The sequence below is a fragment of the Pseudosulfitobacter pseudonitzschiae genome (assembly GCF_002222635.1).
Classification (GTDB): domain Bacteria; phylum Pseudomonadota; class Alphaproteobacteria; order Rhodobacterales; family Rhodobacteraceae; genus Pseudosulfitobacter; species Pseudosulfitobacter pseudonitzschiae_A.
The window spans coordinates 737,438-848,703 of the sequence record NZ_CP022415.1 but is presented as its reverse complement, the minus strand read 5'-3'; the positions used below and the strand labels follow the sequence as shown (position 1 = coordinate 848,703).

Annotated in this window: 107 protein-coding genes and 11 pseudogenes (2 of these 118 running past the window's edge); 74 read left to right on the top strand and 44 right to left on the bottom strand. The window is 59.2% G+C overall.

Annotation, left to right across the window (positions count from 1 at the left end; all coding sequences use genetic code 11):
- From SULPSESMR1_RS04030 to SULPSESMR1_RS03955, 16 genes are all read left to right on the top strand, one after another.
- Positions 1-619 carry the 3' end of a CTP synthase gene (locus SULPSESMR1_RS04030; RefSeq protein ID WP_089419665.1) on the top strand. The gene continues 1,028 nt to the left of window position 1, outside the view, so only the last 619 of its 1,647 coding nucleotides appear in the window; its start codon lies off the left edge, out of view; it ends in the stop codon at positions 617-619.
- Between the two features lie 103 nt (positions 620-722).
- Positions 723-1,499: a 23S rRNA (adenine(2030)-N(6))-methyltransferase RlmJ gene (locus tag SULPSESMR1_RS04025; protein WP_089419664.1), complete on the top strand. Its 777-nt coding sequence runs from the start codon at positions 723-725 to the stop codon at positions 1,497-1,499.
- Between the two features lie 14 nt (positions 1,500-1,513).
- On the top strand, positions 1,514-1,810 hold the full coding sequence (locus SULPSESMR1_RS04020) for a DUF1330 domain-containing protein (protein WP_421086544.1): 297 nt from the start codon (positions 1,514-1,516) through the stop codon (positions 1,808-1,810).
- On the top strand, positions 1,800-2,477 hold the full coding sequence (locus SULPSESMR1_RS04015) for a hypothetical protein (RefSeq protein ID WP_089419662.1): 678 nt from the start codon (positions 1,800-1,802) through the stop codon (positions 2,475-2,477). Before SULPSESMR1_RS04020 ends, SULPSESMR1_RS04015 begins: the two co-directional genes overlap by 11 nt.
- A 9-nt stretch (positions 2,478-2,486) precedes the next feature.
- Entirely contained in the window at positions 2,487-2,933 is a 447-nt protein-coding gene (locus SULPSESMR1_RS04010; protein ID WP_089419661.1) for a TerB family tellurite resistance protein, read from the top strand.
- A gap of 44 nt (positions 2,934-2,977) precedes the next feature.
- Positions 2,978-3,415 (top strand): TerB family tellurite resistance protein, encoded by a 438-nt coding sequence (locus SULPSESMR1_RS04005; RefSeq protein ID WP_089419660.1) that lies wholly within the window; start codon positions 2,978-2,980, stop codon positions 3,413-3,415.
- On the top strand, positions 3,412-4,146 hold the full coding sequence (locus tag SULPSESMR1_RS04000) for a phosphate/phosphite/phosphonate ABC transporter substrate-binding protein (RefSeq protein ID WP_089419659.1): 735 nt from the start codon (positions 3,412-3,414) through the stop codon (positions 4,144-4,146). The genes SULPSESMR1_RS04005 and SULPSESMR1_RS04000 overlap by 4 nt, the downstream gene beginning before the upstream one ends.
- Before the next feature lie 219 nt (positions 4,147-4,365).
- Positions 4,366-5,142 (top strand): ABC transporter ATP-binding protein, encoded by a 777-nt coding sequence (locus SULPSESMR1_RS03995; protein WP_089419658.1) that lies wholly within the window; start codon positions 4,366-4,368, stop codon positions 5,140-5,142.
- A 28-nt stretch (positions 5,143-5,170) separates the two neighbouring features.
- Complete coding sequence (locus tag SULPSESMR1_RS03990) at positions 5,171-5,905, top strand: transporter substrate-binding domain-containing protein (protein ID WP_089419657.1); 735 nt, start codon at positions 5,171-5,173, stop codon at positions 5,903-5,905.
- A gap of 39 nt (positions 5,906-5,944) precedes the next feature.
- Positions 5,945-6,826 (top strand): ABC transporter permease, encoded by an 882-nt coding sequence (locus SULPSESMR1_RS03985; RefSeq protein ID WP_089419656.1) that lies wholly within the window; start codon positions 5,945-5,947, stop codon positions 6,824-6,826.
- The gene (locus SULPSESMR1_RS03980; protein WP_089419655.1) at positions 6,823-7,629 is read left to right on the top strand and encodes an ABC transporter permease; all 807 of its coding nucleotides are present in this window, start codon (positions 6,823-6,825) and stop codon (positions 7,627-7,629) included. The genes SULPSESMR1_RS03985 and SULPSESMR1_RS03980 overlap by 4 nt, the downstream gene beginning before the upstream one ends.
- Before the next feature lie 121 nt (positions 7,630-7,750).
- Positions 7,751-9,085: a glutamine synthetase family protein gene (locus tag SULPSESMR1_RS03975; protein ID WP_089419654.1), complete on the top strand. Its 1,335-nt coding sequence runs from the start codon at positions 7,751-7,753 to the stop codon at positions 9,083-9,085.
- A 65-nt stretch (positions 9,086-9,150) separates the two neighbouring features.
- A complete protein-coding gene (locus tag SULPSESMR1_RS03970; RefSeq protein ID WP_089419653.1) occupies positions 9,151-9,831 on the top strand; it encodes a type 1 glutamine amidotransferase in 681 nt (226 codons plus the stop codon).
- Positions 9,831-11,195: a glutamine synthetase family protein gene (locus SULPSESMR1_RS03965; RefSeq protein ID WP_089419652.1), complete on the top strand. Its 1,365-nt coding sequence runs from the start codon at positions 9,831-9,833 to the stop codon at positions 11,193-11,195. Before SULPSESMR1_RS03970 ends, SULPSESMR1_RS03965 begins: the two co-directional genes overlap by 1 nt.
- A 17-nt stretch (positions 11,196-11,212) precedes the next feature.
- A complete protein-coding gene (locus SULPSESMR1_RS03960) occupies positions 11,213-12,517 on the top strand; it encodes an NAD(P)/FAD-dependent oxidoreductase (protein ID WP_089419651.1) in 1,305 nt (434 codons plus the stop codon).
- A 126-nt stretch (positions 12,518-12,643) separates the two neighbouring features.
- Complete coding sequence (locus SULPSESMR1_RS03955; protein ID WP_089419650.1) at positions 12,644-13,831, top strand: DegT/DnrJ/EryC1/StrS family aminotransferase; 1,188 nt, start codon at positions 12,644-12,646, stop codon at positions 13,829-13,831.
- A gap of 99 nt (positions 13,832-13,930) precedes the next feature.
- On the opposite strand, the gene phaR is transcribed toward SULPSESMR1_RS03955, so the two are convergent.
- From phaR to SULPSESMR1_RS03940, 3 genes are all read right to left on the bottom strand, one after another.
- On the bottom strand, positions 13,931-14,506 hold the full coding sequence (gene phaR, locus SULPSESMR1_RS03950) for a polyhydroxyalkanoate synthesis repressor PhaR (protein ID WP_089419649.1): 576 nt from the start codon (positions 14,504-14,506) through the stop codon (positions 13,931-13,933).
- A 218-nt stretch (positions 14,507-14,724) separates the two neighbouring features.
- Positions 14,725-15,168 carry a phasin family protein gene (locus tag SULPSESMR1_RS03945; RefSeq protein ID WP_089419648.1) on the bottom strand — a complete coding sequence of 148 codons (444 nt, stop codon included), beginning with the start codon at positions 15,166-15,168 and terminating at the stop codon, positions 14,725-14,727.
- Between the two features lie 141 nt (positions 15,169-15,309).
- On the bottom strand, positions 15,310-17,115 hold the full coding sequence (locus tag SULPSESMR1_RS03940) for a PHA/PHB synthase family protein (protein ID WP_089422129.1): 1,806 nt from the start codon (positions 17,113-17,115) through the stop codon (positions 15,310-15,312).
- A gap of 129 nt (positions 17,116-17,244) precedes the next feature.
- On the opposite strand from SULPSESMR1_RS03940, the gene phaZ reads away from it, so the two are divergent.
- Both phaZ and SULPSESMR1_RS03930 read left to right on the top strand, forming a co-directional pair.
- Positions 17,245-18,573, top strand: a complete 1,329-nt coding sequence (phaZ, locus tag SULPSESMR1_RS03935; RefSeq protein ID WP_089419647.1) for a polyhydroxyalkanoate depolymerase — start codon at positions 17,245-17,247, stop codon at positions 18,571-18,573.
- 209 nt (positions 18,574-18,782) lie between these two features.
- Positions 18,783-20,423 carry an ABC transporter substrate-binding protein gene (locus tag SULPSESMR1_RS03930; RefSeq protein ID WP_089419646.1) on the top strand — a complete coding sequence of 547 codons (1,641 nt, stop codon included), beginning with the start codon at positions 18,783-18,785 and terminating at the stop codon, positions 20,421-20,423.
- 69 nt (positions 20,424-20,492) lie between these two features.
- Here SULPSESMR1_RS03930 and SULPSESMR1_RS03925 read toward each other — a convergent pair whose 3' ends face one another.
- The 5 genes from SULPSESMR1_RS03925 to SULPSESMR1_RS03905 form a co-directional block, all read right to left on the bottom strand.
- Positions 20,493-21,206 carry an alpha/beta fold hydrolase gene (locus tag SULPSESMR1_RS03925; protein WP_089422128.1) on the bottom strand — a complete coding sequence of 238 codons (714 nt, stop codon included), beginning with the start codon at positions 21,204-21,206 and terminating at the stop codon, positions 20,493-20,495.
- A gap of 110 nt (positions 21,207-21,316) precedes the next feature.
- Complete coding sequence (locus SULPSESMR1_RS03920; protein ID WP_089422127.1) at positions 21,317-21,928, bottom strand: hypothetical protein; 612 nt, start codon at positions 21,926-21,928, stop codon at positions 21,317-21,319.
- A 17-nt stretch (positions 21,929-21,945) separates the two neighbouring features.
- Positions 21,946-22,374: a VOC family protein gene (locus tag SULPSESMR1_RS03915; RefSeq protein ID WP_089419645.1), complete on the bottom strand. Its 429-nt coding sequence runs from the start codon at positions 22,372-22,374 to the stop codon at positions 21,946-21,948.
- Positions 22,374-23,366, bottom strand: a complete 993-nt coding sequence (locus SULPSESMR1_RS03910; protein WP_089419644.1) for an alpha/beta hydrolase — start codon at positions 23,364-23,366, stop codon at positions 22,374-22,376. The genes SULPSESMR1_RS03915 and SULPSESMR1_RS03910 overlap by 1 nt, the downstream gene beginning before the upstream one ends.
- The gene (locus SULPSESMR1_RS03905; RefSeq protein ID WP_089419643.1) at positions 23,366-24,118 is read right to left on the bottom strand and encodes an alpha/beta fold hydrolase; all 753 of its coding nucleotides are present in this window, start codon (positions 24,116-24,118) and stop codon (positions 23,366-23,368) included. Before SULPSESMR1_RS03905 ends, SULPSESMR1_RS03910 begins: the two co-directional genes overlap by 1 nt.
- Positions 24,119-24,249: 131 nt before the next feature.
- On the opposite strand from SULPSESMR1_RS03905, the gene SULPSESMR1_RS03900 reads away from it, so the two are divergent.
- The 6 genes from SULPSESMR1_RS03900 to SULPSESMR1_RS03875 all read left to right on the top strand — a co-directional run bounded on the left by SULPSESMR1_RS03900 (position 24,250) and on the right by SULPSESMR1_RS03875 (position 30,290).
- The gene (locus tag SULPSESMR1_RS03900) at positions 24,250-25,464 is read left to right on the top strand and encodes an MFS transporter (RefSeq protein ID WP_089419642.1); all 1,215 of its coding nucleotides are present in this window, start codon (positions 24,250-24,252) and stop codon (positions 25,462-25,464) included.
- 89 nt (positions 25,465-25,553) lie between these two features.
- On the top strand, positions 25,554-27,536 hold the full coding sequence (gene thrS, locus SULPSESMR1_RS03895) for a threonine--tRNA ligase (RefSeq protein ID WP_089419641.1): 1,983 nt from the start codon (positions 25,554-25,556) through the stop codon (positions 27,534-27,536).
- 260 nt (positions 27,537-27,796) lie between these two features.
- Positions 27,797-28,099, top strand: a complete 303-nt coding sequence (locus SULPSESMR1_RS03890; RefSeq protein ID WP_089419640.1) for a BufA1 family periplasmic bufferin-type metallophore — start codon at positions 27,797-27,799, stop codon at positions 28,097-28,099.
- A 60-nt stretch (positions 28,100-28,159) separates the two neighbouring features.
- Positions 28,160-29,011 carry an MNIO family bufferin maturase gene (gene bufB / locus SULPSESMR1_RS03885; RefSeq protein ID WP_089419639.1) on the top strand — a complete coding sequence of 284 codons (852 nt, stop codon included), beginning with the start codon at positions 28,160-28,162 and terminating at the stop codon, positions 29,009-29,011.
- On the top strand, positions 29,008-29,757 hold the full coding sequence (locus SULPSESMR1_RS03880) for an HvfC/BufC family peptide modification chaperone (protein ID WP_089419638.1): 750 nt from the start codon (positions 29,008-29,010) through the stop codon (positions 29,755-29,757). The genes bufB and SULPSESMR1_RS03880 overlap by 4 nt, the downstream gene beginning before the upstream one ends.
- The gene (locus SULPSESMR1_RS03875) at positions 29,754-30,290 is read left to right on the top strand and encodes a DoxX family protein (protein ID WP_089419637.1); all 537 of its coding nucleotides are present in this window, start codon (positions 29,754-29,756) and stop codon (positions 30,288-30,290) included. Before SULPSESMR1_RS03880 ends, SULPSESMR1_RS03875 begins: the two co-directional genes overlap by 4 nt.
- A gap of 23 nt (positions 30,291-30,313) precedes the next feature.
- On the opposite strand, the gene SULPSESMR1_RS03870 is transcribed toward SULPSESMR1_RS03875, so the two are convergent.
- Positions 30,314-30,634, bottom strand: a complete 321-nt coding sequence (locus SULPSESMR1_RS03870; RefSeq protein ID WP_089419636.1) for an arsenate reductase family protein — start codon at positions 30,632-30,634, stop codon at positions 30,314-30,316.
- Between the two features lie 185 nt (positions 30,635-30,819).
- Between SULPSESMR1_RS03870 and SULPSESMR1_RS03865 the strand changes: the two genes are divergently transcribed.
- On the top strand, positions 30,820-31,026 hold the full coding sequence (locus SULPSESMR1_RS03865) for a cold-shock protein (RefSeq protein WP_089419635.1): 207 nt from the start codon (positions 30,820-30,822) through the stop codon (positions 31,024-31,026).
- 703 nt (positions 31,027-31,729) lie between these two features.
- Here the strand turns inward: SULPSESMR1_RS03865 and SULPSESMR1_RS03860 are convergent.
- Complete coding sequence (locus SULPSESMR1_RS03860) at positions 31,730-32,647, bottom strand: GIY-YIG nuclease family protein (RefSeq protein WP_114284502.1); 918 nt, start codon at positions 32,645-32,647, stop codon at positions 31,730-31,732.
- Entirely contained in the window at positions 32,644-33,549 is a 906-nt protein-coding gene (thyX, locus tag SULPSESMR1_RS03855; RefSeq protein ID WP_089419633.1) for an FAD-dependent thymidylate synthase, read from the bottom strand. The genes SULPSESMR1_RS03860 and thyX overlap by 4 nt, the downstream gene beginning before the upstream one ends.
- Before the next feature lie 195 nt (positions 33,550-33,744).
- Between thyX and SULPSESMR1_RS03850 the strand changes: the two genes are divergently transcribed.
- The 5 genes from SULPSESMR1_RS03850 to SULPSESMR1_RS03830 all read left to right on the top strand — a co-directional run bounded on the left by SULPSESMR1_RS03850 (position 33,745) and on the right by SULPSESMR1_RS03830 (position 38,079).
- A complete protein-coding gene (locus SULPSESMR1_RS03850; protein WP_089419632.1) occupies positions 33,745-34,686 on the top strand; it encodes a hypothetical protein in 942 nt (313 codons plus the stop codon).
- A gap of 39 nt (positions 34,687-34,725) precedes the next feature.
- The gene (locus SULPSESMR1_RS03845) at positions 34,726-36,111 is read left to right on the top strand and encodes a hypothetical protein (protein WP_089419631.1); all 1,386 of its coding nucleotides are present in this window, start codon (positions 34,726-34,728) and stop codon (positions 36,109-36,111) included.
- 119 nt (positions 36,112-36,230) lie between these two features.
- A complete protein-coding gene (locus SULPSESMR1_RS03840; protein ID WP_089419630.1) occupies positions 36,231-36,659 on the top strand; it encodes a VOC family protein in 429 nt (142 codons plus the stop codon).
- Positions 36,660-36,661: 2 nt separating this feature from the next.
- Positions 36,662-37,369 carry a DUF1194 domain-containing protein gene (locus SULPSESMR1_RS03835; RefSeq protein WP_240311273.1) on the top strand — a complete coding sequence of 236 codons (708 nt, stop codon included), beginning with the start codon at positions 36,662-36,664 and terminating at the stop codon, positions 37,367-37,369.
- Positions 37,366-38,079, top strand: a complete 714-nt coding sequence (locus tag SULPSESMR1_RS03830) for a DUF1194 domain-containing protein (RefSeq protein ID WP_089419628.1) — start codon at positions 37,366-37,368, stop codon at positions 38,077-38,079. The genes SULPSESMR1_RS03835 and SULPSESMR1_RS03830 overlap by 4 nt, the downstream gene beginning before the upstream one ends.
- Positions 38,080-38,145: 66 nt before the next feature.
- Here SULPSESMR1_RS03830 and SULPSESMR1_RS03825 read toward each other — a convergent pair whose 3' ends face one another.
- From SULPSESMR1_RS03825 to SULPSESMR1_RS03815, 3 genes are all read right to left on the bottom strand, one after another.
- A complete protein-coding gene (locus tag SULPSESMR1_RS03825; protein WP_089419627.1) occupies positions 38,146-38,658 on the bottom strand; it encodes a MarR family winged helix-turn-helix transcriptional regulator in 513 nt (170 codons plus the stop codon).
- A gap of 96 nt (positions 38,659-38,754) precedes the next feature.
- A complete protein-coding gene (locus SULPSESMR1_RS03820; RefSeq protein WP_089419626.1) occupies positions 38,755-39,021 on the bottom strand; it encodes a succinate dehydrogenase assembly factor 2 in 267 nt (88 codons plus the stop codon).
- Complete coding sequence (locus tag SULPSESMR1_RS03815) at positions 39,014-39,412, bottom strand: helix-turn-helix domain-containing protein (protein ID WP_089422126.1); 399 nt, start codon at positions 39,410-39,412, stop codon at positions 39,014-39,016. The genes SULPSESMR1_RS03820 and SULPSESMR1_RS03815 overlap by 8 nt, the downstream gene beginning before the upstream one ends.
- Positions 39,413-39,506: 94 nt before the next feature.
- Here SULPSESMR1_RS03815 and SULPSESMR1_RS03810 point away from each other — a divergent pair, with 94 nt between their 5' ends.
- Positions 39,507-40,709: a pyridoxal phosphate-dependent aminotransferase gene (locus SULPSESMR1_RS03810; RefSeq protein ID WP_089419625.1), complete on the top strand. Its 1,203-nt coding sequence runs from the start codon at positions 39,507-39,509 to the stop codon at positions 40,707-40,709.
- A 96-nt stretch (positions 40,710-40,805) separates the two neighbouring features.
- On the opposite strand, the gene SULPSESMR1_RS03805 is transcribed toward SULPSESMR1_RS03810, so the two are convergent.
- Complete coding sequence (locus SULPSESMR1_RS03805) at positions 40,806-41,195, bottom strand: hypothetical protein (protein WP_162791879.1); 390 nt, start codon at positions 41,193-41,195, stop codon at positions 40,806-40,808.
- Entirely contained in the window at positions 41,192-41,692 is a 501-nt protein-coding gene (locus SULPSESMR1_RS03800) for a hypothetical protein (protein WP_089419623.1), read from the bottom strand. Before SULPSESMR1_RS03800 ends, SULPSESMR1_RS03805 begins: the two co-directional genes overlap by 4 nt.
- A 233-nt stretch (positions 41,693-41,925) precedes the next feature.
- Between SULPSESMR1_RS03800 and SULPSESMR1_RS03795 the strand changes: the two genes are divergently transcribed.
- Complete coding sequence (locus tag SULPSESMR1_RS03795; RefSeq protein ID WP_089422125.1) at positions 41,926-42,342, top strand: hypothetical protein; 417 nt, start codon at positions 41,926-41,928, stop codon at positions 42,340-42,342.
- Between the two features lie 140 nt (positions 42,343-42,482).
- Here the strand turns inward: SULPSESMR1_RS03795 and SULPSESMR1_RS03790 are convergent, their stop codons facing one another.
- Positions 42,483-43,493, bottom strand: a complete 1,011-nt coding sequence (locus SULPSESMR1_RS03790; protein ID WP_089419622.1) for a LacI family DNA-binding transcriptional regulator — start codon at positions 43,491-43,493, stop codon at positions 42,483-42,485.
- Between the two features lie 137 nt (positions 43,494-43,630).
- Between SULPSESMR1_RS03790 and SULPSESMR1_RS03785 the strand changes: the two genes are divergently transcribed.
- The 5 genes from SULPSESMR1_RS03785 to SULPSESMR1_RS03765 are packed head-to-tail and all read left to right on the top strand — an operon-like array spanning position 43,631 to position 48,258.
- Positions 43,631-44,620 (top strand): tripartite tricarboxylate transporter substrate binding protein, encoded by a 990-nt coding sequence (locus SULPSESMR1_RS03785; RefSeq protein ID WP_089419621.1) that lies wholly within the window; start codon positions 43,631-43,633, stop codon positions 44,618-44,620.
- Positions 44,610-45,131 (top strand): tripartite tricarboxylate transporter TctB family protein, encoded by a 522-nt coding sequence (locus SULPSESMR1_RS03780; RefSeq protein ID WP_089419620.1) that lies wholly within the window; start codon positions 44,610-44,612, stop codon positions 45,129-45,131. Before SULPSESMR1_RS03785 ends, SULPSESMR1_RS03780 begins: the two co-directional genes overlap by 11 nt.
- Before the next feature lie 6 nt (positions 45,132-45,137).
- Complete coding sequence (locus SULPSESMR1_RS03775) at positions 45,138-46,655, top strand: tripartite tricarboxylate transporter permease (protein WP_089419619.1); 1,518 nt, start codon at positions 45,138-45,140, stop codon at positions 46,653-46,655.
- Positions 46,655-47,431 carry an HpcH/HpaI aldolase family protein gene (locus SULPSESMR1_RS03770; RefSeq protein WP_089419618.1) on the top strand — a complete coding sequence of 259 codons (777 nt, stop codon included), beginning with the start codon at positions 46,655-46,657 and terminating at the stop codon, positions 47,429-47,431. The genes SULPSESMR1_RS03775 and SULPSESMR1_RS03770 overlap by 1 nt, the downstream gene beginning before the upstream one ends.
- A complete protein-coding gene (locus SULPSESMR1_RS03765) occupies positions 47,431-48,258 on the top strand; it encodes a PfkB family carbohydrate kinase (protein ID WP_089419617.1) in 828 nt (275 codons plus the stop codon). Before SULPSESMR1_RS03770 ends, SULPSESMR1_RS03765 begins: the two co-directional genes overlap by 1 nt.
- Before the next feature lie 100 nt (positions 48,259-48,358).
- Here SULPSESMR1_RS03765 and SULPSESMR1_RS03760 read toward each other — a convergent pair.
- Positions 48,359-48,607 (bottom strand): annotated as a pseudogene (locus tag SULPSESMR1_RS03760) (DDE-type integrase/transposase/recombinase); the annotation flags it as partial.
- A 197-nt stretch (positions 48,608-48,804) separates the two neighbouring features.
- Here SULPSESMR1_RS03760 and SULPSESMR1_RS03755 point away from each other — a divergent pair.
- From SULPSESMR1_RS03755 to SULPSESMR1_RS03715, 9 genes are all read left to right on the top strand, one after another.
- On the top strand, positions 48,805-49,824 hold the full coding sequence (locus SULPSESMR1_RS03755; RefSeq protein WP_089419616.1) for a substrate-binding domain-containing protein: 1,020 nt from the start codon (positions 48,805-48,807) through the stop codon (positions 49,822-49,824).
- Between the two features lie 102 nt (positions 49,825-49,926).
- Positions 49,927-51,429: a sugar ABC transporter ATP-binding protein gene (locus tag SULPSESMR1_RS03750; RefSeq protein WP_250161469.1), complete on the top strand. Its 1,503-nt coding sequence runs from the start codon at positions 49,927-49,929 to the stop codon at positions 51,427-51,429.
- Positions 51,430-51,452: 23 nt separating this feature from the next.
- Positions 51,453-52,433, top strand: coding sequence for an ABC transporter permease (locus SULPSESMR1_RS03745; RefSeq protein WP_089419614.1), 981 nt, complete (start codon positions 51,453-51,455; stop codon positions 52,431-52,433).
- A gap of 10 nt (positions 52,434-52,443) precedes the next feature.
- On the top strand, positions 52,444-53,424 hold the full coding sequence (locus SULPSESMR1_RS03740; protein ID WP_089419613.1) for a sugar-binding transcriptional regulator: 981 nt from the start codon (positions 52,444-52,446) through the stop codon (positions 53,422-53,424).
- The gene (locus SULPSESMR1_RS03735; protein WP_089419612.1) at positions 53,414-54,409 is read left to right on the top strand and encodes an aldo/keto reductase; all 996 of its coding nucleotides are present in this window, start codon (positions 53,414-53,416) and stop codon (positions 54,407-54,409) included. The genes SULPSESMR1_RS03740 and SULPSESMR1_RS03735 overlap by 11 nt, the downstream gene beginning before the upstream one ends.
- 60 nt (positions 54,410-54,469) lie before the next feature.
- Entirely contained in the window at positions 54,470-56,200 is a 1,731-nt protein-coding gene (locus SULPSESMR1_RS03730; protein WP_089419611.1) for a glycerol-3-phosphate dehydrogenase/oxidase, read from the top strand.
- Positions 56,191-57,033, top strand: a complete 843-nt coding sequence (locus SULPSESMR1_RS03725) for a class I fructose-bisphosphate aldolase (RefSeq protein WP_089419610.1) — start codon at positions 56,191-56,193, stop codon at positions 57,031-57,033. The genes SULPSESMR1_RS03730 and SULPSESMR1_RS03725 overlap by 10 nt, the downstream gene beginning before the upstream one ends.
- Complete coding sequence (locus SULPSESMR1_RS03720; RefSeq protein WP_089419609.1) at positions 57,026-58,522, top strand: FGGY-family carbohydrate kinase; 1,497 nt, start codon at positions 57,026-57,028, stop codon at positions 58,520-58,522. Before SULPSESMR1_RS03725 ends, SULPSESMR1_RS03720 begins: the two co-directional genes overlap by 8 nt.
- Before the next feature lie 17 nt (positions 58,523-58,539).
- A complete protein-coding gene (locus tag SULPSESMR1_RS03715) occupies positions 58,540-60,162 on the top strand; it encodes a GMC family oxidoreductase (protein ID WP_089419608.1) in 1,623 nt (540 codons plus the stop codon).
- A gap of 228 nt (positions 60,163-60,390) precedes the next feature.
- Here the strand turns inward: SULPSESMR1_RS03715 and SULPSESMR1_RS03710 are convergent.
- The 9 genes and pseudogenes from SULPSESMR1_RS03710 to SULPSESMR1_RS03670 form a co-directional block, all read right to left on the bottom strand.
- Positions 60,391-60,611, bottom strand: a pseudogene (locus tag SULPSESMR1_RS03710) (IS6 family transposase); the annotation flags it as partial.
- Positions 60,612-60,637: 26 nt separating this feature from the next.
- Positions 60,638-60,997 (bottom strand): cupin domain-containing protein, encoded by a 360-nt coding sequence (locus tag SULPSESMR1_RS03705; protein WP_250161468.1) that lies wholly within the window; start codon positions 60,995-60,997, stop codon positions 60,638-60,640.
- 14 nt (positions 60,998-61,011) lie between these two features.
- Positions 61,012-62,121, bottom strand: a complete 1,110-nt coding sequence (locus tag SULPSESMR1_RS03700) for a mandelate racemase/muconate lactonizing enzyme family protein (RefSeq protein ID WP_089419607.1) — start codon at positions 62,119-62,121, stop codon at positions 61,012-61,014.
- 6 nt (positions 62,122-62,127) lie between these two features.
- The gene (locus tag SULPSESMR1_RS03695) at positions 62,128-63,729 is read right to left on the bottom strand and encodes a GMC family oxidoreductase (RefSeq protein ID WP_089419606.1); all 1,602 of its coding nucleotides are present in this window, start codon (positions 63,727-63,729) and stop codon (positions 62,128-62,130) included.
- Between the two features lie 4 nt (positions 63,730-63,733).
- Complete coding sequence (locus SULPSESMR1_RS03690) at positions 63,734-64,552, bottom strand: ABC transporter permease (protein WP_089419605.1); 819 nt, start codon at positions 64,550-64,552, stop codon at positions 63,734-63,736.
- Complete coding sequence (locus SULPSESMR1_RS03685) at positions 64,552-65,436, bottom strand: ABC transporter permease (RefSeq protein ID WP_089419604.1); 885 nt, start codon at positions 65,434-65,436, stop codon at positions 64,552-64,554. Before SULPSESMR1_RS03685 ends, SULPSESMR1_RS03690 begins: the two co-directional genes overlap by 1 nt.
- A complete protein-coding gene (locus SULPSESMR1_RS03680) occupies positions 65,437-66,522 on the bottom strand; it encodes an ABC transporter ATP-binding protein (protein WP_089419603.1) in 1,086 nt (361 codons plus the stop codon). It abuts the gene before it with no gap.
- Positions 66,523-66,589: 67 nt separating this feature from the next.
- The gene (locus tag SULPSESMR1_RS03675) at positions 66,590-67,630 is read right to left on the bottom strand and encodes an ABC transporter substrate-binding protein (RefSeq protein ID WP_089419602.1); all 1,041 of its coding nucleotides are present in this window, start codon (positions 67,628-67,630) and stop codon (positions 66,590-66,592) included.
- A gap of 49 nt (positions 67,631-67,679) precedes the next feature.
- A complete protein-coding gene (locus tag SULPSESMR1_RS03670) occupies positions 67,680-69,056 on the bottom strand; it encodes an NAD(P)/FAD-dependent oxidoreductase (RefSeq protein WP_089419601.1) in 1,377 nt (458 codons plus the stop codon).
- A 122-nt stretch (positions 69,057-69,178) separates the two neighbouring features.
- On the opposite strand from SULPSESMR1_RS03670, the gene SULPSESMR1_RS03665 reads away from it, so the two are divergent.
- Positions 69,179-70,081: a LysR family transcriptional regulator gene (locus SULPSESMR1_RS03665; protein ID WP_089419600.1), complete on the top strand. Its 903-nt coding sequence runs from the start codon at positions 69,179-69,181 to the stop codon at positions 70,079-70,081.
- A 52-nt stretch (positions 70,082-70,133) separates the two neighbouring features.
- The gene (locus SULPSESMR1_RS03660; protein ID WP_089419599.1) at positions 70,134-70,322 is read left to right on the top strand and encodes a hypothetical protein; all 189 of its coding nucleotides are present in this window, start codon (positions 70,134-70,136) and stop codon (positions 70,320-70,322) included.
- 254 nt (positions 70,323-70,576) lie between these two features.
- Here the strand turns inward: SULPSESMR1_RS03660 and SULPSESMR1_RS03655 are convergent, their stop codons facing one another.
- Together SULPSESMR1_RS03655 and SULPSESMR1_RS25395 are read right to left on the bottom strand one after the other, a co-directional pair.
- Positions 70,577-71,365: a MarR family winged helix-turn-helix transcriptional regulator gene (locus SULPSESMR1_RS03655; protein WP_089419598.1), complete on the bottom strand. Its 789-nt coding sequence runs from the start codon at positions 71,363-71,365 to the stop codon at positions 70,577-70,579.
- A gap of 351 nt (positions 71,366-71,716) precedes the next feature.
- Positions 71,717-72,006 (bottom strand): annotated as a pseudogene (locus SULPSESMR1_RS25395) (hypothetical protein); the annotation flags it as partial.
- Positions 72,007-72,163: 157 nt separating this feature from the next.
- On the opposite strand from SULPSESMR1_RS25395, the gene SULPSESMR1_RS03645 reads away from it, so the two are divergent.
- The 5 genes from SULPSESMR1_RS03645 (at position 72,164) to SULPSESMR1_RS03625 (ending at position 77,839) form a co-directional block, all read left to right on the top strand.
- Positions 72,164-72,640 carry an EF-hand domain-containing protein gene (locus tag SULPSESMR1_RS03645; RefSeq protein WP_089419597.1) on the top strand — a complete coding sequence of 159 codons (477 nt, stop codon included), beginning with the start codon at positions 72,164-72,166 and terminating at the stop codon, positions 72,638-72,640.
- Positions 72,641-72,937: 297 nt separating this feature from the next.
- The gene (locus SULPSESMR1_RS03640; protein ID WP_089419596.1) at positions 72,938-73,612 is read left to right on the top strand and encodes a TVP38/TMEM64 family protein; all 675 of its coding nucleotides are present in this window, start codon (positions 72,938-72,940) and stop codon (positions 73,610-73,612) included.
- 50 nt (positions 73,613-73,662) lie between these two features.
- Positions 73,663-74,919, top strand: a complete 1,257-nt coding sequence (locus SULPSESMR1_RS03635; RefSeq protein ID WP_089422123.1) for an APC family permease — start codon at positions 73,663-73,665, stop codon at positions 74,917-74,919.
- A 67-nt stretch (positions 74,920-74,986) separates the two neighbouring features.
- A complete protein-coding gene (locus tag SULPSESMR1_RS03630; RefSeq protein ID WP_089419595.1) occupies positions 74,987-77,320 on the top strand; it encodes a heavy metal translocating P-type ATPase in 2,334 nt (777 codons plus the stop codon).
- A 111-nt stretch (positions 77,321-77,431) separates the two neighbouring features.
- On the top strand, positions 77,432-77,839 hold the full coding sequence (locus SULPSESMR1_RS03625) for a DUF411 domain-containing protein (RefSeq protein WP_434223016.1): 408 nt from the start codon (positions 77,432-77,434) through the stop codon (positions 77,837-77,839).
- A 122-nt stretch (positions 77,840-77,961) separates the two neighbouring features.
- Here the strand turns inward: SULPSESMR1_RS03625 and SULPSESMR1_RS03620 are convergent, their stop codons facing one another.
- The 4 genes from SULPSESMR1_RS03620 to SULPSESMR1_RS03605 are packed head-to-tail and all read right to left on the bottom strand — an operon-like array spanning position 77,962 to position 81,789.
- A complete protein-coding gene (locus SULPSESMR1_RS03620; RefSeq protein ID WP_089419594.1) occupies positions 77,962-78,687 on the bottom strand; it encodes a copper-binding protein in 726 nt (241 codons plus the stop codon).
- 47 nt (positions 78,688-78,734) lie between these two features.
- A complete protein-coding gene (locus tag SULPSESMR1_RS03615) occupies positions 78,735-80,093 on the bottom strand; it encodes a multicopper oxidase family protein (protein WP_114284504.1) in 1,359 nt (452 codons plus the stop codon).
- Positions 80,094-80,104: 11 nt separating this feature from the next.
- Positions 80,105-81,568 (bottom strand): TolC family protein, encoded by a 1,464-nt coding sequence (locus tag SULPSESMR1_RS03610; RefSeq protein ID WP_089419593.1) that lies wholly within the window; start codon positions 81,566-81,568, stop codon positions 80,105-80,107.
- Positions 81,568-81,789, bottom strand: a complete 222-nt coding sequence (locus SULPSESMR1_RS03605; protein WP_089419592.1) for a hypothetical protein — start codon at positions 81,787-81,789, stop codon at positions 81,568-81,570. Before SULPSESMR1_RS03605 ends, SULPSESMR1_RS03610 begins: the two co-directional genes overlap by 1 nt.
- A 941-nt stretch (positions 81,790-82,730) precedes the next feature.
- Here SULPSESMR1_RS03605 and SULPSESMR1_RS25385 point away from each other — a divergent pair.
- Positions 82,731-83,219 (top strand): annotated as a pseudogene (locus SULPSESMR1_RS25385) (transposase); the annotation flags it as partial.
- A gap of 274 nt (positions 83,220-83,493) precedes the next feature.
- Here the strand turns inward: SULPSESMR1_RS25385 and SULPSESMR1_RS03595 are convergent.
- Positions 83,494-84,015 carry a GNAT family N-acetyltransferase gene (locus tag SULPSESMR1_RS03595; protein WP_089419591.1) on the bottom strand — a complete coding sequence of 174 codons (522 nt, stop codon included), beginning with the start codon at positions 84,013-84,015 and terminating at the stop codon, positions 83,494-83,496.
- On the opposite strand from SULPSESMR1_RS03595, the gene SULPSESMR1_RS03590 reads away from it, so the two are divergent.
- Positions 84,014-84,220: a hypothetical protein gene (locus SULPSESMR1_RS03590; protein WP_089419590.1), complete on the top strand. Its 207-nt coding sequence runs from the start codon at positions 84,014-84,016 to the stop codon at positions 84,218-84,220. The genes SULPSESMR1_RS03595 and SULPSESMR1_RS03590 overlap by 2 nt on opposite strands.
- Positions 84,221-84,372: 152 nt before the next feature.
- On the opposite strand, the gene SULPSESMR1_RS03585 is transcribed toward SULPSESMR1_RS03590, so the two are convergent.
- The 3 genes and pseudogenes from SULPSESMR1_RS03585 to SULPSESMR1_RS25940 form a co-directional block, all read right to left on the bottom strand.
- Positions 84,373-84,900: a GNAT family N-acetyltransferase gene (locus SULPSESMR1_RS03585; protein WP_198362850.1), complete on the bottom strand. Its 528-nt coding sequence runs from the start codon at positions 84,898-84,900 to the stop codon at positions 84,373-84,375.
- A 320-nt stretch (positions 84,901-85,220) separates the two neighbouring features.
- Complete coding sequence (locus tag SULPSESMR1_RS03580) at positions 85,221-85,631, bottom strand: ester cyclase (RefSeq protein WP_240311275.1); 411 nt, start codon at positions 85,629-85,631, stop codon at positions 85,221-85,223.
- 394 nt (positions 85,632-86,025) lie between these two features.
- Positions 86,026-86,273, bottom strand: a pseudogene (locus tag SULPSESMR1_RS25940) (IS91 family transposase); the annotation flags it as partial.
- Between the two features lie 54 nt (positions 86,274-86,327).
- On the opposite strand from SULPSESMR1_RS25940, the pseudogene SULPSESMR1_RS03570 reads away from it, so the two are divergent.
- From SULPSESMR1_RS03570 to SULPSESMR1_RS03545, 6 genes and pseudogenes are all read left to right on the top strand, one after another.
- Positions 86,328-87,035: pseudogene (locus SULPSESMR1_RS03570) on the top strand (IS6 family transposase).
- Between the two features lie 471 nt (positions 87,036-87,506).
- Positions 87,507-89,000: an alkaline phosphatase gene (locus SULPSESMR1_RS03565; RefSeq protein WP_240311277.1), complete on the top strand. Its 1,494-nt coding sequence runs from the start codon at positions 87,507-87,509 to the stop codon at positions 88,998-89,000.
- A 144-nt stretch (positions 89,001-89,144) separates the two neighbouring features.
- Positions 89,145-89,588 (top strand): hypothetical protein, encoded by a 444-nt coding sequence (locus SULPSESMR1_RS03560; RefSeq protein ID WP_089419587.1) that lies wholly within the window; start codon positions 89,145-89,147, stop codon positions 89,586-89,588.
- A gap of 67 nt (positions 89,589-89,655) precedes the next feature.
- On the top strand, positions 89,656-90,282 hold the full coding sequence (locus SULPSESMR1_RS03555; protein ID WP_089419586.1) for an ABC transporter ATP-binding protein: 627 nt from the start codon (positions 89,656-89,658) through the stop codon (positions 90,280-90,282).
- The gene (locus SULPSESMR1_RS03550) at positions 90,275-91,594 is read left to right on the top strand and encodes an ABC transporter permease (RefSeq protein ID WP_345889502.1); all 1,320 of its coding nucleotides are present in this window, start codon (positions 90,275-90,277) and stop codon (positions 91,592-91,594) included. Before SULPSESMR1_RS03555 ends, SULPSESMR1_RS03550 begins: the two co-directional genes overlap by 8 nt.
- An 18-nt stretch (positions 91,595-91,612) precedes the next feature.
- Positions 91,613-92,089, top strand: coding sequence for a copper chaperone PCu(A)C (locus tag SULPSESMR1_RS03545; protein WP_089419585.1), 477 nt, complete (start codon positions 91,613-91,615; stop codon positions 92,087-92,089).
- A gap of 263 nt (positions 92,090-92,352) precedes the next feature.
- On the opposite strand, the gene SULPSESMR1_RS03540 is transcribed toward SULPSESMR1_RS03545, so the two are convergent.
- Complete coding sequence (locus tag SULPSESMR1_RS03540) at positions 92,353-92,997, bottom strand: class I SAM-dependent methyltransferase (protein WP_089419584.1); 645 nt, start codon at positions 92,995-92,997, stop codon at positions 92,353-92,355.
- On the opposite strand from SULPSESMR1_RS03540, the gene SULPSESMR1_RS03535 reads away from it, so the two are divergent.
- Entirely contained in the window at positions 92,996-93,976 is a 981-nt protein-coding gene (locus SULPSESMR1_RS03535; RefSeq protein WP_345889503.1) for a LysR family transcriptional regulator, read from the top strand. The two genes, SULPSESMR1_RS03540 and SULPSESMR1_RS03535, sit on opposite strands and share 2 nt — an antisense overlap.
- Before the next feature lie 141 nt (positions 93,977-94,117).
- Here SULPSESMR1_RS03535 and SULPSESMR1_RS25935 read toward each other — a convergent pair.
- The 4 genes and pseudogenes from SULPSESMR1_RS25935 to SULPSESMR1_RS03520 all read right to left on the bottom strand — a co-directional run.
- Positions 94,118-94,248: pseudogene (locus tag SULPSESMR1_RS25935) on the bottom strand (DDE-type integrase/transposase/recombinase); the annotation flags it as partial.
- 47 nt (positions 94,249-94,295) lie between these two features.
- Positions 94,296-94,751 carry a universal stress protein gene (locus SULPSESMR1_RS03530; RefSeq protein WP_089419583.1) on the bottom strand — a complete coding sequence of 152 codons (456 nt, stop codon included), beginning with the start codon at positions 94,749-94,751 and terminating at the stop codon, positions 94,296-94,298.
- A gap of 12 nt (positions 94,752-94,763) precedes the next feature.
- Positions 94,764-96,593 (bottom strand): glycine betaine ABC transporter substrate-binding protein, encoded by a 1,830-nt coding sequence (locus SULPSESMR1_RS03525; RefSeq protein ID WP_089419582.1) that lies wholly within the window; start codon positions 96,591-96,593, stop codon positions 94,764-94,766.
- Entirely contained in the window at positions 96,590-98,176 is a 1,587-nt protein-coding gene (locus tag SULPSESMR1_RS03520) for a BCCT family transporter (protein WP_089422117.1), read from the bottom strand. Before SULPSESMR1_RS03520 ends, SULPSESMR1_RS03525 begins: the two co-directional genes overlap by 4 nt.
- A 350-nt stretch (positions 98,177-98,526) precedes the next feature.
- Between SULPSESMR1_RS03520 and SULPSESMR1_RS03515 the strand changes: the two are divergent.
- Positions 98,527-99,369: pseudogene (locus tag SULPSESMR1_RS03515) on the top strand (IS6 family transposase).
- Here the strand turns inward: SULPSESMR1_RS03515 and SULPSESMR1_RS03510 are convergent.
- Positions 99,273-100,640, bottom strand: coding sequence for a PLP-dependent aminotransferase family protein (locus SULPSESMR1_RS03510; protein ID WP_089419581.1), 1,368 nt, complete (start codon positions 100,638-100,640; stop codon positions 99,273-99,275). The pseudogene SULPSESMR1_RS03515 and the gene SULPSESMR1_RS03510 sit on opposite strands and share 97 nt — an antisense overlap.
- A gap of 126 nt (positions 100,641-100,766) precedes the next feature.
- On the opposite strand from SULPSESMR1_RS03510, the gene SULPSESMR1_RS03505 reads away from it, so the two are divergent.
- The 5 genes from SULPSESMR1_RS03505 to SULPSESMR1_RS03485 all read left to right on the top strand — a co-directional run bounded on the left by SULPSESMR1_RS03505 (position 100,767) and on the right by SULPSESMR1_RS03485 (position 106,385).
- Positions 100,767-102,062 carry a hydroxymethylglutaryl-CoA reductase, degradative gene (locus SULPSESMR1_RS03505; protein WP_089419580.1) on the top strand — a complete coding sequence of 432 codons (1,296 nt, stop codon included), beginning with the start codon at positions 100,767-100,769 and terminating at the stop codon, positions 102,060-102,062.
- Positions 102,063-102,101: 39 nt separating this feature from the next.
- A complete protein-coding gene (dctP, locus tag SULPSESMR1_RS03500; RefSeq protein ID WP_089419579.1) occupies positions 102,102-103,157 on the top strand; it encodes a TRAP transporter substrate-binding protein DctP in 1,056 nt (351 codons plus the stop codon).
- Between the two features lie 76 nt (positions 103,158-103,233).
- Complete coding sequence (locus SULPSESMR1_RS03495) at positions 103,234-103,722, top strand: TRAP transporter small permease subunit (protein ID WP_089419578.1); 489 nt, start codon at positions 103,234-103,236, stop codon at positions 103,720-103,722.
- Entirely contained in the window at positions 103,722-105,044 is a 1,323-nt protein-coding gene (locus SULPSESMR1_RS03490) for a TRAP transporter large permease (protein WP_089419577.1), read from the top strand. Before SULPSESMR1_RS03495 ends, SULPSESMR1_RS03490 begins: the two co-directional genes overlap by 1 nt.
- A 312-nt stretch (positions 105,045-105,356) precedes the next feature.
- Positions 105,357-106,385, top strand: a complete 1,029-nt coding sequence (locus tag SULPSESMR1_RS03485; RefSeq protein WP_089419576.1) for an IS110 family transposase — start codon at positions 105,357-105,359, stop codon at positions 106,383-106,385.
- A gap of 277 nt (positions 106,386-106,662) precedes the next feature.
- On the opposite strand, the pseudogene SULPSESMR1_RS03480 reads toward SULPSESMR1_RS03485, so the two are convergent.
- Positions 106,663-107,148, bottom strand: a pseudogene (locus SULPSESMR1_RS03480) (IS6 family transposase); the annotation flags it as partial.
- A 134-nt stretch (positions 107,149-107,282) separates the two neighbouring features.
- Between SULPSESMR1_RS03480 and SULPSESMR1_RS03475 the strand changes: the two are divergent.
- The 6 genes and pseudogenes from SULPSESMR1_RS03475 to SULPSESMR1_RS03450 form a co-directional block, all read left to right on the top strand.
- A complete protein-coding gene (locus SULPSESMR1_RS03475) occupies positions 107,283-107,828 on the top strand; it encodes a MarR family winged helix-turn-helix transcriptional regulator (RefSeq protein WP_198362849.1) in 546 nt (181 codons plus the stop codon).
- Between the two features lie 99 nt (positions 107,829-107,927).
- On the top strand, positions 107,928-108,860 hold the full coding sequence (locus tag SULPSESMR1_RS03470) for a DMT family transporter (protein WP_089419575.1): 933 nt from the start codon (positions 107,928-107,930) through the stop codon (positions 108,858-108,860).
- 71 nt (positions 108,861-108,931) lie between these two features.
- Positions 108,932-109,330: a tautomerase family protein gene (locus SULPSESMR1_RS03465; RefSeq protein WP_089419574.1), complete on the top strand. Its 399-nt coding sequence runs from the start codon at positions 108,932-108,934 to the stop codon at positions 109,328-109,330.
- A 1-nt stretch (position 109,331) separates the two neighbouring features.
- Entirely contained in the window at positions 109,332-109,571 is a 240-nt protein-coding gene (locus tag SULPSESMR1_RS03460; protein WP_198362848.1) for a cupin domain-containing protein, read from the top strand.
- A gap of 202 nt (positions 109,572-109,773) precedes the next feature.
- A pseudogene (locus SULPSESMR1_RS03455) lies at positions 109,774-110,399 on the top strand (IS6 family transposase).
- 237 nt (positions 110,400-110,636) lie between these two features.
- Positions 110,637-111,266: pseudogene (locus SULPSESMR1_RS03450) on the top strand (IS30 family transposase); its annotated part runs 78 nt beyond the window's last position; the annotation flags it as partial.

The following is a 111,266-nucleotide window of genomic DNA, read 5'->3' as shown; positions in this document are numbered from 1 at the left end:
GGACGGGTTCCATGCGATTCTGGTGCCCGGCGGCTTTGGCGAACGCGGTACCGAGGGCAAGATTAAAGCGGCGGAATATGCCCGCGTGAACAAGGTCCCCTATCTGGGGATCTGTCTGGGTATGCAGATGGCGGTGATCGAGGCCGCGCGCAATGTGGCGGGTATCGAAACCGCAGGGTCCGAAGAATTCGACCACGAGGCGGGCAAGAAACGGTTCGAACCTGTGGTCTATCACTTGAAAGAATGGGTGCAGGGCAATGCCAAGGTCACCCGCAAGGTCGGCGACGACAAGGGCGGGACCATGCGTCTGGGGTCCTATGATGCGGTTCTCAAAGAAGGCTCGAAAGTGGCCCTTGCTTATGGAACCACCACCATCGACGAACGCCATCGCCACCGCTACGAAGTGGACATCAAGTACCGTGACCAGTTGGAAAAAGCGGGCCTGTGCTTTAGCGGCATGTCGCCCGATGGCCGCCTGCCCGAAATCGTCGAGTGGCCGGACCACCCGTGGTTCATCGGTGTGCAATTCCACCCTGAACTAAAATCCAAGCCCTTTGCGCCACATCCGCTGTTCAAAGATTTCGTGCGCGCGGCGAAAGAAATCAGCCGGTTGGTCTGATCCCGAGGGGCGATGTACGCCTTGGGGTTACAGTGGCTTTTGACTAGAACGCCAGCAGGCAGCCACGCCTTGCGCCCTGCCCCGTCATGCCGCAGAAGGGCTTATGCTGAGCTATCAACACATATACCACGCCGGAAATCTGGCAGATGTTCACAAACACGGCCTGTTGGCATGGATGCTGGAATATCTGACCCGCAAGGACAAACCGCTGTCCTATATCGAAACCCATGCGGGGCGCGCCAGCTATGATCTGGACGCTATTGAAGCCCGCAAAACCGGCGAGGCGGCCCAAGGCATCGCACGGGCGCGCGACTGGTTTTCCCCCGACCATCCCTTTGCGCAGGTTCTGGCGCAGGTCCGCGCCGAGGATGGCCCCCAAGCCTATCCCGGATCACCGATGATCGCCGCGCGTCTGCTGCGCCCCACAGACGCCATCCATCTGGCCGAATTGCATCCGCGCGAACACAGTGCGCTGGACTATGCAATGTCGCCCTATCCGGTCACCTGTCACCAGCGCGACGGCTTCGAGATGGCGCACAGCCTGCTGCCCCCAACACCCAGACGCGGGATGTTGCTGATTGATCCGTCCTATGAGATCAAGGACGACTATGACGAAATCCCCCGCCACATCGCCAAATACACCCGTGCGTGGAACGTCGGCATCGTCGCCTTGTGGTATCCGGTGCTGACCTCGGCGCTGCATGTGCCCATGCTGAAAACCCTGTCAAAAACCTATCCGGACGCCCTGCGCGCCGAGGTCCGCTTTCCGCCCGCCCGTCCGGGGCATGGCATGATCGGATCGGGTCTTTTTGTGATAAATCCGCCCTTCGGTCTGGACGCCGAGGCAAAACGCCTGAAAGATCGCTTCGACCAGCTGTAAAGGGGAAGATGCCGATGGCCGCCAAAGGATACTGGATCGCGCACAACGTGGTGCACGACGCCGAAGCATACAAAAAATATCAGGCCGCCAACGCCGCACCACTGGCCGAATACGGCGGACGGTTCGTGGTACGGGGCGGCCAGCAGATCAACCCCGAAGGATCGTGGAACAGCCGCACCGTGGTCATCGAATTTCCCAGCTATGCCGATGCGGTCGCCTGCTACGAAAGCAAAAGCTACAAGGCAGCTTTGGCCCTGCGCATCGACATTGCCGACGGCAATCTGGTGATCGTCGAAGGCTATGATCCCTAGGGGAACGTCCCTGTGGTGCGGTGCCTGCATCGCACTGGCGGTTGCGCCTGCTGCTGCGGCCTGTGATGCGCCCCTATGCGCGGTCGATCCCGACACGCTGGCGCTGACACAAATCATCACCTTTGATGACCAACAGGCCAGCTTTGGCCCCGGCCGTCATTTGGATAGCATCCTCGACCTTGGCGGCGCGCGTTTTGGCGAACGGTTTTTTGGCCAAGGCGTTTCAGCCTCGGGCACCCACGACAGCGTGCATGGTGCCGCACTTGGTCCCCCGCTTGTTGTGATGGCGGGGGACGCGGGGCAAAATCTGGCGTTGGTCCATATGGGCGGAGCCGCCCGCACGGTGCTGGTGGGGTATGGCACCGCAGGCTTTCCAAAACGCGACGCACAGGGCGAAGGTGCCATCGCGGTGCAGTTTGCCCGCGACCAACCGGCGCTGGCCTTTGATCTGCGTGGTGGCGAAGGCGGCACAGCGCAGGTGATATTTCTGCGCGCCGACGGATCGGCCATCGCCACGCTTCAACTGGGTCCGCTGGGCGAGGACACCTTCGGATTTGCACGCGCCGATAGCATATCCGACATCGCAGGCTTTGTGCTGACAAATTTCGATGTCCAAGGTCTGGCTTTGGACAATTTACGCTTTGGTCCGCCACCTGATCTGGGCTAGGGTAAGGCCATGTTTGAACGCCTCTTTCCCCGCCGTCCCCGTGACCAGAAACCCCTGCCCGAACCAGACGCCCAACTGGCGCTTGGCGCCCTGTTGGTGCGCGTGGCGCTGGCCGACCGCAGCTATACCGTCGAAGAGGTCAGCCAGATCGACCGCATCCTGCAAGCAACCTTCGGGCTGAAACCGCTGGAGGCCGCGAAATTGCGCGCCACCTGCGAGGCGCTGGAACGGCACGCCCCCGGCACCGACGAGTTTGCCAGAATCCTGCGGCAAGAGATCGGCTATGACGACCGCCGTTTGCTGGCCGTGGCAATGTGGAAGGTGGTGATGGCAGACGGGCGGCGCAAAACCTCGGAAGTGCTGTCGCTGCACGAAATCGAAGCAGCCCTTGGTATCACCGACACTGACAGTGCCACGATTCAGGCCGAGGCAACAGGCGCCGCCCCCGGTCACTAAAGCGGGGCATTGGCCTTAGCCGCAACTGCACCTATATCTGCGATATGTTTGCTGATTTCCTCAAACGGCTGACCCAGCCGGAGCCCGCCCAACTGCCCGACACCGACGCACGCCTTGCGCTGACCGCCCTGCTGGTGCGGATCGCACGGTCTGACGGCACCTATGACACCGGCGAAGCGGCCACGATCGACAGCGTGGTGTCGGCCCGATACGGATTGACGCCCGATGCAGCAGCCACCCTGCGCCGCGACGCCGAAGGATTAGAGGCCGAGGCCCCCGACACCGTCCGCTTTACCCGTGCGATCAAGGACGCGGTGCCCTATGATCATCGTCTTGGTGTGATCGAGGCGATGTGGACTGTGGTGCTGGCCGACGGCGAACGCGCGCAAGAGGAAGACGCCGTGCTGCGGCTGGTCGCCAATCTTTTGGGCGTCACCGACCGCGACAGCGCCATCGCGCGCCAACAAGTTGGCGGCGCATGATTGCGACCTTGGGCATGTACGACATGCCTCACGCCCGGGCTGCCAACGACCGCTTGTGGGCCGGTGTCCGCGACGCCCTTGGCTTTGGTCCCGACATGCTGACCCGCGACGCTGACCCGTGGAAAATCTGGCAAGCGTCCGACCTGTTGCTGGCACAGACCTGCGGCATGCCCTATCGCACGCGCCTGCATGACCGCGTGCAACTGGTGGCCACCCCCGATCACCATTTGCCCGACTGCCCGCCGGGCCATTATTTCAGTTATCTGGTCAAACGCCACGACGACCCGCGCGATCTGGCGGCGCTGGCATCCGGTACGCTGGCCTATAACGAGGCGCTGTCGCAATCAGGTTGGGCCGCCCCCGTAAACCACCTTGCGGCACAGGGTCTTACCCCGACCACGTCCCTGCAAACCGGCGCACATCTGGCCTCTGTCGCGGCCGTGCTGGATGGCCGCGCGGATTTCGCTGCAATCGACGCTGTCACCTTGCTGATGTTCGGCGACAATGACCCCAACGCGCGAGCCATGCTCACCGCCTTCGAGCGCACCACGCCCACGCCCGCCCTGCCCTACATCACCGCCACGGGACGCGACCCCGCCCCACTGGCCCAGGCCCTTTCTGCCGCCATCGCAGCGCTGGTGCCTGACGACCGCGCCACCCTGCATCTGCACGGAACGCTCCAGATTCCCGCTGCCGGCTATCTGGCCATCAGAACACCCCCCGCCCCCTAAAGTTCTTTTGGCTGCAAATATCCCGGGGCAGGCGCGCCAGCGCCGGGGGCAGCGTCCCGAAACCGTCGCTGTGAAACGCCCAGTTTCATGGCATATGCCGCTTATCCTTGCGTCAACCGCAGCAGACAGATCACATTGCATGCAAAACCACGTTGCAAAGTGCCTAAATTTTGTCCCTTATACCCTCTAACCTGTCAACCGAGCCCAAAAGGCCAGCCATTGCCTGACACATCACCTGTCATCGAAATCCACAACCTGCACAAAGCCTATGGCGCCCTCGAGGTACTGAAGGGCGTCGATATTTCCGCACCGCGCGGCAATGTGATCAGCCTGATCGGGTCGTCCGGTTCGGGCAAGTCTACGTTGTTGCGGTGCTGCAACCTGCTTGAAGACAGCCAGCAAGGCGAAGTGTTGTTCAAAGGCGAGCCCGTCAAATGGCGTGGTACCGGTTACAGCCGCAGGCCCGGTGACGCGGGTCAGGTTTTGCGCATCCGCACAAACCTTGCGATGGTGTTCCAGCAGTTCAACCTGTGGGCCCATATGACCATCCTGCAAAACGTGATGGAGGCGCCGGTCACCGTGCTGCGCCGCGACCCCAAAGAGGTCGAGGCCGCCGCGCGCGCCTATCTGGACAAGGTGGGCATTGCCGACAAATGCGACGCCTATCCCGCCCAGTTGTCAGGTGGCCAGCAACAGCGCGCCGCCATCGCACGCGCGCTGTGCATGGAGCCCGAGGCGCTGTTGTTCGACGAACCGACCAGCGCGCTGGACCCCGAACTGGAACAGGAAGTTATCAAGGTTATCAAGGATCTGGCTGCCGAAGGCCGCACCATGATGATCGTGACCCATGATATGAAACTGGCCGCTGACGTATCGGACCACGTGGTCTTCCTGCATCAGGGCCTGATCGAAGAAGAAGGGCCGCCTGACACATTGTTCGGCGCACCCTCATCAGAACGACTGCGCGGGTTTCTGTCTGCAACCCACGCCGCGTAACCAAAAAAACCAAACGGGAGTTAACTTTATGAAAAAGATCATCCTTGCATCCGCCGCTCTGGCAGTCAGTGCCGGCTTTGCCATGGCCGACGCCCACGGCAAAACCATCCGCATGGGCACCGAGGGCGCCTACCCTCCGTACAACTTCATCAACGACGCCGGTGAAATCGACGGTTTTGAACGTGAACTGGGCGATGCGCTGTGCGAACGCGCCGAACTGACCTGCGAATGGGTCAAGAACGACTGGGACAGCATCATTCCCAACCTTGTGTCAGGCAACTACGACACCATCATGGCAGGCATGAGCATCACCGACGAGCGTGATGAAGTCATCGACTTTACCCAAGACTATTTCCCGCCCACCGCATCGGCCTATGTTGCCGCAGCGGAAGGGGTGGACGTCAATGACGCCATCGTGGCCGCACAAACTGCAACCATTCAGGCGGGCTACATCGCTGAAAGCGGCGCGACACTGGTTGAATTCGCAACGCCAGAAGAAACCGTTGCAGCCGTGCGTAACGGCGAGGCCGACGCGGTATTTGCCGACCGCGACTATCTGGTGCCACTGGTCGACGCATCCAATGGTGAGTTGGTGTTCGTTGGCGACGATATCCCCTTGGGTGGCGGTATCGGCATGGGTCTGCGTGAAAGCGACACCGAGCTGAAAGAAAAGTTCGACGCTGTCATCACCGAGATGAAAGCAGACGGTACGCTGAACACCATGCTGAAAAAGTGGTTCGGCGACGAAACCGCGACCTATTGATAAAGCATCAGGGCGGGGAAACCCCCGCCCTGAACTCCCATGTTTTCATATTGCACTGATCCCTCGACATTGGGCACGCTGCCCTGGTTCTCCTGTTTTCTGACAACAGGGGTTCATATGTCGTTCTATATGTCCTTCCTCAAAGTGCTGGGCCTGTTGGCCGTTACTGCCCCTGTTGCGCTGGCTTTCGGATTCCTTGGGGCAATGGCCGCGCGGACCAGCTTCACGCCCCTGTCTTGGCTGGGAAAAGGCTACATCGCCGTGGTGCGCGGCGTGCCGGACATTGCGTTTTTCCTGTTCTTCGTGATCGCGCTGGACCAGTTGTTTGAATACACCCGCCACCGCGTTCTGTGCCCCGGGTGGGACCAGCCGGTGCGTCAGGGCAATGATTTTATCGTGTGTCAGGCGGCCAAGCTGCCTTTGGGCAGCAGCCCCGAGTGGATGCACGAAACCTATGCTTTCGGCCTTGCTGTCATAACCTTTGCCATCGTCTTTGGCGCCTTTGCAGCCAATGTGCTGTTTGGTGCAATGCGGGCCGTTCCACGTGCGCAGCTGGAAACCGGCGAAGCCTATGGCATGACCCAGCGTCAGACCTTCTGGCGCATCCTAGTGCCGCAAATGTGGGTCTTTGCCCTGCCCGGCCTGTCGAACCTGTGGATGGTGCTGATCAAGGCCACGCCGCTATTGTTCCTGCTGGGCATCGAAGACATCGTTTATTGGGCACGCGAACTGGGCGGCACCAAGACACCGGCCTTTACCAGCTATCCGCATAGCGACTGGCGAATGTGGTATTTTCTGGCCTTGCTGGTGTTCTATCTGCTGATGACCAAAGTGTCTGAAATCCTGCTGGGCCGCCTGATGGCGCGACTGACGCGCGGACAGGCAACCGCTGGCGGCGAAGCCCAAAGGAAAGCGGCATGAGCTGCATCGAGACCATTCAGTCCTACGCCTTCCGGTCGCTGGGCTTTGGCGAACGGCTGCTACCGCGTTCTGATTTCACCTTATGCGAACAGGTCACGCTGATCGGGTCCGGGATGATCTGGAATGTCTATTTCGGCGTCTGCGCACTGCTGACCGGATTTTTTATGGCCACCCTACTGGCCGTGGCCAAGGCATCGCCGCGACGTTCACTGCGCAAGCCTGCGGAATGGTTCATCTTCATATTCCGGGGCTCGCCCCTATTCATCCAGTTTTTCTTTGCCTACTTCCTGTTTTTGTCGCTCAAAAATGTCTCGCCGGTCTTTACCAACTTCACCGCCGCATGGTTGGGGGCGCTGATCGTTCTGTTTTTGAACACCGCAGCCTATACCGCCGAAATTTTCTATGGCGCGTTGCAATCCATCCCCAAAGGCGACACCGAAGCGGCCGACGCTTACGGCATGTCGGGCTGGCCACGCTTCCGGCGGATCATCTGGCCGACGATGCTGCGGCTGGCATGGCCTGCCTATACCAACGAAGCGATCTTTCTGTTTCATGCCACCACGCTGGTGTTCTTCAGCGGCTTTCCCGCATGGCAACAACGCGGCGACGCGCTGTATTACGCCAGCTATTTCGCGGACAAGACCTTTAACCCCTTTGTGCCTTACCCGATCCTTGCAGGGTATTTTATCCTGCTGACGCTGGTGATTGTCGCCCTGTTCGGGGTGATCAACAAACGGCTGAACCGGCATCTGCCTGCGAACACACGCACGCGGCTGAAATTCCGGATGAACCTGATCCGCTAGGACCGCTTTAAAATTGATCTAAAACAGGCCTCTTGACGACCTGCGCAAACTTTTGATCAAATTACATAGACTTTCCACCCCTGGCAGGGCTATTCAGTAGCTGAATAATTTGAGAGCACTCATGGACAACTGGCTGAAATCCAATCCCGACATCCGCGCCATCCGCGTTGCGGCTTCAGATCTGAACGGACAACCGCGCGGCAAACGCGTGCCTGTGCGCTTTGCCGACAAGGTCATCGAAGACGGCACACGCTTTCCCATGTCGGTGATGAACCTTGATATCTGGGGCGAAGACATCGACGACAGCCCGCTGGTGATGGAAAGCGGCGATCGCGACGGCGTGTTGAAGCCCACCGATCGCGGCTTTGTGCGGATGCCGTGGCTGGACACCCCCACAGGGCTGATGCCGATCTGGATGTTCCACGAAGACGGCCGCCCCTTCGAGGGTGATCCGCGTCATGCGCTGGCCGCTGTGCAGCAACGCTTTACCGATCTGGGGCTGACGCCTGTGGTTGCGGTTGAACTGGAATTTTTTCTGATCGACGACTCGGGCCGTGATCTGCGGGTGCCGGTCTCGCCTCGGTCCGGCAAGCGCCGCGTGGCGGGCGAAATCCTCAGCCTGCGGGCACTGGACCAGTTCGACCAGTTCTTTACCGAGCTTTATGACGCCTGCGATTCGATGGATATTCCCGCAGACACCGCCATTTCCGAGGCAGGTCTGGGCCAGTTCGAGATCAACATGATGCACCAGCCCGACGCGATGAAAGCGGCAGATGATGCGTGGTTATTCAAGATGCTGGTCAAAGGATTGGCGCGCAAACACGGCTTTGCCGCGTCGTTTATGGCCAAACCCTATGAAGACTACGCGGGCTCCGGTTTGCATATGCACTTTTCGGTTCTGGACAAGGACGGCAAGAACATCTTCAACGACGGGACCGAACGCGGGTCGGACGCGCTGCGCTTTGCAGTGCAGGGCTGTCTGGCTGCGATGCCCGGTTCGACGCTGATCTTTGCCCCGCATCACAACAGCTTTGACCGGCTGGTGCCCGGTGCCCACGCACCCACCGGCGTGGCATGGGCTTATGAAAATCGCACGGCGGCCATCCGCGTGCCATCGGGTGCCGCTGCCGCGCGCCGGATCGAGCATCGTCAGGCGGGCGGCGACGTGAACCCCTATCTGTCGGTTGCTGCCGTGCTGGGGGCCGCCCTGAACGGTCTGGAAGACCGGATCGAACCGCCTGCGCCGATTACCGGCAACGGCTATGATCAGGATCTGCCGCAGGTGCCCGGAAGCTGGATCAAGGCCATCGACACTTTTGAAACCAGCCCCGAGATCGCCCGCATCTTTGCCCCCGGCCTGATCCGCAACTTTACCATGACCAAACGCCAAGAGGCCAAATACATGGAAGAGTTGAGCCCCGACGAACGGGTCGAAATTTATCTCGATACCGTGTAAAAGAGAAAATGGCGGGGGATGCATATGCGCGACCCCTGCGCAAATTTGATCAAATCAGGTGACCCATGAAGATCGGCATTCTGCAAACCGGCCACGCCGCAGCGGAAGTACTCAAAGACCACGGCGACTATGACGCAATGTTCCACCGACTGCTCGGGGGCCACGATCTGGATTTCGTGACCTTCGATGTGGTGGATATGAAATTTCCCGACAGCCCCCAAGACGCAGACGGTTGGCTGATCACAGGATCAAAGCACGGCGCCTATGAAGATCTGCCGTTTATCCCCCCGCTTGAAGCCTTTATCCGCGATATCCGCGACGCAGGGCAGCCGCTGATTGGTGTGTGCTTTGGCCACCAGATCATCGCGCAGGCCTTGGGCGGCAAGGTTGTCAAATACGACGGTGGCTGGTCGGTGGGGCGCACCGAATATGACATGCACGGGGCCAAGATGGCGCTGAACGCATGGCATCAGGATCAAGTCGTCGAAGTGCCCCCCGGTGCCCGCATCGTCGGTGCCAGCGATTTTTGCGCCACGGCGGCGCTGTTGTACGGTGACAAAATCTGGTCGATCCAGCCGCATCCGGAATTCGACAGCGGTGTGATCGACGGGCTGATCCGTCACCGCGGCCCCGGCGTCGTGCCGGACGCGCAGTTGCAAGACGCCGCCAGCCATTTGAAAGACGCAGACAACAGCGCCGAAATCGGCACATTCATGGCCGAATTTTTCAAGAAAGAGAGAACATAATGGCCGATAAAAGCTGGTTGGAAAACCTCCCCGAAGCTGCACAGGCCTATCTGGAAGGCCGCCGCCTTGATGAAGTGGAATGTATCGTATCGGATCTGCCCGGAATTGCCCGCGGCAAGGCGGTGCCTGCGTCGAAATTCGTCCGACAAGATTATTTCCACCTGCCCGACAGCATCTTTTTCCAGACCATCACCGGCGACTGGGGCGAAGCGGCAGGTGCCGACGGGTTTATCGAGCGTGACATGATCCTGCGCCCCGACATGGACACCGCCACCGCCGCCCCGTGGACGGGCGATTGGACGTTGCAGGTGATCCACGACGCCTTTGATCGCGACGGCAATCCTGTACCGTTCAGCCCGCGCAACGTACTGAAACGTGTGGTGCAACTGTACCGCGACAAGGGATGGGAACCGGTCGTGGCTCCCGAAATGGAATTCTATCTGGTGGCGCGCAACATCGACCCAGCCAAGGAAATCGAGCCGATGATGGGCCGCTCGGGTCGTCCGGCTGCTGCGCGTCAGGCCTATTCGATGACAGCAGTGGACGAATTCGGCCCGGTGATCGACGACATCTACGATTTCGCCGAGGCACAGGGTTTCGAGATTGACGGCATCACCCAAGAGGGCGGCGCGGGCCAGTTGGAGATCAACCTGCGCCACGGCGATCCAATCAAACTGGCGGACGAAGTCTTCTACTTCAAACGTCTGATCCGTGAGGCCGCATTGCGCCACGACTGTTTCGCCACCTTTATGGCCAAACCCATCGCGCAAGAACCCGGATCGGCCATGCACATCCACCATTCGGTGCTGGACGCCAAGACCGGCGACAACATCTTTTCCGACGCTGATGGTGCCGAAACGCCCGAATTCTACCATTTCATCGCAGGTTTGCAGAACCACATGCCCGACGCGCTGGCGGTGATGGCCCCCTATGTGAACAGCTACCGGCGCTATGTGAAAGACCACGCAGCACCGATCAACCTGGAATGGGGCCGCGACAACCGAACCACGGGCATCCGCGTACCGCTGTCGTCGCCTGCCGCGCGGCGGGTGGAAAACCGCATCGCGGGCATGGATTGCAACCCTTATCTGGGGATCGCTGCTTCGCTGGCCTGCGGCTATCTGGGTATGGTCGAAGCGACGCAGCCCAAGCCGGAATTCAAGGGCGATGCCTATGAAGGCGAGGGCGACATTCCACGCGATATGGGACAAGCGCTGGAAGGGTTCGATGCTGCCGATAAATTGCAAGAGGTGTTGGGGCAGGACTTTGGCCGCGTGTATTCCATCGTGAAACGTGCCGAATATGACGAATTCCTGCAAGTCATCAGCCCGTGGGAACGCGAACACCTGCTGCTAAACGCCTAACGAAAAGAGCCGCCCCCGTGAACCTGCTTTATGCCAATGATACCTTCGGAACCTATCCCGATAGCTGGTACGCCGCGACTGCAAATGCCCTGCCCCCCTTTGCCCCGCTGAAAGGCGAGACCAAGGCGGATGTCTGTGTGGTGGGTGGCGGCTATACCGGCCTGTCGGCGGCGCTGCATCTGGCCGAAGCGGGCCGCGACGTGGTGCTGATCGATGCGCAGCGTGTGGGATTCGGCGCATCCGGTCGCAATGGCGGGCAGTTGGGGTCGGGCCAGCGGGTCGAGCAGCCCAAGCTGGAAAAGATGGTCGGCCTTGATGCTGCGCGCAAGCTGTGGGATTTGGGAGAGGATTCCAAGCATCTGGTCAAAAGCCTGATTTCCAAACACCGGATCGACTGCCACCTGAAATCCGGCATCGCGTGGAGCGCGTCGGACAAGTCGGATGTCGCAGGGTTGCACGACTATGCGGCGCATATGGAACGTGTCTATGGATGTGCGATCGAGACCTTCGACGCAGCGGGTTTTGCTGAAAACATCTGCCCCTCGCCCGACTATTGCGGCGGTATTCTGGACAAGGACGCCGCACATCTGCACCCGTTGAATCTGGCGTTGGGGCTGGCGCGGGCCTGCAAGGCGGCGGGCGTACGGATATTCGAAGGCTCTGCTGCCCATCACATCGACCACGGGGCCAAGGCCACCGTGCGCACGGACGGCGGCCGGGTGGTGGCCGATCATGTGGTTCTGGCCTGCAACGGCTATCTGGGCGGGCTTGAACGCAAGACGGCGGCGCGGGTCATGCCGATCAACAATTTCATCGCCGCGACAGAACCGCTTGGCGCTGCTGCCAAAGATGTGCTGCGTCGGGACGTGGCCGTGGCCGACAGCCGCTTTGTCGTCAACTACTTCCGGCTCAGCCACGATGGCCGCCTGCTATTTGGTGGAGGCGAAAGCTATGGCTACAAGTTCCCCGCCGATATTCCGGCCAAGGTACGCGCGCCGATGTCTGTGGTGTTCCCGCACCTGAAAGACGTGCGGATCGACTATGCTTGGGGCGGTACGCTGGGCATCACCATGAAACGCCTGCCCTATCTGGCGCGGGTCGCGCCCAATGTGCTGTCTGCGTCGGGCTATTCCGGTCACGGACTGGGAACGGCCACCCATGCAGGTCAGTTGATGGCGCTGGCCATTCAGGGACAAAGCGACGGGTTTGATGCGATGGCCGCGATCCCCTCGGTGCCCTTCCCCGGCGGACCTGCAATGCGCGCCCCCCTGCTGGCGCTGGCGATGACATGGTATGCGTTGCGCGACCGTTTAGGCGTCTGACCCCTGATTCACCATCTGGACAAAACGACGCAACACCGCCGAAATGTGGTGTCGCGTCACAAAACCGTTTCCTTTTGTTCTTAACTGTTTTACGAAATTGAAAACCGCAGTTAAGGAAATGCAAATATGTCCCTGCCAAACATGCATCACGCCGAACCGATCCCCCACGCCGCCAAGGCCGAGATTGACCGGCTTTTGCAAACGGGCGACCTGTTCCGCTATACTGCCGCCGCAGATGCGCCGGTGACCTTGCTTGAGGCCGAGTTTGCGCAGATGATGGGCAGCAAATATGCGTTGGCTGTCTCGTCGTGTTCAGCCGCGCTGTTCCTGTCGCTCAAGGCGTTGAACCTGCCGCGCGATGCGCGGGTGCTGATCCCAGGATTTACCTTTGCCGCTGTGCCCTCGGCGGTGATCCATGCGGATTGTCTGCCTGTGCTGTGCGAAGTGGGCGACAACTACCGTGTCGACATGGCTGATTTCACAGCCAAGTTGCCAGATGTCAGCGCCGTGATCATCAGCCACATGCGGGGCCATACATCCGATATGGACGCGATCATGGGCCTGTGCGACGCCGCCGGTATTCCGGTGATCGAAGACGCGGCACATTCGCTGGGCACCCTCTGGCATGGCCGCAAGATCGGCACGATTGGCCGCATCGGCTGTTTTTCGTTCCAGTCCTACAAAATGATCAACGCAGGCGAAGGCGGCATTCTGGTCACCGACGACGCCGATCTGGTGGCACGCGCCGTGATCATGTCGGGTGCCTACGAACACAACTGGAAAAAACATCCGGTTCTGCAAGAGGCCTTTGCCAAGCATCAAAACACCCTGCCCCTTTACAATCTGCGTATGGGCAACCTCAGCGCCGCCGTGATCCGCCCGCAACTGCCCGAACTGGCGCGCCGTGTGACTGACGGGCTGGCGGGGCACGACCATGTTGCGGCACTGTTGAACGGCAGCACTTGGATCGACGTGCCCGCTCCGCTGGCACCCGAAACGCGCGCACCGGATTCGATCCAGTTCAACGTACAGGGCGTCACCGACGCGCAGGTGTTGGACTTTGTCGCCGCGGCCAAGACCCAAGGGGTCACTGTGCAGGTCTTTGGCCTGAGCGACGATAATGCGCGCGCCTTCTGGAACTGGAAATTTATCAAAGACCTGCCCGAGCTGCCGCAAACACGCGCGATGCTGATGCGCGCCTGCGACGTGCGCCTGCCCGTGCATCTGACCCGCGCCGAGCAAGACAGCGTGGCCGACATTCTGCTGGGCGCGGCCGAGGCTGCCTTTGGACAGACGCTGGCGTACGGAACCTGAGATTTCGATCACTCACGGACAACAAAAAAGGCGGCCTAGCGGGCCGCCTTTTGCGTGCATACCGTGGGGCGTTTCGACATGCCCCCGCGTTCGAAAACCTTACTTCAGCTTCGACAGCTTGGCCTGAAGTTCGGCCAACTGCTTTTTGATCGCATCCAGATCTTCTGCCGGTTCTTCCTCGGCGCCCGCTTCTGATGTGTCCATGTCGGGGGCCGTGGTCCAGTTGGTGCCGATGCCGCCGATCCCGCCTGTCATCGCTTTGACAAAGGCCGCCTGCTGGGCCTGCATCGCCTCGAGTCCCGGCATTTTGGCGATCGGGTTCATCGCACCCATATTCTCCAGCATACGGCTTTGACCGCTGCGCAGCATCTCAAAGGACGCCTCAAGGAATTGCGGGACAACGCTGGCGTTGCCGCCCATGTAGCTACGCACAAGATCATTCAGCACATCCACCGGCAAAACGCTTTCGCCGCGGCTTTCGTGTTCGGCGATGATCTGCAAAAGATATTGGCGCGTCAGGTCGTCGCCGGATTTCAGATCAACGATCTGCACCTCGCGTCCGTCGCGGATAAAACCCGAAATATCTTCGAGCGTCACATAATCGGATGTCTCTGTATTATAGAGCCTGCGGCTGGCGTACCGCTTGATCAGCAATGGTTTGTCTTTTGTCGTCACGGAAAATCCTCCCCAGACTACGTGCTGCATTGCAGCTTAGGGGGCGAAACCGCAAATGGAAAGGAATTCATCCACCAAGCTGCGATGCACGGCATCTGTATTCCATCAGATCATCATCCCAAGGGCGTACGGCATAAAAAAAGGGCGGGCTCCTTTCGGAACCCACCCTGACTTACCGCGAATAACAGGGAGGAAATCGCGCGGTTATGTCTAACGACTTACTTCGCTGTCGCTTTTTTCACAGCCGCTTGTGCGTCTGTCGAAGCTTTTTTCATCGCTGTCTGAGCTTCTTCGCTCATGTCTTTTCCAGCGGCCATCATCAGTTCAACGGTTTCCATTTGAACTTTTTTGGCGATTTCGGCGAAGGCGGCCATGTTTTCGGCAGCGACTTCAGCAGTGGACGAAGCGAATTCGGTCATTGCTTTGGCATAATCTGCGGGCTCGGATTTCGCTTTCGACATGTCTGCCAGCTTGGCCAGAGTTTCCTTGGTCCATTTGTTGGACACTTCGGTGGATTTCTCTGCAGCTTCCAGCGCGACACCGGACAGTTTTTCGTTCAGTGTGGTCGCGGATTTGAAAGCATCTTCCATCGCGGCGGTGTCGACTGGGAATGCACCCATCATGTCTTTGAACATCGCGGTCATATCTTGTGTCTTAGCCATTGTATTGTCCTTCCGGGTTGCTTTGCGGGGCATCCCCGCGTTCGGCGTCTGAAAGGAATATAGATGCTGCACTGCGGCATTGCAAGGAAAATGCTGCAATGCAGCAAAATAAAGTTGACCCAGGGTAATTCGCGGGGAATATCAGGCCTTTGGCTTGTTCGAGACATAGGTGCCGGGCGCGTCACACAGTGCTGGGTGTGAAGAATCGCCGGGTGTGCGGGCGGGAATCATCTTGCCTGACCGCTTTTTCAACCATGCTCCCCAACGCGGCCACCATGACCCGTCATGGAACTGCGCACCCTCCAGCCAATGGTTATGATCACCGGTCATATCCGTATTGGTGTAGTGGCCGTATTTTTTCTTGGATGGCGGATTGACGATGCCAGCGATGTGGCCCGACTGGGTCATCACAAAGGTCTTTTGCTTGGATCCCATCTGTTGCACACCGCGAAAGCTGTCCTTCCACGGGGCGATGTGGTCGGTCTCGCAGGCGATGGCGCAGATCGGCAGATCAAGATCAGCAAGCGTCAGTTTGTGACCCAGCAACTCCATCTCGCCACGGGCAAGACGGTCTTCCTGACACAGACCACGCAGATACTGTAGCGCCATCTTGGCTGGCAGGTTGGTGCCATCCCCGTTCCAGAACAGCAGATCAAACGCCGGAGGTGTTTCGCCCATCATGTAACTGCGGATCGCGGGTGCATAGACCAGATCATTTGAACGCAGGAACGAAAACGTCCGCGCCATGATAACCGAAGGTAGCACGCCCTTGTCTTCGACCTCGGCGGTGATGCCATCGATAAAATCGTTCGTCAGGAACGGGGCAAATTCGCCCTGATCACTGAAATCGGTCAACGCGGTAAAGAAAGTGGCGGATTTTACCGAAGTATCGCCACGCTGTTTCATAATCGACAGGGTCATCGACAGCGTCGTGCCCGCAATACAATAGCCGATCGCGTTCACCTGTTTCTGGCCGGTGATTTTCTTCACCTCGTCGATGGCCGTCAGATAGCCCTCTTCGACATATTCCTCGAGGCCCACCTCGCGGTAGGACGCATCGGGGTTCACCCACGAGACGATAAACAGGGTGTAACCCTGATCGACGATCCATTTGACCAGTGAATTCTGGGCTTTCAGGTCAAGGATGTAGAACTTGTTGATCCAGGGCGGGAAAATGATCAGCGGCGTAGCGTGGACTTCGTCGGTGGTGGGGGCGTATTGGATCACCTCCATCATACGGTTGCGAAACACGACCTTGCCGGGTGACGAGGCAATGTTGCTGCCAATGTCAAAGGCCTGCTCGTCGGCCAGTTTGACCACCAGCTCGCCATTGTTATTTTCCAGATCCTTGATCAGATTCTCCAACCCGTCGATCAGGCTCTGGCCTTCGGTGGCCACGGCTTTTTCCAGCGCGTCGGGGTTGGTGGCCAGAAAATTGGTCGGGCTCATCAGGTCGACGATCTGACGGGTAAAATAGCCCAGCCGCCGTTTTTCGGCGGGGTCCATATCCTCGACAGCGTTCACAGCCTCAAGCAGGGCAGAAGAGTTGATCTGGTACTGCTGTTTGACGAAGTTGAAATAGGGGTGATGGTTCCACATCGGATTGGCAAAACGGCGGTCCTCGGGTCCGTGGTCTTCGGGGGCAGAAAGTCCCTTTTGGGTCAGCGCCTTTTGCGCCTCGACGAAATGCGCCATCGTCTTGGACCAGTACCCCATTTGTTGTTCGATCAACTTGGCCGGATTATGGACCGCATCCTGCCAATAGGCCGTCGCTGCCTTGCCAAACAGCTCTTGATTCGGGCCATCTAACGCAGCGTTATGTGTGCTGCGATGCGTCATAACCTTTGACAGACGCTCCCGAAGTTCTTCAACCTTGGCAAGGTTTTCTGTCAATTTGTCGATGGTTTCGTCTGACAGTTCACCAGATGCTGTGTTTTTTGTTGTCATCTTGAAAACGAACCTCGTACTTTGCAGTTGCAGCATTATGTAGTAAGTTAACTAATATTTAACGTCGCCGACTTCGGGGAGGAATGCGACGACTGCGCCGGGCACACCCGGCAGAACAGGAGACCCGAAATGCGTAACATGGCCACCTACGATCTGATGGAGACAATCAGAACGACGAATCAATGGCTTGGCGCCTCGGCCCTTGCAATGGGATCATACCCTGCCTTTTCCATGATCCCAAACCCTGCGTTCGAATGGATGCGTGCATGGGGCGAAGTAACGGAACGTAGTTTCCAGCGTATGGTTGTGAAACCTGACTGGAACATCCCCCACTTCACCGCGAAAGACGGCAAAGATCATCTTGTTTCGATCTCGAAAGTTGTCGAGGCCGACTTTGGCGACCTGATCCACTTTGAAGTTCAGGGGCGCGTCGAAGAAAAACCCACCGTGCTGCTGGTTGCCCCCATGTCGGGCCACTATGCCACGCTGCTGCGCAAAACCGTGATTTCGCTGCTGCCCGACTGTGACGTCTACATCACCGACTGGCACAATGCCCGCGACATTCCCGTCAGCGCTGGCAAGTTCGACGTCGAGGATTACACGCTCTACCTTGTCGACTTTATGAAACATCTGGGCCCCGACATCCACGTAATCGCTGTTTGCCAGCCCGCACCGCTGACCTTGGCCGCCACCGCCTATCTGGCGGAAGAAGAACCCGAAGCCCAACCACGCAGCCTGACGTTGATCGGCGGCCCGATCGACCCGCGTGCTGCTGCGACCGAAGTCACCGACTTTGGCCACAGTGTCACGATGGGCCAGCTTGAAGAAATGATGATCCAGCGTGTCGGCTTTAAGTTCGCAGGGGTGGGCCGCAATGTTTATCCGGGTCTGCTGCAGCTTTCGTCGTTTATCTCGATGAACGGTGAAACGCACGCCAAGGCGTTCACGGACCAGATCGCGCGCGTTGCCCGAGGCGAGGCGTCGGACCATGACAAGCACAACGAATTCTACGATGAATATCTGGCCGTGATGGATATGACCGCTGAATTCTACCTGTCCACGGTCGAGCGCATCTTCCAGAACCACGAGATCGCCAAGAACGAATTCGTGGTCGCGGGCCGCGCCGTCGACATGGGCAAGATCACTACCGTTGCCGTGAAAACCGTTGAAGGCGGCGCCGACGACATCACCGCCCCCGGCCAGTGCATCGCGGCACTGAACCTGTGCAGAGGTCTGCCCGACTCGAAAAAGGCCAGCCACGTGGAACCGCGTGCCGGTCACTACGGCATTTTTGCAGGCAGCAGCTGGCGCAACAATATCCGTCCGATGGTGTTGGAGTTCATCAACAAGAACAGCGCTGCCAGCGCGTCCGTTAAAAGCGCCGCAAACACCACGCACAAGCCGGACGCAGCGCCCAAAGCAGTGCGCAAGAACGGATCGACCGACGTACCCGTCTGACGCGTTTGGACATATCTGACGACCAGAATGTGCGCCTCTCCGACACCGGAGGCGCACATTTTTTGTGTGCGGTGTCGTATTTGTTGAAATTGTCGCGTTTGTGCTATTCTATTTCTTACGACGACAGAGTGCGATGACCGTGCTCGGAGCGATCAGGGTCAGCGATGGCCGGTCGCTTTAGACTCCTCACGAGAACAGATGAGAGTTTCATGACATTTTCCAAAACCATTCACCCCGCCGCACGCGATTACGCGGACGAAGTTGCCGCAGGCACCCTGTCACGCCGTGAGTTCATGACCCGCGCCACCGCATTGGGCGTCAGTGCCAGCGCCGCCTATGGGCTTTTGGGTCTGGTCCAGCCGGTACATGCCGCGGCCCACGCCCAGTCGGGCGGCACCCTGCGCATCGAATCTTCGGTTAAGGCGCTGAAAGATCCGCGCACCTTTGACTGGCCACAGATGTCGAATTTTACCCGCGGCTATCTGGAGTATCTGGTTGAATACCAGGTCGACGGCAGTTTCAAACCCGCGCTTCTGGAAAGCTGGGAGGTCAACGACGACGCCACCGAATATACGCTGAAGGTCCGCCCCGGTGTGACATGGAGCAATGGCGACGCCTTTACCGCCGAAGACGTGGCCTTCAACATCGCGCGCTGGTGCGAAAAGGGCGTCGAAGGCAATTCGATGGCCTCGCGCATGTCGTCGCTGGTGGATGAAGAAACCGGCAAGGCCCGCGACGGCGCGATCACTGTGGCAGACGACACAACCGTCGTACTGACACCTGGCAAACCCGACATTACCCTGATCGCAGGCTTTTCCGACTATCCGGCGGCCATCGTCCACTCAAGCTTTAACGGTGATCCGCTGGACAATCCCATCGGCACAGGCCCCTACCTGCCCGAAGAATTCGAGGTTGGCGTGCGCGCAGTGCTGGTCAAGAACGAAGACCACAACTGGTGGGGAGAAGGCGCCTATCTGGACCGTATCGAATATCTGGACTTTGGCACCGATCAGGCCAGCATCGTGGCGGCCGTCGACTCGGACGAGGTGGACATGGTCTATGAAAGCATCGGTGAATTCATCCCGATCATGGACGACATCGGCTGGAGCAAGTCCGAAGCTGTCACCGCCAACACCGTTGTGATCCGCGCCAATCAGGCAGCGGAAGTTGATGGCGTCAAACCCTATGCCGACGCGCGCGTGCGCCGTGCATTGGCGATGGCAATCGACAACAAGGTGCTGCTGGAGCTGGGCTTTGCCGGCAATGGGCGTGTGGCCGAAAACCACCACGTCTCGCCGATCCACCCCGAATATGCAGAGCTGCCCGCACCTGTCTTTGACCCCGCCGCCGCCAAGGCGCTGATGGAAGAAGCGGGCTTGGGTGACTTTGAACACGAGCTGATTTCGATCGACGACACATGGCGCAAGGACACCACCGACGCCGCTGCCGCCATGCTGCGCGATGCGGGGATCAGCGTGAAACGCACGATCCTGCCCGGTTCGACCTTCTGGAACGACTGGCTCAAGTATCCGCTGTCGTCCACCGACTGGGCCCAGCGCCCGCTTGGCGTGCAGGTTCTGGCACTGGCCTACCGGTCGGGCGAAGCATGGAACGAAAGCGCCTTTTCCAACGCCGAGTTCGACGGCCTGCTGAGCGATGCGCTGGCCATTGCCAATGCGGACGAGCGCCGCGAAGTGATGGCCAAGCTGGAAAAGATCATGCAGGACGAAGGTGTGATTGTGCAGCCATACTGGCGCTCGATCTACCGTCACCACAAACCCGAGGTGATCGGTGCGGAAATGCACCCGACGTTTGAAATTCACGTCGCGAAACTGGGCTACGCGGCCTAATCGCACTGAAGACGCGGCCCGGCCCTCTTGCGGGGTCGGGCCGTTTGCCGTTTTCCCGACATCACTGTGTCAGCTGCGCAGAACCAGTGGCTGCTTCATCCAGTCCCTCAGCGCCGCGCTGGTCGCTTGGGGCTGTTCCAGCGGTGGCAAATGCCCCGCTCCCTCAAGCACGACCAGTTTCGCATAGGGGATCAGTTCAGCCATAAAACTGTGATGCTTGACCGGTGTCAGCGTGTCATGTGCCCCGCACATCACCAGCGTCGGAACCTTGCATTTGCGCAGCGTGCTTTGCTGGTCGCGGCGGCGTTGCATGGCGCGCGACTGGCGCACAAACACCTCTGGCCCCAGCGCCTGTGCCATTCTGGCCACCTGTGCCTGCACAGTTGTACGGGCAGTGCCGGGGGCCAGATGCTCTGGTTTCAATTGCGTGCGCATCACCTCGTCCAGCCGTCCCGACCGTGCGCCGACAATCAGCAACTCGCGGGCGGCGGCGTTTTGCGGTGTTTCGGCCTGCGCATTGGTCGCGATCAACGCGATGCGGCTGACGCGGTCGGGGGCGCGGCGCAAAATCTCCATCGCCACCATCGCGCCAAGTCCCAAGCCCGCCAATGCAAAGCGTTTGGGCAACTGGTCCAGCAGGTTCGATGCAATCTCCTCGATCCGCTCGCCTTGGGTTACCGGTGCGAGGGTCACGCAAATCTCGTTGGAAAAGGCAGCGATCTGCGCATCGTAAAGTCGCGCGTCGCACATCATTCCGGGGATTAGAACCAAAGGTTCGGCCATGCCTGTCTCGCGCTTGTTCGTGCAGCTTTTGCAGGGCAGCATGTCGTATGCGCGGGCCTGCTACAAGGGTTAACCCACGCCGGATCAAGCGGAAACCAGCCCCCTGGCTATTACAGGACCAATCCGCGAAAGGCCGGAAAATCTGCATAGCGTGTGCGGCGTTGCTTTGGCTCCTCGTCCGGTTCGGCGCCTGCGCGCAGCAACATCCCCTTGGGCGCGATATAGCTGGATATGGTGCGCAGCGGCGTGGGCCGCCAGTCCAGATTGAACGCGCAGAGCTTGGGAAAGAACCAGATCGCCGAATAGGGCAGATGGTCATGCAGCCACCACGCCAGATCGCGCCAGTCGCGCCCCTGCGCATAGCGATCGGCAAACCACGGGATCGCAAGTGACGTGCCTGCAATGGCCTGCGCACCCCCTGCCCGATCCCAGATATGACATTCCATCGGGTTGTCATTGCGCGCACAATTCAGCCCGTTTTCATTGCCAAAGCGGTTCAGCGCGGGCGACCGGTATCCAGACCGGATCGCCAGCCGCCCGAAGGTTTCGGTCAGCGGGTCCAGCAGATCGCGACACAGCGCGCGCCCGTTGGCGATAGCAAGGTCGGGATCGGTGGGCACGTTGGCGATGCCATGCAGGCTGCCGATCTCGGAATAGAGAAAATCGCGCATGTAGAAATGTTTTGACAGGCGCACACGCCCGAGGTTCTCCAGCCCGCGCATACTGCGGGGCGGGCGCATCAGACGGCCCCGTTCCATTGAAATGCGCCGTCTGGTGCCAGCGGGGCAAAGGGATTGTGGGCGATTTCCCAGATGTGCCCTTCGGGGTCGGCAAAGTAACCGATATGCCCGCCCCAGAAGACATCATGCGCAGGTTTCAGGATGCGCGCACCCGCCGCCTCGGCCTGTGCCAACAGCGGCGCGACCTGCTCTTTGTCCCGCACGTTATAGGCCAGCGTCACCGCTCCGTGCCCCAGCGCGTCTACCGGCAGACCCATGTCCCGCGCCAGATCCTCAAGCGGGTACAGACCCAGCGTCTGTCCGATCAGGTCAAAGGCCACGACCCCGTCGGGGCTGTCCACCGGTTGCCAGCCCAGCGCGGTGTAAAATGCGGTTTGCGCGGCAAGATCGCGCACGCCAAGGGTGATCAGGCTGATCCGCTGTTCCATCATTCAATCTCCTTTATCCAGCCCAGTATGCCCGAGACCATCATATCGTTCTGGCCCGGGGACATGATATCGCCGGCGATCACATGGGCGTTAGGGTCATCGCCCTGCTTGAGGTCGGGGTAGGCCCGCGTGACCACCGTGTGCCAGTCTGCGCCCCATCGGCGGCGCACATGGTCGGTGGCAGCGGGCTGCACCACTTGATCGTTGTCCGAATACCAGAACAAGGCAGGCGTCAGGAACTGGCGGTGATCCAACGCGTTCACCGCCTTGATCAGCGCGCCCATCGGCAGGGTTGCGACGGACGGATAGGACGTAGTCCAGTATTCTTCCTGTGCCGCGTTGCGCGGCGTAAAGCTGATGGTTTCGCCCGCGATCCAAGGTGCCCAAATGCGTGCGGCAGGCCATGTCAGGACGCGGGCAAAAGGATTATTGACGCCATAGTTGGGCGAGACAAGGACGACACCCGCCACCCCCTCCATGTCGATCGGGCTTTGCGCCGCCGCCGTGATCAATGTGGCGCCCGTCGATGTGCCGATCAGGATCACCTTGTCACCAAGGGTCTTTGCTGCGGCCAGACCTTCGGCCATATCCGCCATCCAGCCTGCCACCGTGGCGTCGCCCATCGCGGCGCTGCTGCGTCCGTGACCCTGCAAGCGGGTGTAGATCAGGTTTGCGCCCAGCGCCTGCGCCACACGGTCGGGGACGGGGCGGATTTCTTCGGAGGTGGCAGAAAAGCCGTGGACATAAAGCACCGACCAGCCGGTTTTTTGTTCGGGCGCACCGGCCCAGATCACCCGTTTCTCGGCGCCCGCAGTGATGTCGTCAAAGCGGGCCTCGGTGCGGTCGAAATGGGCGGCAACGCCGTCTTCGAACTGCGAAAGGTCGAAATGCATATCCAGAGGCGCCGGTTCGCGCGGGCCAAATGCAATCAGCGCGGCCAGCGCCGTCATCAGCGCGATGCCGAGCCAACCAAGAACCGGGCGCACGTGCATCACGCGGCCGCCGCAATGACATCCGTCACTGCCTGTTCGATCAGGCCAAGGCACGGCCCGTCGGAAAAGCGGTGGTCGGCGTCCTTGACCAGCAACAGCCTCATGTCGGGGCTGTTGGCGTGGTTCAGCAGGCGCACAGCGGTTTGCGTGCTGACGGCGCTGTCAGCGGTGCCTTGCAGGCAGCGGACCGCAAAGGGCAACGGCAGCGGATCGCGCAGCACCAGTCGGCTGCGGCCATCGTCGATCATGCGTTTGGTGATGATAAAGGGTTCCATATAATCCGACGGCATGGCGATCTGGCCGTCGCGTTCCAACGCCGTCTTTTGGTCGTCGGTGAAATTCGCCCAATAGCCGTCTTCGGTGAAATCCGGTGCCGCAGCGATGGTAACCAGCCCTGCGACGCGAGTGGGATGCGCACGGGCAAACAGCAGCGATTGCCAGCCGCCCATCGACGAGCCCACGAGGATCACCTTGCCCGTGGTCAGAGTGGTGATCGCGGCGGCGGTGTCCTCGGCCCAGTCACCGATGCAGCCTTCCTCGAAGGTGCCGCTGCTTTGGCCGTGACCGGAGTAGTCGAACCGCAGGAACGGGCGGCCTTTGGCGGCGCACCACGTTTCGAGGTGCACGGCCTTGGTGCCTTCCATGTCGGACTTTAGCCCCCCCAGAAATACCACGCAGGGGCCATCGCCCGCAGTCAGGTGATAGGCGATACGGCGGCCTTGGGGTGTTTCCAGAAACTGCGGGTCGGGCATGGACGGCTCCTTGGGTCAGGTTTGGCCGCAGTCTGCGCAGGGATGCGGGCGCGTTCAACACGAATATTGCGGGATCGTGGTATCTTGTACCTACTGGATCTTGCCCCGGCGCAGGCGCAAGGCGATGGTGAATGCGGGCCTTGCACTTCCTGCGTGGCCAACGCAAAGGTTGCGACATGCAAGCGCCCCCGAAAATGTTGATCCCTGTCCTGACCCTGTCGAATTTCCTGATCGGCGTAGGGGCATTTATTATCATCGGGATGCTTGAGCCCTTGGGCACCGACCTGAAGATTACGCCCGCCCATGCCGGACAATTGCTGACCGTCTATGCGGTGGCCTATGCCGTGTTGTCGCCGGTGCTGGTGGCCGTGACGGGCCGGATCGGGCGGCGGCGGGTGATGGCGTTGGGGCTGTCGATGTTCGGACTGGCTGCGCTGGCCTCGGCGCTGGCGCCCTCGTTGTTGGTGCTGAACGGGGGCCGTGTTCTGGCCGCAGCGGGTGCGGGCCTGTTCACCCCCGTGGCCGCCGCCACTGCTGCGGCCCTGTTTCCGCCCGAGCAGCGTGCGCGGGTGCTAGCGATGGTTTTTTTCGGGTTCAGCGTGGCACAGGTGCTGGGTGTGCCTGCGGGCAGCTGGATTGCCTATACTTTCGGCTGGCGCTGGGGGTTCTGGAGCGTTGTTGCGCTGGCTCTGCCGTGTATCGCGATGATCTGGCACCATGTGCCCGCCGGTCTGAAATTCCAGCCGACCACGCTGCGGGATCTGGGCGCGGTGCTGGGCAATCTGCGGATGATCCTTGCGGTGCTGTTCACCAGCACCTTTCTGGGGGCGACCTATATTCTTTACACCTATATGGCCCCGCTTTTGAGCGAAACGATGGGATATGGCCGTGACGGGGTGACCTTGGTTCTGGCTGTTACCGGTGTGGGTGCTGTGATCGGCAATCTGGCCAGCGGGCTGCTGACCGACCGTCTGGGATGGCGGCGCACGCTGGTTTCTCTGTGCATTTGCCAGATTATCCTGCTTCCGGTCTATTCGCTGTTGCCGGTTGCCAATGTGCAGCTGCTGGCGCTGACAGTGATCTGGTCGATGACCGGCTGGGCCTTTATGGCAGCACAGCAATCGCGGCTGATCGGGCTTGCCGGTTCACAGGCCACCGTGGTGCTGGCGCTGAATGCCGCCGCAATCTATGTGGGGGCCGCTGTCGGGTCGGCCATCGGCGGCTGGGTTTTGTTGCATGCAGGGCTGTCTGCGCTGGGCTTCGCTGCGGCATGCGGCATGGCCGTCGCACTGGTGCATTTGCTGCTGTCGGCACGAATGTCACCCAAGGTGCCCTCAACCACTTGACGCAGCCGCCCTGCCCCGCCACAAGGCTGCCACACATATAACCCGCAACCGGGCGTTCCGTGGGCGCCAAACTGACGAGGAGTGCCAAGATGGCCCAAGTCTCCCTTACCTTTCCCGATGGCAATGCACGCGACTACGAGGCCGGTGTCACCGCCGCCGCCGTCGCGGACAGCATTTCGAAATCACTGGCCAAAAAAGCCATCAGCGCGACCGTCAACGGCCAGCACTGGGACTTGCAGTGGCCGATCCATGCCGATGCGCAGATCGCCATTCACACAATGCAGGACGAAGAACAGGCCAACGAGTTGGTGCGCCACGATCTTGCACATATTATGGCCCGCGCGGTACAGGAAATCTGGCCCGACACCAAGGTCACCATCGGCCCGGTGATCAAGGACGGCTGGTATTACGACTTTGACCGCGCCGAGCCGTTTACCCCCGAAGATCTGGGTGCCATCGAAAAGAAGATGAAAGAGATCATCAACAAGCGCGATCCCGTCCGCACCGAGGTCTGGGACCGCGATGTGGCGATCAAATACTACCAAGACCGTGACGAACCCTATAAGGTCGAGCTGATCGAAGGTATTCCGGGCGACGAGCCGCTACGCATGTACTGGCACGGCGACTGGCAGGATTTGTGCCGTGGTCCGCACCTGCAACATACCGGGCAGGTTCCGGGTGACGCGTTCAAGCTGATGTCGATTGCCGGTGCCTATTGGCGCGGAGACAGCAGCCGCCAGATGCTGCAACGCATCTATGGCGTGGCCTTCACCGGCAAGGAAAAGCTGCGCGCGCATCTGAACATGCTGGAAGAAGCCGCCAAACGCGACCACCGCAAGCTGGGCCGTGAAATGGAACTGTTCCATATGCAGGAAGAGGCGCCGGGGCAGGTATTCTGGCATCCCAACGGCTGGACCATCTACACCGAATTGCAGGACTACATGCGCCGCAAGCAGCGCGCGGGCGGCTATCGCGAAATCAACACACCTCAGGTCGTGGACCGCAAGCTGTGGGAAGCATCGGGTCACTGGGAAAAATACCAGCACCACATGTTCATCGTCGAGGTCGACGAGAGCCGCGATGGCGAGAATGACGACGCCGAAGTCAAGAACAAGGCCGCGACCCGCATCAACGCGCTGAAGCCGATGAACTGCCCCTGCCACGTGCAGGTGTTCAATCAGGGTCTCAAATCCTATCGCGACCTGCCGCTGCGGCTGGCCGAATTTGGCTCGTGCGCACGGTTCGAACCATCGGGTGCGCTGCACGGCATCATGCGGGTGCGCGGCTTTACCCAGGACGACGCGCATATCTTTTGCACCGAGGACCAGATCGAAGCGGAATGTGCCCGTTTCATCGAATTCCTTGCCGATATCTACGCCGAACTGGGCTTTCCGACCTTCGAGATCAAATTCGCCACCCGCCCCGAAAAGCGGGTCGGCACCGAGGAATCGTGGGACTACGTCGAGAACGCACTGGAAGGGGCGATCCGAAAAACCGGACGCACCTATACGTTGGAAGCAGGCGACGGTGCATTCTACGGCCCCAAGCTGGACTTTTACCTGACCGACGCGATCGGACGCGTCTGGCAGTGCGGCACGTTCCAGGTTGACCCGAACCTGCCCGAACGGCTGGGGGCCACGTATATCGCCCAGGACGGGGCCAAGGCACGACCCTTTATGCTGCACCGTGCGACACTGGGATCGTTCGAGCGGTTCATCGGCATCCTGATCGAAGAGCACGCGGGCAAACTGCCATTCTGGCTGGCGCCGCGTCAGGTCGTCGTGGCGTCGATCATTTCGGATGCGGATGACTATGTGCAAGAGGTTGTTGCAGCGTTGCAGGCCAAAGGCGTGCGCGCCGAAGCCGATTTGCGCAACGAAAAGATCAACTACAAGGTGCGTGAACATTCGGTTGGCAAGGTGCCTGTGATCCTTGCCGTGGGCGCGCGCGAAGTCGAAGAACGCACGCTGTCGGTGCGGCGTCTGGGCGAAAAACAGACCAGCGTGCAAGCGCTGGACGACGTGTTGCAGGCGCTGGCTGTTGAGGCCACACCGCCCGACCTGAAAGACTGACACAATTGGCGCGGCACCCCCAGCAGGTCCGGTGCTGCGCCGCAGAAATTGTTACAATGCGCCCGTCATGACCCGAACGGGCGCTGACATGATGAAATATTTAACTTCTGTTCTGTAAAATTTGCCCTCTTGTGCCAGCTTTCAATAACACCGCTGTGACTCACAGGCTCGTGAGTGGTAGGGTAAAGGGTGCCACGGTAATCTGACATCAAGGGCCGCAAGCGTCCGGATCAGGATTACGTGTTTTAGGGAGATTTAAGATGTCGAATTCAATGAAAACCGTCGCCCTGTTGGGTGCTGTCGCCGCCGCAATGGCCACCCAGACAGGTGGCGTCAGCGCCGCCACCAAGGAAAAGTGCTATGGCATCTCGCTGGCGGGCGAAAATTCGTGCAAGGCGGGCGAAGGCACCACCTGCGCGGGCACCTCGACTGTCGATTATCAGGGCAACGCATGGACGCTGGTCGATGCGGGCACCTGCACCGAAATCGAACTGCCCGCGATGGCAGACGGCACCCCGCGCGAAGGGTCGCTGGACGAACTGAACCGCGACCTGCCCGCATAAGGCAGCTGCGCATCGGGCCGCATCCGGCCCGATGCCCCCCTGCGGAAAAGGCCACCCCCCATGCTGGACACGCACCGCACACCCGATACATTGCCAAACGCGCCCGGCGTCGGCTTTAAGCCCGCGCATTTTCAGGGCCTGGCCACCGATCCCGGCCCCGTGCGCTGGATCGAAGTTCATGCCGAAAACTATATGGCCGATGGCGGACGCCAGATTGCCCAGTTGCGTGCGCTGTCCGAACGGTTTGCCACCTCGGTTCACGGTGTGGGACTGAGCATCGGCGGCGCGCAGGATCTGGACACAGAGCATCTGGCGCGGCTGAAACACCTGTGCGACTGGCTGAAACCTGACAGTTTTTCCGAGCATCTGGCGTGGTCTACCCACGGTGCCGAGTTCATGAATGACCTGTTGCCCCTGCCCTATACCGATGCGACGCTGACCCATGTGGCCGCCCATATCAATCAGGTGCAAGACACGTTGGGCCGCCGGATGCTGCTGGAAAATCCGTCGAGCTATCTGGCCTTTGAAAGCAGCACATGGGCCGAGACCGAGTTTCTGGCCGAACTGGTGCGCCGCACCGGCTGTGGGCTGCTGTTGGATGTGAACAACGTGTTCATCTCGGCCACCAACCTTGGCACCAGCGCCGACGCCTATATCGACGCCTATCCGCTTGACGCCGTGCGCGAGGTGCATGTGGGCGGCCACGCCGAGGATGCGGACGAACACGGTGCACGCCTGCTGATCGACAGTCACGACACCCCGGTGGTGGGTCCGGTCTGGATGCTGCTGGCCCGCGTGCTGGCGCGCACAGGGCCCCTGCCCGTGCTGGTCGAATGGGACAATGACGTGCCCGACTGGCCCACCCTGCGATCCGAGGCCGACCGCATCGCAGACGCGCTGGCGCTGGAATGACGCCGTTTTACCGCGCCTTGCTGGACCCAGATCAACCCGCACCAAAGGGGCTGCACGACGGGCATGGCGGTGCAGCTGGCAAACGCTTTGACGTTTACCGCAACAACGTGATGCAATCGCTGACGGACGTGATGCGCGCAGGATTTCCGGTGGTGCGCAAGCTGATCGGGGCCGCCAATTTCGACATCGTTGCCGGAGCTTTCATCCGCGCGCACCCGCCCACCCAGCCGGTCATGCAACGCTATGGCGATGGCTTTGATGCCTTTCTGGCGGATGTTCCTCAGTTGGCGCATCTGGGGTATCTGAGCGATGTGGCGCGGCTGGAACAGGCCTTGCGCTTGTCATACCACGCTGCTGACAGCACACCGCTAGAGGCTGTGGCACTGGCAGATCTTGCGCCAGAACAGCTTGCAGATACGCAACTGGTGTTTGCACCAACGGTCCATCTGATCAGCTCGGTCTGGCCGCTGTTCGACATCTGGCGTTTCAACACCGAAGAGGCTGCCCCAAAACCACAGCCCGTGGCCCAGCACGTTCTGGTCACCCGCGCCGAATTCGACCCCGCGCCGCACCCCCTGTCGCCCGCCCAAAGCGCATGGATCGCGGCGTTGATGGCCGGCGCCACGCTGGATGCAGCGCAGGATGCGGCCAATGCGGTCGACCCGAACTGCGATATTGCCACATCGATGGGGCTGCTGTTTGCGCAGAACGCCCTGACCGGACGAACAGGGAAATACTCCGCATGACCCAATTCTACTCCAGCCTGCTGGCACGCGCGGACTGGCTGCTGCCGACGTTGGCCCGCCTGATCTTTGCCGGAGTGCTGCTGTTCTATTTCTGGGTTTCGGCGCTGACCAAGTTGGGCGACGGCATTACAGGTCTGATCTGGCTTTCGGACACCGCCTATGTGCAGATTTTCCCCAAGGCGATGGAAGCGGCAGGCTATGACCAGTCGCAATTGGGTGCGGGGCATTGGCTGGTGGCGGTTCTGGGCACCTGGGCTGAATTTGTGTTGCCGCTGTTCATCACCATCGGCCTGCTGACACGGCTGAGTGCGTTGGGGATGATCGGGTTTGTCGCGGTGCAAAGCTATGTCGACATCTTTGGCCACGAGGTCGGCGCCAAGACCACCGGCGCGTGGTTCGACCATGTCGCGGGCGCGGCCATTGCCGACCAGCGCGCCCTTTGGGTGATGCTGCTGGTGGTGCTGGTGATCAAGGGCGCGGGGCCGCTGAGCGTGGATGCGGCAGCCAGAGCGATGCGCCGCTCGAAGCTTTGACACCGGGTTTTGGGGCGATAATCCTAGGCGCCGACGCCCAGCGCATCGCGGGTGGCCGCATCCCAGCCCAGATACATCCGGTCACCGGAGACGATCAGCGGACGCTTCATCAGTGCGGGATGCGCGGCCAGAAGCGTGGCTTGTGGCTGTTGCCGCGCGGTGTCATCCAGCGCCCGCCATGTGGTGCTGCGGGTGTTGGTCAGCGTGTCGCCAAAGATCGCTTGCGCCTGCGCCATCACATCGTCCGGCACACCGTCCTTGCGCACATCAACGAATTCCGCCTGCGGCAACACCTTGATCGCCTTGCGGCAGGTGTCGCATGTTTTCAGACCGTAAATCTTCATCATCGTCCTCCTACTTAAAGAGCAAAATAGGGAATCTGCCCTCGGATTACAGGGCTTTTTCTTGATTTTTTCCTAGCTTGATCAATGTTTATAAATGTGGCGGTGACATCGCATTTGATGCGCTGCGACAGCAATGTCCCGTGGGTATGCGGGAGTGAACGTAAGGTAGAAGGAGGCACGGGATTATGCCAACGGGCACCGTGAAGTGGTTCAACACCACAAAAGGATATGGCTTCATCGCACCGGAGGAAGGTGGGAATGATGTTTTTGTTCATATTTCAGCAGTGGAAAGGTCCGGATTGACGGGTTTGGCTGACAATCAGAAGGTCAGTTACGAGTTGTCGGAGGGGCGTGACGGGCGTCAGATGGCGTCGGATTTGACGTTGCTTTGATCCCGAACGGAGCAAGTGGCCCGACGGTCAGTCGGGCCCTTTGAACGGTGATTACGGTCAGTCGTAGGTGCAGCCCCCGGTGCCGATGGGGCAGTTTCGGGCGCGTGCGCACGGATGTGACCGACCGTGCGGCGGGTTTACGGCGGGATTTCGACGGGTCCGCGCGCCTGTGCGGGGCGTGGATTTGACAGTTGGGTACATATTCACGGCAATCCTGTACAAGATCGCGGCGGGGATTTGGCCGTAAAATCGCGGATTTTGGCGGTGTTGTACATATTCGGGCGGGATATGTACGGGATGGAGTGCTGCGGGGAAAATGGCGCGGGGAAAGGGTTAATTCGACCGGATTCTATGCGCTGCCGCTGTGGTTTTTTTTGAGGGGGGGGCGTGCCGTACGCTATGATCTTTCAACTGGGCACCAAGTCCGGACTCAAGGTGCGTGGTGCCGTCGGCCTCTTGGTGTTTGCAAGCGAACATCTGCCCCGTGGGGGCAAAGGGCATCCTGGAAACCGTCCGGTGGATGGCTTTGTGCCTGAACGGGCGGAGCCCCGAGGGCGTGGTCGGGTTATATGGTTTGCAGAGGGCCGCGCCCGAACCGAGGGGTGGGCGTGGAGCGCCCGCCCCGTGGGGGTGGTTCGGGCGCTGCCCGGCGGTGCCGCCGGGCGGTGTGGTTAAACACGCATACTTATGAAAATAATCTCAGCTACCCGCCCTGCATCTTTGCTTCAATCTGAGCATCTTTCCAGTCACCATAATTAACGTTCCGACCTTTTACGATCCAGTCGGTCCGGCCATTTCGACTTGTACCAAAAAGAAACACTGACGCAGCACTAGGGCTGGAAAAAGAGATGTCCTGAAGAAGACGGAAGTTTGTATCGCCAACTTTTAGGATCCTTCCCGTTTCAAAAGCTTCATCGCGAGCCGCCTTATTTCTATCATTAAAAGAGCGAGCTTGACGCGATGCACCTATTGACCCTTCCTCCACAACAAATTCCCCCGCATCTTCACGAGCGGTTGCTACAATACCAGCCTTAACGTTTTCCAACTCGAATTGAACTTCGTACTCTCCTTCGTCACCAAGGATCAACGACTCTTTCCTGTCGGGTTTAAGTGAAGGCTTTTTGAATATCTCGACACCGATAACAGGTAATATCAACTGGATTTCTGACAGGAAAGATTCCATATCCGATTTATCTGCCTCCGGAAGTAAATCGAATTGGGGAATATCCTTATTCTCAATCTTTGATTTTCTAGCCTCTTTCAAAAGCGCCAGCAAACGACCTTCAAGATAACGCACATGAGCTTTTGTAAGGTTCATGTCTTTACTAGTTATCGCTACAAACCTATCCCAAAAATCCTTATCCTTATTATGAGAGTAAAGGCGTTTTTCAATTTCATCACCTTCCCCAACATAGACCTTGGTCAAATCGGACCCTTCATCATCAGGTCCGATTAGGAGGTAAACCCCTGTTCTTTTTAGCTCCGACCTACTGAAAGCATCTTCAGACCTTGTTCTTGGCGCTGCAAGTAAATGACCAGTCCAATTCATTATTTCAGCAGTCAGGATGCCGGTAGCCTTTCCATCAGCAAGATAAAGACGGACAGAACGACCTATGTTCACCCAATTACCCCCTCAAATTCCCGCCATTCTCCCTTGGACATGCCCGATGTCTCTTGCGTCACCTGCTCGCCTTTGAGCATCCGGCGCACGCAGTCCAGCCCTTTGGCCGACAGTTGGGCGCCGCCCATGCGGTAGTCTTCGAAGGCGCCGTAGGCGGCGGGCACCCAGTCGGCGACGACTTTGGCGATCGCGTCGGCGTAGACGCGGATTTCGTATTGGGCGTGGGCGTCGGCGCGCAGGCGCAGGAAGTGGAAGAGGTTGTGCAGGTCAACCTTCCAGTACCATTGGGTGTAGATGTTGGCGGGCAGGTTCATGCGGGCCAGTTCGCGGGCCAGACCGGACTGGCCGTCGTCGGAAATCATCTGTTCGTAGTGGTCATAGGCGCGGTTGCTGTCGGCCTTGAGGATGTCGAGGACGCGGGCGGCCTCTTCGCCCTCGAGCAGCGCGCCGCGGCCCTGATTGTTGACCACGGATTGCGCGTTCAGGTGGTCGGGGGCGGGAATGTAGAATTCGCGGTCGAGGATCGAATAGCGGGCCGAGTATTCGTTGACGTTGGCGGTGCGGTGCCTGATCCACTGGCGGGCGACAAAGACGGGCAGTTTGACGTGCAGTTTGATCTCGCACATCTCGAAGGGGGTCGAGTGCCAGTGGCGCATCAGGTAGCGGATCAGACCTTCGTCGTTCTGGACGGATTTGGTGCCCTTGCCATAGGACACGCGGGCGGCCTGACAGATGGCGCTGTCGTCGCCCATATAGTCGATGACGCGGACAAAGCCGTGGTCGAGCACGTCGTGCGGCTTGTAAAGGTGCTGTTCGATGCCGGGCACAGTGGCGCGCAGGGTGGATTGCGGGGTGTCCCGCAGGGCGTCGACTTCGGCTTGTTGATCGGGGCTGAGAGGCATTGCGCGAATCCTTTTGGCACAGAATCTGATAGGGCGTCACCTTATCTAGCGGCGAGCCATCCGTGAACCGCTATATCGTGGTCGCCGGTAAGACACATCTATTCAGGGTTGTTCACAGTTTCGTTGACTTTGCATGTGTTTGCGGGGAATTTGATGAAAACGAGGCAGCAGTTTAACAAAAAAAGGTGGTCGCAAATGACCCGTTTACTTTCAGGCATCGCCGTTCTGGCGCTGGTTGCCGCATGTGGTGATGGCAACCCTTTCTCCGGCACTCCGACGGACACCGACGGTGATACGACCAGTGGCGCCATTCCGGAAACGCTGGCAAGTGATCTGGACAGTTTCAGCTATAACCCCACCACCGGCACGCTGACCGTGACCGGCGTGGGTCTGGACGAGGACGCGCTGGAATCGGTCTATCGCAGGGCACCGGGGCTGGATGTTCCGGGCTATGTGGCCTTTACCGCGCAGGATGATCCGCTGGACCAGCACGCGACGGCCTATGTGCACGACATCAACGGCACGCGCGCGGGCATTGTGGTGACGGGCGGGCAGTTTGGCACCTATAACGGTGGCGGTGCCTATGCCCGCGACGGTGCTTACAGCCCCCATGTGGTGACGCCCGACAGTGGCGAGGTGACCTATGCGGGCGATTATGTCGGGCTGACCAACCTGCCCAGCGACCGGACGGATATTGCGGTGGTGCCCCCCGGCACGGACGATGCGTTGATCCCGGCGCAATCGGCCAAGGTGACGGGCAAGATTTTCTTCAACGTGGATTTCTCGGACAACACGTTGAAAGGGGCGATCTATGACCGCGAGCTGGATCTGGACGACAGCCTGTTGCCGCCCGGAGATACGGTGCTGGAGGTGGCTGACATCGAGTTCGACCCCACCACGATCGACAGCGACGGGACGTATTTCGGAGACGTGCGCATGCGCGACGGGACAACAGATATCGGGGACTATGGCGGCATCTTTGGCGGCGTCGAAAGCGAAGCGATGGCCGGTGTGGTCTTTATGGAAGACCACCTGGTTACAAGCACGACCGCAGAGAACGAATACGGTGTCTGGGTTCTGGGCAAATGCGGTGGCCCCGAGGCAACGGCTGCCATTTGCGCGGACGTGGACGGCTGAGCCTGCTGGCGATCTGATCCGGTGCCCCCCTTCTGCCACATGATGCGCTTTGCGGCCATCGCAGCGCTTAGCCTTGGTGCGGCGATGGCGGTCGCGCAGCCGCATGGCACACCCGCCGGTCAGAACATCACGCTGGGCGAGGCGCGGGCACTGGCGCATGTGGCGTTGAGCCGGGGCGATGCGGACCTGGCGCTGAAGCTGGGGCGCAGTCTGTTGCAGGCCAATGCGAAGGACGCCAATGCGCTGGCCATTGTCGCCGCTGCCGAAGCGCAACTGGGCAATCATCGGGCGTCACGGGTGGCGGCGGGGCGTGCCTATCGCGCCAGCGACACGTCCAAGGCCCGCCTGAAGGCCGCGCAGTTTGCCGCACGGGCCGCGATGCTGGACAACCGCCCGACGCTGACCCAGATCTGGCTGCGCCGTGCGGCCACCAACACCACCAATGAACATGACATGAAACGCATTGGCGCCGATTATGCGCGGGTGCGCAGGATGAACCCGTTCAGCTTTCGCATCGGGGGCAGTGTAACGCCGTCGGACAATGTGAACAGCGGGTCGGACAGCGCATTGCAACTGATCGACGGCGTGCCGATCATCGGCAGTCTGAGCGGCAGCGCACAGGCGCTTTCGGGCACCATTGCAACCACCGACGTGGCGCTGGGGTATCGCATTTCCCAGTCCAAAACCGCTGCCACCCAGATTGGCGCGCGGCTGTATGTCAAACGGGTGTCGCTGTCATCCGAGGCCAAGGCGGCGGCGCCGGGACTGAGCGGGTCCGATCTGGGCAGCACCTATGCCGATCTGTCGATTGACCGGCATTTCCGCTGGGGCAAGGCGGGCAACACTGCGTCAGTCGGGGTGGCCGTGGGCCGTACATGGTCCGGATCGGAAGAAAACTATGATTTCGCGGTGGTGCGTGGCAGCCGGTCGATCAAGCTGGGCGCGCGCACGCGGTTGCGTTTTAACGCATCGCTGGAAGAGCGCAATTCGGCCTTTCGCGACAGTCAGGACCAGACCCTGACCACATTCGGCGCCCAGATCAGCCACAAGCTGGAGCGCGGCGACAGCGTTGCGCTGTCTTTTTCACTGTCTGATGTGGATGCAGACCACATCAACATGCGCCAGCAGTCGTCAAGCCTGCGGGCCTCTTATCATTTTGGCAAATCCGTCGGGCCCGCGCAGATCAGCGCATCGCTGACCTTTGGCCAGTCGCAATTCGACGATTTTCGCGTGGGGTGGATCTCGGTTCCGGGCGGGCGTCAGGATATGTCGGCCTACGGCGACATCACCCTGTTCTTCGAGGATTACGACTATGCGGGCTTTGCCCCGTCGGTGCGGCTGCGCGCCGGTCAACGCCAAAGCAATGTCAGCCGCTATGAGGGCGACGAGATTTCCATCGGCTTCGAGATCAAGTCGCGGTTCTGATTGCCCCCTGCCCTTTCTTGGCCTGTCCCGATCAACCGTTTTGCACGGCAATGTGCTCTGGCCCTCGGGCGTGCCCGTGCTAGTGTTAGCCGTGACTTCAAAGACGAAAGGACGCAACAATGGCGCTGAAGTACTTGCACACGATGGTTCGGGTAAAGGATCTGGAGAAATCCATGGCCTTTTTCGAAATGCTGGGCCTGAAAGAGACCCGCCGCATGGACAGCGAACAGGGGCGTTTTTCGCTGATTTTCATGGCCCCCGAAGGGCAGGAAGACTGCCCCGTCGAGCTGACCTATAACTGGGATGGCGACGACAAACTGCCCGATGACAGCCGTCATTTCGGGCATCTGGCCTATGCGGTCGATGACATCTATGCGATGTGCCAGAAACTGCAGGACAACGGTGTGACCATCAACCGCCCGCCGCGCGACGGGCATATGGCCTTTGTGCGTTCGCCTGACAATATCTCGATCGAGTTGCTTCAGGCAGGTGACGCGCTGGCCCCGCAAGAGCCGTGGGCCAGCATGGAAAACACCGGTCACTGGTAAAGGTGAAACGCGCCCTGATCGCATTGTGGTGGGGCCTGACGGCCCTGCCCGCCGCAGCCGAACAGTGCCGGTTGGCGCTGGTGCTGGCGCTGGACGTATCGTCGTCGGTGGATCCGACCGAGGATACGTTGCAGCGGCAGGGGCTGGTGGCGGCGCTGACCGCACCCGAAGTGCGCGCGGCGTTTTTTGCCACGAATGACCCTGTGGCGCTGGCGGTTTACGAATGGTCGGGGCGATACAATCAGTCCATGGTGCTGGACTGGGTGCTGGTGCGCAGCCCCGCAGACCTGTTGATGGCAGCCGAGACCGTGGCCGTGTCGCAGCGGTCGCACAATGATTTCCCCACCGCGATGGGGTACGCGCTGGGATATGGCGCGGGGCTGTTCGAGCGCGCGCCGCAGTGTCTGTACCGCACGCTGGACATGGCCGGTGACGGGCAGAACAACGACGGTTTCGGGCCGGCGACCGCCTATGATGCCTTTGCGTTCGACGGGATCACGGTGAACGGTCTGGTGGTCAATGCCGCCGATTTCGAGGCCGAGGTGGGATTGATCGCCTTTTACCAGCGCGAGGTTTTGCACGGTTCGGGGGCGTTTCTGGAAGTGGCGCAGGGATTCGAGGATTACGAGCGCGCGATGCGTCGCAAGCTGGTGCGCGAGCTGTCGCCACCGGTGATCGGGGCGCTGCGGGATGAAAGCAGTCAGGGATGACACGGCTGGCGCTGCTTTTGTGCGCGATGCTCTGCGCAGGACAGGCGCAGGCGGCGTGCCGTCAGGCGCTGGCGCTGGCGCTGGATGTGTCCGGTTCTGTCGATGCGCGCGAATACCGCCAGCAACTGGACGGGCTGGCGCAGGCGCTGGAGGCGGGCACGGTGCGTCAGGCGCTGATGCAATTGCCGCAGACCCCTGTGCGCCTGTCGGTTTTCGAGTGGAGCAGCCCCGACGACACCACGCTGCTGGTGCCGTGGACCGACATCACATCCGAGCACATTCTGGACGGCATCATTGCCACATTGCGCGGCACGAACCGCGTGCCACGTTCGCCCGGAACCGGTCTGGGATCGGCCATGCAACACGGTGCGGCGCTGCTGGAGCAGACCGATTGCACCCTGCGCACGCTGGACATCTCGGGCGACGGGCAATCCAACCTCGGGCCGCGTCCGCGCGACGTGAAAAGGCAACTGGCGGGCCGCGGCGTGACCATCAATGCGCTGGTCATCGGGGCGGACACCCCGACAGCCGGGGACCGCAGACAATCCGAGATTGGCGAGTTGAGTTCCTATTTCCGCGCCGAGGTAATTTTGGGCGCGGATGCCTTTGTTGAAACCGCTTTGGGCTATGACGGCTATGCCGAAGCAATGCAACGCAAGCTGGAGCGTGAATTGCAGACCTTGGTCATCGGGCAAATTGTCCGCCCCTGATCCGCTTCATCTTGCCAGAAAAACTCTCCCCGAAGGGCCGAACTGCCAAGCAGCGGGTGGCTGCTGTCAATAGATATAGCGGATCTGGTCCGTCCAATAGCGTTCCACCCGTTTCAGGGTGCTGGTGATGTCGTCGATACCGTCGGCACGCAGGACGTTGGCGGCTTGCAACCCTTCGGCGTGGCGTTCGAACAGATCGCTGACGGTGTTGCGGATCATGCGCCCGTTTTCGGTCAGCCGCACCCGCACCGAGCGGCGGTCGACCTCGCAGCGCTGGTGGTGCATATAGCCCATTTCGACCAGCTTTTTCAGGTTATAGCTGACGTTGCTGCCCTGATAGTAGCCACGGCTTTTCAGCTCGCCCGCTGTCACCTCGTTGTCGCCGATGTTGAACAGCAACAGCGCCTGCACCGCGTTGATTTCCAGCACGCCGACGCGTTCGAATTCGTCCTTGATCACGTCCAGCAGCAGACGGTGCAGCCGTTCGACCAGCGACAGCGACTCAAGGTAGCTGACGATGAAACTCTTGCCCGGAGGACGTTCCCCGGGGACCCGCAGCGCGGGTTCCTGAATGCTCATTGTTGTTCTCCGACTCGTTCATTCTGCGAGAGAGAATGCGTCGAATTTGACAATAAACCGTTAAGTGGGTCCGGCCACTTTGCAAGTGCTGTAACTTTACAGGACAGAGCCCTGGAATTGCAGGGAAATCCGCCCGATCAGCCCCGAGAATCTGGGCGGGGCGGCAACCTGCCCCGTGACCCATTGATAGAGATCCTGATCATTTTCGTTCAGCATCTCGTCGTAAAGCGTCAGTTCCGCGTCATCCATCAGATGCAGCGTGTCGTCGGCATAGGCTTCGAGGATGATATCCATTTCCTTGATCCCGCGCCGCATCGAGCGCATTTTCAGGCGTTTCAGACGGTGTTCGTGCACTTCAGACATCGGTTGTTTCCTGTACCAGCTTGCGCAAGGTTTTTTCCATTCGGGCCACCTGTTCGGCCTTGGACACCAGATCGGCGCGCAGTGACCGCAGGTCGGCCAGCAGCAGGCGCATGTCGCGCGGCAGCGGATCTTCCTCGGGCGAGGCCAGACCGTCGCCTTCGCCGTTGATCAGCCACATCATCGACACGTTCAACAGCCCCGCCATCATCGACAGGCGGTTGGCGCGCGGCTCGGAGCGGTCGTCTTCCCATCCGCGCACGGTGGACAGGCGCACGCCCAGGCGGCGGGCCAGTTCCTTTTGGCTCAGACCTGCGGCCTCGCGCGCGGCGGCCACCCTGTCACCAAAGGTTGCTGCCTCTTGGCTGTACCAGTCGTTGCTTTCGTCGGTCATGGTCATGTCCTCTTTGCATTGGTGGTTAAGTTGCTTGATCGCGCTTCGGCCCGCGCCTATGAGTCCCATGTAATCCTAGACCTGCGAGGCTCAGATGAAACTGCTTTCTGCGACACTGGAACGTGTCAAACCGTCTCCGACCATAGCCGTATCAAACAAGGCGGCGGAGTTGAAGGCTGCAGGCAAGGATATCATCGGGCTGGGCGCCGGTGAGCCGGATTTCGACACGCCCCAGCATATCAAGGACGCCGCCGTAGTGGCGATTGCACTGGGCAAGACGAAATACACCGCTGTGGATGGCATTGCCGAGTTGAAACAGGCGATCTGCGCCAAGTTCAAGCGCGACAACGGGCTGGATTATGTGCCTGCGCAGGTGTCGGTGTCGTCGGGCGGCAAGCAGGTGCTGTACAACGCGCTGATGGCGACGCTGAACGAGGGCGACGAGGTGGTGATCCCCGCGCCCTATTGGGTCAGCTACCCCGATATGGTGCTGCTGGCCGGAGGCACGCCGGTGGTGGCCGAGGCGTCGTTGCAGACCGGTTTCAAGCTGACCGCCGACCAGCTTGAGGCGGCGATCACGCCCAACACCAAGTGGTTCATCTTCAACTCGCCGTCGAACCCGACGGGGGCGGGATACAGCCGCGACGAGTTGAAGGCGCTGACCGATGTGCTGATGCGCCACCCGCATGTCTGGGTGATGACGGACGATATGTACGAGCACATGTCCTATGACGATTTCGCGTTCTGCACGCCGGCCGAGGTGGAGCCGCGGCTTTACGACCGCACCCTGACGGTCAACGGCGTGTCCAAGGCCTATGCGATGACGGGCTGGCGGATCGGCTATGCCGCCGGGCCCGAGGAGTTGATCAAGGCAATGCGCAAGGTGCAGTCGCAGTCCACGTCGAACCCCTGTTCGATCAGCCAGTGGGCCGCCGTCGAGGCGCTGAACGGGCCGCATGATTTTATTGCGGACAACAACGCCGCCTTTGTGCGCCGCCGCAATCTGGTGGTTGAAATGCTGAACGCGGCACAGGGCATTTCCTGCCCGACGCCGGAAGGGGCGTTTTACGTCTATCCCTCGATTGCGGAACTGATCGGCAAGACCAGCCCTGCGGGGGTGAAAATTGCCGACGACGAGGCCTTTGCCACGGCATTGCTGGAGGAAACCGGCGTCGCGGTGGTCTTTGGCGCGGCTTTCGGGTTAAGCCCGAACTTTCGCGTCAGCTATGCGACGTCGGACGAGGCGCTGACAGAGGCATGCACGCGGATACAGAAATTCTGCGCGGCCCTGACCTGAGAGGGTTGGCGGGGCTTTAGTGCCCCGCCGATTCGGCAGTTGTAGTCATTGCCTAAATTCTAAACGGCTTTAGCCACTCCCATAAACACGAGCCAATTAGTCGGAATTGTTGATATTTATAGAGAGGTCCCAGACGAATAGGCCTAACTTGGTCTCCAGCTTTGTATTCCGCTTCATTGTAACTTCAAAGCCATCAAATGTGAGGTCGTAAGAAATATTTGAAGCAATCATATTCACATAGTGGTCATCATGTGTCCGAGGGTCGGAACTGCTGACCTCATAGAGAATCCCGATTGACGCCCGCCATGGGAACCTACCTAGTCGCATGGCGTCTATTTCATCTGAAATATCGAAAAATTCATCAGCCTGCTTAGTCTTAATGAGAACGCCTGAAGCGTCATAAAAAAGCGCGATCGCTCCAGAGGGCCACCCATGAAATATTTCAACATCAACAAGTTTTCGTTGTATTGCGTCATATCCCATCACAGAAAAAACTCTCGCTTCAACTGCGTTTTAGCACTTTCTGGCAATGTCCGGATTACAGCGCTAATAAGTGCTACAAGGTTCGCGTTTCTATCCGCCTCCTCCACATCAACATCGTCGATACTAACGATTGCGTTGAAGCGTACCCGCTTGTTTGGCACCTTACCATAAGCCGCCAGCATCTTCGTCAACCGATCATAGTGAGCAAGATGCTCGCTAGTGTTTGGCGCTACTTGACGACGCAAAGAAGCTAACGATGCTTCAGTCAACTGACCGCCCAGCTCCCTGCTATCGGTCAGCCGAATATAGGTTTCTGCATCCATATCCTTGTAGCCGACCCACTTGCTGGGTCCGTAATGATAGACTCCATCTGTCTCAAAGAAATACCAAGAAACGTTGTTACTAAGCCTGTTAATCAGGTCTTTTGATGTGCCCAGATCCTCATTGTAGGTCACGATAGCTTTCATCAGTTCTTCAGCGGTTTGTGTGTAACTGGTCATTTTCTACTCCATTGCTTGGTTGTCCCACCTCAGTAGCATGCCTTAACAACTTTCCAAAGTTAAAATTAAACAAAGTTTCGTCTTTTATCCGCTACAGTATGTACAAGGTTGCAGTTCGATCGCAACATCTCCCTTGCCTGCTTCCCGACGACTAAATTTCTTTGCCTGACAACCCGTTGCTGTTAGCCTGGCAACCCGTTGCTGTTAAACGCAAAGCGGAAGACACCCGAACGATCAAGGATTGCGGCAGGGCAGGCGAGTTACCCGACTATTATTTCAGAGTTCGGGAAAACGGGGCAGCCGTATTTCGCATCGACACCGAGAACCGGCAGCGCCGGATCGAGATGGACCAGATCGCTGTCATCAACATCCGCAACGGCGAGGTCAAACCGCATGACGACCGCACGCTAAGCCCCGAGGATATGGCCGAAATCCAGTCGTGGATGGCCTCGCGGCAGGCGCTGCTGGCGGCGCGCGACATTGACGATATCCACCGCGCAGTGGACTATTTGAACCTGACCACGCATTGGGCACAGTCCAGGGCCACCGATGACCAGTTGGAAGATGTGACCGATGCGCTGCTGCTGGCGATGCACGATCTGCGCAGCGTGCTGGTGCGCAAAAAGGCCGATCGGTTGATGAACGGCTAGGACGTCTGCATCGCGGGGAAGCTGACCCGCCAGAAGCGCCATGCCAGCGTCACCGCAGCCCCGCCCAGCCCGACCACAAGGCCGAACCACACGCCGACCCCGCCCACGTCTCTCGGCTGGGCAAGGTGATGACACCTGGATCAAGCCACCGGACCGACAGTTTCGCGCAGGATCAGGCGAGGCGGCAGGCAGGTCACGCCTCCGCCCGACGGAGGATACAGCAGGCTGTGCGATGCCGCGCGGCCAATGCTGCCCTTGTCTACCGCCACGGTGGTCAGGCGCGGAAAACTCAACCCTGCCTCCTCCATGTCGTCACAGCCGACGATGGACAGATCGCGCCCCGGGACCAGCCCCAGATCGTGGCAGGCGGTGATCGCACCAAAGGCAATCAGATCGCTGAAACACACCATGCCGGAGGGCGGATCGGGCCATTCCCGCACGGCATGCACCGCCTCATGGCCGAACCGACGCGACGTCGGCCCATGCAGAACGCAAGGCGGTGGCAGGCCCGCGTCGGCCAGCGCGGCACGACACCCCGCAAGCCTGTCACGGGCGGTCGAAGTTTCCTGCCCGCCGCCAACCCAGACGATGTGATGGTGCCCTCGGACGATCAGGCATTCGGCGGCCAGCCGCCCCGCGCGCAGATCATCGTTTACCACCTGCGGCAGCGGCACATCCTCCAGCGCGCGGGAAAACAGCACCGTCGGCACAACCGGCCCCGAACCATCACTGCGCATCAATCCCGACAGATCGTCGGCCCTGGTACCGTGGACGGGGCACAAAAGAATGCCCCCGACCCCCTGCTCCAGCGCAGTTTTCAGGAACTGCCGCTGCAGACCCGCATCTTCGCGGGCGATACCCAGAAACACCTGCCTGTGATGGCGGTTCAGCGCATCCTCGATATGCACCAGAAATTCGTTAAACATTGGGTTCGACAAGTCCGCCAGACACACGGCAATCAGGTTGCTGCGGGTCTGGCGCAGGTTGGCTGCAGCCCGGTTATAGATATACCCCATGCGCCGTGCAGCCTGTTCCACCTTTTGCGTGGTTTCCGCCGAAATACGCGGATGCCCCCGCAATGCCAGCGATGCGGTGGACACCGTGACGCCCAAATCATCTGCAATATCGCGTAGGGTGATCCGCTTGGTCATGGGGTGACCATATCTGGCAAGCGGGACATAATCCAGTTGGTTAATCGATTGACTACAGCAATTGCGATGTGATTATTTCAGGTTGGGAGGCTCTGCGCACAGTGTTCGCGCGGGGAACGACACAGGAGGAGAAACCTATGACCCTATTTGCAAAAACCGGCGCGCGGGCTTGCGCGCTGAGTGTGATCGCCATAATTGGCGGCGGCGCGGCCTTTGCGCAGTCGTGCGACTGGACGCCAGAACGCGCCGTCACCTATGTGGTGCCCTGGGGCGCGGGCGGCGGCACCGACGCCAATTCCCGGATGCTGGCCAGCATGCTGGAGCAGAAGATGGGCGTGCCGTTCAACGTGGTAAACCGCACTGGCGGCAATGGAGTAACCGGCCATTCGGCCATCGCCATGGCCGCACCTGACGGATACACCGTGGGCGCCGTGACGGTTGAAATCAACACTATGCACTGGGTCGGCCTGACCGACCTGACCTATAACGACATCACGCCGATCGCGCTGGTCGATATCGTGCCGTCCAGCGTTCTGGTGGGCAAGGACAGCCCGTTCAAGTCGCTTGATGAACTAATGGCTCATGCGCGGGAAAACCCCGGCAATCTGACCGCCTCGGGTACGTCGCTGGGCGGAATCTGGCATCTGGCGCTGGCGGGGATGCTGAACGCAGAAGGGATGGACCCCGAGGCTATTCGCTGGATTCCATCGCAGGGTGCCGCGCCTGCCTTGCAGGAACTGATCGCAGGAGGTGTCGATGTGGCTACCCCAGCCCTGTCCGAAGGCAAGGCGCTGGTAGATTCCGGCGAAGTGCGCGCGCTGGCCTATATGCATAACAGCCCGATGGCCGCCCTGCCCGATGTGCCGCTGACTTCCGAAGCGCTGGACAGCGGCTGGACCCTGGCCGCCTATATTACCATGTCCGGTCCCGGCGGGATGCCAGAGAACATCGCATGTTCTTATGAGCAGGCGGTTGCAGAGATCGTGCAGACCCCGGAATGGGCCGAATTCAAGGCCAGCCGCGGCGCCGACGTGGTATCGATGAGCGCCGCCGATCTGACAGCCTTCATGGAGGCGCAGGACGCCGCCCTAGGCGACACGATCAAGGCGGTCGGCCTTGCCCAGTAACAAGGACATAGGCGCGTCGCCGGGCGAAAACGCCCGCCCGGCGACTTTTCTGCGCGACGTGGTGGCGGGGGCAGCACTGATTGCCATCGCCATCGCGATGATCTGGGGCGCGCAGGGTTTTCCGCAGATCAGAGCAGTAGCTTTCGGCCCCGATCTGTTTCCAAAGATAATCGCAGGCGGGCTGATCCTGTCGGGGCTCGGTATCGGGCTGAGCGCTGTGCGCGACCGGCTTGCGGTTTCTCCGGCAGACGACACGTCGCCCGCCCCCTTCGCAGTGCTGCCCTTTCTTGCGGTGCTGGCCATTGTTGCCGGTTTCGCACTGTTGCTGCCGGTGCTGGGGTTTCACGTCACCGCCGCGCTGGCACTGCTGGCTTCCGTGCGGGTGTTCGGGGGCGGCTGGACGCTGGCATTGATCATGGCGCTGATCGCGCCCGTGGTGCTGCATTATATATTCTATTCGCTGATGAGGGTGGTTCTACCCTGGGGCATTCTTCAAAACTGGGCCTGGTAGGCGGCAATGGATCTGCTCTCTATTCTTGCGGTCATTTTTGACCCACGTATCTTTACCACCATCCTGGTCTGCACCTTTTACGGCGCCTTTGTTGGCGCGATGCCGGGGCTGACTGCGACAATGGCCGTCGCGCTTCTGGTGCCGTTTACGTGGTTCATGGAGCCGGTGCAGGCAGTTGCAGCCATCGTCGCCACGACCACCACCGCCATCTTTGCAGGCGATATATCGGGCGCACTGCTAAAGATTCCCGGCACCCCCGCCTCGGCCGCCTATGTCGAAGACAGCTATCGCCTGTCGCAAAACGGCAAGCCGCGCACGGTGCTGTTCACATCGCTTCTGGCGTCGGTGTCGGGGGGTGTGATCGGGGTGCTGATCCTAGCTCTTGCCACACCGCAACTCGCCAATCTTTCGCGCGGATTTTCAAGCGACGAGGCATTCTGGTTGGCGACCCTTGGCCTGTCCTGCGCGGTATTCGTGGGCGGGCCATCCGTGGCCCGAAATTTTGCAAGTCTTTTCATCGGTCTGGCCGTGGCCACCGTCGGAATCGACGTGGCCGTTGGCCATCCCCGTTATACCTTCGGGGTGTTCGAACTCTACGATGGGGTCAGCTTCATCCCTGCGATGATCGGCATTTTTGCCCTGTCCGAACTGCTGCGCAACGCGGCGTTGGGACGCGTGACCCGCCTGAGTGGAATCACGGTCGAGCCACTAAAAACCGCCATTGCGGCCGCTTGGGGCGAATTCTCCAGCCGCTGGAAAAATGTCCTGCGTTCGGCCACCGGCAGCACGGTAATCGGCGCCCTGCCCGGAGCGGGGGCCGATGTGGCAGCATGGATCGCCTATGCCCTGTCGCGGCGGATCTCGAAGACCCCGGAAAAATACGGCACCGGACATATGGAAGGCATCGTCGATGGCGGGGCCGCCAACAATGCCGCCGTCGCGGGGGCCTGGACACCCGCACTGGTGTTCGGCATTCCGGGCGACAGCGTAACGGCCATCGCCATCGGCGTGATGATGATGAAAGGTCTGACCCCCGGCCCCGATATTTTCACCAACGATGCACTGCTGGTTTACACCCTGTTCGGTTCGTTTCTTTTGGCCAACATCCTGATGCTGCTGTCGGGCGGCATGTCAGTCAGCGTGGCGTCCTATCTGCTGCGAGTGCCGCGTGCGGTACTGATGCCGCTGATCTTGCTGCTGTCTCTGATCGGGGGCTATGCGATCACCGGCAGTGTTCTGGCGGTCTGGATCATCCTTGTGCTTGGTCTGGTCGCCTGCGCCATGCTGTGGGCCGATATTCCTCTGGCCCCTGCCATCCTGGGCATCGTCTTGGGACAGGTGGTCGAGGATAACTTCATGGTGTCGATGATGAAAGCTCAGGGCGACCTGACGCAATTCTTCGACCGCGGCGCGGCGGCGGTTCTGGGGGCAATCACCCTTGCCGTCTGGGTCGCACTTCTTGTGCGCGCCGCGCGCAACGTTTTTGAAAATCGGGCCCCGCCCGGCAACACAGAGAAACAATAATGACTGGTAGAAACACACTTAAGGCGCGGATCAACTCGGGTGAAACCGTCACCGCCGCATGGCTTGAAATCGGATCGCCCGATGTGGCCGAGCTTCTGGTTCATTGCGGATGGGATGTCGTGGTGATCGATTGTGAACATGGCACATTCGGGCTGGAAGAAGGGCTGAACATGATCCGCGCGGTCGAAGCGGCAGGCGGCCAGGCGGTGGTGCGGGTACCCGATTCAGACGATGCCACCCTGAAACGCGCCCTTGACCGTGGCGCGCGCTCGATCATGGTGCCCATGGTGCAGAGCGCCGACGAGGCGCGCCGCATCGCCGATGCCTGCCTGTATCCGGCCCGGGGGCGTCGTGGCTATGCGGCCCCCATCGTGCGCGCTTCGGGTTATGGCGCTGTGGCCGATTATGCCCGCAATATCGCCCATGACGAGACCCTGTTGATGGTGCAGATCGAACATCCCGATGCCATTACCCACGTGTCCGAGATTGCACAGATCGAAGGCGTTGACATGGTGTTCATCGGGCCAAACGATCTGGCTGCAGCTATGGGCTTTCTGGAAGATATGGATCGCCCCGAAGTGCATGACGCCCTTGCGACGATTGAAAAGCAGGTCCGCGACGGCGGGCTTAAACTCGGAACGGTTCTGGGGGCGGGGCGAGACTATAAGGCACTGAAACTGGGCGGATACAGCCTCATCGTCGGCCCCTGCGACATCGCAATGCTGGCCGAGGCCGCCCGTACCGCACGGCGTGCCTGTGACGAAACCATCGGCTGATGCTTCGGATCGCCTGCGGCGGGCTGATCAGCCTCGATATGGAAATGGACGTGGCCGACCCGCCGAAACCGGGTGTAAAATACCGCGCCCTCGGGGCGCGGCTGATCGCTGGTGGTGGCGCCCTGAACGCCGCCAAGGCGGTGGTGGGGCTGGGCGGTGCTGGTGTTCTGGTGGGCGCTGTCGGCGATGATGAAATCGGCGGTATCTTGTGTCGCCGGATTGCGGACCTGGATGTTGACACCCGGCATCTTCATATCGCACACGGCGCAGTCACGCCCCACTCCAGCGTGCTTATTCTGCCTGATGGCGAACGTAGCGTTATCAACCGGCGCGACGACAGTATCGTCGAGGGAATCCCTCCGCTACCCGATCCGTTTCCTTATGACGGGGCGCTGGTGGATACCCGGTTCGGCACGCTATCCCACAATCTGCTAGTGGCGGCACGCCGGGCGGGCAAACCGGCGGTCATAGATGGCGAAGCGCCGGTGACACTGGCCGAAGCCGCCCTGCCCCACGCCAGCCACATCGCATTTCCCCTGCAAGGGTTGCATGATTTTGCTGGAGCCGCCAACGGTGAGGCGTTGGCGGCCATTGCCGCGCGGTTCGGGTGCTGGGTCTGTGTTACCCGAGGGCATGACCCGGTGCTTTGCCACGATGGCACAACATTGAGCGAAGTTCCCGTGCCGCAAGTAACGCCAACAAACACCAACGGTGCCGGCGACACCTGGCACGGTGCCTTTATTCTCGCGCTTGCCGAAGGACAAGACGAACGTGCAGCGGTCGAACACGCCAATCAGGCCGCCGCATGTCATGTCGCGAGACGTTGAAAGGGCATTGTCATGTTGTTCGCCCACAGCCTGAGCAAGAACAGCGCGGCTTTCACGCGGTCATTTCGTCGGCAAAGTCGGCCCACAGGCTGAACGCGTCAGCACGGGCATTACTGCGGCTTTGCACCAAGATTTCTAGCACACTACCGTTGGCATCGACGGCCCGCCAGAGCCAATGCTTCTGGCCCCGGCCAGAGATTACAACCTCGTCGAGGTGCCGCTCGTCGGCCGGTACTGGACGGTCGCGTCGCATACACGCGGCGATCTGAGTCCCGAACCGTAGGCACCACACACGAATGCTTTCATACAAAACAATCACGCCCCTCTCGGCCAACTGATCCTCAACATCCGAAACTCAAGCGGCTAAGCATCACTTCAGTGGGATAAATTTCACCCAATAGGAATTTTTCCAGAACGCATTGACCGACGACCTCCCACTCCATATTCATCCACTACGCGACAAATTGCGGGGTGTGAAATTACTTGCGAGGAGGCAAGATTCCACATCCAGGAGGGGGGTTCAGCCCCTCATATTGGGAGGAAAAAATGAAAAGATTAGCGATTTCACTGGCGCTGGCGCCAGCGGCTCTGGCCATTTCGATGGCAACTGCTTCGACGGCATCGGCACAAGACACCCTGCGCTGCGCCGAAGGCGAAACCTACATCATGAACGTAATGGTGTCGGCCCATCCCTACTGGGTGCCAGTCTATCAGGGGTTCAAGCAAGCCGCCGAAGCGTTCGGCTGCGAGACAGTGTTCTCGGGCACGCCGGACTATGACATTACCAAGCAGATTGCCTCTTTCGAGCAAGACATGGTCAAGCAGCCCGCGGGTATTCTGGTTCACCCGATGCAGTCGGATCCATTTATCGAACCGATCAATCGCGCAATGGACAACAACATCGAAGTCGTGACCTTTGCCGCCGACTCGCCAAACTCAAACCGAACAGCCTACATCACCTCAGACAATCTGGCCGAAGCAAAATTTGCCGCAGACGAGATCGTCTCGCAAATCGGGGCAACCGGACAATACGCAGTGCTTGAAAACCCTGGCCAGTCGAATCACGACCTGCGGGTGACCGCGCTAATCGACTACATGGAAGCCAACTACCCCGATATGAAACTTGTCGGACGTCAGGCAACCAACCAAGACAGTACCGCAGCCTATCGTGCTACCGCTTCGATCCTGCAAGCAAACCCCGATCTGGGCGCGATCTGGATTCCCGAGGCAGGCTCCGCCGAGGGTGCGGTTGCCGCGATCCTCGAAGCCAAGTCGGATGTACTTGTGATGCATGCTGATATCACTCCCGCGACGCTGGAACATATCAAAGCGGGCAACATCCACATGGCCCTGAATCCCAATCAGGGCATGCAGGGTTTCATGGGCTTTCTTTCTGCATTCTTTGCCGCCCATTCCGAGGTATTCGATCCGTTCAACGACTACAAAGTTTCGGGCTATAACCCCGTGCAGATTCCCTTTGTCGACAATGGGTTTTCCGTCATCACAAAAGAGAACGCGGACAGTTTCGATCTCAACGTCTACATGGAAGGTCGCGACCCGAATTGAACCGGTTTGCAGTGCGGGCTGACTGCTTCGGCCCGCCTCTTTCCTTAGTCGCCCCATTTAACGTTCGGTAGTCAAATGCAAGAAGACCTGATCCTGAAAATCGTGAACCTCAAGAAGTCTTTTGGCCCGGTCCGTGCACTCAGAGGAGTAGATTTCGAACTCCGGCGCGGGGAGATCCATGCCCTTGCCGGTGAAAACGGTGCAGGCAAGTCGACATTGATGAATATCATCGACGGCATTCTTCAACCAGACAGCGGCGAGATTTTCTGGAACGGTGAACCGGTCTCTATTGCATCGCCCACTGAGGCGCAGAAGCTCGGCATCGGTTTGGTGCACCAGGAAATCGCATTGTGTCCTGAGGTGACGGTGGCCGAAAACATCTTCATGTCCACGACCAACCAGAGCCGACGGATGCTGATGGACTACGCGGGGCTTGCGCGCAAGGCGCGCGACGTTCTTGGCCAGTTGGCTGATATCGACCCCGCGACGCTGGTGCGCGATTTGCCTATCTCAGATCAACAGTTGGTCGAGATTGCAAAAGCGCTGACTCTGGATTGCAGGGTTTTGATCCTTGACGAACCGACGGCCGCACTGACCGAGCGCGAGGCCAACCTTCTGTTCACCATTATGCGACGTCTGGCATATCAAGGTATTTCAATTATCTATATTTCGCATCGCATGGTCGAAATTTTTGACAACTGCGACCGCGTTACGGTGTTCCGTGACGGTCAATTCATCACGACCCAAATTGTGGCCGAGATTGAACCGGCTGATGTAGTCAATGCAATGGTCGGGCGCGTAGTCGATACGCTTTACCCCGACAAATTGCGCGTGGAAGATGCAAGCGAAGATGTCATCCTCGACGTAAAAAACCTGACTGACACGCGTCGTTTCCACGATGTTTCCTTCCAACTGAAGCGCGGTGAAATTCTGGGCATCGCCGGTTTGATTGGTGCCGGGCGCAGCGAAATCGTCAAGGGCATCTGCCACCTCGAAGGGACAGTGACAGGTGACGTCAGACTAAACGGTGAAAGGCTGAACCTGCGCACTTATGGCGACAGTATCCGCGCGGGTATGGTTTACCTCTCCGAAGACCGCAAGGGCGATGGCCTCTTTCTGGAAATGTCAATTGCCGAGAATATTTCGGCTTTGGATCTGGGTTTGGTGACGACAACTGCAGGCACCATCAATTCCCAGCGCGAAGAGGCACTTGCCGAAAGTCTCGCACGGAAATTGAACCTCAAATACGGCAAACTTTCCGATCCGGTGTCGTCCCTTTCAGGGGGCAATCAGCAAAAGGTTGCAATCGCAAAGATGCTGTCGGTCAATCCGAAACTGATCTTCTTGGACGAGCCCACGCGTGGCGTCGATGTTGGGGCGAAGGCCGAAATTCACCGTATCCTGCGCAGCCTAGCGAGCTCAGGCGTGGGCATTGTGGTGATCTCTTCGGAATTGCCCGAACTGATCGGAATAAGTGATCGCGTTCTCGTAGTACGCGAAGGTCGCATCAGCGGCGAGGTCTCTGGCGAAGTGATGACCGAGGAAAACATCATGTATTTGGCTTCTGTGCTGGATGCGCCCCAACTAAATGCAATGACGGCCTGAGGGAGGGCTACGTGGAAAAACAGATGGAATTGACTGCAAACGGCCCCCGTAGTCGCAGCCCGCTGATAAAACTGCTGAAGATGCGTGAAACAGGGCTGATTGCCATCATCCTGGTCCTGTGTATCGGCATGTCCTTTGCGTCACCCTATTTTCTGACCTGGGTGAATATGCGGGCCATGGTCATGGCCTTTGCGGTCGAGGGCATTGTGGTGGTAGGCATGACCATTCTGCTTATTTCAGGGGGCATCGACCTTTCGGTAGGATCGGTCACAGCGCTGGCCATGGTAATCGCCGGCTGGCTATTTCTTCAGGGTATTGACCCGTGGGTCGCGTCGGCCATCTCGATTGTGGCGTGCACCGGCATCGGGGCGTTCATGGGCTATTTTGTTACCCGCGTTGGCCTGCACCATTTCATCGTTTCCCTGGCGGTCATGGTAATAGCACGCGGAGCATGCCTGTTGATGACCGGAGGGCGGCCAATCGGGCTTTTTACCCTGCCGCCTGAGTTCAAGTTCATCGGTCAAGGTGCCATAGGACCCATCCCGCTTGTCATCATCATATTCTTGATCGTTGTGCTAACCTTTGACTTCATGCTGCGGCGCACAACTGCTTTTCGCAAGGTATTCTACACGGGAAGCAATGAAAAGGCCGCCGCCTATTCGGGCATTCGCACCAAGCGCGTCATCTTCCTGACCACCACGCTGTGTTCTGCTCTTTGCGGCGTGGCGGGCATTATCTATATGGCGCGTTTCGGGTCCGCACAGCCTACGTTCGGGCTTGGTATGGAGCTGAATGTGATTGCTGCTGCGGTGATCGGTGGAGCCAGCCTTAACGGCGGATCTGGCACCATATTCGGTGCCATCCTCGGCACGGTGCTCCTGTCGGTGGTATCCAGTTCGCTCGCCCTGCTCGACGTGTCGGTCTACTGGCAGGACATCATTCGCGGCTCGATCCTTCTGGCGGCGGTTTCTATCGACCACTATCTCAACAAACGACGCCGGTGAGGGGTAAATCATGACGGAGCCTACACCCGACTTCCAATTAACCCGGCAAATCCACACCGTGTTGGTGCTGCATTTTATCGAAGGTCTCAGACAGTCAGAGATCGCCAGCAAGCTTAACTTGTCCACCTCGAAGGTGAATCGTCTGATCGCCCAGGGGCGCAAGCTGGGTATGGTCAGGATCGACATCGAAAGCCCGTTCCAACGGCTTGCCGATCTTGAAGCTAAAATAGTGTCTGCAACAGCCCTCACCTCTGCCATGGTCACACCCACGGTTTCAGGCAATGCCGAGACCAAGCTGCAACAAGTCGGTCAGGCTGCCGCGAGCATGTTGATGGAAACCTTGCGTGATGGTGATGTGATTGCGATCACCGGCGGCAAGGCGATCAGCGCCGTGGTCGACAATCTCAACCCTGAGGGCAGCATTGATGTCACAGTCGTTCCGTTGACCGGTGGCGTGCAGGGTAAATTCTATACCGATGTGAACCATCTGGTCACGCGCATGGCTGAACGGCTGGGAGGCAAGCCAGTGCTTATGCACGCACCGCTCTTTGCCGAGAATGCCGCACAGCGCGAGATGCTGACCAACATGGCATCAATCAAGGAAGTGCTCGACCTTGCGCGTGCCGCCACGGTCGCGCTGACTGGGATCGGTTCGGTCGAGCCACGTGGCTCAAGCTATTACGATCTCAACCCCGTGCCCGAAGCCGACCGCAAAATGCTGGTCGGCATGGGCGTCTCGGCAGAATTCATGGCCCACCTGATCGGCAGGAACGGAAAGGTCGCGGACTATGACCTCAACCGGCGGCTGGTTGCACTGAACCCTGCCGAGATTGGAAATTGCAGGACCGTCATCGGCGTGGCAGCGGGCGCGCACAAGGCGCAGCCGATCCGCGCGGTGCTGAACGGCAATTTTGTAGACACATTGGTTTTGGACGAAGAGACGGTCACAGCCGTCCTCGCGCACTTGGAAGGATCAGAAGATGCCGCATGATATGTTAACCCGCCCGATCGGAAAGTCCGGCATTGAAGCCTCGGCAATCGGTCTCGGGACCTGGGCCATTGGCGGCTGGATGTGGGGCGGCACAGATGAAGCCGCATCAATTGCCGCCATTCAGGCAGCGGTTGATGAAGGGATTACGCTGATCGACACCGCCCCCGCTTACGGGCAGGGACTGGCCGAAGAAATCGTCGGCAAAGCTTTGACCGGACGCCGTGACAAAGTCGTTCTGGCCACCAAATGCGGGCTGGTTTGGCATACCCAAAAGGGCAACCATTTTTTTGATTACGACAGTGGACCCGTGCACAGATATCTGGGGCGTGACGCAATCATCTACGAGGTCGAAGAAAGTCTGCGACGCCTAAAGACCGATTACATCGACCATTACGTCACCCATTGGCAAGACCCGACCACTTCGATCTCTGAGACAATGGAGACGCTTGAGGATTTGAAAAAACAAGGGAAAATTCGCTCGATCGGAGCCTCGAACACCGCTCCCGAGGAAGTCAGCGCCTATGTTGCCGCAGGACAGCTTGACGCTGTGCAGGAAGAATACAGCATGATCAAGCGCGATATCGAAACCACGCATGTGCCGCTTTGCATCGAAACCGATGTCTCGGTGCTCAGCTACTCCTCGCTCGCTCTGGGGTTGCTCAGCGGCAAGATCGGGCCAGATCGTGTGTTCTCGGGTGATGACCAACGCAAGGACAACCCGCGTTTTTCCCTCGAAAACCGCCAGAAGGTTGCCCGCCTGATGCAAGACATCACGCCAATTTCCGAACACCACGGGGCAAGCCTTGCTCAAACAGTGATCGCTTGGACCTTGCAGCAACCGGGGGTCACCTTTTCGCTTTGTGGTGCGCGCAATGCCGATCAGGCACGCGAAAACGCCGCAGCAGGCCGCCTGCGCCTTTCCAACGCCGATGTCCTTGCCATCACCACAGCAACTCGAACACATCTGACCGACCTGAACACCTGAACTGCCACATTCACCTAGCCCCGAGTAGCGCCGAACCCGAGCTCGGCGAACGGAGAACCTATGCCTTTGCAAAGACAGGACAATTTCGAAAGTATCCGCCGCGATGGCGATTTTGACGTCCTGATTGTCGGGGGCGGCATCAACGGTCTTGGCGTGTTTCGCGAGCTCTCGCTACAAGGGGTTCGGGTTCTTCTGGTCGAGCGCTGCGATTTTTGCTCTGGGTGCAGTGCCGCTCCTTCGCGCATGATCCACGGCGGACTTCGCTACCTTGAAAACGGGGAATTCAACCTTGTCCGCGAGTCGCTGGCAGAACGGGACGCCCTGCTACTAAATGCACCTCATATGGTGCGTCCTTTGCCAACAACGATCCCGCTGGCAACGCGGATGTCGGGCCTGTTCAACGCCGCCACCAGCTTCCTGGGCTTATCCGACAAGCCGGCGCAGCGCGGTGCGCTTCCGGTCAAGATCGGGCTGGCGCTTTATGATCTGGTTACACGGAAACGCCGCCAGTTGCCCCCACACCGCTTTCGCTCGGCCAGAGAGACAAAGGAAAAATGGCCCGAACTCACGTCCAACCTGCGCTATTCGGCAACCTACTATGATGCGTGGATTTCACATCCCGAGCGGCTCGGGATCGAGCTCATCTCGGACACAATCGAGATGGCCCCGCAATCCATCGCCCTGAATTATGTTGAGGTCAGGCGCGACGCTGATGGATACGTCCTGCACGACCGCGAAAGCGGCGCTGACCTGCCAATCAATCCGCGTGTGATCGTGAATGCATCAGGTGCGTGGCTGGATAATGTGCGCCGCAACTTGACCGGCGGCGCGCCCGACGACGCACCGCTTATCTCGGGCACCAAAGGCTCGCATCTGATCCTCGACACACCCAACCTGCATGACGCGCTTGACGGGCATATGATGTTTTTCGAAAATACCGATGGCCGTGTCTGCATCGTTTTCCCCTATCTGGGCAAAGTTCTGGCCGGGTCGACTGACATACGCGTTGAAACCGTTACACGAACCCGCTGCGAAGACGATGAGCGCGATTATATCCTCGGCTCGCTCAGGCTGATTTTCCCGGATTTGAACATCTCTGAAAACGATATTGTTTTCAGCTATAGTGGAATCCGTCCCCTGCCCAGCAGCGATCATAACTTCACGGGTCGAATTTCGCGCAGCCATTTCACCCATCGACTGGATGGTCCGGTGCCCCAAATCTGCATGGTGGGTGGAAAATGGACCACATTCCGTGCCTTTGCGGAACAAACCGCCGACAAGGTGCTGACGGAACTGGGGCATGCGCGCACCTGCGACACACACCAACTGGCTATCGGCGGCGGTAAGGATTTTCCCGAGCATGTTAAAACCTTGATCGAAGGCCTGTCCCGCGACCTTGGCATATCATCGGAGCGTGCAGCTTATCTGGTTGATGCCTACGGCACACAGGCTGCAACGGTGTGGCGCGACTGTCGCGCTCGTGGACAAGACACGCCCGTTGTCGCTGGCTGCTCTCTGACCTGTGCAGAAGTGGTGCGAATGGTCACACATGAACAGGCACGCCATCCCGCAGACATCTTGTTGCGACGCACCAACCTCGCCATCACCGGACAAGTCAGCACAGAGATGATCGCCACAATTGCAAATGTCATGGCTCAGGAACTGGGCTGGACCACCGAACAAACAGATGCCGAGATCGCGGCGTTTACAGATGAATTGTCCCGCTACCACGGTGTCAGTGCGACCACGCTTAACCAAAGATCACTAAAAAGGAATACAGAATGCGCTTGAGTACAAAAGCCCGCATGAATCGGATGTTTACCAATGGTGGATGCCTTGATGTGGCGATCGACCACGGCGTGTGCAACGAGCCGAGCTTCATGGTCGGGCTCGAAAACATGCCTGCCGTTATGGACACTCTGATTGATGCGAAACCGGATGCAATCCAATGCGCCTATGGTCAGGCCGACCTGTTGCAAAGTCGCCCGGAGAAGGACAAGCCCGCGCTGGTGATGCGGATCGATATGGGCAACCCCTATAACGATCGGCGCCATCGTGTCATGTGGTCGTTGTTGCAAAACGCGGATGAGCCGATCATCGGTGCGTTGGAGATGGACGCGGCTGCGGTGGTGGTCAACCTGTTCATGTTGCCCGATGAACCCGAACTGTTTCGCCAATGCGTCGAGAACATCTCGCGGGTCCGTGCGGCCTGTCACACCTATGGCATGCCGCTGATGATAGAGCCGCTGGTGATGCTGCCCAATGACGTGCGCGGCGGCTATCAGGTGGATGGGGATGCAGAAAAGATCGTGACCTTGACCCGCCTCGCTTCGGAAATGGGCGCAGACATTATCAAGGCGGACCCGACCGAGAACGCCGAAGACTTTCATCGCGTCGTCGAAGCTGCACGTGTTCCTGTTCTCGTACGCGGTGGCGGTAAAGAAGACCTTGAAACAGTGTTGATGAAATCCGCGGCCCTCATGGCTCAAGGCGCAAAAGGCATGGTCTATGGACGCAATATCTATCAGCATGACAATCCAAAGGCCGTGGTATCGGCTCTGATGGCGCTGATCCATCAAGGGGCAAGCGGCGAAGAAGCAGTGGATATCTACAACCGTGGCTAAGGCAGGCGATTATCTTCTTGGGCTGGATGCAGGCAACACCGTGATCAAGGCGGTGTTGTTCGATTTGTCGGGCCGTCAGATTGCCTTATCAGTGCTTGACGGGAAAAGCTCCCTGCCAGCACCGGGCCACGTTGAACGCGATTTGAACGAGCTGTGGTCCAATGCCCGCCACGCCATTCGCGATTGTATTGCGAAGGCAGGCATCGCCCCCGAACAGATCCGTGCCATTGGGTGCGCCGGTCATGGCAACGGGTTGTACCTTGTGGACGCGGCAGGCGATCCGGTGGTGGGCATTCAGTCGCTTGATACCCGCGCCGCCGATCTGGCCCGCGAGCTAGACACGCAGGTGGGCGCAGCGCTTCATCCGATTTGCTTGCAAAGGCCCTGGCCCTCTCAGACCCCAGTTCTGCTGGCTTGGATCAAACGCCACAGGCCCGACCTCTATGCGCGGGCGGCAACGGTTATGTTGTGCAAGGATTACCTGACTTTCCGATTGACCGGCAACCGGCGCAGCGAAATCTCCGACATGTCGGGTTGTGGTCTGTTGCGTATGCCCGAGTGCACTTATGACAGCGATCTGATGGCCCTTTACGGCCTGCAAGAGGCGCAGGCGCTATTGCCTGAACTGATCGACCCTGTCGATCTGGTCGGTTCTGTCAGCGCTGAAACAGCTGCCGCCACCGGGCTGATGGAAGGTACGCCGGTAATCGCGGGCTATTTCGATGTCGTTTCAAGCGCCATGGGATCTGGCGTTGTGCGCAGTGGGGAAGCCTCGGTGATCGTCGGCACCTGGAACATCAATCAGGTCTTTTCTGCCGCACCCGTTCAGAACGAGAACGTTTTCATGGTTGCCGGGTTCGGCAAGGAGCGGTTTCTCAATATCGAATCCAGTGCAACCTCGGCGGCCAATCTGGAGTGGTACGTACGTGAATTTATCGAACGCGGCGGGCATCAGGACGATCCCTTCGGTTACTGCAATGCCAAAGTCTCCGAAGTCTCGCCGTCTCGCGACGACCCCATTTTTCACCCGTTCCTGCACGGGTCACGCCAGGGGGCGGAATTTCGGGCAGGCTTTTATGGCGTGGCAGGTTGGCACGGCGAAGGGCACCTGCTGCGCGCCCTGTTCGAAGGCGTTATGTTCGAACATCGTCGGCACATCGAAGTGCTGCGCGCAGCTGGCGTCAGGTTTGAACAAGCTGCATTGTCAGGTGGAGGCGCACGCAGCCCGGTCTGGCCGCAGATCTTTGCCGATGGTCTTGGTGTACCCGTTCGTGTAGCGGAAGCGCAGGAAACAGGCGCGCTTGGCGCTGCTATCGGTGCGGGGGTTGGCGTCGGGATCGTTCCAGATTACGAGGCAGGCATCATCGCGATGGTGCGCCCGCGTGCCGAGTTCTTTCCCGATCCGGCGATGGCAGAACACTATGACACCCGCTATCGCCGCTACCTTGCACTGCGCGATGCACTTGCGCCCATTTGGGCAAATTCCTGAAAAGCGGACGAATAGCAATGCCACATCAACCGCCCGTTCAAGAGGGCACGTACGACTATATCATCATCGGCGCAGGAACCGCCGGATGTGTGCTGGCCAACCGCCTGAGCGCCGACCCCAGAAATCGCGTCCTCCTTTTGGAAGCGGGCGGATCGGACAATTACCATTGGATCCACATTCCCGTGGGATACCTCTATTGCATTGGCAATCCGCGCACCGACTGGATGATGAAAACTGCACCGGAGGCTGGTCTGAACGGGCGTTCTTTGGCCTACCCACGCGGAAAGACTCTGGGTGGCTGCACCTCGGTCAACGGCATGATCTACATGCGCGGGCATTCAACCGACTATGACCTCTGGCGGCAAATGGGCAATCCCGGCTGGGCATGGGCGGATGTGCTACCCTATTTTCGGAAGTCCGAAGACCACCATGACGGTGAAAACGCATTGCACGGGGCCGGTGGCGAATGGAAAGTCAGTCAACAGAAACTGAAATGGGATATCCTGGCAGCCGTCCAGAGGGCTGCGCAAGAATTCGGGATCAAGCCTCGGTCAGACTTCAACGATGGAAACAACGAAGGGTCGGGTTTTTTTGAGGTCAACCAGCAAAACGGCGTACGCTGGAGCACGGCGAAGGGGTTCTTGCGCCCCGCCATGAAACGCCCGAACCTGCGCGTCCTGACCCATGCCGAATGCCGTGAACTGATACTGGAAGGCACTCGTGTCACTGGCGTGCGCTTTCACCACAAAAGCCGATCATGCGAGGCCCGCGCGGGGAGCGAAGTTCTCTTGGCAGCTGGTGCGATCAATTCACCCAAGCTGTTGGAGCTTTCAGGCATCGGAAACCCCGATCTTCTGTCCCGGCACGGTATCGAGGTGCGTCATAACCTCGGCGGTGTAGGAGAGAACTTGCAGGATCACCTTCAAATCCGAACGGTTTTCAAAGTGAGCAACGCCAAAACCCTGAACACACTGGCCAATTCAATATTGGGCAAGGCACGTATCGGTGCTGAGTATGCCTTCCGGCGCAGTGGACCTATGTCGATGGCGCCCAGCCAGTTCGGCATGTTCACCAAATCCGATCCTTCCCTAGAGATGCCCGATCTCGAATACCATGTGCAGCCACTGTCGACAGACCGACTCGGCGGCCCGTTGCATTCCTTTCCTGCCATCACCGTATCGGTATGCAATCTGCGGCCAGAAAGTACCGGCAGTTGCCACATCACAACCCGCGACACGGCGATGCAACCTGAAATCCGGCTGAATTATCTTTCGGCAGCAGCCGACCAGACAATTGCCATAGCCTCGATCAAACAGGCACGGCAGATCATGACGGCAAAAGCACTGGCACCCCATACGCCCGAAGAAATCCTCCCTGGCCCAGCGGTACAAAGCGATGCGGAAATTCTTGAGCAGGCCGGTAACATTGCGACAACTATTTTCCATCCCGTGGGAACGTGCCGGATGGGCAGCGATGCGAACGCGGTCGTCGATCCGCAGTTGCGCGTCAACGGTTTGGTGGGGCTACGTGTGGTCGATGCCTCGATCATGCCTAGAATTGTGTCAGGCAACACCGCATCGCCGGTCGTGATGATTGCGGAAAAAGCGGCAGAGATGATTTTGGAGGGGACCGTTGCATAATCTAGGTGAAGCCACTTGGATGTCGGGACGGCGTGGTTGATCATGCGGCGGGGCCGAACAGTCGGCCAATGAACTCGATTTCGATTTTAACGCCAGGTTGTTTGCGATTGATGGTTCGGACCGTCCGACACCGCCCAAGTTGGTTTTTGCAGTTCGTAGAGATCGAAAGTTTCGACGGTGTTGTCACGTTAACTCGCCGAGTTTGCAAGTTAGCATGCGGCTCGTTGATCAAGGGGCATTTGCCGCGGATTTCCACGCCTCCAATGCTTCGAGCGGATGGTGAGAGCGGACCGACGGCGGGCTGGGACACAGAAGGTATTACGGGTTGCGGACTGCATAGAGACGAAGCGCTGCAATCCACCCGGTGATCGGAAGCCCTGCATTACTCGCTCTCGTTTTAGGAAAGGCAAATGGCTGTTCTCTGCGCGGTTATTCAGCCCCTTGTGGGATCAATGCGGATCACGGTTGGACGCGGTCAACCACCGATGACGTAGAGCTTGCGCATGTGTTCGTGGATGGTCCATTCGCCCTTCCAGCCTTTCGGCAGGATCAGCAGGTCGCCGGGACCGATCTCGCGGGGGTTCGAGCCGTCCTGGTTTCGCACGGTCGCGCGGCCGGCGATGATATGGCAATATTCACCTGCTGCCGTGCGGTCGGCGGTGAACCGGCCCGGCGTGCATTCCCAGACGCCGATGTTGGTCTGCCCGTCCTGCGATGCCCACAGATTGACGGCCGCTTCGGTCTGGCCCGGAGTCAGCGTGGTCGGTTTCGGGGCGAAGTTGCCCACCTCAACCGCGGAAAGGTCGGAAAAACTCTTGAGGTCGATCATCGTCATGGTTCCTTTATCGGTCAAAGCTGGTCGGCGCTGGATACGCTGTAGTGGGCGCGGGCCAGCCAGTCGGGGGAAACTTCGATCCCCCAGCCGGGGGCGTCCGTCACGATGGCCTGCCCGTCGTCGATGCGGTAGGGGTCCGAAGTGAAAAGCCCCTCCTGCCAGGGGTAATAATCCGCGCCCTCGATGGAGAATTCGAGGTATTTGCCCGCGTTGGGAATGGCGCGCAAAAGGTGCATCGTGAACAGCGTAACCAACGACAGGTTCGCACAATGCGGCGTCACGGGCAGCTTCGCGGCCTGAGCCATGCGGGCGACGCGCAGGGTCCGCGCGATCCCGCCGAGATAGAGAATGTCGGGCTGCACGATGTCGACGGCGCGCATGTCGATCATGCGCGTCCAGATCGTCAGGTCGCAATCCTGTTCCCCACCCGTCACGTCGATGTCCAGCGTGTCGGTGACCTGCTTGGTCTGCTCCAGTTCCCAATAGGGGCAGGGCTCCTCGAAATGGCTAAAGCCGTTCTGTTCCAGCATACGCCCGATCTCGATGGCCCGGTCGGGGGAATAACAGCTGTTGGCGTCGATCAGCAGCGTGGCCGTGTCGCCCATCTCGCGGTGCATGGTCGTGATGACCTCTTCGGTCCGGCCGGGCCATTCATCGCGGTTGCGTCCCACTTCCGCGCCTGCCCGGACCTTGAACGCGTCGAAACCGTGCAGGTCCCGCAGCCGCTTCATCCGGTCCGCCTCGTCCGCTGGTGTGATGTCGCGTTTCATCGAACTGGCGTAAGCGCGGATCGGGCCGGGCGTCCCGCCCAGAAGTTCGGCCACGGATTTACCCGCCTGCCGCCCCCGAAGATCCCAGATCGCGGTATCGAAACCGGCCATGGCGCGACGCAGGTAAGACCCTGGAAACTTGTGTTCGCGTTCGGTCACGAGGTCGAGCAAGTCGTCCAGATCACGCGTGTCCCGGTTCAGAACCCATCGTGCGACCTGCCGGTGCAGGACCTGGCAGGTGATGTCGGAATTGTAGGTCGACACCTGCCCCCAGCCGATGCTGCCGTCTTCGGCGGTGATGCGTACAAAGCCTACGTATTTCGTGTCGAAGGTCTCGATCCGGATGATCTTCATTCTGCCTTATCCTTGCATCATCAAGTCATATGCACGCTCGCCCACCATGACGGCAGCGGCGTTGGTGTTGCCCGTCGGGATGGTCGGGAAAATCGCGGCATCCGCCACGCGCAATCCGGCGATCCCGTGAACCCGCAGATGCGGGTCCACGACAGATGTTGTGGCATCGGTGCCCATCCGGCAGGTGCCGCACTGGTGAAAGACGGTGCCAGCCCGGTCGCGCACGAATTCGAGAATATCCGCATCGCTCTGGTAGCCCGGTCCGGGTTCGAGTTCGCACTCTATCAGGTTTTCTAGCGAAGGCATGGACGCGATGCGCCGGATCTCGCGGACGCCGCGCACCATCAGTTCGCAGTCATATGCGCTGGTCAAATAGCCGCCGCGCAGGGCGGGCGACGCGAAGGGATCGCTGCTGACCAAACCGACACTGCCCCGGCTGGTGGGCTTGCAGGGGTTAAAGCCCATGCGCATCGCGGGAAAGGCATCCGGGCTCATCAGCGGGCGTTTGCCCTTGGGCGCGGTCGAATAGCTGAGCGGCGAAAAATAGAGCTGGGTGTCGGGCACGCCCGCACCCTCGGCAAGCCGCGTGAACCCGCCGCCCTGATTGAGGCTCATCGCCAGAGGGCCCTTCTGCATCGTGACGTATTGCATCCCGGCCCAGGCCTTGCCCCACCAGGGACGCAGGGTCTGGTTCAGGCTGGGCCGACGGGTCCTGTACAGCAGATCATAGCCCAGGTGGTCCATCAGGTTCGCACCCACATGCGGGGCGTCCAGCACCACATCAATCCCATGGCTGCGCAGATGCGCGGCCGGCCCGATCCCCGATAGCATCAGAAGCTGCGGCGAATTCAGCGCCCCGCCGCACAGGATCACTTCGGTGGCAAAGGCTTTTTCACTGCGCCCCTTCTTCACGTATTCCACGCCGGTCGCGCGTTGCCCCTCAAGCAGGATGCGCGTCGCCATGGCGGCGGTTTCGGCCCGGAAGTTCGGCAGGTGCCTGGCGCGGCGCAGGTAGGCCTGCGCAGTCGACGCACGGCGCCCACCTGCGGTCGAGATCTGGTAGAACCCCGCGCCGTTCATCTCGGCGCCGTTGTAATCCGCGTTGGTGGGGATGCCCGCCTCTGCGGCAGCGGCGATGCAGGCATGGGTCAGCGGGTGCATCTGCGCGCTCATGTCCGTGACGGACAATGGCCCGTCATGACCGCGCTCGGGGCTATGCGCGCCCGACCAGCGTTCGATCCGGCGAAAGACCGGGGCCACGTCCTTCCAACTCCAACCCGGGGCGACCGCGCCCCATTCGTCGAAATCGGCGGGATGACCGCGGACCCAGACCATCGCGTTGATCGCCGAGGAGCCGCCAAGAACCTTGCCGCGCGGCCAATAGACCTGACGGCCGTTCAGCCCCGGTTCGGGTTCAGTCGTATATTTCCAGTTGAACCGGGCGTCGTGGAACACCTTGCCGTAACCCAGCGGGACGTTGACCCAGGGGTGTTTCCCGGTGCCGCCCGCCTCAAGCAGCAGCACGCGCCGCCCCGCCTCTGCCAGCCGCGTTGCGAGCGGGGCGCCGGCGGAGCCGGCACCGACGATGATGTAATCATATCGTTCCATGATGTCAGGTTTTGCCCCGCCCGAATATCGCCACGAGCACCATCATGAGGGTCGTGATCAGGATCATGATCGTCGAGATCGCGGCAATTGTGGGGTCGATCTGGTCGCGCAGGGCATTGAACATATTGCGCGTCAGGGTCGGATTGTCGCCGCCCGAGATGAACATGGCGATCACCACCTCGTCGAAGGACGCGAGAAACGACAGCAGCATCGACGTCACCACCGCAAAGCGGATCTGCGGCAGCGTGATCGTCAGAAAGGCGCGCCAGCGCGGCGCACCAAGGGACCGGGCGGCCTGTTCGAGGTTCATGTCGAAACCCTGCAGGCCAGACCCCGTCACAATGACCACCAGCGGAATCGCCAGCAGTGAATGCGCCAGCACCAGCCCGGTGATCGTATAGAGGATCTGAAGCTTCACATAGGCATAGAATGCACCCACCGCGATCAGCACCACCGGCACCATCATCGGCGTGATCAGCAAGACAAAGGCGGCGCGGATATAGGGAAGCTTTGAGGCATGCAGCGCATAGGCGGCCAGCACCCCTATGGGTGTCGCGACCAGCATGGTCAGCACCGCCGTTTTGAGCGATGTCTCCGTCGCCTGCATCCACTCGGCCGATCCGAAATAATTCCTGTACCAGCGCAGCGACCAGGTTTCGGGCGGGAATTCGAGATATTGCGAGTCCGAGAAGGACATCGGGATCACAATCAGAGTCGGCAGGACCAGCAGCATCATGATGACCGCGGCAAAGAGGTAGAGCCAGAGGCGTTGGCCATGCGTCACCTGGGTTTCGGACGCCGGGGATTTAAGCCAGTTCAGCATCAGTGACCTCCCCCCGCCATCTGTTCAAGCCGCGTGAACCGCGACGCGATCCACAGGATGATGACGGTCAGCACCAGCAGCACGACGCCGAGCGAGCTGGCAGCCCCCCAGTTCACGAAAAGCTCTATATTGGAGACGATCTTCATCGACACCATGATGACGCGCCCGCCGCCCAGGACCGCGGGGGTGACGAAAAAGCCCAGGCACAGCACGAAGACCATCAGCGACCCCGCGAACAGACCTGGCGTGGACAGCGGGAAAAAGACCGTCCAGAAGGCGCGGCGCGGGCTGGCGCCAAGGTTCGACGCGGCCTTGAGGTAATCCTTGTCGATCGCACGCATCGCGCCGTAGACGGGCAGGATCAGGAAAGGCAGCATGATGTGTACCATGCCGATCAGCGTACCGGTCATGTTGTGCACGAACTTGAGCGGTTCGTCCCAAAGGCCGAGACTGATGGCCCATTGGTTCACCAGCCCCTGTTTCTGCAACAGGACCAGCCACGCGTAGGTGCGCACCAGAAGCGAGGTCCAGAAGGGCAGCAGCACCGTCACCAGGCACAGGTTGGCCCAGCGTGTCGGCAGCTGCGAGATGAAATAGGCCAGCGGATAGCCGATGACGATGCACAGCGCCGTGGTCAGGATGCTGACCTGAAAGGTGGTCACGAAGATCCGCAGGTAGGATTTGCGCGACACCATCCGCTCGTAATTCTCGAGCGAGAAGTTCCCATCGGCACCGACGAAAGACACATAGAACAGCCAGCCCACCGGGATCACCAGGATGACCAGCACCAGAAGAATTGCGGGAGATGCGAGGCCGAACAGTTTCCACCGCTCCACTCGTTCGTCTCGACGCAGGCCCGCCGCATGAAGGTCGGTCACGGCCATCTACCTGTCCCCATCCACGATAACGACCGTATCAGCCTTGTGCAGCCCCAGTTTCACCGCGTCTCCCACCTGCGGTAGCTTGCCGAAGGTCCCTTCGCGGATCGCGCCGCGCACGGCGATTTCGCTGCCGTCCGGCAGGCGCGCATACAGCAGGTAGCTTTCGCCCTGATAGACCAGCTCGGTCACCTTGGCGTCGAAGATGTTCGTATCGGCGGGCAATTCGCCGGTCAGCAGCCGGACCCGTTCCGGCCGCACCATCAGCAGCAGGTCGTTCCCGTCAGGCACCGCACCCTCCATCTGCAGCGTAGCACCGACAAAGCTGATGCCTGCACCATCGCGCGTCACGGGCAGGAAGGACGAATCCCCGATGAAATCGGCGACAAATTTGTTTGCGGGCCGGTCGTACAATTGCTGGGGGTCGGCAAGCTGCATGATGCGGCCGTGGTTCACCACCGCAATCCTGTCCGACATCGTCAGCGCCTCGCGCTGGTCGTGCGTGACGTAGACGGTCGTCATTCCCAATTGTTCATGCAAATGCCGCAACTCGATCTGCATCCGGTCGCGCAGCTTCTTGTCCAGCGCGCTAAGCGGTTCGTCCATCAGCAGGATGCGGGGTTCGAACACGATGGACCGTGCCAGGGCAACCCGCTGTTTCTGGCCCCCCGAAAGCTGGTCAATCCCACGATCCCCGTACCCGCCAAGCTGCACGAGCTCCAGCGCCCTGTTGATCCGGTCTTCGGCCTCTGCCTTGGGCACGTTGCGCAGTTTCAGCGGATAGCCGACATTGCCTGCCACACTCATATGCGGAAACAGCGCGTAGTTCTGGAACACCATGCCCACACCGCGCAGGTGGGGCGGGGTGCGGATCATCTCGTCCTCGCCGAACTTGAGGCTGCCGCGATCCGGGCGCGTGAAACCCGCCAGAACCATGAGCAATGTCGTCTTGCCCGACCCCGACGGGCCCAGAAGGGTGAGGAATTCGCCGCTCTTCACATTCAGCGACACGCCATCCAACGCGTGGACCGGGCCATAGGTCTTGGTGACGTCGCGCACGGTGATCGGCAAGGCGCCGGTTTTCGCTGTCAATTTTTTACTCCCTCAACGGTAGATGTCCGGAGGCCGGTTGATGCCGGCCCCCGATGGCGGCATGGACCTATTCGGTCAGCATTTCCTGGTACATTTCCGCCGCGATGGGTTCCCATTTGGCGTACCATTCCAGCGAGATCGGGAGTTGCACCGCCATGTTCGCGGGCGAGGAAGGGAGGCTGGCGGCCACTTCTTCTGTAATTTCGCCGGTCTCGTAAGCCGCGCCATTGGTCGGTCCGTAGGTGATGAACTTGGGCAGATCGTCCTGGTATTCGGGCTTCGAAATCTCGGCGATGAACGCCATCGCCAGGTCCTTGTTCGGCGCACCCTTCGGGATCGCGAAGCAATCGTAGTCAAGCAACCCCTGGTCGAAGTTATAAGAAACTGCGGCGCCATCTGCGGCGGCATTGTCAAAGCGGCCGTTCCAGCCGGTGGTCATGTCGACTTCGCCGTCCTTCATCAGCTGCGCATGCTGCGCGCCCGAGGTCCAGAAGACCGCGATGTTCGGCTTCAACTCGCGGATCTTGTCCAGCGCGCGCTCAATACCTTCTTCGCTGTCCAACTCGGCATAAACGTCCTCGGGGGCGACACCCAGCGCCATCATCGCAGGCTCAAGTGCGCCTGCAACCGTGCCACGATAGCCGCGCGAGCCGGGGAACTTCTCGGTGTCAAAAAAATCGACCCAACCACGGGGTCCGTTGTCGCCATAGGTCTCGGTGCTGTAGGCGGGCACGACCGAAAAGACATCGCCGCCGACGCAATATTCGCTGTAAAAGGAATCAGGAAAGCGGCTGACGTCGATCACGTCGTAATCGAGCGGTTCCAGCAGACCTTCCGCACCGGCGCGCGCCGCCGATCCCGATCCGCTGGCCACGACATCAAGCGTGACCTGTCCCGATGTGACCTGCAAACGGACATCGGACATCCCGCCGTAAGATTCCTGTTTCACGGTGACGCCGGTCGCGGCCTCATATGGCTCAAAGAGCGCTTTGCTCTGTGCATCCTGATAGGACCCGCCCCAGCTGGCGACGGTCAGCGATTTATCCTGTGCCAGCGCCGTTGTGGCCAATAGGCTTGCGGCGACTGTAAGTGCAATCTTGTGGTTCATGTCTTACTCCTCTGTTGGTTGGTGGTCCGGTTTTCCGGTGACCTGTTGATTATCCGTGTGCCGGTTCCGCCCGATCCCGGGCGCCCTGCCCTGCCCGTTTGCGTTGCTGGCCGTCCCGCCAGCGATACCAGGCGACGGCAGCAGGCAGGAACCAGGGCCGTCCCGTGTAAAAGGGCCGTGTCGGAAAGGACAGATCGTCAAAGGCGGTGCGACCCTCGGCCAATCCCAGCACCTTCTGACCCATGCGCATGCCAAGATAGGACGACATCGCAACACCCGACCCGCAGTATCCCATCGCGTAATGCACGCCGTCATGCGTGCCGGTGTGGGCCAGTTCGTCAAAGGTATAGGCGACGGTGCCGCTCCAGCTGTGGCTGATCCGGGTCGCGCGCAATTCAGGGAAAATCTGGCACATCGCCTTGTGCAGCCGGGGGCCGCTGACCGCCGGGTCGGTTTCGCCGGCGGACACACGCCCGCCGAACAGCACGCGTCTGCGGTCGGGTGACGTGCGATAGTAATAGATGACCTTGCAGGTGTCGGTCACGACCCGGCCCGTGGGGAACAGACGATCGACCAGATCAGGGTCCAGCGGTTCGGTCGCGATGATGTAACTGCCGATCGGAATGACCCGGCGCTGGTGCCAGGGGGTCGCACCGACAGTATAGCCGTTGGTCGCGACGATCACCTCCCGGGCCCGCACCACGCCTCTCGATGTACGCACTTCGTGCCCCTGCGGACCGGACACAATGTCGAGCACCCGGGTCTGCGCCAGGACCTCCGCCCCTGCATTCAGCGCTGTTTGCAGCAAGCCCCGCATGTAGAGCGCCGGGTCGAGCGCGCCATGTGCCGCAAAAACTGCGGCGCCGTGGTAGGTGTCCGTCCCCAGCTCGACCCGCTGTTCCGCGCGGGAAATCATCCCGACATCGGTGTTTTCGGTGCGCCGCAGCAGGTCGGCCTCGCGGGCCAGGACCTCGTAGGCTTCCGGCGTATGCGCCGCGTGGATCCGCCCGGAACGCTGGAAATCACAGCTTATGTTTTCGGCAACAATACGATCCTCGATCCACTGGAGCGCCGCGTCTCCCTCCGCGCGAATGGCCTTTGCCCTGTCCGCGCCATGGCGGGATGTCAGCTTGGCAAGGGAAGGCTTGATGCCCGTCCCAACCTGTCCACCGTTCCGCGAACTGCATCCCCAACCGGGAGTCTCGGCCTCTACCACCAAAGTGCTGCGCCCGCCGCGCGCGGTTTCTATCGCCGCGTTGAGGCCGGTGTAACCGGAGCCGACAATCAAGACATCCACGGTTGGCGGCAGGTCGACCTGCGGCACGTCGGGCGGCGACAACCCGTCCAGCCAATAGGACGTGTTCGACCAATCCGACGTCCACAGACCCGGATCGCGGTCTGCAGCATTTCGTCCACCCCTGTTCATGTGGTTCGTACTCCCGTTGAACCCAGACTGTTGTCGAGAGTAGGAGGCGGTCCTGGATTTAGCAATTTAATGTGTGTAATAGTATATTTCGATTTACTTATACAATCAGAGGCATCCCACCGATGGTACTCAAGCTGCGACATCTCGAAGTCTTCAATGCGGTGTTCGAAACCGGATCGATCAGCAATGCCGCACTGCGCCTGAACCTGACCCAGCCTGCCGTCAGCATCGCGCTCGGCAACCTGGAAGAGGAACTTGGTTTTCGCCTCTTTCACCGCAAGCGCGGATTTTTCGCCCCGACGGGCGAGGCGCTGCAATTGCGCGGCGAGGTCACGCAGGGGTTGATGGCGCTTGGCCGGGTCGAAAAGCGCGCCGACGAGATCCGGCGCGGATCTGCCCGGGGTCTCAGCCTTGCGACCAATGGTGCCTTGTCGATGAATTTCCTGCCGCGCGTCATCACCGAGTTCCAGAGTCTGCACCCTGGCACACCGATCGAACTGCGGGTTCATTCCTCGCGGCAGATCGCGGATTGGACGGCCAGCGGCCAGATCGATATCGGCCTGATCGACTCTCCTGTTCCGGTCGCCGGGCTGAAGGCCTCAATTTTCGCGATGGAATGCGTATGTATCATGCGCCAGGACGACGAACTGGCCAGCCGCGATGTCATCACGCCCGTTTGCCTGGCCGACCGCGAGCTGATCGGAATTAACGGCGACCATGCGTTGGACCGCCAGTTGAACCAGATGATGTTCGAAGTCGGCTTGCCGCTGCATTATCGCGCGTTCAGCTACTATTACGCCATCGCGCGCAACATGGTAGCCGCTGGCGGCGGCCTCGCGATCATTGACCCGATCAATGCCAAGGCAGAGTTGGCGGACGGGGTGATCTGGCGTCCCTTTGCACCGCTTATCTTGCACGAGACCGTGATGATCTCGTCCAGGGATCACCCCGCGGCGGAGGTCCGGGAGCAGATGCAGGATTTCGTACAACAGAGCATCGCGCCCTTCACGTTGCCCGGGGGGTGATCCTGCAACGCCTTGAAGGGAGCTGCGCTGCCCGCGTCGTCCCAAAATCGAAATGCCCAACGCCCCCAACACCCCGATCGGCATGCTGTTCCCCGCCGAGGGCGACGTGGTCAGGGTCGACCCGACCACACCGATGATCTGGATTGCGGACAGCCCGCATTACCTGTTCTCCGAGGGCAATGCCTGGTTGGGGGACTACGATCCCGCCGTTGGGATGGTCCTGCTGGAGGACGGCCGGTGAACCGGCTGGCAATGGCCCTGGGGGCAGCCTTCACGGCTGCGCCCCTTGCGGCACAGGAGGCGGGTAAGAGCTTCGCCATCCTCGAATACGACCGCGCGGCGAACTGATTTTCGTCGATAGTCAGCTTGTTCCGAAAATTCGACGATTTTTAGGGCCACGCCTCAGGGCAGCACCGCCAACCGGACCTAAGGGGTCAGATGGGTCCGTGACATAAACTAACTCTGCGCATGCTGAGGGCAGAAGCCCGCTTGGCTTCAAGCAGCTTTGGGGAAGAGTTTGGCCACGAAGTCGATCTCATTGGCAACCCCGATCGCGCAGTTCTCGAAATGCCCTTTGCGGTGGCAAATTTCAGGGCGAAGTGCCCGGCATGAGCCCAGGGTCGAAGCAGTAGGCACTGCCATCCGTGAACCCGTCGTCAGTCGCGGCCGCCGCCGCGTGATAGATGGCGCAAAGCTTGAATGTAGCATAGCGATCAAGCGCCTTTCCACGCTCATCCCGATCTTGGCAGGTGCTCTGGCCCAGGGCCGCGCATAGAGAATATAATACGATTTTCGTATAGTTGAATATTCGGTTTGTGCAATTCTCGCAAACAGGCGAACGAACAGGTGTCGTTCCTCCGGCGAGAGTTTTTCGAGTATGGTCCGGCAGTGATCCGTCTGAACCCGCAAACGCGCCGATACGTATGCCTGTCCCGCAGCCGTAAGCGACAAGGAAATCGCCCGGCGGTTTTCCTCCGGCCATTCGCGCGAAAGGAATCCTTGCCGGGTCAGACGGTCGGTCGCCGACGATATCGTGGTGGCCGCAACCACCAGATGGCTCGCCACTTCGGTGGCTTTGGATGCCGGATGGTCGGCCACGAACAACAGGACTTGCATGTCTAACGGGTTGAGCAGCTTTCCCGACCCGACCGCTGCTTCGGAGCTTTTGAAACGCTGCGACAAAGCGCCAATGGCGCGGCGAAGCTCTGCTGCCTGTTTGTCGATCCCGTCCGACCTGTCACCGTGCCCGAGGAAGACGATGATCCGGTCCTGCCAATCTGCCAATGCCCTGAAGACTACACCGCGGCACTGTCGCGCCGGATGAAAGATCCTGCATTAGCTGCGCTACTTTTTCGGAGGCAAACTGTTATGACGCCCAAAGGCCTTCCATCACTGCAACCTGATCAGATTGAGCAACTCGAACGTTTCATTCGGGACGAGGGTACAGTGATCCTCAGAGAGTACTGAAATGTGGGCTTTGTGGCATAGGGTTTTGCATGCAGGAGATATCAGCGGCAAGATCATGACGTTGATCGCACTGCCCAGTGCGATCTTTGCGGTCGTCATCTTTTTCAACGAGATTGGTGACATCCTCACCGCTCCTGATGTGCGGGTGGATGTAGAAAGTGTAGGCTTGCGGTGCCCGTTCATTGCAAGGGCAACTTCGTCCAGGTGCCATTTGTCCGCCACTTTGGGCGGTCTCGGCGGATCACCCTAGCATATTGTGATCCAAATTTGGCAGCCCAAGCGCGGATGGTCTCTTAGCTGACCACAACACCGCGTGCAGCGAGCAAGTCCTCAACATCACGCAAACTCATGGGGAACCGGTGATAGGCCCAGACGGCGTATGCGATGATCTCAGGAGGAAAGCGATGGCCTGAAAAGGCCCCTGCTTGGGTTTGGCCATGCGCCCACGGACCCGCTATTGAGATGCTCCGCAACTTGACGATGCCCTAGCGTCGGCTGCACCGAGATTGGAACAAGCCTGCCTTTGAACTTCCCGTAATTGATCCACGTCAACGTCTGGATCGCGAAGTGGCCTATGATCGTCTTGTCGGAGCCATCTCAATTAGGAGAGAAGTAATGAACAGTTCGAAGACATTTGCTTTTGCAACCGTTGTCACCCTCGGCCTTGCCGCTATTGCGGTGCCGGTGGTCGCCCAGCAAACCAAGATGATGGGTGGCGGAATGGGTATGATGGGTGGCCACAACAACATGGGTATGATGATGGGCGGGGCCCAGAGCCACATGATGGCTATGTTCGACACCAACGAGGACGGCACGCTTAGCCCCGAAGAAATGACGGCTGGTATTCAGGCTGAACTCAGCACCTATGACACCGATGCGAATGGCACGCTCTCGCTGGAGGAATTCGCTGTAATGCACGCGGCTCACACTCGACCGATGGTCGTGCGCGCCTTCCAGATGCACGATCCTGACGGTGACGCGCAAGTGACAGAAGCCGAAATGAAAGCAATGGCCACAATGATGCAAAGCCATATGAATGAAGGCCACAGCGATGCGCATGGCATGGGTCAGGGCATGATGAACAACGACTGAGACGGTTTTGTCCCGACAATCGGCTTAAGCGCCGATTGTTGAACTCACCTCCCGTACAGATCAGGAGAGAGCAATGATGAATGACTATGGTATGGGTTATGGAATGGGCTTTGGCTGGGTCTGGGCGATCTTATGTATCGTGCTCGTGGGTCTCGCCATTGCGGCACTGATCAAATACCTGCGAAAATGAACTGAAAGGGCAGTTGGTGGACCACGCGATCAACGGCCAGACCCGAAATGCCTATTCCGACGCTGACTTCGGCAATCTGAACGAGATCGACGTCGAGGCGCCCTGAGATGAGCCTGCGCCTCAGCATTCTTGCAATCCTCGCGATATTTGGGATCGCCGTAATCGGCGTCTGGGTATTCGCGCCTTCGGCATTTTCAGAGGCCAGTAGACTTTTGGATGGCGAGCGTATCCAAATTCTGGTGGATCGCGCAGGTCTCTGGGGGCCGGTCTTGATCGTCATGCTGATGACCGTTGCAGTTGTGGCCAGTCCTATCCCGAGCGCGCCGGTTGCGCTGGCGGCCGGGGCGGCCTACGGGCATGTCTGGGGCACTGTGCAAGTCGTGATCGGTGCCGAACTTGGCGCGTTGATTGCATTTGGTCTCGCACGGGTGCTGGGACATGATGTTCTGCGACGGGTGTTCGGCGACCGCGTCGATGCCGGGCTGCTCGGATCGCAGACCGCGTTGACGGCGACGGTCTTTGCCAGCCGCCTGATGCCATTCGTATCCTTCGACATGATCAGCTACGCGGCCGGGCTCAGCCGTCTGCATGCTTGGCGGTTCGCACTTGCGACCTTGGCGGGCATCATTCCGGCAAGCTTCCTGCTTGCTCATTTCGGCGGCGAGGCGGTCAGCGGCGACCTTGGGCGCGCGACGTGGGCGGTGCTCGGCCTCGGCCTCGTGACGGGATTGCCGCTGCTCTGGGTCGCGATGCGGCAAAAGCCTGAAAAGGAAAACCAGTGACGAAAAGTGACTACGAAAAGAACAGCATTTCCCTTCCTGGTGCGGTGGCTATGGGCACTGGCGTGATGATCGGCGCGGGCATCTTCGCCTTGACCGGCCAGATTGCCGAGCTTGCCGGGCCGCTCTTCCCACTCTCGTTCGTCGTCGGCGCCATCGTGACTGCGTTCAGCGCCTACACCTACATCAAGATGTCGAACGCGTACCCGTCCGCCGGTGGTATCGGGATGATCCTGAAGAAGGCCTACGGGCCGACGACTGTCGCAGCCGGAGCCGCCCTTCTGATGACGCTGTCGATGGTCATCAACGAAAGCCTCGTTGCGCGCACCTTCGGAACCTACACACTTCAGGCGCTTGGCGGCGATCCAGACAGTGTTCTCGTGCCGGTTCTCGGCGTCGGGCTCATCGTCTTTGCCTATCTCGTGAATGCCTCGGGCACCCGCTCGGTCGGGCTCTTGTCCATCGTCATGGCCGTTCTCAAGGTGGGCGGCATCGCGCTGTTCGGGGCCGCCGGTCTTTGGGCGAGCGGCATCTCGTTCGAAGCCACGGGCGGAGGCCTGGGCGCCACCAGCTTCGTAGCGTCGGTTGCGCTGTCGATCCTGGCCTTCAAGGGCTTCACGACCATCACCAACAGCGGCGCAGAGGTCACCGACCCGCATCGCAATGTGAGCCGGGCCATCATCTGGTCGATCGCCATCTGTGTCGTCGTCTACATGCTGGTGGCTTTTGCTGTTGGCTCCAGCCTGCCACTTGACCGTATTGTCGCGGCGAAGGACTACGCGCTTGCCGAAGCGGCCCAACCCGCACTCGGGCAGACCGGTTTCTATCTGACAGTGGCGCTTGCACTGGTGGCCACGGCCTCGGGCTTGATCGCCAGCGTTTTCGCGGTCTCACGGATGCTGGCGATGCTGACCGACATGAAAATGATTCCGCACAGCCATTTCGGGATGCCCGGCACGATCAAGGACCACACGCTCGTCTATACGGTCGTGATCGCAGGCTTTCTGACGGTTTTCTTCGACCTTAGCCGCATCGCCTCGCTTGGGGCCTTCTTCTACCTGGTTATGGACATGATTATCCATTTCGGGGTGTTCCGGCATCTGCGCGAGGAGATCGGTGCGAAGGGTTGGGTGTTACTGACGGCCATCGGCCTCGATGCCGTGGTCTTGGCCGCATTCGCCGCGATGAAATGGCAATCCGACCCGCTCATCGTCTTGGTCGGTATCGTTGGCATGGTGCTTGTATTCCTGTTCGTGGGGATTTTTCTCTCGCGCAATCCGGTCCGCAAAGGCGACCACGACCATCCCTAAAAAGAGCTTGAGCTTCCAGTCTCTGGAAGCCGTAAGCTAGAACAAGACATAGAAAGGTTGGCAGAACATGGAACATGATCACCATCACGCGGTACCCGACATTCCGGCGGGAACCGAGTCCGCAAAGGACCCGGTCTGCGGAATGACAATCGCGGTCACGCCCAATGGTCGTCACGCGGAATTCCAAGGCGAGACTTTCCATTTCTGCTCGGAGAAATGCCAGACGAAGTTCAAGGCAGATCCGTGGTTCTATGCTTCTGGTCGCGCAGCCGGACGCAAGAAGGCCGCCCCGGCGAATGTACAATACACCTGCCCCATGCACCCCGAGATCGTCCAAGATGTTCCGGGGGCTTGCCCGATCTGCGGAATGGCGCTGGAGCCGATGGTACCCTCCGATGAGCCGAGCGAGGAGTTGACCGACTTTACACGTCGGATGTGGATTTCGGCCGCTGCCGCGGTACCGCTCGTCATTCTTACAATGGGGGAAATGGTCGCTTTCCCCGTGCGCGACTGGATCGGGCACCAGATCGCCAGCTATCTCGAGTTCGTACTGGCGACGCCAATCGTGCTCTGGGCAGCGCTGCCGTTCTTCAGGCGTGGCTGGGACTCGGTGGCGAACCGCAGCCCGAACATGTGGACGCTGATCAGCCTTGGTGTGGGGGCCGCCTATCTCTATTCCATCGTCGCAACCTTCCTTCCGGGTGTCTTTCCCGAACAATACCGGATGGGCCACGGCGTCGGAACCTACTTCGAGGCGGCGGTGGTGATTGTGACGCTGGTTTTCGTTGGCCAGGTGTTGGAACTGCGCGCACGCGAGCGCACCGGGGACGCGATCCGCGCGCTTTTGGATCTGGCGCCGAAGACCGCGCGGCGCATTCTGCCGGATGGGACGGAATATGACGCGCCGCTGGAGAATATTATGGAGGGCGACCGTCTGCGCGTGCGTCCCGGCGACGCCGTGCCGGTCGACGGGATGGTGATCGAGGGCCGTTCGTCTCTTGACGAAAGCATGTTGACCGGCGAGTCGATGCCGGTTGAAAAGGGTCCCGGCGATGAGGTGACTGGGGCCACGATCAACAAGAACGGCAGCCTCGTGATCGAGGCGGCCAAGGTCGGGTCCGACACCATGCTTGCACAGATCGTCGCGATGGTGTCGAACGCGCGGCGGTCGCGCGCTCCGATCCAGGGGCTGGCAGATCGGGTCTCGGCGGTGTTCGTGCCGACAGTCGTTGCCATCGCCATCGTCGCCTTCGTCGTCTGGATGATGTTCGGTCCGGAACCCGCGCTGGTCTTCGCGATCGCCTCCGCCGTCTCGGTTCTGATCATTGCCTGCCCCTGCGCACTTGGATTGGCGACACCCATCTCGATCACCACGGCGGCAGGGCGTGGGGCGCAGGCGGGCGTGTTGATCAAGGATGCCGAGGCGCTCGAACGCATGGCGGCCGTCGATACGCTGATCGTGGACAAGACAGGCACACTGACCATGGGCAAGCCGAAGCTGACGGATACCGTTGCGCTGGGAAACCTCGCCGAAACCGACCTGTTGTCGCTTGCTGCGGCGCTGGAGCGTGGCTCCGAACACCCCTTGGCCGAAGCAATCGTCGAGGGCACCGAGGCGCAGGGCGCATCGCGTCAGGAAGCGGTGGATTTCGAGGCAATCACCGGCAAAGGCGTGCGCGGCAAGGTTGGTGCCCTCGCAGTGGCGCTCGGCAATGCCGCGATGATGCAGGAAATGGGGCTGGACTCGCGCGCGGCTGAAACCAAGGCCGACGCTTTGCGCGCCGAGGGCAAGACAGCGATGTTCATTGCGGTCGATGGCGCTCTTGTCGGCATCGTGGCGGTGGCAGACCCGATCAAGGAGTCCACCGCGCAGGCGATCCGTGAACTTCACGATCAGGGGCTGCGCGTCATCATGGCGACGGGCGACAATGAACGCACCGCACAGGCAGTGGCTGGGACGCTTGGTATTGACGAGGTGCGCGCTGGCATTCTGCCTGAGGCCAAGAAGGACCTGATCGATCAATTGCGCCGCGACGGCCACAAGATCGCAATGGCCGGTGATGGGGTCAACGACGCCCCTGCGCTGGCCGCCGCGGATGTTGGCATTGCCATGGGCACCGGGGCCGACGTGGCGATGGAAAGTGCGGGGATCACCTTGTTGGGCGGCGACCTGATGGGAATCGTGCGGGCGCGCAAACTGGCGCGCGCCACCTTGCGGAACATCAAGCAGAACCTGTTCTTCGCGTTTGCCTACAACGCACTGGGCTTGCCAATCGCAGCAGGGCTGCTCTATCCCGTCACAGGAATTCTGCTCTCACCGATGATCGCAGCTGCGGCGATGAGCCTCTCGTCTGTTTCGGTGATCGCCAACGCTCTTCGGCTGCGGCGGGTTGACCTCTGACCTGACCGCAAAACCTCTGACATGAAAAAGGAATACAAAATGACTAAAGATGCTTTTTCGCGGCGCGCGATCCTGATCGGTGGGGCAGCACTGCTGGCTGCATCGCCCTTGATGACCATGGCGCAAGGTGCCGGGCCGAAAGTCCATGTGATGAAAGACCCGAATTGCGGCTGCTGCTCGGCCTGGATCGAGATACTCGAGAGCAACGGTTTCGCTGTCACGACCGAAGCCAGCCTCGGGACGCTTCTGATGCGGTACAAAATGGATAACGGCATCCCACAGGAGATGATCTCCTGTCATACCGGCCGCGTCGAAGGCTACATGATCGAGGGCCATGTGCCGGTCGCTGATATTCGCCGCCTGCTCGACGAACGCCCCGACGCCGTCGGTCTGGCCGTTCCCGGCATGCCCTACGGCTCGCCCGGAATGGGGCCGGAAAGTGAACGGGACGCCTATGAGGTGTTCCTTATCCGGCGCGACGGATCGACTGAAGTGTTCAATCGGTACACTGCCGCTTGATCGAACCTCATCGGGTTTTTGGGGCACAATGCGGCGTGACCATCTGCATAAGGCGAGCAATGCGTGTATTCTGACCAATAAAGCCAAAGTGGGGCGGTCGGTGAGGACTGCCCCACGCTCGTTTATTTGATGGCGGTGACGGTCAACTTTCCGTTGACGCGGTCGGCTACGAATTCGACCTCCTTGCCCTCGGACATCTTTGCGATCATCGCTTCATCGGCGCGGAACACCATTGTCATTGCAGGCATGTCCAACTTGGGCAGGGGGCCGTGAATGATCGTCACCTTGCCCGCCTTGGCGTCGATCTTCTTGATCTTGCCGCTGGAGAAATCCGCTTCGTTTTGCTCGCTGTTCTGCGCAACAGTAATCGGGCCGTGCATGCCAGACTCGTAATGTCCGGGGATCAGGCAGGCGAACTCGAACGTGCCCGCGTTGGAAAAGGTCCAGATGACGTCGCCCGAAGCACCTTCGTCCAGACGGATGGAGTTTGGGTCATCATGTTCCATGTCCATCTTGGCCATCATTTCCTTGTGCGCCTCGTTTCCCGCCATCGTGTCGAGAACGAACTCATGTTCGAGCGCGCCTGCGTTGGTGACGTTGAAGCGGATAGTTTCGCCTTGGGCAATCTCGAATGCTTCGGGCGAAAATACCATATCGCCGTCGTCAGTCTCGCGCATGGTCACGTTGATGGTGCGATCGACCGAGGCCGCATCGCCAGGCTTGCCGATCATCATCTGGGCGTGTTCGCCCACGTGATCATCGTCGTGGCCACCACTGTGGGTGCCTGACGCGAATACTGGGGCGCTGAGGGCAAGGGCCAAAGTGGTGGTCATAAGAAGGTTTTTCATCGGTTCTTCCTTTTAAATTGTGGTGATGGGTCGTGCCAAAGGGCCGGTCAGCCTTTTGGCGTTGGTTTCGGGGTAATCTGGGTTTTCGGACTGGTGTTGCTGGCGAACTCGGGCAGTTCGCCCGTCCACTCATAAGCCTGTTCGCCGGGCGGGTTTTCATACCATCCAGGGTCTTCGTAGTCGTCCGCGTCGATGCCTTCGCGGACCTTCACGACCGAGAACATGCCGCCCATTTCAATGGGACCGTGCGGCCCCCAACCAGTCATCATCGGCACAGTGTTGTCGGGCAGCGGCATTTCCATCACGCCCATATCCGCCATACCAGCCGTGCCCATGGGCATGTATTCCGGCTGGAAGGTGCGGATCTTCCGAGCCAGCGGTTTCTTGTCAACGCCGATAAAGGTCGGCACGTCGTGACCCATGGCGTTCATCGTATGGTGCGACTTGTGGCAGTGGATCGCCCAGTCGCCCAAGTGGTCGGCGACAAACTCGTATGCGCGCATCGCACCCACGGGGATGTCGATGCTGACCTCTGGCCACTGGGCAGACGGTGGAACCCAACCACCGTCGGTGCATGTGACCTTGAAGTCGTAGCCGTGCATGTGGATCGGGTGGTTGGTCATCGTCAGGTTGCCGACCCGCACGCGCACCTTGTCGCCCCGATTGACCACCAACGGATCGATGTCTGGAAAGATGCGGCTGTTCCATGTCCACAGGTTGAAATCGGTCATCGTCATGATGCGCGGCACATAGCTGCCGGGATCAATGTCGAACGCGTTCAGCATGATCAGAAAGTCACGATCCACTGGCATGAAGGTGGGATCCTTAGGATGGACGACAAACATGCCCATCATACCCATCGCCATCTGCACCATCTCATCCGCATGCGGATGGTACATGAAGGTGCCGGATTTGATCAGATCAAACTCGTAGACATAGGTTTTGCCGGGCGGAATACCGGGGTGCGACAGCCCGCCGACCCCGTCCATGCCCGAGGGCAGGATCAGCCCGTGCCAATGCACGGTTGTATGTTCCGGCAGGCGATTGGTGACATAGATGCGCACGCGGTCGCCTTCGACGGCTTCGATGGTGGGGCCGGTCGACTGGCCGTTGTAGCCCCAAAGATGCGCGATCATGCCATCTGCCAATTCGCGTTCCACCGGTTCGGCAACAAGGTGAAACTCTTTCACACCGTTGTTCATCCGGTGTGGCAGAGTCCAGCCGTTCAGGGTGACCACTGGATTGTAATCCGGCCCGGACGCGGGGCGCGGCGTGATCGCGGTGGTCGCACTGTCCATCTGGGCCGCTTCGGGCAGGCCCATGTTGCTGGTCTTGCCCCAAGCCTGCGACGAGACAAGCGCCGCGCCCGCAGCACCGGCGCCAATCAATTGACGTCTGTTCATCATGTTGTTTCCTTTCAATGCCCTGCTCCGTCGCCAGCGGCCAGTGTGGCACCGCTTGCGGCACCGCCACTGCTGCCCGCGCCACCGCCGTAAATCGCAGCCGTCAGATCAGCTTGCGCCACGTAGAAATCGCGTTTCGCATTGGCCGCCTGCAATTCAGCGCCCAATTTCTCACGCACATCGGTCAGCAACTCGAAGGTGCTGGTGATCATACCGTTATAGGACAGCAATCCTTCGTCCTCGACGGTCTTGCGCAACGGCACCAGCACGTCGCGGTAATGACGCGCGATCTTGTAGGAGGCGTGATAGGCGACCTCGGCGCCACGCGCCTCTGAGCGCACGTTGACTGCCTTTTCAGCCAGCACATTGGCAGCCTGAAGATAGGCCAGTTCCGCCTTGCGCATCCGTGCCTTACCGCTGTCATAGATCGGAATGGCGAATTCCAATTCCAGCTGTGGTGTTGTGCTGGTCTCGACGTCGCCACCATCGGTCTCGCGCTCGGTTTCAAAGCCCGCGATGATCTCGAGGTCGGTCACCAACCGCGTCTGGTCGGTCAGATCAAAAGCCGTGGCCTGCGCTTCAAGCCCCAGTTTTGCGACGCGCAGATCGACACGGTTGCGCAGGGCCTTGCTTTCGACATTCGCCACCTGCCCCGCCGAACTGGGCAGCGTTGGCAAAGCATCAGGCACGTAGAATTCCACATCTGCGCCCCAAAGGCCCATCAACCGCGTCAGGTTCTCCTTGGCGCGGCTTGCGCCCAGTCGCGCCTGTGCCAGTTGTCCCGCCAGCTCTGCGTTAAACGCCTGTTCGCGTGCCTGTCCGGCGCGGCCCAACGCCCCCGTTTCTCCCAGCTTGCGCGCCAGTTCCGATCCGGCGTCCGAGGTTGCTAAGGCACGGTTGAGGTGGCCGACCACTTCAAAAGCGGCAACCGCTTCAATCCACGCCTGCCGCGTCTGGTTGGCCAGCGTCAGCGTATCGTTCACCGCCAACAGTTGCGCTGCGCGAAAGTTCACATCAGCCAGCGCCATGCGCTGTTTGCGGGTTTTGGCGTCTAAAATGTTGGTTGCGATCATGCCTTCGATGGCACGGTAGGCGCCCAGTTCGGCTGCGCCGATCCCAAGAAGACCTATCGAGACGACAGGGTTTTCTGGAGTTGACTGTTGCCATGCCTCTGCTGCCGAAAGACCCACGTTGGCATAGGACGCTTGCAGGCCTCTGTTGTTCAGCAATGCAACCTGCACCGCCGTTTCAGCCGAGATGGTCTTGCGATAGACCATCTGTTTCACCTCGTTCCGAACCGAGTTGTTTTCCGCTTGGGTCTGGGCAAAAACGGCGCGCTTGCCGATCGCCGTTTTGGTCTGACTGGCCACGTTGGCAAAACCTGGTTCTGAGCCGGTGTAGGTGTCTGGCACTACCGTTGCGCACGCGCCCAGTACGAGCGCGCCGCTTAGGATCAGGGGAAATTTAATCGGGCCCATCAGTTGCCCTCCGCCTGCTCTTGATTGACAGTGCGCCAGTCACGCGGGCCTGTGGGACTGCGCGGGAAAAAGCCCGCCAGAGGATCGGTGTGCCTAACTGACGAGGTGATGTTGCGGTCAGTCGGTGCGGTAAGCGTCGCCACATCCGGCAACGGAGTGGGGGCGCTGGAACACGCGCCCAAAGCAAGGGCAATCGCCCCCGCCAATAAGTGGATTTTCATGATGGTCTGCCTGATTGAAAGCTGTTTTGGTCCACTCGAACGTACGAGCAGGCGGGGTCCCCTCTCAGGGGCGCGTTCAGATCAGGGGTCTGGGCGGGCGTAGAAACGCCCTTGGCTCAATGGCGTAGCTCGCACTTTGCAAGGTTTCGTAGGTAGGATCTGCAGAAACAGTGGCGCTGAATACACCCACTTCACACAGGGCCAGTGAAACGCAAATACCGCTACAGCATTGTCCGACTGACACGTCATCTTCACCAGCATGAAGAGCTGAATGGTGCCCGAGATTTTCGTGTTGGGCGTCTGTGTGGCTGGAAATCGCGACGCCGTGCGCCGGGCTGTGAAACCCGGCAAGACTATGAGAAGCAGAAGGCGTGGTCAGGCCTAAAGCGACCACGAATATCAGGCAAGGGAATGCCTTCAGCCATGCAACTATGATATTCTTCTGACCCATTGCGCACAATTGGCAGAAGCTTTCCGAGTGTCAATTCATCCAGCGCTGGAGGGTTTGTAACTTTCTCGTGGGCTTGTTGATGCTTCGCTTGTGGATTTGTCGCACTTGCCCCCACGCCATGGTCTCCTGAGAACCGGAAGCGGCAATCTTTTTAGAGTATTAGGCTAATTAACCAGATGAAAACCTGCGTATTCTCAGGACGCTGACGACGCGAAGAGGGCAGCTTATTGACATGCGCAAGCGCTTCAAGGCTCAGATCAGTGCCCGCAGGAAGCAGAGTGTTTTTGCCGATGTCGATACCATCGACGATGATCTTTGGGGCGTGCTCGACACTCAGATATCCGACATCGAACGGAAGATCGAAAACGTAATTGCTCAAACGCAGCGACTTGCCTCAAGGGCGCGCCTGCTGCGCTCAATCCCAGGGATTGGCCCGGTCGGTGCAGCGATGTTGATCGCTGAACTGCCGGAACTGGGTCGGATGACAGCCGGCCACCTGCCCGAACGCGAGGTGATGACCGGCATTGGTCCAGTGCCGGTGAAAGTGCCGCGCGTGCGGGATCGGGGTGCTGGCGAAGACAACATCAGCTTCACGCCCAGCATTCTGCCGCGGTATCTGCGCAAGGCGAGATCGGTCGAGGAACTGCTGCCATGGCTTTACCTGAAGGGCGTGTCCACGGGCGATTTCACCGAGGCGCTGGAGGCGCTGCTGGGCCCGAACGCCAAGGGCCTGTCCGCCAAGACTGTCACCCGGCTGAAAGCCGACTGGTGGAAAGACTACGAGGCCTGGCAGAAACGCGATCTTGGCACACGGCGGTTTCTCTACATCTGGGCCGATGGGGTCTACTTCAAGCCGCGCATGGCTGAGGAAAAACAATGTGTTCTGGTGATCGTCGGGGCGGACGAATATGGCCGCAAGGAGTTGCTGGCCATGACCGACGGCTTCCGCGAAAGCACCCAGAGCTGGAGGGACATCATCAATTCGACCCGGTGGCAATGGCCGGATTTCGGATTGCGGTAGAGCTTGATCGGGGCGGACGTTTCAGGGAAATACGGGTTCATGTGCGTATCCTTGGTCTTGAAAGGGCGGCCGGGCTGACCCGCCGCCAGGGGGCTTCGTTCAGGCGGGGGTCCGCTCCGTCTTCACGATGGGAAAGTCGATTTCGGTCTCGGCCATCAACGCACGCTCAATCTCGTGAGGTATTCAACGCGGCCACTGGGGCGAGTTTTTCAACGGAATAAGCCCTTACCCGTCACTGGGGGCGAGCGCCTGTCGGCTTCCACATGGCGATCCGGGTTGTCATGTCTAGGAACGTCGCATGGCGATCAAGGATGGCCTGCAGGTTCGGCCCAATCCTCCCCTCAGGCATTTCTGTATATCCGAGCTTCCGATACCAAGGGGCATTCCACCTCGGGGCACGGAAGGTAGCCAGACATGTCCCTGAAACACCAGCGGCAGAAGCATAGTCCTCTGCCCATTCAAGCAACCGCTGCCCGATGCCTTTTCCTGACATCCCGTCATCAACCATAAGGCTTGCGATATAGAGCATGTCATCAAGCGGCTGCACGATGATGTAGCCTGCTCGGTGTCCGGCGAACTCGGCCACCCTTGTCGTCCCAGTCCTGAAACGTTCTGGGTTGATCGCCGGGGTGGCCGCAAATCTTTCGTATTCTTTCAGCGACAGATAGCGCCGATGCGCTGAGCGCTCCAATTGGCGCAGATCTTCAATTTCGGCCTCGTCATAGGGGCGAAGAAGGGGGCGAGTGTTGTTCATGATCCATCATCGTTGCATGGCCAACGCCTTTGGCGTGGTCTCTCCCGGACCTGATCCACACACATGCAAAAGCACGCTGCGAAGCCTGACGATGAAACAGGGGCGGATGTTCATGATTGTGGTCGTCGCAGTCCAGACCTCGCGACACCGGGCGGCGACTGGTTTACCCGGTGCCGTTCATACCGAGGCCGTCTTTATGGCCTGAGAGAAATGTCTTATCGCGATCCATCATGACCCTCACCTACCCAGGAGGCCGTATTGGGACAAGTGAAGCCTCTGTAACGAACGGCAGGAAAGTCCCGCTCAGCGGCCCTCTTACGCACTGCGCCGAAGGTCCACTGCGAGCCCGAACCCACCCTATTGCTGAGATAGACGATATACCTCGACCTCGCGTTCGCAAGTTGGGTCAATTGTCCTTCGGTCGAAGATCATGCCAAGCTTTTGCATGATGCGTCCCGATGCGGCGTTGCCGATTTGGTATATGCTCACAATATCGGTGATGCCCAGTTCACTAACGCCGAACGAGAGGGCGGCGACCGCTGCTTCGCTTGCGTAGCCTTTCCCCCAACTCGGCTTCGAAAACCTCCAACCAATTTCGACAGAGGGTAACACTTCGGGTAAGAAATCCGGCCAAGACAATCCTGTGAAGCCAATCAGGTCACTGGTTTGCTTGGATTCGACAGCGAACAACCCGAAGCCTCGTTCATTCCACTCTTTCTCAAATGACGCGATGTATCGTGCAGCGTCGTCTGCGGTTCGCGTTTTGCCATTTCCAATGTAGCGCATGACGTCAGGATCATCGCACATTGCCGCAAATGGTGCATGATCTTCAGGCTTCCAGCCTCTTAGGAGTAGTCGCTCAGTGTTGATCGTGTGCTGTGTCATGGTGTGCTTTAAGCACATCATCCAACGGCAGCAAAGTCCACTCTGCCGACTTTGACCCAGGCCACGCCGAAGGTACGGTTTGGGTCAGAAATGCTTGACGTTTGGGCCAATATTGCGTGACGCCGCTCCTTGGTAGGGTTCAGAAAATTCGGTGCATCGAGTCAAAGGTGCGCGACGTTCGACACCGCGTTGTCAGACGTCAGACAAAACCGACTTTTATGTCACATCGCTGACCCAAGTCGCAGGTGCAGAACGGCAAGTGGCCATTCGCGTAGATCGCGGCGAAGGTCGGGATCGAGCCCATTCTATCCCTTAAAGTTTCAGATCTGCGCGGCGATACTCGACTTGTCGATGACGGACCATACGTTCTGGATCCTTCCATCCTGAAATTCGTAGAATACGTTTTCGTCGAAGCGGACCTGCTTGCCGTTCACTGCCAAGCCGAAGAGTTCGCCCACCGGCGTACAGTCGAATGTAAGCCGGCTTGCAATCATGGGCGGGTCACAGACAAGAACCGCGATGTTGAAGGAAAGATCGGGGATCGCACGGAAATCCGCAACGAGCATGTTCAGGTAGCCGTGGAGACCGATTGTGGTGCCGTTGTATCGCACCTGGTCGGCAACAAAGTGATGAAGATCTTGCCAGCCCTGCCTGTTCAAACACGCGATATATCCCTGATAGGATCTTATGATCTCGTCTCGTCCCACTGCGCCCGCCTCCGTATTCTGCATACACAGACTCTAACCTGCGGGAGAGAGGAGGCAATGGCATGCCCGGTTCGTTTAAGGTTTTTCGGTGCGGGCCGCGTCGAGACATTTGCTGTCAGCGCGATTGCGGACTGCGTTGGAAAACCCTGACAGTGAGGAAGTCGCGGCGGGCTTGGTGCTGTCTATGGGGAAAGCGTGCCGGCGTGTTTGGCCGTTATCGGTATCGAACACCTAACACGTAGGTCGCGAGGACCATGAGTACCTGCCCAAGCGACCGTGATCATGACTTTCGGGTGCGAACGACACAGTTGATAGCGTCGCAGCTGTTTGAGGCCGTCACCAGGCAAGGCGGGAACGATCCGGTTCGCTGGAGCGAACTGGTACTGGTTCAGTCTTCGCGACAAGGACGGGCGTTTCGTCATGCGGCCTGCTCCCGGGGTGGCACATGGGTCATTGGCTTCTGGCCGCGCCGGAAAATCTCGATGATGCACATCGGCCCGCCGCAGTCGGGGTATGGCTCGTGCAGGGTGAGCGGGAGGACCTCGGCTACCTGTGGCGGCTCATGAGCCGGGCTTTTGCCCTGAGCAGGACGTGGATCAGGAAGCGGCGGATGAACTCGTGGGTGGCGAACCGCATGACCTTTTGCTGGTTGCCTGACTTGATGCGGGACTGTTGCATTAATTGCCGGGTTTGGCCACGTTTGGGTTTTTGAGGTCGAGGATGCCGCGCAAGCCACCGTTCAAGCATCACCGTTTCCCACGTGAAATTATCCTTTGCGCTGTGCGTTGATATTTGCGCTATCCGCTATCCTATCAGGATGTCGTCGAGTTGCTGGGTGAGCGCGGCATCGCGGTTGATCCATCGACTGTCTATCGGTGGGGGCAGAAGTTCGGCCCTGAACTGACCAAGCGGGCCGAGACGCACTTGCGCCGCGCGAGCGTAGACTGGCGTGTGGACGAGACCTATATCCGCGTCGGTGGCAAGTGGCGTTATTTGTGGCGTGCTGTCGATGCAAATGGCCAAATGATTGACTTTCGCCTCGCCGTGCGGCGCGATGCAAAGGCTGCTAAAGCCTTTCTCCACAAAGCGATTGAACGCGTGCGACTGCATCGCCCGGTCACTATATGTACCGACAAAGCCCCGACCTACCGACGTGTCATTCGCGAGATCAATCATCGATACGATCCACATTTCGACAGTATTCGGCATATCGACAAGAAATGGCGAAACAACCTGATTGAGAGCGACCACGCAGCCATGAAGCGGTTACTTGGATACTGTCAAAACTTTCGATCTTTACGAAGTGCTAAAGCAACCCTCAGAGGGGTCGAGACAATGCGCACCATCAAACGCGGACATATCCACAACAGACAACCAGGCGTCAGGGGCGAAATCCAGTTTATGAATGAGCTGTTCGAAGCCGGGTGATCCAACACACCGCTTTGAACAACTGCAACCTGAAAAATTTTATGCAGCAGTCTCCCTCGAAGCATTTGACGCCTGGACTATTGCCAGCCGAGCAGCTTGAAATCCGAGCATTGGGTTTCCTGGCGGGCTGGGAGTTAACGTGACAACATCCTAGCAAGAGCTACCTGTTCAGGATCCGAAGCGCACTGCATAGCTGAATGCGACCGCCAAAATTTTGCGAATTGGATGATCCTCAAGATCTGACACTGTGGCCCGCCGGAGCAATCGACTGTCCCCTTTGGAAAAATGCACTGATCGCGGGCAACTGAACCGTGCGTTGAGCGATTAACTTCGAGAGCGGTGTTCCTTGAGAAAATTGCTCTCTGCCTTAAGAAGAGGCAGTGTCAAAACCACCTTCGTGGCTGTCACGGTGTCGTTACTATGCGCCGGTATGTAAAAAGGGGTGTCCGACATCTCAAGGAGAGAAACCCCGTGAAAACTTCGTCCCTTGCAATCGCCGTTGTCTTGTTCGCATCCGGTGCCGCCGCGCAAGACCTGCCCCAAGCCAGCAGCGACTGGTTCACCGCAGGTCAGGCTACCATCGAGCAGCGTCTGGCGTTGCAGCCCAATACCAACCGCGCCCGCAACGTCATCCTGCTGAACGCTGACGGCAACGGCGTCGCGACGAACTATGCCGTGCGCCTGTTCGCAGGCCAGCAGGCCGGCGGCCTGGGTGATGATCACGTTCTGCCGCAAGAGACCTTCCCGCACATGGCGCTGGTCAAGACCTACACGACCAACGGTCAAACGCCCGATTCTGCACCCACCGCCTCAGCGATGATGACCGGCGTGAAGAGCAAGAACACGATGATCAACGTTTCTGAAGAGGTTGTGGTAGGCGATTGCGCCAACCTGCCCGGCAACGAACTGACCACGCTGGCCCAGATCTCTGAAGAGATGGGCAAGTCCGTCGGCGTCGTCTCGACCGCCCGCATCACCCATGCGACGCCCGCTGCCGTCTATGCGGTGACTGCCAACCGAAACTGGGAAGATAACACCGGCCTGCCCGAAGGTTGCGACACGCAGCTCGACATTGCGGCACAGCTTTTTGAGGGCGTGGAAAGCGGATTGATCGATCTGGCAATGGGTGGCGGTCGCCGTCACTTTGTCCCCGTCGGAACGACAAGCGAAGAAGGCAACGAAGGTACGCGGACCGATGGCCGCAACCTGATCGAAGAGATGGAAGCGCTCGGCGCCCAGTACGTCTGGAACGACGAAACCTTCGGCGCGCTGACTGACCTGGGCAATGCCCCGATCATCGGCCTGTTCGAAGATTCCCACATGATGTACGAGCATGACCGGACAGGCGAGCCATCGCTGGCCGAGATGACCGCTGCGGCGATCACCGCACTGTCGACCAACGAGGAAGGCTACTTCCTATCGATCGAAGGTGGCCGTGTCGACCACGCCAACCACGCCGGCAACCTGCACCGCGTGCTGACCGACGGCGTTGCCTTTGCCGAGGCTGTCCAGATGGCCATCGACATGACCGATGAAAGCGACACGCTGATCATCGTCACTGCCGACCATGAGCACGCCATCGCGATGAACGGCTATTGCGGCCGCGGTTCGGACATCACCGGCCTCTGCATGGGCGTCAACAACGAGGGTATCGAGCACACCGGCGAGCCTCTGCTGGGTTCGGACGGCAAGCCCTATACCGTTGTCGGCTATCTGAACGGCGCCGGTTCGGTCCTGATCGAACAGGAAGACGGTACCTTTTCCGGCGAGCGTCCGGAAGTGACCAACGAAGAGGCGATGGACCCCGACTATCTGCAGCAGGCGCTGGTGCCGATGTCCTCAGAAACCCACTCTGGGGCAGACGTCGCAGCCTATGCACAAGGCCCTTATGCGCACCTGCTGGGTGGCTCGATCGAACAGAATGTGCTGTTCCACATCATGCACCACGCCATGACGGCTGAGTAAGCCTCGCGCATTCGTGCAGCGGGTCCCCTGTTCGGGGGCCCGCTTGCGTTTTGCAAACCTGCGTGAGGCTCAGCCTGCCAGTCTGTATTGAATCTCGCCAAACTGGAACTGTGTTCCTACAGCCGCTGACCGAAGGATGAATATATGCAAAACCTGAACCGCCGCTTTCTCTTGTCTCTGATCCCCGCCGTGCCGCTGGCGCTGGCCGTACCTAATCTGCTGCGCGCGCAAGAGGCGCCGATCAAGCTGCGCGACCTCTACAACCGCGACATGAGCTTTTCCGACATTGCGCTCGCCAACGAAGGTGCGCGCGTGACGATCGCCGGTTTCATGGCACCCCCGCTCAAGGCCGAAGCGGATTTCTTCGTTCTGACGAAGATGCCGATGGCAGTCTGCCCCTTCTGCGAACCTGGTACGCCTTGGCCCGACGACATCCTCGCCGTCTATACAAAGCGTGTGGTGGATGTGATCCCGTTCAATGTGGCGATGGAAACGACCGGCCTGCTGGAGCTCGGCAAATATGTCGATCCCGAACTTGGATTCTATTCCGAAGTCCGTCTGACCGACGCCGTCTACAGCCGTGCTTGATGCGCAGCATCATTTCGGATTGCCACTGGCCCTCACCGATCTTGACCTTCGCGGACTCGATGGACGGATGCTCGTGTCACTTGATAGTCTACGCATCTTGCCAGGATCATCAGTCGCAATTCGTGGTCCTTCGGGCGCTGGCAAGTCGACCCTGCTGCACGCCCTGTCGGGCCTGATCAAGCCTGCGGGCGGGCGTGTGGTCTGGGGAGCGTCGGACTTGACAGCCATGAACGATGCCGCCCGAACGCGGTTTCGCCGGGATCACATCGGACTGATCTTCCAGGACTTTCTGTTGTTCGAAGAACTGAATGCGCTGGACAACGCGGCCCTATGCGCCGCCTTCGCGCCCCGCGCCGCCCGTGCCGCTTTGCGCGACCGCGCGGCGGGGTGGCTTGATCGTCTTGGGCTGGGTGACGCCGGATCGCGACGCGCCGACAGTTTTTCGGGTGGAGAACGGCAGCGCATCGCCGTCGCCCGCGCCTTGAGCAACGATCCGGCCGTCATCCTGGCAGATGAGGCCACCGCCAGCCTCGACCGCGCCGCTGCGGATCGCTTGGTCGACGATCTGATCGGCCTGTCGCAGGACACCGGCCGGACGTTGATCGCAGTAACGCATGATGAGACATTTGCCAGCCGTCTCGACCGGGTGCTATCCATGGCCGAAGGTCGTATCGTGGACGACACCCATGGGTAGCATCGGTGATCTTTGGGCCGGTTTACCTGCGGCTATGCAGGATCTGATGACGGCGGCTCTCCTGCTGTTGCCGGGGCTTGCTACCGGTCTGATCGTGCTACGCGGGTATGCACCGGGCCGCCTCGTGCGGGCGATGCTCCGCCGGTTCAGCGTGTCCAACGTGGTCTTCGTCTGCCTGCTTGCCGTTTCGGTGGCGATCGGCGTGGGTCTGACCGCCCAAGAACGTGGGTTGCGTCAGGGCAGCGCGAGGGCCGCCGCAGCCTTTGACCTGATAGTTGCCGCCCCGGGGAGTGAAATCACTGTCATGCTGGCTGCCGTCTATCTTCAACCGTCCGACGTGCCGCTGCTGACCGGCGATCAATACGCTGCGATATCAGCAGACCCCGACGTAGCGCTGGCTGCTCCTATCGCATTCGGCGACAGCTATCAGGGTGCCCCGGTCGTCGGCACGACAGCCGACTTTGTGACCCACCTTGCAGGGGATCTGGCCAAGGGTCAGATCTTTACCACGTCAACCGAAGCGGTCGCCGGGGCGTTTGCCTCGGTCCCGGTGGGCGAAAGTTTCACGCCGGCCCATGGCCACGGGGACGCCGCCGAAGACGCTGCGCACGCAGGTGCCTCCTATACGGTCACTGGTCGCATGGCCCCGACCGGCAGCCCGTGGGACCGCGCCATCCTTGTTCCAATTGAAGGCGTCTGGGAAGTCCACGGTCTTGCCAACGGCCATGCTCTCGCTGCAGGGGACCAGATCGGGCCACCGTTCGATGCGGCCTTTTTCCCCGGAACCCCTGCAGTGCTGGTCCGAGCGGATGCTCTCTGGGGCAATTACGCCCTGCAATCGCGCTACACCCAGCCGGACATGATGGCTTTCTTTCCGGGCACGGTTTTGGCGCAGATGCACAGCCTGATGCGCGACGTGCGCGAGGCGATGTCGCTGCTGGCCGTGGTGACGCAGGTGCTGGTTACAGTGTCGATACTGGCCGGACTGGTCATCCTGACACGCATTTTCGCCCGCGGTCTGGCCCTGCTGCGCGCTATTGGGGCAGGTCGACGCTTTGTCTTCGCCGTGGTCTGGAGCTACAGCGCCACGTTGATTGCAGCTGGATCTCTGCTTGGCCTCGGACTTGGCTGGCTGGCGGCGATGGGCTTCTCGCGTGTGATCACAGCACGCACCGATGTCCTCGTGACCGCAACTGTGACCTGGACCGAGGTCCAGCTTGTCGCGGGTTTCGTCAGCCTCACCCTCATTCTCGCCCTTTTGCCCGCACTGGCTGCGACACGCCGCCAGCTGCTGACCGATCTGCGCAACTGATCTGAAGGATTCCAAATCATGCGTACTCTCAGCCTTGTCACTGCTCTTACACTTGCCGCGACGCCATTGGCCGCACAGGACGATCATGACCACATCTCCGAAGCTGATGGCCTGCGTATCGTCCATGCTTGGACCCCAGCCACCAAGGGCTCCGAAACCCTGATCTATATGGAAATCGAGAACGAGACGAATAGCTTGCAGACCCTGACGGGGGCCGAAACTGAAGACGGGCTGACCGCTGAATTGGTGGGGTTCACCTATGTCGATGGCGTTGAAGCATGGGAGAACTTACCGGCCATTCCGATCGCCTCGGGCCAGCATCTCGACCTCGCCCCGCGCGCGGTTGCCTTTAGGCTTTCAGGGCTGAATGCCGCGCTGACGGTCGGCGAGGAGGTCAAGATGGAGGTGATGTTCGGCGACCTTCATCTGGACGCCCATGTCGCAGTCGAAGACGAAGATGCGACCGATCATAGCCATGCTGGCCATAACCACTGAAACCCAAAAAGCATTTGGGCGCACTTCGCAGAGTATCCTTGACCTTGCCAAGTTGAGAAACAAGGCACACGCACATCTTGTCTTTCGATACATAGATCGTTGGTTGTTCTTTCGCCTGCCTTCCTCCATCGCAGATCAACGGCATTCGCCGTCATGCGATCAGAATACAGGCTGATCCTTCAGAACCGTGCCGCTAAAAAAAGACATGCGGTCTTACGATGTTGCAAATCGAATGAACGACGTCTTCTCGCCTACATTAAGCGCTAGACCTTGCGCGCCACAATGTAATGGGCGGGAGGTGGTCCTTTGGGATGATTTCCGCTTTCGACAATTTCGAAACCTGCGGCGATAACTGCGTGCTCCAGCTCTTTCACTGAAAAACTGCGTACGTAAGGCGCTTTGCCAATCAATTGCATCACCGGAATAGCGATACGGATCGCCAAGGATTTCAGTGCTTCGCCAATGCCTGCACCAGGTTGCCCAAGACAAGTGGTTTTTGTGATGAAGTATCCGCCTTTGGGTAGCAGCTCATTAATCTGCGTAAAACGCTTTTCCATGTCTGGCACTAAGTGAAACAAACTATAACCCATGACAACATCATATTGGCCTTGTTTCGGAACATCTGCGCCGACCTCAAAGGACACGTTTTTGACGCCTGCGCTCGCGGCTTTTTGTCGCGCGATGGCCAGCATGCCCAGCGATAGATCGATTGCGGTAATCTGTTTTACATTTGGGGCCAATAGTATAGCGGTCGAACCAGTGCCGCAGCCAAGTTCAAGAACCCTATCTTTGGGGGTCAAATAACTGCGCGTCCGACCAAGAGTGTATTCGTAAGCGGCCTGATCGGCGATGGGTGATCTTGCGTACTTGGGCGCGGCTTTATCCCAAAATGTAGCGTGCTGGATCATGTCTATCTCTTTTGTGCTGAACACTATTTGTGTAGATGCATACATCCATGCGCTTCTGTATGAAATTGACGAAGTTTTCATAATCTATATGATTTTTTGCATGGATAGGCCATTTGACTGGAACAGAATGCGCGCCTTTCTGGCGACCGCGAACGAAGGAACGCTCACTGCAGCGGCCCACTCCCTTGGACTGACCCAACCTACATTGAGCCGTCAGATTTCTGCGCTCGAAGAAGAGCTCGGCTTGATGCTGTTTGAACGTGTTGGTCGGGGGCTAGTATTGACCGCCGCTGGCCGCGAGATGCAACACCATGTGCGGGAAATGGGGGCCGCTGCAGATAGAGTTGCTTTGGCTGCGCTTGGCCAAGCGCAATCAATTGAAGGTGATGTTCGCATTACTGCAAGCGACATTCTGTCAGCAGTCTTGTTGCCACCCGCAGTGAGCAGGATAAAGGCGCTTGCACCCAATCTGGTCATAGATGTCATTGCGGCCAACGATGTTCGTGATTTGATGCGTCGAGAGGCGGATATCGCCGTGCGTCATGTACGCCCTGAACACCCCGATCTGGTTGTTCGGTTGATATGCGAAGCGAAAGCCTATTTTTATGCCTCAAAGGAATACTTGGCTGCACGTGGACACCCTCAATCGCTCAGTGACTTGGATCAACACGATTTCATTTCCATGGGCAATGTTTCCCGCATGGTAGAATATCTGCGCAATATTGGAATTCATTTGGAAGTGCAGCAATTCCAAGTGGGATCCGAAAACGGAGTGGTCGGATGGGCCTTGGCACAAGCAGGTTTAGGGATCATCCCGATGGATGAAGCAGTTGCTAGACATAGCCCAAACATGGTGCAGGTATTGCCCCACACACTGATCAGCTTTCCTATTTGGCTTACGACCCACCGTGAAATTCACACCAGCCCAAAAATGCGCTTGGTGTTCGATGTCTTGGCAGAAGTATTAGCTCAACGTTGAGCGCTCGCAATATTGCATCTGCGTCAAATAAGCGGTTAGGAAAGACGTTCGGCTTGATCGGCAGCAAAGTCCCGTACTATTGCTTGCTCAAGTCCGCACTGCTTTGCACCCGCAGCAAATGTCACCTTTTTCATATTGGATGGGCGGTGTCCTGAACGCGATGACCGTGTTCAGGCCCGGATCGCCAGGTCCCGTTTCATCCTATTGCTGACCGCCCAACCGATCACGCGCCGTGAATGCAGGTCCAAGATCACAGCCAAATACAACAGTCCCCTATTCTGCCCCCTACGGCATCAGACCCCAGTGTCGCCGAAACGCTTTAGCTCCGGATCACGGTGACAGAGCAGGTGGCGTGGCGCACGATGCGGGCGGCGTTCGCCCCCAGCAGGAAATCGGACGCTTTCGGACGACTGGCTCCGATGACAATCTGATCAACGTCCAGTTCTTTCGCGACCTCCAGCACCTCTTCGTAGACGCTGCCGTGCCGCGCGACGGTCTTGAAGGTCACGCCGTCCGGAATATGATCCGCAGCCACTTCGTTCAGGCGTTCAACTGTCGCCCCTAGCGCCTTCTTGACATCCCAGTCCTCGGAACCGCCAGTTTCGCCCCGGATCGCGTAACGCCAGTCAAGCCCCGCAACCATCTCCGGCACAACCGTCATCAGGATGAGTTCGGGATCCTTCATCGTGTTCCATTGCTTGACCGCGCCAGCCAGCACGGCAGTGGTGCTCGCCGGATCCCCCAGATCAATCGGTACCAGAATCCTGTTTGGCATCTTTTCTCCTCCTCAGCGATATTTCGGGCGGATCAACAGCCAGCCCAACCAGACGAAGAACCCAACGAGGATCAGGCTCAGGATAGACGTCCCCGGCGACGGGTTGAGTGCAGCTGGCGGCTGCGGCAATTTGGGGGCAAGCGAAGCCGCAAGCGGTAGGGCCGGATCGACTGCGAGGTTACCCGGGATCAATGCGTTCAGCAGCGCGACTGTCGAGCCCGAGATCGGTTGAAGTTCAACCGCCACAGCTGCGGGACCCTGATCGCCCACCGCATCGCCCTGCTCGGGCGCGGGCCCAGCAAGCACAAGTTGGGTGCGCAGAGTTTCAACAGATGTCAGCTGACCCGTATAGGTGTTGGCCGCGATCCGGGCCTCGCGCAGGAACGGAAAACGTACAAGATTGGCCCCTTCGCTCCAGCCATCCAGAGGGAACAGCCGCTTGCTGCGGTCAGCCATCGCGGCCTCGACCACGGGGTCGCCTTCGAACGTCATCACCAGCGCTGCATCCGCCCTGCCGTCCGACACCGCGGCCAGCGCTTCGGCGGCGGCACCCTCAACCGGTATCGCCCGCGCTGAAAGGCCGAGGCCCTCAATCACCAGCGTCGCGATTCGTGCAGAGGAACTGCCGTCACCGCCCACGGCGAGTGTCTCGATCTCTTGCAGCGAGGACACCGCTTCGCGGCGACCGATCAGGTGCAGCACGCTCTGGCCGACGGCGGCCACCGCCTCATAGCCCGCGATCCGTTGCGGCGCGGGGTTGGAAAGATCATAGAACGCTTCCGCCCCGACCAGCGCCAGCCGCGCATCGCCAGAGGCGACCATGACCAGCGGGTCGTTGGTGGATCCATATTGCACATCGCGCCCAGTAAATGCCTTCTGCACCGCGCGCAGCACCAGTGCGCCATCGGCGAAACTCGGCTCTGCGGCGATCACCAGTGGGTCTTGTGTCTGCACCGCTCCAGCGTCGATCAGGTCCAGCCGCGCCAGCGCATCACGGGCCACGGCACGGGGCGAGCGCCCTTCAAGGTCGACCCGTCCGTTGAGCGATTGCATGAGCTCCGGCGTGATCTTTCCCGCCAGCGCCGCGATCGCCGGCCCAAGTCCGGGATAGCGCGACAACGCCTCAGCCCGCGCGATCGGCATCGCATCGTATATAGGGAAGAAACTCAGGTCGTCCTCAAGCAGGACCAGTCCGTATTCCGCAATCTGGCCATCGGTCGTATAGACCTCAGCGATGTCCACCTCGCCTTTCAGAAGCTTGTCATAGACCACTTCGCGGTCATCCAGCGGCACCACATCCACGGCGCCAAAGCGCATACCGTAGCGCTGTGTCATCGGGTCCAGCCCGTCGAGCGGACGCACAGTGAAATCATCCTCGACCGCGATGCCAAGGCTTTCGGCTGCCGGAACGAGATCGGAAATCCTCTGAACGCGAAGTTGGGCGGCGCGGTCCGAGCGCATCGCCAACCCATAGTTGTTGGCAAACCCGAACCCGTCCAGCCAGGTCAGCCCCAGAGGGCCGTAAAGCTCCTTCACCCGCGCGGTGGCCTGCGCACCGTCGCTCATCGGGTTCTGGCCCAACATCACAAGCCCAGTGCCGTTGTACTCGGGATAGATGTCAACCGAGCCCTCCTTGATCGCAGCCATGATCGTCGGCGTCGTCGGATAGTCTACGATTCCCGAACTGGGTACGCCCTGCTCCTCGGCAAGGGCGAGGATCATTTCCGCCAGGATGCGGCTTTCGGAGAAGTTTTTGGCCCCGATCCGCAGGTCGGGCGTTGCATCGTCGCATGCGAGAAGCAGAAATGGCAGGGCAAGAAAGGTCAGAAGTTTACGTTTCATAGCTCGCCCTCCTCCGGCACTGCCGGTTGCGTGACACGTCCGCGGCCGATGCCTTCGCCACGCGCTTCGATGGGTTGTGGCGGTTTGACCTCATGCCGGATCTCGCGGAAGAAGCCGACGAGTTGAATCAGCACGATCGCGGTGAACGGAATGGCCCCGGTCACGGCCATCGCCTTGGCAACCGTGACCGATTCCGAGAACAGCGTGCCCGCCGTCAGTGCAGCGATCAGTGTCCCCCAGACCATCTTTTGCAGCACCGGTGGGTTGAGATTGCCATCTGTCGTCATCATCGACAGCACGAACGTGCCTGAATCCGCCGAGGTGACGAGGAAGATGAACATCAACGCAACCGCCAGCGTCTGCAGGATCTGTGCCGCGGGAAAGTATTCCAGGAACGCGAACAGCGCCTTGGTCGCGTCTTCGAAAATGATTTCCTTCAGCCCGCCGCCTCCGAACATTTCGATGTAGAACCCCGCACCGCCAAACACGGCAAACCACAGGATCGAAAACATGGTCGGCACAAAAATGACGCCCATACAGAATTCTCGGATCGTCCGCCCCTTTGAAATCCGGGCAACGAAGATGCCGATAAACGGTCCCCACGCGATCCACCAGATCAGATAGGTCAGCGTCCAGCCGGCGGACCAGCCCCCCAGATCCTCGAACGGGAACAGTCGGAAACTCATACTGATCAGCCCGGCGAAATAGTTGCCAATCGAATCGATGAACACCTCGAACAGGAATCGGGTCGGCCCGGCAAACAGCACCATCAGCATGATCGCTATCGCGATGACCATGTTGATGTTCGACAGAATCTTGATGCCCTTGTCGACGCCGGTGGTGGCCGATAGCATGTAGCAGACGAAGAGCACCGCGAGAATGATCATCGAGGTCGTCACCGTCTCTTCGACTCCAAATGCATAGAACGTGCCGGACCGTACCGCGAGCGTTCCCATTGACAGCGATCCGGCCAGTCCGAAAACGACCGACAGCACCGCGAGAATATCGGCGGTCTTACCCATGCCCTCGCCGGCCGCGCCGCTGAAAACGGCCTTGATCGGTGTTGAAATCATCGAGGGCTGACCTCGCCGGAAGGTGAAATAGGCGATCACCAGCGCGCAGACCGCGTAGATTGACCAGGCGTGGAATCCCCAGTGCAGGTTGGTGATAACCAGTGCTTGCCGGGCGGCTTCCATCGTCTCACCCTCCATGCCGGGAGGAGACACGTAGTGATACATCGGTTCCGCAGGGCCCCAGAGCAGAAGGCCCGACCCCATGCCGCCCGCGAACAGCATCGCGATCCAGGACACCGTGGAAAATTCAGGCTCTTCGTCATCCGCGCCAAGGCGAATATGACCATATGGCCCAAATGCAAGGTAGAGCGACAGGAACAGGAACATCGAACAGACCGCGAGCCACGCCCAACTGACCCCGGTCAGCATGTAGTTGACGAAGCCCAGCATCGCCCCTGTCATACTATCCGGGTCGACGATCCCCCAGATACCAATCCCAGCGCAAATGGCCATCGAAACGGTAAAGACGAAATTGACATTCACGCCGCGCTGGTTCGGTTCCTTAGACATCCTGCCCTCCAGAATTTCGTGCATTGTCGTCGATTAAAGCGAAAATGGCGCCGCAAATCTACCCCGATGAGGTTCTAGGCTATTCCAGAGCCCTCATCGCGCAATGCGTCAATCGCATTAGGCCTGCGTGCCGGACTTTGCGAACAGGTTGTGTTTCTGCGGAAAATTGCGCCTGATACGCTCGGGAAATGGCCGAGGTGCCCCAACGGGAAGAGCGGCTTACGCTTATTGGAATCGGGCCGGTCACGGTCTCTGCCATTCCCAAAGTGGCTTGCGGCTTGACGTCAAGATCGCCTGGGCATCGTCAACTTGTTGATACACCTTCCGACGGTCGTTAGCAGAGTCCGAAGATCAAACAGATTTCCCAGCCGCGCCTGAAAGGCTACCGTTTTCCGCGTTCTGTTATTTCCTAGGCAGTTTAGGCGTACCATCGTTTTGCGCTCTGCCTACGTGATGTTGAGGACCTGTTGGCCGAACGTGGCATTGTGGTGAGTTATGAGATGATCCGGGTATGGGTCGAAAAATTCGGCGCTCAGATCGCAAAACAGGTGAGAGCCGCACGCCAAACACCCTCGGACAAGTGGCACCTAGACGAAGTAGTAATCGTGATCCACGGCGTGAAGCACTGGCTATGGCGCGCAATGGACAGCAACGGAGAAGTTCTCGACATTCTGTTTCAGTCGCGACGGAATGCTCGAGCGGCAAGGCGTTTCATCGCCGGACTGGTCGCCCGCAGGGGTAAGCCGCGCGTAATCGTTACGAATAAATGACCCAGTTACGGCGCAGCTCTGCGGAAGCTCGCGCTGGATGTGGATCACCAAGCGCATAAAGGCTTGAACACTCGGATCGAAGGATCGCACGGGCCAACGCGGAAACGAGAGAAAATCCAAGGCCGTTTCAAATCAGCCCGACAGGCACAGAGATTTCTGATGCTCCATGACGAAACCGCAAACCTGTTCAGCCCGCGCCGCCACAAATTGACCGCAGTCGCCTACCGCCAAAAACGCACACAAACTTTGAGTGACTGGAGCAAATGCACCTGCGCTTTTAAAGCGTCGCCGGGAGAAAACGCATCGAAGCCACCCATATGCGCTTTTTATGATCCCAGTTCGCGCTTTAGAAATCGCAGAAACCTTGGGTCGCCGGTGCGGGTGACGTTAAGCCGCATACCGGGAGGCGCGCTGGACGGCTGAACGGAGAAGAAGCTTGAAGGTGCCAGAAATATCCCCTCTGCCGCGGCCTTTTTGGCGAGTTCTGTGTCACTGGTGCCTGCGGGCAGGTCAAGCCAGGCATAATATCCCTGTCCGGGTGCCGCTTTGCAGTGCAGGTCCAGCAGCGCCAGATCGTCTTGTAGCTTTTGAGAGGCATTCAGCAGACGTCCGGCCAGCTTTTTAAGATGGCGTGCATAGCGCCGGTTTTGGATCATTTCTGCGATGATCATTTCGGCAAAACGCGACGAATTGACCGTGGTTATCATTTTTAGTTCGGCCAGTTCTTCGATGATGCTGCGGTCCGCAGCGATATAGCCTGTGCGAAACGATGCAGATAACGTCTTGGAAAACGTACCCACGAATATAACCCGGTCAAATCCGTCCAACGCAGCTAGACGCACGCCTTTCGGGTCTGGAAGATCGACGAATGGATCGTCATCGACAACCATGAAGTCCATCATCTCGGCGAGCTTCAGCACGCCATGTGCCGTCGCCAGATCCATTGATGTCCCTGTCGGATTATGCGCCAGCGACTGCGTGAAGAACAGCTTTGGACGATGCTCGATTGCCAGACTCCGCAATTGATTCAGATCAGGGCCGTTTGGGCCGCGTGACACTCCGACGAAGTTTATTTGAGAAAAACGAAGCTTGGCAAACAGCGGGTAGTATCCGGGGTCATCTACCAAAACAGTATCGCCCGCTTTCAGATATCGCCGCACAATCAGGTCAAGGCCATGATTTGCGCCGAAAGTCGTCACAATCTGTTCAGAAGTGATCGCAATGCCATCCGCGTTGTGTCGCGCAGCGATCAAAGTTCGCAGCGGTTGATACCCCATGTGTGAGCCGTAGCCTGAGGTATCATTGCCGGTGTCGTTCAGGAGATCCGGCAGATTGCGCATCGGAATCCCTGCCATCCAGAATGCCGGTGGTCGGCCATCTCCAACCCGAACAGCGTAGTTCTGATCCAGTTGTGCGCGCAGAAGGGAAATACTGTCCACCGCTTCAACCAGATGGCGCGGGACATCATCCTCCCGGATGGGGTGATTGGGCGTTGCAACGATGAATCCGGAGCCTTGTCGCGCCGTAATCAACCCTTGGGCCACCAGCCTGTCATATACGTCAACGATCGTGTTTTTCGAGACTCCCTGTTCCAGCGCAGCCGAGCGAATGGACGGTAAACGGTCTCCGGCCCTCAAGTTGCCACTGGCAATCTCGTCAGCGAGACTCCTCACAATATTTTTAGTCTTGTTCATTGTAGATCCCAAACTGTACCGGCAAAAGTACCAGTACACTTTAGCACTGTATTCACCAACTGTACCTACCATCAGATTCAGGATTACGCCAAGGATGAGTCTGGAAAGCAGGGGGGCATAATCCAGATGACGAATGGAACGACTTCGCAGATCAGTTCGCGGCTTGAAAACGTGCGCGATCTTAGGCCAGAGGAACGACTGGATCTGGTGGCGAAGACCGTCGGTTTGGATGATGCGGACCGGGCGACATTGGCCGGGCACGATGTGTTGCCGCTGTCGTTGGCGAACGGAATGATCGAAAATGTCATTGGTAAGTTCGAGTTGCCCCTCGCGGTGGCATCCAACTTTACGATCAACGGCAAGGATTACTTGATTCCGATGGTGGTTGAAGAGCCCTCCGTCGTCGCCGCCGCCTCCTACATGGCCAAGATTGCGCGAAATTGCGGTGGGTTTCACACGTCGTCTGATCGGCCGATCATGCGGGCGCAAATCCAAGTTGTTGGACTGAACGACCCTCATGGCGCAAAACAACGTCTGTTGGCCGCTGAGGCTGAGCTGCGACAGATGTGCAATGCCCGCGACGAGGTGCTGGTCGCGTTGGGAGGCGGCTGCATCGGGATCGAGGTGCATGTTTTCGAAACCTCAGCCGTGGGGCCAATGGCTGTGCTGCATATCCTTGTGGATGTGCGCGATGCCATGGGGGCCAACGCTGTGAATTCCATGGCCGAAACAATTGCGCCCCGTGTGGCTGAGATTTCAGGTGGCCATACCCGTCTGCGCATCTTGTCCAATCTGGCAGATCGCAGGCTTGCGCGGGCTTATGTCACTCTGACGCCAGATGCGTTGACGACCAAGACGATGCAAGGCGATGACGTAATTGATGGCATGATCGAAGCCTACGCGCTTGCCCAGATCGACCCTTACCGTGCCGCGACCCACAACAAGGGCGTGATGAATGGCATTGATCCTGTGGTTGTCGCCACCGGCAACGACTGGCGCGCGATCGAGGCCGGCGCACATGCCTGGGCTGCCCGGAGCGGTCGGTACACTTCCTTGACCACGTGGGAGCGTGGCGTGGACGGTACGCTGACTGGAACCATTGAGATGCCAATGGCACTTGGTCTGGTAGGCGGCGCGACCAAGACGCATCCAGCGGCGCAGGCCGTGCTTCGGGTGCTGGGTGTATCCAGCGCACAGGAGCTGGCCGAGGTTACAGTTGCGGTTGGTCTTGCACAGAACATGGCTGCGTTGCGCGCACTTGCGACCGAGGGCATTCAAAAGGGCCACATGGCACTTCATGCACGTAACATTGCAATTCTTGCCGGTGCCACTGGGTCACAGATCGAAGCGGTGGCCAAGGTGATTGCTGAGCAGGGACACGTAAGTGTTCAAGCCGCAAAAGACGTGTTGGCAAAATTATAGCGCCACACAGAGCACAGACTATTTTAGGGAGGACGACCAATGACAAAGACACTTAACACGACTTCAACCCGGCGCCACTTCATCCGCGGCGCGACCGCGGCCGGGCTTGCCGCCCCGGCAATCGTTGCCGCCAGTTCCGTGCGCGCGCAGGGTGCGATTCAATGGCGGATGCAGGCCCTTTGGGGCGGCGGTACAACGCCAATGCTCTACGAAGAGAAATTCTGTGATCGGGTGCGCGAATTGACGGGTGGCAGTTTGGACATCACTCCGTTTGCAGGGGGGCAGATTGTTCCCGCAGCACAGTCGTTTGACGCGGTTCGTGGCGGTGCTTTCCAACTCATGAAAACCTTTGATGGATATACCGCCGGTAAGATTCCTGCGCATGGTTTCTCATCGACCGTCCCTTTTGGCTTTCCTGAGGCCGACCAATACGAAGCGTGGTTCTATGAGCGCGGCGGCATGGAAATGGCGGCAAAATCCTATGCGCCTGCTGGGCTGACCTATGTCGCACCTACGGTTTACGGCGAAGAACCGTTGCACTCGAAGGTCGAAATTCGCGAAATCGCGGATATGGATGGCCTGAAAGGCCGGTTTGTCGGTCTCGCCGCCGCAGTAATGGCTGATTTCGGGGTGGCCGTATCACCGTTGCCAACATCCGAGGTCTATTCCGCCCTGGACAAAGGGCTGGTCGATTTGGCGGACCGGGGCGACATCAAAGCCAACTACGAAGAGGGTCTTCACGAGGTTGCCAAGTACCTGATCCTGCCAGGCATTCATCAGCCATCCACCGCGACATGCTATGTGGCCAATACCGCCGCGTATGGACAGCTGGACGATCAGCAACGCGCAGCGCTTGCAGTCGCCGCACGTGAAGTGTCCGGCGCGTTGCGTCAGAATATCATCGTGGACAACGCGGAATATCTGGCCAAATTCGAAGAGGCCGGCGTCGAGATTATCAGTTTCGACCCTGAAGATGTTGCACAATCACGCAGCAAGGCAATCGCGTCGTGGGAAAAGGCGACCAACGGAGATGCATTGGCCACTGAAATGATGCAGAGCCAAAAACAGCTGATGGCGGATCTTCGACTTCTCTGACCAGACCGGACAACACACGATAACCGGCCCGTGCAGCAGTGCAGTGGGCCGGTTTTGCGACAAAGGGGAGGTGTCAATGTTACGTGCCGCACAGGCAATCACTACAGTCAATCGCTGGACGTTCGAGGCCACCAAATGGCTCGTTTACGTCATTGCTGCGCTCATGCTGTTCGAAGTGATCTCGCGTTACTCGTTTCACGCTCCGACCAGTTGGGGGCCAGAGCTTGCAACTTTGCTGTTTGGCCCCTTCTTTCTGATGGGCGGACCGTATCTGCTGCACACGGGCGGGCACGTCGCCGTCGATATCCTCTCCGCAACTGCGCAGGGCAAGCTGCGCGTCGTTCTTGCCGTTCTCGCGGCCCTGCTGGCGTTGATTTTTGGCTTGATATTGCTGCGCTTCAGCTTGCCGCTTGCGTGGCAGGCCTACGAATATGGTGAAACCAGCTACTCGGCGTGGAACCCGATTATCTGGCCTGCCAAGACGGTGCTGCCACTGGCAGCGCTTTTGCTTGTTCTGCAATCGCTTGCGGAAGTTGTCTTTGCTCTCAAAGGGCGTGTCGCGTGATGGAAAGCAGTCTTGTTCTGGTCGGGATGTTTTCCGCTCTCATAGTGTTGATGTTAAGCGGTGCCGGGCTGGCTTTTGTTCTGGGTGCCATCGCGTTTTTGGCGACAGCTACACTTTGGGGTCCCAGTGCGCTGATCGTTACCGTGCTCAACACTTTCGAGACGATGACCTCTGAGGCCTTGATGGCGATTCCGCTTTATGTGCTGATGGCTGCAATCTTGCAGAAATCTCAGATCATCGACGATCTGTACGCGGCGATGGAGACATGGTTCGGCGGCTTGTCCGGCGGCTTGGCGATTGGCACAGTGGTCATCTGTACGATCATGGCCGCCATGACGGGTGTCGTCGGTGCCGCAGTGGCGGCGATGGGCATCCTGGCGTTACCATCAATGCTGTCGCGGGGGTATCATCCACCGCTGGCATTGGGTGCGATTTGTGCCGGGGGCACCTTGGGCATATTGATCCCGCCCTCAGTGGTGACGATTGTCTATGCGATCACGGCCCAAATCTCGATCGGTCAGATGTTCATTGCAGGGGTTTTACCCGGTCTGATCCTTGCGTTCGGCTATTGCGCCTATATCTGGGTGCGCGTCATGTTGAACCCCGAATTAGCCCCCAAGCCGCAGGGCGGCACCATCATTCCGCTTGCGCAAAAGCTGGCGTCGTTGCGGCATCTTGTATTGCCCGCGCTCGTCATCATCTCGGTTCTGGGTTCGATCTATGCAGGAATAGCCACGCCAACCGAAGCCGCTGCCGTAGGTGTGTTGGGTGCATTGGGATCCGCACTTTTTTCGGGACGTTTGCGGCTGTCGAACCTGAACGCCGCTGCCACGGACACGCTTCGTGTCACGGCAATGATCCTTTGGATCACGCTGGGCGCCAAGGCGTTCATCTCGGTGTTTGTGGCGACGGGCGGCGCGGACAGTGTGCTGAATTTCGTCGAGGGCCTGGAAGCGTCACGATATGCCGTGCTGCTGGCCATGTTGCTGGTGTTGATTTTCCTTGGCCTGTTCTTGGACGAGATCGGGATCATTCTGCTGTGCGTACCGGTCTTCGTACCAATCATCAAAACGCTTGGCTTCGACCCTCTCTGGTTCGGTGTGTTGTTCATGGTCACAGCGCAGATGGCCTATATCACACCGCCATTCGGCTACACCCTGTTCTATCTAAAGGGGGTGCTGCCGGAAGGGATTGGTATCGGACAAGTCTATCGCGGGGTGATCCCATTCTTTCTGATCCAGGTTGTCGTTCTAATTCTATTCGTCCTTTTCCCAGACCTTGTGACTTGGCTGCCAGAACAGGCGGCGAATAGACTGAAGTGAAACATGGGGGACGGTTGCGTAAGGTGTTTGCATCGCACGCGATTTTCTTGTGAGGCTTCGATTTCAGGCAGCCAAGCCAAAGAGCTCGCGGAGGGGCATCGGCTCTAGTCTGCGATAGACAACGGCTGAAAGTGTATAGCGGCGTGGACGGAAGATGGTTTGAATCTTCCCATGATCTTTTCTCGCCGTCGGGTCGGCCTGTGTGATCCTTCGGATCAATTGTTGAGATGGGGTGGTTGCCGTCCTCCCCAAACGGCATCGCAATGTGCCAAGGTCGTGGTGTTCGACATCATGAAACGGAAAGGACGGCAAATGAAAGATACAATGATCGGAGTGGACCTGGCAAAGAACGTTTTCCAGCTTCACGGGGCAAGCATGACTGGGCAGTTGAAGTTTCGTAAGAAGTTGTCCCGCTCACAGTTTCGGGAGGTTCTTTCGGCGCAACCACCCGCGGTCATCGTCATGGAGGCGTGTGGCAGTGCCAGCTACTGGGCGCGCGAGCTGGCCCGACTTGGTCACGAGGTGAAACTGATCGCGCCGCAATATGTGAAACCATTTGTGAAGCGCCAGAAAAACGATGCCGCGGACGCAGAAGCTATCGTCGTCGCGGCGCAGCGTCCGGAGATGAGGTTTGTTCCTGCCAAGTCTGAGAGCCAACAGGCCCGTGCGATCCTGTTCCGGAACCGGGAGCGTTTGGTGAACCAACGGACTGAGTTGGTAAATGGTCTGCGATCAATCCTCTATGAGTTCGGGCATACAATCCCGCAGGGCATAGGGAATTTGAGCCGCGGGAATGAGATCCTTGAGGACCCGAATTGCGATCTTCCAGACCTGGTCCGCCAGGAGTGTCGAGACCTTTTCGAACTGATTGAAGAGACCACTGTCCGGATCGACGCCAAGTTGAAACGGATCAAAGCCTTGTCCACTGAGACGGACACGGCCAAACGACTTCAGACGATGCCGGGCGTTGGCCCTTTAAGCGCCCTTGCCATCGAGGCATTTGCTCCACCACTGGAGACATTCACCCGGGGCCGCGACTTTGCGGCCTGGCTGGGCCTCGTGCCACGACAGCATTCATCAGGCGGCAAACCCCGTCTGGGGCGAATGTCAAAGGCGGGCCAATCTGACATCAGAAGGCTTCTGATTATCGGAGCGATGTCACGCTTGAGCCAGTTAGGTCGCAAATCCATACCCAAAGGATCTTGGCTGGAACGTATGCTCGCGCGCAAGCCGAAGATGCTGGTCGCAATTGCGCTGGCCAACAAGATGGCCCGGGCCCTATGGGCCATGCAAACGAAGAAGGAAAATTATCGGGATCCGACGCAGGCGGTCGCTACATGACCACGGTGTAGCGCAGGGCCGATTGACGTCGGTAAAGGAGGTGTAAGGAGTCAAAGACCTGAATGGGCAGAATGATCGAACAGATCTGGATCGGGAAAACCAGGATAAGGGAATGAGCGTCGAAGCTCGTTGTTGAGATATGGACCTGATCCGCAGATCACCATCCCGGCCAGCGGCTTCTGGAAATGCCGCACTCGAAGGCCTGACAGAAGCACGCACTCGATCACCAACTCAAGAGGTCTGAAAAACATCTTGCATCAAGGACGGCAACCACAGAACCCTTGTGGCTGCAGTGCTCTATTCCCGGAGCGAGGTTTTTCAGGGCGCCCCCGTAGCTCCGAAGTTTGTCCGTGACAACAACATGTGGTTGGCCAAACGCCTTGAACAGTTTGCGAAAAGAACCGATTTGCGGCCTGTTTATTGCGCCGAGACTGAACGAGGGTGTCCAGCACATCGCCATTGCTATCAACAGCGCGCCACAGCCAATACTTCTGCCCGTTCATTGCAAGGGCAACTTCGTCCAGGTGCCATTTGTCCGCCACTTTGGGCGGTCTCGGCGGATCACCCTAGCATATTGTGATCCAAATTTGGCAGCCCAAGCGCGGATGGTCTCTTAGCTGACCACAACACCGCGTGCAGCGAGCAAGTCCTCAACATCACGCAAACTCATGGGGAACCGGTGATAAGCCCAGACGGCGTATGCGATGATCTCAGGAGGAAAGCGATGGCCTGAAAAGGCCCCAGATTGCTTGGGTTTGGCCATGCGCCCACGGACCCGCTATTGAGATACCCCGCAACTTGACGATGCCCGATGATATGTTGCGCCGGATTTGTAATTTGTCTTGACGGGAAGGTATACCCAAACTATCTTTGTGTTAAGATAGTTTGGAGAATCGCGTGACATCGAAAGAGCCTCAAACCCCCGACCGGACGGATGATGTCGACCACTTCATCGCACAGCGCGCCAAGGAGTCGCCGGACATTGACACCGCAGGCATGGCGATCTTTGGCCGCATCCATCGAATTGCAACCCGGGTCGGCCCGCATATGGAGGCGCTGTTTGCCCGGCATGGACTCGACCGTGGCGAGTTTGACGTTCTGGCGACTCTGCAGCGCAGTGGACCGCCCTACAAGCTCTCGCCAACAGCCCTTTACACCTCGTTGATGCTCTCATCGGGCGGGCTGACGCATCGCCTCAAAAGGCTGGAGGCGGCCGGATTGATCCGGCGCGAACCCTCGCCTGACGATGGCCGCAGTCTGATCGTGGCGCTCACCGATGAGGGGCAGCACCGCACAAGTCAGGCCTTCAACGACGACATGCAGATGGAGGCCAGCTGGCTTGCGGCGCTCACCGCCGAAGAACGCCGCGCGCTGGCCGACCTGCTGCGAAAACTGGGCTTTGCGACCCCGACATTTGACAAGAACTCTGATCCGCCTCCCTGAGACGAGCACCGTACTCAACTTCACCCTCTGACTTGCTGTCCTGCGTAGCGATCGCCGCTGCGGACGGTGAAGTCTTGCCCTCAAGCCAGGAGAATGACCATGTTGCTTGCTACACCAACGATCCCCCACCGCCCTCTCACCGCCACCCCCTTGACCTTGCTGTTGATCGTCGGGTCCTTGCTCGCGATCTCTGTCCTTCTGTCAAAAGTCGCCGCCGGGTTGCAGGCGCCGATGCTGACCTATCTTGCCTTGGCCATGGGTGGCTCCGGCTTGATCCTGACACTGATGAGCCGCGGGATCAGGGTCGGCCAGGCCGGTGTTGTTCACCTCCTGCTTTACAGCCTCGGCGCCGGCGCCCTCATGGCGCTCGGCAGCGCCCTTGGCTATCTCACCGTTCACAAGGTGGGCGCTGCCTTCATTGCGTTGGCGCTGGCCTTTCCACCGATGCTGACATGGCTTCTGTCACTGGTATTGCGGATTGAACGCTTCGACCTTCTGCGAGTCAGCGGGCTGCTGACCGGCCTGGCGGGTGGCGTTCTGCTGGCGGTTAACAAGGGCATTGGCGCACCCTCCGACACCGGTGCGATCCTGGTCGCCTCGGCGATGCCGGTTGTTCTGGCCGCCGGGAACGTGTTTCGCACTCGCTTCTGGCCGAAGGGTGCCAGCCCGCGCGAGCTGGCCGGTGCCATGCTGATCTGCGGCGGTGTGGTGACGCTGCCTTTCGGCCTCTATCTTGAAGGGGCAGCCGGATTGGCCACGGTGCTGCACGCGCCGATGTTATTGGTCCTGATGATCGCAATTGCAACCTTCGTAGCACAATACGCCGCCATGTTCCGGCTGCAACAGATCGCCGGGCCTGTCTACCTCAGCCAGATCGGCTCGGTCGCTGCCATCGTCGGCAGTCCGGTTGCGGTGCTCGCCCTTGGCGAAAAGCTGCCGGATGGGTTTGTGCTGACGGCATTGCTGATCGGTCTGGGTCTGGCAATATTTCAGTATCGCGCGGCGAAGCCTCGTTCTGTTACCAGAAAATAGCGCCTGATCGGCAGCCAATTGCACCGTTTCCATGACGACCAACACCTCTCAAACCTCAAAGGAGAATGACCATGCCTTTGACCCGTATCTCTTTGCTGAAAGGCAAGACGCACCAGTACCAACGGGCCTTGATGGAGCAGGTCTATCTGGCAATGCGCGAGACCTTCGACGTCCCCGCCGATGACCGGTTCATGACGGTTTCCGAGCATGACCGGGACCAGTTCGATTTCGGCGCTGACTATCTTGGCATTCACAGATCGGACGATCTCGTCCAGATCCAGATTACTGCCAACAACACGCGGACTCTCGCGCAGAAAAAGGCGCTTTTCGCGGTCATTGCCAGCCGCCTGGCTGCCGAGCCGGGCGTCCGGCCCGAGGATGTTTTGATCAGCTTGGTCGAAGTTTCGAAGGAAAACTGGTCCTTCGGCAATGGCGAGGCACAGTATGCCCCGCAAACGGAAAGCCAGTGACATGACCCGCGCCCCTGTGATCCTTAACCGTTCCGACTGGGCACAGCACGACCGGCTCTGGTACGGACATTTTGAGGGCAAGGACGTTGGCACCGGCGTCACCATCCTGTTCTATTCGGCCGAAGAGATCGGCAAAGGTCCGCGCCTGCATTCCCATCCCTACGACGAGATTTTCATCATCCGGTCGGGCCGGGCGTTGTTCACCATTGGCGACACCACGATCGAGGTCGAGGCTGGGTAGATCCTGATCGGGCCGGCCGGCGTGCCGCACAAGTTGGCAATCTCGGGCCTGGCTTGCTGGATGGTAGCTCGCAAAGTTTCAGATTTCAGTTGCGTTGCCGGTCGTGTCGAGCCAGACCCCACACGTTCCCGAGACTAATTCAGGATTGAAGAGTTGATCAGTTTCAAAAGCGCAGTACCCGAAATCCGTGATCCTATACGCCATGTATTTCTACGTTCGCTTTCCCGTCTCGTATCGCGACCTCGAAGAGATCATGGCAGAACGCGGCGTTGATTTGGATCATGCAACGCTCAACCACTGGGTCGAGAAGTATGCGGGCATTATCGCCGCTGAAGCGCAACGTCGAAAAACACCAATGGGTTGTTCGTGGCGGATGGACGAAACACATGTAAAGGCCAATGGACCTATCTATTTCGTGCGATCGACAAGAATGGGAAAAACCTTGATTTCATGTTGTCGGAGCACCGTGACGAAGCCTCAGCGACCGCGTTTTTCATTAAAGCCGTCGGCAATAACGGCTGGCCGGACAAGGTCGTGATCGATAAAAGTGGATCGAACACGGTTGGTCTGTTTAACATGAACTGCCTGCTCGTAATGTGCGGTTGGTGTTGGTTGATCACTGTTCTGCGGACGAAATATCTCAACAATATCATTGAGCAGGATCATCGGTTCATAAAGAAACTCACCCGGCCGATGCAACCGTTCAAATCGCTGAGTTCAGCTTCGACTACTCTCGCCGACATCGAAGTCGCGCATATGATCCGGAAAGGCCAATTTAACCAGTCAGCGCAGTCCAGCTTCGCGCAGTTCGCAGCACTCGCTGGATAAGTGTGCCCGCGAGTAGAGCTACCTTCGGCGCGGCGGAAACCTTGCGACACTACCCTCGGCGCTGCGAGAGTGTCACAACGGCTCAAGTATGCTCTCCAATCCTGGATCCTATTCATAGCTACCTTATAGTTTTCCGACATTCTCACGTCTTGGTCCTGCTTTTGATTGGCTCATGCTCCGCGGCTTCAATGGGTCGTGGCAACACTTTAGTCTTTTATCAAAGATGGAGTGTTCAGCATGAAGTACCGTACTCGGACGTTTTATACGGCCAAACAGAGGTCTGAGATGTGGGAGCGGTGGCAACGCGGTGACTCTATGAGTTCGATTGGGCGTCACTTCAATCGTGCTTCGTCTTCGATCTTCCCTCATTTGGCGCAGTTTGGTGGCATTCGGCCACTGCAGCGTTCGCGGTCGCGATGTGCTTTGAGCCTGATTGAACGGGAGGAGATTTCTCGTGGGCTTGTCGCAAGGCTGTCGCTTCGTGCAATCGCGCAAGGACTAAAGCGCGCGCCTTCGACAATCAGCCGGGAGGTTCGCAGGAACGGTGGGCGTCAGGCCTATCGCGCGGCCAGCTCAGACCAGCGTGCCTGGGACTGCGCAATGCGACCCAAATTGTGTAAGCTCTCGTTCAACGACCCTTTATGCCAATTGATTGCGCGCAAGCTGCGCCGGAAATGGTCACCGCAGCAGATCGCAGGGTGGCTGAAGCGCAAACATCCGAATGAAGAGCAAAACCGCGTGTCCCATGAGACGATATATCGTAGCCTTTATGTTCAAACCCGAGGGGTTTTGAAGAAGGAATTACAGGACTGTCTGCGCAGTCCTCGTGCGATTAGACGGTCTCGCCATGCCACCCAAAAGGGGCTC

Coding starts and splice junctions, on each gene's coding strand:
- SULPSESMR1_RS03890 (WP_089419640.1), top strand. CDS start 27,797: ATGTCGAATTCAATGAAAACCGTCGCCCTGTTGGGTGCTGTCGCCGCC.
- SULPSESMR1_RS03705 (WP_250161468.1), bottom strand. CDS start 60,997: ATGACGATGATCGACCTCAAGAGTTTTTCCGACCTTTCCGCGGTTGAG.
- SULPSESMR1_RS03980 (WP_089419655.1), top strand. CDS start 6,823: ATGAGCTGCATCGAGACCATTCAGTCCTACGCCTTCCGGTCGCTGGGC.
- SULPSESMR1_RS04005 (WP_089419660.1), top strand. CDS start 2,978: ATGTTTGCTGATTTCCTCAAACGGCTGACCCAGCCGGAGCCCGCCCAA.
- SULPSESMR1_RS04020 (WP_421086544.1), top strand. CDS start 1,514: ATGGCCGCCAAAGGATACTGGATCGCGCACAACGTGGTGCACGACGCC.
- SULPSESMR1_RS03905 (WP_089419643.1), bottom strand. CDS start 24,118: ATGCCCGACCCGCAGTTTCTGGAAACACCCCAAGGCCGCCGTATCGCC.
- SULPSESMR1_RS03465 (WP_089419574.1), top strand. CDS start 108,932: ATGCCTTTGACCCGTATCTCTTTGCTGAAAGGCAAGACGCACCAGTAC.
- SULPSESMR1_RS03770 (WP_089419618.1), top strand. CDS start 46,655: ATGACTGGTAGAAACACACTTAAGGCGCGGATCAACTCGGGTGAAACC.
- SULPSESMR1_RS03540 (WP_089419584.1), bottom strand. CDS start 92,997: ATGATCCAGCACGCTACATTTTGGGATAAAGCCGCGCCCAAGTACGCA.
- dctP (WP_089419579.1), top strand. CDS start 102,102: ATGACAAAGACACTTAACACGACTTCAACCCGGCGCCACTTCATCCGC.
- SULPSESMR1_RS03825 (WP_089419627.1), bottom strand. CDS start 38,658: ATGAGCATTCAGGAACCCGCGCTGCGGGTCCCCGGGGAACGTCCTCCG.
- SULPSESMR1_RS03615 (WP_114284504.1), bottom strand. CDS start 80,093: ATGATGAACAGACGTCAATTGATTGGCGCCGGTGCTGCGGGCGCGGCG.
- SULPSESMR1_RS03730 (WP_089419611.1), top strand. CDS start 54,470: ATGCCTTTGCAAAGACAGGACAATTTCGAAAGTATCCGCCGCGATGGC.
- SULPSESMR1_RS03830 (WP_089419628.1), top strand. CDS start 37,366: ATGACACGGCTGGCGCTGCTTTTGTGCGCGATGCTCTGCGCAGGACAG.
- SULPSESMR1_RS03560 (WP_089419587.1), top strand. CDS start 89,145: ATGCAAAACCTGAACCGCCGCTTTCTCTTGTCTCTGATCCCCGCCGTG.
- SULPSESMR1_RS03965 (WP_089419652.1), top strand. CDS start 9,831: ATGGCCGATAAAAGCTGGTTGGAAAACCTCCCCGAAGCTGCACAGGCC.
- SULPSESMR1_RS03460 (WP_198362848.1), top strand. CDS start 109,332: ATGACCCGCGCCCCTGTGATCCTTAACCGTTCCGACTGGGCACAGCAC.
- SULPSESMR1_RS03725 (WP_089419610.1), top strand. CDS start 56,191: ATGCGCTTGAGTACAAAAGCCCGCATGAATCGGATGTTTACCAATGGT.
- SULPSESMR1_RS03800 (WP_089419623.1), bottom strand. CDS start 41,692: ATGACCAGTTACACACAAACCGCTGAAGAACTGATGAAAGCTATCGTG.
- SULPSESMR1_RS03930 (WP_089419646.1), top strand. CDS start 18,783: ATGACATTTTCCAAAACCATTCACCCCGCCGCACGCGATTACGCGGAC.
- SULPSESMR1_RS03790 (WP_089419622.1), bottom strand. CDS start 43,493: ATGACCAAGCGGATCACCCTACGCGATATTGCAGATGATTTGGGCGTC.
- SULPSESMR1_RS03590 (WP_089419590.1), top strand. CDS start 84,014: ATGATCCATCATCGTTGCATGGCCAACGCCTTTGGCGTGGTCTCTCCC.
- SULPSESMR1_RS03775 (WP_089419619.1), top strand. CDS start 45,138: ATGGATCTGCTCTCTATTCTTGCGGTCATTTTTGACCCACGTATCTTT.
- SULPSESMR1_RS03955 (WP_089419650.1), top strand. CDS start 12,644: ATGTCCCTGCCAAACATGCATCACGCCGAACCGATCCCCCACGCCGCC.
- SULPSESMR1_RS03490 (WP_089419577.1), top strand. CDS start 103,722: ATGGAAAGCAGTCTTGTTCTGGTCGGGATGTTTTCCGCTCTCATAGTG.
- SULPSESMR1_RS03545 (WP_089419585.1), top strand. CDS start 91,613: ATGCGTACTCTCAGCCTTGTCACTGCTCTTACACTTGCCGCGACGCCA.
- SULPSESMR1_RS03870 (WP_089419636.1), bottom strand. CDS start 30,634: ATGAAGATTTACGGTCTGAAAACATGCGACACCTGCCGCAAGGCGATC.
- SULPSESMR1_RS03495 (WP_089419578.1), top strand. CDS start 103,234: ATGTTACGTGCCGCACAGGCAATCACTACAGTCAATCGCTGGACGTTC.
- thyX (WP_089419633.1), bottom strand. CDS start 33,549: ATGCCTCTCAGCCCCGATCAACAAGCCGAAGTCGACGCCCTGCGGGAC.
- SULPSESMR1_RS03645 (WP_089419597.1), top strand. CDS start 72,164: ATGAACAGTTCGAAGACATTTGCTTTTGCAACCGTTGTCACCCTCGGC.
- SULPSESMR1_RS03735 (WP_089419612.1), top strand. CDS start 53,414: ATGCCGCATGATATGTTAACCCGCCCGATCGGAAAGTCCGGCATTGAA.
- SULPSESMR1_RS03755 (WP_089419616.1), top strand. CDS start 48,805: ATGAAAAGATTAGCGATTTCACTGGCGCTGGCGCCAGCGGCTCTGGCC.
- SULPSESMR1_RS03875 (WP_089419637.1), top strand. CDS start 29,754: ATGACCCAATTCTACTCCAGCCTGCTGGCACGCGCGGACTGGCTGCTG.
- SULPSESMR1_RS03510 (WP_089419581.1), bottom strand. CDS start 100,640: ATGAACAAGACTAAAAATATTGTGAGGAGTCTCGCTGACGAGATTGCC.
- SULPSESMR1_RS03640 (WP_089419596.1), top strand. CDS start 72,938: ATGAGCCTGCGCCTCAGCATTCTTGCAATCCTCGCGATATTTGGGATC.
- SULPSESMR1_RS03745 (WP_089419614.1), top strand. CDS start 51,453: ATGGAATTGACTGCAAACGGCCCCCGTAGTCGCAGCCCGCTGATAAAA.
- SULPSESMR1_RS03920 (WP_089422127.1), bottom strand. CDS start 21,928: ATGCGCGGGCTGGAGAACCTCGGGCGTGTGCGCCTGTCAAAACATTTC.
- SULPSESMR1_RS03505 (WP_089419580.1), top strand. CDS start 100,767: ATGACGAATGGAACGACTTCGCAGATCAGTTCGCGGCTTGAAAACGTG.
- SULPSESMR1_RS03550 (WP_345889502.1), top strand. CDS start 90,275: ATGGGTAGCATCGGTGATCTTTGGGCCGGTTTACCTGCGGCTATGCAG.
- SULPSESMR1_RS03700 (WP_089419607.1), bottom strand. CDS start 62,121: ATGAAGATCATCCGGATCGAGACCTTCGACACGAAATACGTAGGCTTT.
- SULPSESMR1_RS03520 (WP_089422117.1), bottom strand. CDS start 98,176: ATGTCTAAGGAACCGAACCAGCGCGGCGTGAATGTCAATTTCGTCTTT.
- SULPSESMR1_RS03625 (WP_434223016.1), top strand. CDS start 77,432: ATGACCATGGCGCAAGGTGCCGGGCCGAAAGTCCATGTGATGAAAGAC.
- SULPSESMR1_RS03970 (WP_089419653.1), top strand. CDS start 9,151: ATGAAGATCGGCATTCTGCAAACCGGCCACGCCGCAGCGGAAGTACTC.
- SULPSESMR1_RS03840 (WP_089419630.1), top strand. CDS start 36,231: ATGGCGCTGAAGTACTTGCACACGATGGTTCGGGTAAAGGATCTGGAG.
- SULPSESMR1_RS03850 (WP_089419632.1), top strand. CDS start 33,745: ATGACCCGTTTACTTTCAGGCATCGCCGTTCTGGCGCTGGTTGCCGCA.
- SULPSESMR1_RS03555 (WP_089419586.1), top strand. CDS start 89,656: ATGCTCGTGTCACTTGATAGTCTACGCATCTTGCCAGGATCATCAGTC.
- SULPSESMR1_RS03665 (WP_089419600.1), top strand. CDS start 69,179: ATGGTACTCAAGCTGCGACATCTCGAAGTCTTCAATGCGGTGTTCGAA.
- SULPSESMR1_RS03635 (WP_089422123.1), top strand. CDS start 73,663: ATGGGCACTGGCGTGATGATCGGCGCGGGCATCTTCGCCTTGACCGGC.
- SULPSESMR1_RS03945 (WP_089419648.1), bottom strand. CDS start 15,168: ATGGCTAAGACACAAGATATGACCGCGATGTTCAAAGACATGATGGGT.
- SULPSESMR1_RS04025 (WP_089419664.1), top strand. CDS start 723: ATGCTGAGCTATCAACACATATACCACGCCGGAAATCTGGCAGATGTT.
- SULPSESMR1_RS03470 (WP_089419575.1), top strand. CDS start 107,928: ATGTTGCTTGCTACACCAACGATCCCCCACCGCCCTCTCACCGCCACC.
- SULPSESMR1_RS03865 (WP_089419635.1), top strand. CDS start 30,820: ATGCCAACGGGCACCGTGAAGTGGTTCAACACCACAAAAGGATATGGC.
- SULPSESMR1_RS03585 (WP_198362850.1), bottom strand. CDS start 84,900: ATGACACAGCACACGATCAACACTGAGCGACTACTCCTAAGAGGCTGG.
- SULPSESMR1_RS03685 (WP_089419604.1), bottom strand. CDS start 65,436: ATGGCCGTGACCGACCTTCATGCGGCGGGCCTGCGTCGAGACGAACGA.
- SULPSESMR1_RS03690 (WP_089419605.1), bottom strand. CDS start 64,552: ATGCTGAACTGGCTTAAATCCCCGGCGTCCGAAACCCAGGTGACGCAT.
- SULPSESMR1_RS03595 (WP_089419591.1), bottom strand. CDS start 84,015: ATGAACAACACTCGCCCCCTTCTTCGCCCCTATGACGAGGCCGAAATT.
- SULPSESMR1_RS03620 (WP_089419594.1), bottom strand. CDS start 78,687: ATGAAAAACCTTCTTATGACCACCACTTTGGCCCTTGCCCTCAGCGCC.
- SULPSESMR1_RS03715 (WP_089419608.1), top strand. CDS start 58,540: ATGCCACATCAACCGCCCGTTCAAGAGGGCACGTACGACTATATCATC.
- SULPSESMR1_RS03605 (WP_089419592.1), bottom strand. CDS start 81,789: ATGAAAATCCACTTATTGGCGGGGGCGATTGCCCTTGCTTTGGGCGCG.
- SULPSESMR1_RS03485 (WP_089419576.1), top strand. CDS start 105,357: ATGAAAGATACAATGATCGGAGTGGACCTGGCAAAGAACGTTTTCCAG.
- SULPSESMR1_RS03815 (WP_089422126.1), bottom strand. CDS start 39,412: ATGACCGACGAAAGCAACGACTGGTACAGCCAAGAGGCAGCAACCTTT.
- SULPSESMR1_RS03535 (WP_345889503.1), top strand. CDS start 92,996: ATGTCTATCTCTTTTGTGCTGAACACTATTTGTGTAGATGCATACATC.
- SULPSESMR1_RS03630 (WP_089419595.1), top strand. CDS start 74,987: ATGGAACATGATCACCATCACGCGGTACCCGACATTCCGGCGGGAACC.
- SULPSESMR1_RS03940 (WP_089422129.1), bottom strand. CDS start 17,115: ATGACAACAAAAAACACAGCATCTGGTGAACTGTCAGACGAAACCATC.
- SULPSESMR1_RS03785 (WP_089419621.1), top strand. CDS start 43,631: ATGACCCTATTTGCAAAAACCGGCGCGCGGGCTTGCGCGCTGAGTGTG.
- SULPSESMR1_RS03610 (WP_089419593.1), bottom strand. CDS start 81,568: ATGGGCCCGATTAAATTTCCCCTGATCCTAAGCGGCGCGCTCGTACTG.
- SULPSESMR1_RS03880 (WP_089419638.1), top strand. CDS start 29,008: ATGACGCCGTTTTACCGCGCCTTGCTGGACCCAGATCAACCCGCACCA.
- SULPSESMR1_RS03900 (WP_089419642.1), top strand. CDS start 24,250: ATGCGGGCCTTGCACTTCCTGCGTGGCCAACGCAAAGGTTGCGACATG.
- SULPSESMR1_RS03695 (WP_089419606.1), bottom strand. CDS start 63,729: ATGGAACGATATGATTACATCATCGTCGGTGCCGGCTCCGCCGGCGCC.
- SULPSESMR1_RS04015 (WP_089419662.1), top strand. CDS start 1,800: ATGATCCCTAGGGGAACGTCCCTGTGGTGCGGTGCCTGCATCGCACTG.
- SULPSESMR1_RS03985 (WP_089419656.1), top strand. CDS start 5,945: ATGTTTTCATATTGCACTGATCCCTCGACATTGGGCACGCTGCCCTGG.
- SULPSESMR1_RS03765 (WP_089419617.1), top strand. CDS start 47,431: ATGCTTCGGATCGCCTGCGGCGGGCTGATCAGCCTCGATATGGAAATG.
- SULPSESMR1_RS04010 (WP_089419661.1), top strand. CDS start 2,487: ATGTTTGAACGCCTCTTTCCCCGCCGTCCCCGTGACCAGAAACCCCTG.
- SULPSESMR1_RS03740 (WP_089419613.1), top strand. CDS start 52,444: ATGACGGAGCCTACACCCGACTTCCAATTAACCCGGCAAATCCACACC.
- SULPSESMR1_RS03990 (WP_089419657.1), top strand. CDS start 5,171: ATGAAAAAGATCATCCTTGCATCCGCCGCTCTGGCAGTCAGTGCCGGC.
- SULPSESMR1_RS03660 (WP_089419599.1), top strand. CDS start 70,134: ATGCCCAACGCCCCCAACACCCCGATCGGCATGCTGTTCCCCGCCGAG.
- thrS (WP_089419641.1), top strand. CDS start 25,554: ATGGCCCAAGTCTCCCTTACCTTTCCCGATGGCAATGCACGCGACTAC.
- SULPSESMR1_RS03845 (WP_089419631.1), top strand. CDS start 34,726: ATGATGCGCTTTGCGGCCATCGCAGCGCTTAGCCTTGGTGCGGCGATG.
- SULPSESMR1_RS03915 (WP_089419645.1), bottom strand. CDS start 22,374: ATGGAACAGCGGATCAGCCTGATCACCCTTGGCGTGCGCGATCTTGCC.
- SULPSESMR1_RS03530 (WP_089419583.1), bottom strand. CDS start 94,751: ATGCCAAACAGGATTCTGGTACCGATTGATCTGGGGGATCCGGCGAGC.
- SULPSESMR1_RS03670 (WP_089419601.1), bottom strand. CDS start 69,056: ATGAACAGGGGTGGACGAAATGCTGCAGACCGCGATCCGGGTCTGTGG.
- SULPSESMR1_RS03675 (WP_089419602.1), bottom strand. CDS start 67,630: ATGAACCACAAGATTGCACTTACAGTCGCCGCAAGCCTATTGGCCACA.
- SULPSESMR1_RS03925 (WP_089422128.1), bottom strand. CDS start 21,206: ATGGCCGAACCTTTGGTTCTAATCCCCGGAATGATGTGCGACGCGCGA.
- SULPSESMR1_RS04000 (WP_089419659.1), top strand. CDS start 3,412: ATGATTGCGACCTTGGGCATGTACGACATGCCTCACGCCCGGGCTGCC.
- SULPSESMR1_RS03525 (WP_089419582.1), bottom strand. CDS start 96,593: ATGAAACGTAAACTTCTGACCTTTCTTGCCCTGCCATTTCTGCTTCTC.
- SULPSESMR1_RS03975 (WP_089419654.1), top strand. CDS start 7,751: ATGGACAACTGGCTGAAATCCAATCCCGACATCCGCGCCATCCGCGTT.
- SULPSESMR1_RS03580 (WP_240311275.1), bottom strand. CDS start 85,631: ATGCAGAATACGGAGGCGGGCGCAGTGGGACGAGACGAGATCATAAGA.
- SULPSESMR1_RS03910 (WP_089419644.1), bottom strand. CDS start 23,366: ATGCACGTGCGCCCGGTTCTTGGTTGGCTCGGCATCGCGCTGATGACG.
- bufB (WP_089419639.1), top strand. CDS start 28,160: ATGCTGGACACGCACCGCACACCCGATACATTGCCAAACGCGCCCGGC.
- phaZ (WP_089419647.1), top strand. CDS start 17,245: ATGCGTAACATGGCCACCTACGATCTGATGGAGACAATCAGAACGACG.
- SULPSESMR1_RS03820 (WP_089419626.1), bottom strand. CDS start 39,021: ATGTCTGAAGTGCACGAACACCGTCTGAAACGCCTGAAAATGCGCTCG.
- SULPSESMR1_RS03810 (WP_089419625.1), top strand. CDS start 39,507: ATGAAACTGCTTTCTGCGACACTGGAACGTGTCAAACCGTCTCCGACC.